This is a genomic window from Rhodococcus sp. NPDC060176 (genome assembly GCF_042728675.1).
Classification (GTDB): domain Bacteria; phylum Actinomycetota; class Actinomycetes; order Mycobacteriales; family Mycobacteriaceae; genus Rhodococcus_F.
In genome coordinates this window covers 346,028-458,090 of sequence record NZ_JBHWYS010000002.1, presented here as the reverse complement: position 1 = coordinate 458,090, position 112,063 = coordinate 346,028, and the positions used below count along the sequence as shown (strand labels likewise).

108 protein-coding genes and 6 tRNA genes (2 of these 114 cut by a window edge) are annotated in these 112,063 nt (G+C 62.9%); 67 read left to right on the top strand and 47 right to left on the bottom strand.

Annotated features, from left to right (window positions below; translation table 11 throughout):
* Positions 1-860 carry the 5' portion of an iron-siderophore ABC transporter substrate-binding protein gene (locus ACFWEM_RS10465; RefSeq protein ID WP_378533338.1) on the bottom strand. It extends 157 nt beyond the left edge of the window, so the window shows 860 of its 1,017 coding nt (coding positions 1-860); it begins with the start codon at positions 858-860; the stop codon falls past the left edge of the window.
* A gap of 124 nt (positions 861-984) precedes the next feature.
* On the opposite strand from ACFWEM_RS10465, the gene ACFWEM_RS10460 reads away from it, so the two are divergent.
* Complete coding sequence (locus ACFWEM_RS10460) at positions 985-1,536, top strand: TetR/AcrR family transcriptional regulator (RefSeq protein WP_378533336.1); 552 nt, start codon at positions 985-987, stop codon at positions 1,534-1,536.
* 99 nt (positions 1,537-1,635) lie between these two features.
* Positions 1,636-3,207 (top strand): GMC oxidoreductase, encoded by a 1,572-nt coding sequence (locus tag ACFWEM_RS10455; protein ID WP_378533334.1) that lies wholly within the window; start codon positions 1,636-1,638, stop codon positions 3,205-3,207.
* A 66-nt stretch (positions 3,208-3,273) separates the two neighbouring features.
* Here the strand turns inward: ACFWEM_RS10455 and ACFWEM_RS10450 are convergent, their stop codons facing one another.
* The 5 genes from ACFWEM_RS10450 to ACFWEM_RS10430 all read right to left on the bottom strand — a co-directional run bounded on the left by ACFWEM_RS10450 (position 3,274) and on the right by ACFWEM_RS10430 (position 10,120).
* Positions 3,274-5,379, bottom strand: a complete 2,106-nt coding sequence (locus ACFWEM_RS10450; RefSeq protein WP_283304526.1) for a 3-hydroxyacyl-CoA dehydrogenase NAD-binding domain-containing protein — start codon at positions 5,377-5,379, stop codon at positions 3,274-3,276.
* On the bottom strand, positions 5,380-6,600 hold the full coding sequence (locus ACFWEM_RS10445; protein WP_378533332.1) for a thiolase family protein: 1,221 nt from the start codon (positions 6,598-6,600) through the stop codon (positions 5,380-5,382). It abuts the gene before it with no gap.
* A gap of 161 nt (positions 6,601-6,761) precedes the next feature.
* Complete coding sequence (locus ACFWEM_RS10440; protein WP_378533330.1) at positions 6,762-8,051, bottom strand: HRDC domain-containing protein; 1,290 nt, start codon at positions 8,049-8,051, stop codon at positions 6,762-6,764.
* A gap of 11 nt (positions 8,052-8,062) precedes the next feature.
* Positions 8,063-9,469 (bottom strand): wax ester/triacylglycerol synthase family O-acyltransferase, encoded by a 1,407-nt coding sequence (locus ACFWEM_RS10435; RefSeq protein ID WP_378533328.1) that lies wholly within the window; start codon positions 9,467-9,469, stop codon positions 8,063-8,065.
* Positions 9,470-9,529: 60 nt separating this feature from the next.
* Positions 9,530-10,120, bottom strand: a complete 591-nt coding sequence (locus ACFWEM_RS10430; RefSeq protein ID WP_003942604.1) for a DUF3000 domain-containing protein — start codon at positions 10,118-10,120, stop codon at positions 9,530-9,532.
* Positions 10,121-10,288: 168 nt separating this feature from the next.
* On the opposite strand from ACFWEM_RS10430, the gene hemE reads away from it, so the two are divergent.
* The 7 genes from hemE to ACFWEM_RS10395 all read left to right on the top strand — a co-directional run bounded on the left by hemE (position 10,289) and on the right by ACFWEM_RS10395 (position 17,555).
* Positions 10,289-11,386, top strand: coding sequence for a uroporphyrinogen decarboxylase (gene hemE / locus ACFWEM_RS10425; protein WP_378533326.1), 1,098 nt, complete (start codon positions 10,289-10,291; stop codon positions 11,384-11,386).
* Positions 11,383-12,744, top strand: a complete 1,362-nt coding sequence (locus ACFWEM_RS10420; protein ID WP_378533324.1) for a protoporphyrinogen oxidase — start codon at positions 11,383-11,385, stop codon at positions 12,742-12,744. The genes hemE and ACFWEM_RS10420 overlap by 4 nt, the downstream gene beginning before the upstream one ends.
* Positions 12,745-12,748: 4 nt before the next feature.
* Positions 12,749-13,444: a hydrogen peroxide-dependent heme synthase gene (gene hemQ / locus ACFWEM_RS10415; RefSeq protein ID WP_019748269.1), complete on the top strand. Its 696-nt coding sequence runs from the start codon at positions 12,749-12,751 to the stop codon at positions 13,442-13,444.
* 54 nt (positions 13,445-13,498) lie between these two features.
* Entirely contained in the window at positions 13,499-15,775 is a 2,277-nt protein-coding gene (locus ACFWEM_RS10410; RefSeq protein WP_378534525.1) for a molybdopterin guanine dinucleotide-containing S/N-oxide reductase, read from the top strand.
* Positions 15,776-15,857: 82 nt separating this feature from the next.
* Complete coding sequence (locus tag ACFWEM_RS10405; protein WP_378533322.1) at positions 15,858-16,331, top strand: YbaB/EbfC family nucleoid-associated protein; 474 nt, start codon at positions 15,858-15,860, stop codon at positions 16,329-16,331.
* Positions 16,324-16,635, top strand: a complete 312-nt coding sequence (locus tag ACFWEM_RS10400; RefSeq protein ID WP_378533320.1) for a hypothetical protein — start codon at positions 16,324-16,326, stop codon at positions 16,633-16,635. Before ACFWEM_RS10405 ends, ACFWEM_RS10400 begins: the two co-directional genes overlap by 8 nt.
* Entirely contained in the window at positions 16,635-17,555 is a 921-nt protein-coding gene (locus ACFWEM_RS10395) for a hypothetical protein (protein WP_378533318.1), read from the top strand. The genes ACFWEM_RS10400 and ACFWEM_RS10395 overlap by 1 nt, the downstream gene beginning before the upstream one ends.
* A gap of 56 nt (positions 17,556-17,611) precedes the next feature.
* Here the strand turns inward: ACFWEM_RS10395 and msrB are convergent, their stop codons facing one another.
* From msrB to ACFWEM_RS10375, 4 genes are read right to left on the bottom strand one after another with little or no spacing between them, the layout of a single operon-like run.
* The gene (msrB, locus tag ACFWEM_RS10390; RefSeq protein ID WP_378533315.1) at positions 17,612-18,043 is read right to left on the bottom strand and encodes a peptide-methionine (R)-S-oxide reductase MsrB; all 432 of its coding nucleotides are present in this window, start codon (positions 18,041-18,043) and stop codon (positions 17,612-17,614) included.
* 9 nt (positions 18,044-18,052) lie between these two features.
* Complete coding sequence (locus ACFWEM_RS10385; protein WP_378533313.1) at positions 18,053-19,336, bottom strand: glycosyltransferase family 87 protein; 1,284 nt, start codon at positions 19,334-19,336, stop codon at positions 18,053-18,055.
* Positions 19,337-19,396: 60 nt separating this feature from the next.
* The gene (locus ACFWEM_RS10380) at positions 19,397-20,950 is read right to left on the bottom strand and encodes an alpha/beta fold hydrolase (RefSeq protein WP_378533311.1); all 1,554 of its coding nucleotides are present in this window, start codon (positions 20,948-20,950) and stop codon (positions 19,397-19,399) included.
* 19 nt (positions 20,951-20,969) lie between these two features.
* The gene (locus ACFWEM_RS10375) at positions 20,970-21,719 is read right to left on the bottom strand and encodes a pyrimidine reductase family protein (RefSeq protein WP_378533309.1); all 750 of its coding nucleotides are present in this window, start codon (positions 21,717-21,719) and stop codon (positions 20,970-20,972) included.
* Positions 21,720-21,762: 43 nt separating this feature from the next.
* Here ACFWEM_RS10375 and zapE point away from each other — a divergent pair, with 43 nt between their 5' ends.
* Positions 21,763-22,779 (top strand): cell division protein ZapE, encoded by a 1,017-nt coding sequence (zapE, locus tag ACFWEM_RS10370; RefSeq protein ID WP_003942629.1) that lies wholly within the window; start codon positions 21,763-21,765, stop codon positions 22,777-22,779.
* Positions 22,780-22,791: 12 nt separating this feature from the next.
* Here the strand turns inward: zapE and ACFWEM_RS10365 are convergent, their stop codons facing one another.
* The gene (locus tag ACFWEM_RS10365) at positions 22,792-23,325 is read right to left on the bottom strand and encodes a GNAT family N-acetyltransferase (protein ID WP_378533307.1); all 534 of its coding nucleotides are present in this window, start codon (positions 23,323-23,325) and stop codon (positions 22,792-22,794) included.
* 67 nt (positions 23,326-23,392) lie between these two features.
* Positions 23,393-24,589 (bottom strand): MFS transporter, encoded by a 1,197-nt coding sequence (locus ACFWEM_RS10360; RefSeq protein ID WP_378533305.1) that lies wholly within the window; start codon positions 24,587-24,589, stop codon positions 23,393-23,395.
* A 116-nt stretch (positions 24,590-24,705) separates the two neighbouring features.
* Here ACFWEM_RS10360 and ACFWEM_RS10355 point away from each other — a divergent pair, with 116 nt between their 5' ends.
* The gene (locus tag ACFWEM_RS10355; RefSeq protein ID WP_378533303.1) at positions 24,706-26,091 is read left to right on the top strand and encodes a GH1 family beta-glucosidase; all 1,386 of its coding nucleotides are present in this window, start codon (positions 24,706-24,708) and stop codon (positions 26,089-26,091) included.
* Between the two features lie 197 nt (positions 26,092-26,288).
* Positions 26,289-26,768: an alpha-isopropylmalate synthase regulatory domain-containing protein gene (locus tag ACFWEM_RS10350; protein WP_166809520.1), complete on the top strand. Its 480-nt coding sequence runs from the start codon at positions 26,289-26,291 to the stop codon at positions 26,766-26,768.
* A gap of 146 nt (positions 26,769-26,914) precedes the next feature.
* Here ACFWEM_RS10350 and ACFWEM_RS10345 read toward each other — a convergent pair.
* The 5 genes from ACFWEM_RS10345 to ACFWEM_RS10325 form a co-directional block, all read right to left on the bottom strand.
* Positions 26,915-26,989: transfer RNA gene (locus ACFWEM_RS10345), tRNA-Val, on the bottom strand.
* Between the two features lie 16 nt (positions 26,990-27,005).
* Positions 27,006-27,081, bottom strand: a tRNA-Gly gene (locus tag ACFWEM_RS10340).
* A gap of 92 nt (positions 27,082-27,173) precedes the next feature.
* A tRNA-Val gene (locus ACFWEM_RS10335) sits at positions 27,174-27,248 on the bottom strand.
* Position 27,249: 1 nt separating this feature from the next.
* Positions 27,250-27,320, bottom strand: a tRNA-Cys gene (locus ACFWEM_RS10330).
* A gap of 25 nt (positions 27,321-27,345) precedes the next feature.
* Positions 27,346-27,418 (bottom strand) — tRNA-Gly (locus tag ACFWEM_RS10325).
* 293 nt (positions 27,419-27,711) lie between these two features.
* On the opposite strand from ACFWEM_RS10325, the gene ACFWEM_RS10320 reads away from it, so the two are divergent.
* The 10 genes from ACFWEM_RS10320 (at position 27,712) to trpS (ending at position 37,362) form a co-directional block, all read left to right on the top strand.
* Positions 27,712-27,783 (top strand) — tRNA-Val (locus ACFWEM_RS10320).
* 186 nt (positions 27,784-27,969) lie between these two features.
* On the top strand, positions 27,970-28,422 hold the full coding sequence (locus ACFWEM_RS10315) for a TIGR02611 family protein (protein WP_378533301.1): 453 nt from the start codon (positions 27,970-27,972) through the stop codon (positions 28,420-28,422).
* A gap of 132 nt (positions 28,423-28,554) precedes the next feature.
* Positions 28,555-30,612, top strand: coding sequence for a threonine--tRNA ligase (gene thrS / locus ACFWEM_RS10310; RefSeq protein WP_378533299.1), 2,058 nt, complete (start codon positions 28,555-28,557; stop codon positions 30,610-30,612).
* Positions 30,609-31,163 (top strand): HIT domain-containing protein, encoded by a 555-nt coding sequence (locus tag ACFWEM_RS10305; protein WP_264614478.1) that lies wholly within the window; start codon positions 30,609-30,611, stop codon positions 31,161-31,163. The genes thrS and ACFWEM_RS10305 overlap by 4 nt, the downstream gene beginning before the upstream one ends.
* An 81-nt stretch (positions 31,164-31,244) precedes the next feature.
* On the top strand, positions 31,245-31,922 hold the full coding sequence (pgsA, locus tag ACFWEM_RS10300) for a phosphatidylinositol phosphate synthase (RefSeq protein WP_378533297.1): 678 nt from the start codon (positions 31,245-31,247) through the stop codon (positions 31,920-31,922).
* Positions 31,919-32,821 carry a phosphatidylinositol mannoside acyltransferase gene (locus ACFWEM_RS10295; RefSeq protein WP_378533295.1) on the top strand — a complete coding sequence of 301 codons (903 nt, stop codon included), beginning with the start codon at positions 31,919-31,921 and terminating at the stop codon, positions 32,819-32,821. Before pgsA ends, ACFWEM_RS10295 begins: the two co-directional genes overlap by 4 nt.
* On the top strand, positions 32,818-33,945 hold the full coding sequence (locus ACFWEM_RS10290; RefSeq protein ID WP_378533293.1) for a glycosyltransferase family 4 protein: 1,128 nt from the start codon (positions 32,818-32,820) through the stop codon (positions 33,943-33,945). Before ACFWEM_RS10295 ends, ACFWEM_RS10290 begins: the two co-directional genes overlap by 4 nt.
* Positions 33,942-34,964 (top strand): NUDIX domain-containing protein, encoded by a 1,023-nt coding sequence (locus ACFWEM_RS10285; protein WP_378445867.1) that lies wholly within the window; start codon positions 33,942-33,944, stop codon positions 34,962-34,964. Before ACFWEM_RS10290 ends, ACFWEM_RS10285 begins: the two co-directional genes overlap by 4 nt.
* 171 nt (positions 34,965-35,135) lie before the next feature.
* A complete protein-coding gene (pdxS, locus tag ACFWEM_RS10280; RefSeq protein WP_003943338.1) occupies positions 35,136-36,044 on the top strand; it encodes a pyridoxal 5'-phosphate synthase lyase subunit PdxS in 909 nt (302 codons plus the stop codon).
* A 277-nt stretch (positions 36,045-36,321) separates the two neighbouring features.
* The gene (trpS, locus tag ACFWEM_RS10275; protein ID WP_378533291.1) at positions 36,322-37,362 is read left to right on the top strand and encodes a tryptophan--tRNA ligase; all 1,041 of its coding nucleotides are present in this window, start codon (positions 36,322-36,324) and stop codon (positions 37,360-37,362) included.
* Positions 37,363-37,372: 10 nt separating this feature from the next.
* Here the strand turns inward: trpS and ACFWEM_RS10270 are convergent, their stop codons facing one another.
* A complete protein-coding gene (locus tag ACFWEM_RS10270; RefSeq protein WP_378533289.1) occupies positions 37,373-37,846 on the bottom strand; it encodes a RidA family protein in 474 nt (157 codons plus the stop codon).
* Between the two features lie 163 nt (positions 37,847-38,009).
* On the opposite strand from ACFWEM_RS10270, the gene ACFWEM_RS10265 reads away from it, so the two are divergent.
* The 3 genes from ACFWEM_RS10265 to ACFWEM_RS10255 all read left to right on the top strand — a co-directional run bounded on the left by ACFWEM_RS10265 (position 38,010) and on the right by ACFWEM_RS10255 (position 41,024).
* On the top strand, positions 38,010-38,432 hold the full coding sequence (locus ACFWEM_RS10265) for an NUDIX domain-containing protein (RefSeq protein ID WP_378533287.1): 423 nt from the start codon (positions 38,010-38,012) through the stop codon (positions 38,430-38,432).
* Between the two features lie 129 nt (positions 38,433-38,561).
* A complete protein-coding gene (locus ACFWEM_RS10260) occupies positions 38,562-40,073 on the top strand; it encodes a DUF222 domain-containing protein (protein WP_378533285.1) in 1,512 nt (503 codons plus the stop codon).
* A gap of 129 nt (positions 40,074-40,202) precedes the next feature.
* Positions 40,203-41,024, top strand: a complete 822-nt coding sequence (locus ACFWEM_RS10255) for an acyl-CoA thioesterase II (RefSeq protein ID WP_019748291.1) — start codon at positions 40,203-40,205, stop codon at positions 41,022-41,024.
* Positions 41,025-41,056: 32 nt separating this feature from the next.
* Here ACFWEM_RS10255 and ACFWEM_RS10250 read toward each other — a convergent pair whose 3' ends face one another.
* Positions 41,057-41,683, bottom strand: coding sequence for a hypothetical protein (locus tag ACFWEM_RS10250; protein ID WP_378534523.1), 627 nt, complete (start codon positions 41,681-41,683; stop codon positions 41,057-41,059).
* A gap of 92 nt (positions 41,684-41,775) precedes the next feature.
* On the opposite strand from ACFWEM_RS10250, the gene tesB reads away from it, so the two are divergent.
* Both tesB and pdxT read left to right on the top strand, forming a co-directional pair.
* Positions 41,776-42,645: an acyl-CoA thioesterase II gene (gene tesB, locus ACFWEM_RS10245; RefSeq protein ID WP_378533283.1), complete on the top strand. Its 870-nt coding sequence runs from the start codon at positions 41,776-41,778 to the stop codon at positions 42,643-42,645.
* The gene (gene pdxT / locus ACFWEM_RS10240; protein ID WP_378533281.1) at positions 42,645-43,250 is read left to right on the top strand and encodes a pyridoxal 5'-phosphate synthase glutaminase subunit PdxT; all 606 of its coding nucleotides are present in this window, start codon (positions 42,645-42,647) and stop codon (positions 43,248-43,250) included. The genes tesB and pdxT overlap by 1 nt, the downstream gene beginning before the upstream one ends.
* Positions 43,251-43,273: 23 nt before the next feature.
* On the opposite strand, the gene ACFWEM_RS10235 is transcribed toward pdxT, so the two are convergent.
* Positions 43,274-43,951, bottom strand: a complete 678-nt coding sequence (locus tag ACFWEM_RS10235; RefSeq protein WP_378445873.1) for a response regulator — start codon at positions 43,949-43,951, stop codon at positions 43,274-43,276.
* Positions 43,906-45,120, bottom strand: coding sequence for a sensor histidine kinase (locus tag ACFWEM_RS10230; RefSeq protein ID WP_378533279.1), 1,215 nt, complete (start codon positions 45,118-45,120; stop codon positions 43,906-43,908). Before ACFWEM_RS10230 ends, ACFWEM_RS10235 begins: the two co-directional genes overlap by 46 nt.
* Positions 45,121-45,231: 111 nt before the next feature.
* Here ACFWEM_RS10230 and ACFWEM_RS10225 point away from each other — a divergent pair, with 111 nt between their 5' ends.
* Together ACFWEM_RS10225 and ACFWEM_RS10220 are read left to right on the top strand one after the other, a co-directional pair.
* Entirely contained in the window at positions 45,232-45,432 is a 201-nt protein-coding gene (locus tag ACFWEM_RS10225) for a hypothetical protein (protein WP_317552994.1), read from the top strand.
* A 1-nt stretch (position 45,433) separates the two neighbouring features.
* Positions 45,434-46,144 (top strand): GAP family protein, encoded by a 711-nt coding sequence (locus ACFWEM_RS10220; RefSeq protein ID WP_378533277.1) that lies wholly within the window; start codon positions 45,434-45,436, stop codon positions 46,142-46,144.
* Here the strand turns inward: ACFWEM_RS10220 and ACFWEM_RS10215 are convergent.
* Positions 46,132-47,052: a hypothetical protein gene (locus tag ACFWEM_RS10215; RefSeq protein ID WP_378533275.1), complete on the bottom strand. Its 921-nt coding sequence runs from the start codon at positions 47,050-47,052 to the stop codon at positions 46,132-46,134. The genes ACFWEM_RS10220 and ACFWEM_RS10215 overlap by 13 nt on opposite strands.
* A complete protein-coding gene (locus ACFWEM_RS10210; protein WP_003943322.1) occupies positions 47,049-47,405 on the bottom strand; it encodes a GntR family transcriptional regulator in 357 nt (118 codons plus the stop codon). Before ACFWEM_RS10210 ends, ACFWEM_RS10215 begins: the two co-directional genes overlap by 4 nt.
* 145 nt (positions 47,406-47,550) lie before the next feature.
* Between ACFWEM_RS10210 and ACFWEM_RS10205 the strand changes: the two genes are divergently transcribed.
* From ACFWEM_RS10205 to ACFWEM_RS10160, 10 genes are all read left to right on the top strand, one after another.
* Complete coding sequence (locus ACFWEM_RS10205) at positions 47,551-48,303, top strand: YebC/PmpR family DNA-binding transcriptional regulator (protein WP_230817251.1); 753 nt, start codon at positions 47,551-47,553, stop codon at positions 48,301-48,303.
* Positions 48,304-48,428: 125 nt separating this feature from the next.
* A complete protein-coding gene (ruvC, locus tag ACFWEM_RS10200; RefSeq protein WP_243617247.1) occupies positions 48,429-48,998 on the top strand; it encodes a crossover junction endodeoxyribonuclease RuvC in 570 nt (189 codons plus the stop codon).
* Positions 48,995-49,594 carry a Holliday junction branch migration protein RuvA gene (gene ruvA / locus ACFWEM_RS10195; protein ID WP_003943318.1) on the top strand — a complete coding sequence of 200 codons (600 nt, stop codon included), beginning with the start codon at positions 48,995-48,997 and terminating at the stop codon, positions 49,592-49,594. Before ruvC ends, ruvA begins: the two co-directional genes overlap by 4 nt.
* Positions 49,591-50,688: a Holliday junction branch migration DNA helicase RuvB gene (ruvB, locus tag ACFWEM_RS10190; RefSeq protein WP_378445879.1), complete on the top strand. Its 1,098-nt coding sequence runs from the start codon at positions 49,591-49,593 to the stop codon at positions 50,686-50,688. The genes ruvA and ruvB overlap by 4 nt, the downstream gene beginning before the upstream one ends.
* A gap of 138 nt (positions 50,689-50,826) precedes the next feature.
* On the top strand, positions 50,827-51,174 hold the full coding sequence (gene yajC / locus ACFWEM_RS10185) for a preprotein translocase subunit YajC (protein ID WP_230817254.1): 348 nt from the start codon (positions 50,827-50,829) through the stop codon (positions 51,172-51,174).
* A 214-nt stretch (positions 51,175-51,388) separates the two neighbouring features.
* The gene (secD, locus tag ACFWEM_RS10180; RefSeq protein WP_378533272.1) at positions 51,389-53,110 is read left to right on the top strand and encodes a protein translocase subunit SecD; all 1,722 of its coding nucleotides are present in this window, start codon (positions 51,389-51,391) and stop codon (positions 53,108-53,110) included.
* Positions 53,107-54,330 carry a protein translocase subunit SecF gene (secF, locus tag ACFWEM_RS10175; RefSeq protein WP_378533270.1) on the top strand — a complete coding sequence of 408 codons (1,224 nt, stop codon included), beginning with the start codon at positions 53,107-53,109 and terminating at the stop codon, positions 54,328-54,330. Before secD ends, secF begins: the two co-directional genes overlap by 4 nt.
* Before the next feature lie 2 nt (positions 54,331-54,332).
* Positions 54,333-56,063: an ABC transporter substrate-binding protein gene (locus ACFWEM_RS10170; RefSeq protein ID WP_378533268.1), complete on the top strand. Its 1,731-nt coding sequence runs from the start codon at positions 54,333-54,335 to the stop codon at positions 56,061-56,063.
* Entirely contained in the window at positions 56,060-56,638 is a 579-nt protein-coding gene (locus ACFWEM_RS10165) for an adenine phosphoribosyltransferase (protein ID WP_251012150.1), read from the top strand. Before ACFWEM_RS10170 ends, ACFWEM_RS10165 begins: the two co-directional genes overlap by 4 nt.
* Before the next feature lie 98 nt (positions 56,639-56,736).
* The gene (locus tag ACFWEM_RS10160) at positions 56,737-59,148 is read left to right on the top strand and encodes a RelA/SpoT family protein (protein ID WP_378533266.1); all 2,412 of its coding nucleotides are present in this window, start codon (positions 56,737-56,739) and stop codon (positions 59,146-59,148) included.
* 52 nt (positions 59,149-59,200) lie between these two features.
* Here the strand turns inward: ACFWEM_RS10160 and ACFWEM_RS10155 are convergent, their stop codons facing one another.
* Together ACFWEM_RS10155 and ACFWEM_RS10150 are read right to left on the bottom strand one after the other, a co-directional pair.
* Positions 59,201-60,013: a peptidylprolyl isomerase gene (locus tag ACFWEM_RS10155; RefSeq protein ID WP_378533264.1), complete on the bottom strand. Its 813-nt coding sequence runs from the start codon at positions 60,011-60,013 to the stop codon at positions 59,201-59,203.
* Positions 60,013-60,894, bottom strand: coding sequence for a peptidylprolyl isomerase (locus ACFWEM_RS10150; RefSeq protein WP_378533262.1), 882 nt, complete (start codon positions 60,892-60,894; stop codon positions 60,013-60,015). Before ACFWEM_RS10150 ends, ACFWEM_RS10155 begins: the two co-directional genes overlap by 1 nt.
* Before the next feature lie 194 nt (positions 60,895-61,088).
* Here ACFWEM_RS10150 and ACFWEM_RS10145 point away from each other — a divergent pair, with 194 nt between their 5' ends.
* The 4 genes from ACFWEM_RS10145 (at position 61,089) to ACFWEM_RS10130 (ending at position 64,731) form a co-directional block, all read left to right on the top strand.
* Positions 61,089-61,769 (top strand): MBL fold metallo-hydrolase, encoded by a 681-nt coding sequence (locus ACFWEM_RS10145; RefSeq protein WP_378533260.1) that lies wholly within the window; start codon positions 61,089-61,091, stop codon positions 61,767-61,769.
* A 15-nt stretch (positions 61,770-61,784) separates the two neighbouring features.
* Positions 61,785-63,056 carry a histidine--tRNA ligase gene (hisS, locus tag ACFWEM_RS10140; protein WP_378533258.1) on the top strand — a complete coding sequence of 424 codons (1,272 nt, stop codon included), beginning with the start codon at positions 61,785-61,787 and terminating at the stop codon, positions 63,054-63,056.
* Positions 63,046-63,675 carry a hypothetical protein gene (locus tag ACFWEM_RS10135; protein ID WP_378533256.1) on the top strand — a complete coding sequence of 210 codons (630 nt, stop codon included), beginning with the start codon at positions 63,046-63,048 and terminating at the stop codon, positions 63,673-63,675. The genes hisS and ACFWEM_RS10135 overlap by 11 nt, the downstream gene beginning before the upstream one ends.
* Before the next feature lie 66 nt (positions 63,676-63,741).
* On the top strand, positions 63,742-64,731 hold the full coding sequence (locus ACFWEM_RS10130) for a malate dehydrogenase (protein ID WP_378533254.1): 990 nt from the start codon (positions 63,742-63,744) through the stop codon (positions 64,729-64,731).
* A 12-nt stretch (positions 64,732-64,743) separates the two neighbouring features.
* On the opposite strand, the gene ACFWEM_RS10125 is transcribed toward ACFWEM_RS10130, so the two are convergent.
* Positions 64,744-66,120, bottom strand: a complete 1,377-nt coding sequence (locus tag ACFWEM_RS10125; protein WP_378533252.1) for a hypothetical protein — start codon at positions 66,118-66,120, stop codon at positions 64,744-64,746.
* Complete coding sequence (locus ACFWEM_RS10120) at positions 66,117-66,446, bottom strand: type VII secretion target (protein WP_378533250.1); 330 nt, start codon at positions 66,444-66,446, stop codon at positions 66,117-66,119. Before ACFWEM_RS10120 ends, ACFWEM_RS10125 begins: the two co-directional genes overlap by 4 nt.
* A 173-nt stretch (positions 66,447-66,619) precedes the next feature.
* Between ACFWEM_RS10120 and otsB the strand changes: the two genes are divergently transcribed.
* Positions 66,620-67,408, top strand: a complete 789-nt coding sequence (gene otsB, locus ACFWEM_RS10115; RefSeq protein ID WP_378533248.1) for a trehalose-phosphatase — start codon at positions 66,620-66,622, stop codon at positions 67,406-67,408.
* Between the two features lie 215 nt (positions 67,409-67,623).
* Here the strand turns inward: otsB and ACFWEM_RS10110 are convergent, their stop codons facing one another.
* The 4 genes from ACFWEM_RS10110 to ACFWEM_RS10095 all read right to left on the bottom strand — a co-directional run bounded on the left by ACFWEM_RS10110 (position 67,624) and on the right by ACFWEM_RS10095 (position 71,044).
* Positions 67,624-68,415: an ABC transporter permease gene (locus tag ACFWEM_RS10110; protein WP_378445893.1), complete on the bottom strand. Its 792-nt coding sequence runs from the start codon at positions 68,413-68,415 to the stop codon at positions 67,624-67,626.
* Positions 68,415-69,404, bottom strand: a complete 990-nt coding sequence (locus ACFWEM_RS10105; RefSeq protein WP_378533246.1) for an ABC transporter ATP-binding protein — start codon at positions 69,402-69,404, stop codon at positions 68,415-68,417. The genes ACFWEM_RS10110 and ACFWEM_RS10105 overlap by 1 nt, the downstream gene beginning before the upstream one ends.
* Positions 69,405-69,485: 81 nt before the next feature.
* A complete protein-coding gene (locus ACFWEM_RS10100) occupies positions 69,486-70,544 on the bottom strand; it encodes a serine/threonine protein phosphatase (RefSeq protein ID WP_378533244.1) in 1,059 nt (352 codons plus the stop codon).
* The gene (locus ACFWEM_RS10095) at positions 70,541-71,044 is read right to left on the bottom strand and encodes a nuclear transport factor 2 family protein (protein WP_378533242.1); all 504 of its coding nucleotides are present in this window, start codon (positions 71,042-71,044) and stop codon (positions 70,541-70,543) included. The genes ACFWEM_RS10100 and ACFWEM_RS10095 overlap by 4 nt, the downstream gene beginning before the upstream one ends.
* A 158-nt stretch (positions 71,045-71,202) precedes the next feature.
* On the opposite strand from ACFWEM_RS10095, the gene ACFWEM_RS10090 reads away from it, so the two are divergent.
* Genes ACFWEM_RS10090 through ACFWEM_RS10080 form a run of 3 tightly spaced genes read left to right on the top strand, consistent with a single transcriptional unit; the run spans position 71,203 to position 75,284 of the window.
* Positions 71,203-71,823 carry a TetR/AcrR family transcriptional regulator gene (locus ACFWEM_RS10090; RefSeq protein WP_378533240.1) on the top strand — a complete coding sequence of 207 codons (621 nt, stop codon included), beginning with the start codon at positions 71,203-71,205 and terminating at the stop codon, positions 71,821-71,823.
* Positions 71,823-73,586 (top strand): 3-oxosteroid 1-dehydrogenase, encoded by a 1,764-nt coding sequence (gene kstD / locus ACFWEM_RS10085; protein WP_378533238.1) that lies wholly within the window; start codon positions 71,823-71,825, stop codon positions 73,584-73,586. The genes ACFWEM_RS10090 and kstD overlap by 1 nt, the downstream gene beginning before the upstream one ends.
* 15 nt (positions 73,587-73,601) lie before the next feature.
* Complete coding sequence (locus ACFWEM_RS10080; protein ID WP_378533236.1) at positions 73,602-75,284, top strand: ABC-F family ATP-binding cassette domain-containing protein; 1,683 nt, start codon at positions 73,602-73,604, stop codon at positions 75,282-75,284.
* A gap of 17 nt (positions 75,285-75,301) precedes the next feature.
* On the opposite strand, the gene ACFWEM_RS10075 is transcribed toward ACFWEM_RS10080, so the two are convergent.
* Positions 75,302-75,949 carry a hypothetical protein gene (locus tag ACFWEM_RS10075; protein ID WP_378533234.1) on the bottom strand — a complete coding sequence of 216 codons (648 nt, stop codon included), beginning with the start codon at positions 75,947-75,949 and terminating at the stop codon, positions 75,302-75,304.
* 439 nt (positions 75,950-76,388) lie between these two features.
* Here ACFWEM_RS10075 and ACFWEM_RS10070 point away from each other — a divergent pair, with 439 nt between their 5' ends.
* Positions 76,389-76,943 carry a transglycosylase family protein gene (locus ACFWEM_RS10070; protein WP_378533232.1) on the top strand — a complete coding sequence of 185 codons (555 nt, stop codon included), beginning with the start codon at positions 76,389-76,391 and terminating at the stop codon, positions 76,941-76,943.
* A 12-nt stretch (positions 76,944-76,955) separates the two neighbouring features.
* Here ACFWEM_RS10070 and ACFWEM_RS10065 read toward each other — a convergent pair whose 3' ends face one another.
* Positions 76,956-77,684 (bottom strand): TetR/AcrR family transcriptional regulator, encoded by a 729-nt coding sequence (locus tag ACFWEM_RS10065; RefSeq protein WP_378533230.1) that lies wholly within the window; start codon positions 77,682-77,684, stop codon positions 76,956-76,958.
* 197 nt (positions 77,685-77,881) lie between these two features.
* Between ACFWEM_RS10065 and ACFWEM_RS10060 the strand changes: the two genes are divergently transcribed.
* From ACFWEM_RS10060 to ACFWEM_RS10045, 4 genes are read left to right on the top strand one after another with little or no spacing between them, the layout of a single operon-like run.
* Positions 77,882-79,441 carry an amino acid permease gene (locus ACFWEM_RS10060; protein WP_378533228.1) on the top strand — a complete coding sequence of 520 codons (1,560 nt, stop codon included), beginning with the start codon at positions 77,882-77,884 and terminating at the stop codon, positions 79,439-79,441.
* Between the two features lie 2 nt (positions 79,442-79,443).
* Positions 79,444-80,277, top strand: coding sequence for an urea amidolyase associated protein UAAP1 (locus ACFWEM_RS10055; protein WP_378533226.1), 834 nt, complete (start codon positions 79,444-79,446; stop codon positions 80,275-80,277).
* The gene (locus ACFWEM_RS10050; RefSeq protein ID WP_347872683.1) at positions 80,274-80,927 is read left to right on the top strand and encodes an urea amidolyase associated protein UAAP2; all 654 of its coding nucleotides are present in this window, start codon (positions 80,274-80,276) and stop codon (positions 80,925-80,927) included. Before ACFWEM_RS10055 ends, ACFWEM_RS10050 begins: the two co-directional genes overlap by 4 nt.
* Entirely contained in the window at positions 80,924-82,906 is a 1,983-nt protein-coding gene (locus ACFWEM_RS10045; protein ID WP_378533224.1) for a 5-oxoprolinase/urea amidolyase family protein, read from the top strand. Before ACFWEM_RS10050 ends, ACFWEM_RS10045 begins: the two co-directional genes overlap by 4 nt.
* 116 nt (positions 82,907-83,022) lie before the next feature.
* On the opposite strand, the gene ACFWEM_RS10040 is transcribed toward ACFWEM_RS10045, so the two are convergent.
* Genes ACFWEM_RS10040 through ACFWEM_RS10025 form a run of 4 tightly spaced genes read right to left on the bottom strand, consistent with a single transcriptional unit; the run spans position 83,023 to position 86,590 of the window.
* Positions 83,023-83,805 carry a Fic/DOC family protein gene (locus ACFWEM_RS10040; protein WP_378533222.1) on the bottom strand — a complete coding sequence of 261 codons (783 nt, stop codon included), beginning with the start codon at positions 83,803-83,805 and terminating at the stop codon, positions 83,023-83,025.
* Entirely contained in the window at positions 83,802-85,235 is a 1,434-nt protein-coding gene (locus ACFWEM_RS10035; RefSeq protein WP_378533220.1) for a putative nucleotidyltransferase substrate binding domain-containing protein, read from the bottom strand. The genes ACFWEM_RS10040 and ACFWEM_RS10035 overlap by 4 nt, the downstream gene beginning before the upstream one ends.
* Before the next feature lie 50 nt (positions 85,236-85,285).
* Positions 85,286-86,170, bottom strand: coding sequence for a DUF5995 family protein (locus tag ACFWEM_RS10030; RefSeq protein ID WP_378534521.1), 885 nt, complete (start codon positions 86,168-86,170; stop codon positions 85,286-85,288).
* Positions 86,171-86,224: 54 nt separating this feature from the next.
* Positions 86,225-86,590 (bottom strand): RidA family protein, encoded by a 366-nt coding sequence (locus tag ACFWEM_RS10025; RefSeq protein WP_019748335.1) that lies wholly within the window; start codon positions 86,588-86,590, stop codon positions 86,225-86,227.
* 98 nt (positions 86,591-86,688) lie between these two features.
* On the opposite strand from ACFWEM_RS10025, the gene ACFWEM_RS10020 reads away from it, so the two are divergent.
* The 4 genes from ACFWEM_RS10020 (at position 86,689) to ACFWEM_RS10005 (ending at position 92,469) form a co-directional block, all read left to right on the top strand.
* Positions 86,689-87,726 (top strand): Rv2578c family radical SAM protein, encoded by a 1,038-nt coding sequence (locus ACFWEM_RS10020; protein WP_378533218.1) that lies wholly within the window; start codon positions 86,689-86,691, stop codon positions 87,724-87,726.
* Between the two features lie 72 nt (positions 87,727-87,798).
* Positions 87,799-89,223 carry a 3' terminal RNA ribose 2'-O-methyltransferase Hen1 gene (locus tag ACFWEM_RS10015; protein WP_378534519.1) on the top strand — a complete coding sequence of 475 codons (1,425 nt, stop codon included), beginning with the start codon at positions 87,799-87,801 and terminating at the stop codon, positions 89,221-89,223.
* Complete coding sequence (locus ACFWEM_RS10010; protein WP_378533216.1) at positions 89,220-91,763, top strand: polynucleotide kinase-phosphatase; 2,544 nt, start codon at positions 89,220-89,222, stop codon at positions 91,761-91,763. Before ACFWEM_RS10015 ends, ACFWEM_RS10010 begins: the two co-directional genes overlap by 4 nt.
* Positions 91,764-91,800: 37 nt before the next feature.
* The gene (locus tag ACFWEM_RS10005; protein ID WP_378533214.1) at positions 91,801-92,469 is read left to right on the top strand and encodes a class I SAM-dependent methyltransferase; all 669 of its coding nucleotides are present in this window, start codon (positions 91,801-91,803) and stop codon (positions 92,467-92,469) included.
* On the opposite strand, the gene ACFWEM_RS10000 is transcribed toward ACFWEM_RS10005, so the two are convergent.
* Positions 92,430-93,659 carry an MFS transporter gene (locus ACFWEM_RS10000; RefSeq protein ID WP_378533212.1) on the bottom strand — a complete coding sequence of 410 codons (1,230 nt, stop codon included), beginning with the start codon at positions 93,657-93,659 and terminating at the stop codon, positions 92,430-92,432. The genes ACFWEM_RS10005 and ACFWEM_RS10000 overlap by 40 nt on opposite strands.
* A 70-nt stretch (positions 93,660-93,729) precedes the next feature.
* Between ACFWEM_RS10000 and ACFWEM_RS09995 the strand changes: the two genes are divergently transcribed.
* Together ACFWEM_RS09995 and ACFWEM_RS09990 are read left to right on the top strand one after the other, a co-directional pair.
* Positions 93,730-94,785 (top strand): LacI family DNA-binding transcriptional regulator, encoded by a 1,056-nt coding sequence (locus ACFWEM_RS09995; RefSeq protein ID WP_378533210.1) that lies wholly within the window; start codon positions 93,730-93,732, stop codon positions 94,783-94,785.
* A complete protein-coding gene (locus tag ACFWEM_RS09990) occupies positions 94,752-95,237 on the top strand; it encodes a hypothetical protein (protein WP_378533208.1) in 486 nt (161 codons plus the stop codon). Before ACFWEM_RS09995 ends, ACFWEM_RS09990 begins: the two co-directional genes overlap by 34 nt.
* 94 nt (positions 95,238-95,331) lie before the next feature.
* Here ACFWEM_RS09990 and ACFWEM_RS09985 read toward each other — a convergent pair whose 3' ends face one another.
* Positions 95,332-96,150 carry a helix-turn-helix domain-containing protein gene (locus tag ACFWEM_RS09985; protein ID WP_378533206.1) on the bottom strand — a complete coding sequence of 273 codons (819 nt, stop codon included), beginning with the start codon at positions 96,148-96,150 and terminating at the stop codon, positions 95,332-95,334.
* 91 nt (positions 96,151-96,241) lie between these two features.
* On the opposite strand from ACFWEM_RS09985, the gene ACFWEM_RS09980 reads away from it, so the two are divergent.
* The gene (locus tag ACFWEM_RS09980) at positions 96,242-96,613 is read left to right on the top strand and encodes a cupin domain-containing protein (RefSeq protein WP_378533204.1); all 372 of its coding nucleotides are present in this window, start codon (positions 96,242-96,244) and stop codon (positions 96,611-96,613) included.
* On the opposite strand, the gene ACFWEM_RS09975 is transcribed toward ACFWEM_RS09980, so the two are convergent.
* From ACFWEM_RS09975 to ACFWEM_RS09960, 4 genes are all read right to left on the bottom strand, one after another.
* On the bottom strand, positions 96,614-97,342 hold the full coding sequence (locus tag ACFWEM_RS09975) for an HD domain-containing protein (RefSeq protein ID WP_378533202.1): 729 nt from the start codon (positions 97,340-97,342) through the stop codon (positions 96,614-96,616).
* A 210-nt stretch (positions 97,343-97,552) separates the two neighbouring features.
* Positions 97,553-98,149, bottom strand: coding sequence for a CHAP domain-containing protein (locus tag ACFWEM_RS09970; protein ID WP_378533200.1), 597 nt, complete (start codon positions 98,147-98,149; stop codon positions 97,553-97,555).
* Positions 98,150-98,166: 17 nt separating this feature from the next.
* Positions 98,167-99,738: an MDR family MFS transporter gene (locus ACFWEM_RS09965; RefSeq protein ID WP_378533197.1), complete on the bottom strand. Its 1,572-nt coding sequence runs from the start codon at positions 99,736-99,738 to the stop codon at positions 98,167-98,169.
* Positions 99,739-99,770: 32 nt separating this feature from the next.
* Positions 99,771-100,403, bottom strand: a complete 633-nt coding sequence (locus ACFWEM_RS09960) for a TetR/AcrR family transcriptional regulator (protein WP_378533195.1) — start codon at positions 100,401-100,403, stop codon at positions 99,771-99,773.
* Positions 100,404-100,507: 104 nt separating this feature from the next.
* Here ACFWEM_RS09960 and ACFWEM_RS09955 point away from each other — a divergent pair, with 104 nt between their 5' ends.
* The 4 genes from ACFWEM_RS09955 (at position 100,508) to ACFWEM_RS09940 (ending at position 103,896) form a co-directional block, all read left to right on the top strand.
* Positions 100,508-100,861, top strand: a complete 354-nt coding sequence (locus ACFWEM_RS09955) for a zinc ribbon domain-containing protein YjdM (protein ID WP_378533193.1) — start codon at positions 100,508-100,510, stop codon at positions 100,859-100,861.
* Positions 100,862-100,961: 100 nt separating this feature from the next.
* Entirely contained in the window at positions 100,962-101,993 is a 1,032-nt protein-coding gene (locus ACFWEM_RS09950) for an ABC transporter substrate-binding protein (protein WP_378533191.1), read from the top strand.
* 51 nt (positions 101,994-102,044) lie between these two features.
* Positions 102,045-102,464: a DUF1622 domain-containing protein gene (locus ACFWEM_RS09945; protein WP_378533189.1), complete on the top strand. Its 420-nt coding sequence runs from the start codon at positions 102,045-102,047 to the stop codon at positions 102,462-102,464.
* Positions 102,465-102,495: 31 nt separating this feature from the next.
* On the top strand, positions 102,496-103,896 hold the full coding sequence (locus tag ACFWEM_RS09940; RefSeq protein ID WP_378533187.1) for a DUF2252 domain-containing protein: 1,401 nt from the start codon (positions 102,496-102,498) through the stop codon (positions 103,894-103,896).
* A gap of 4 nt (positions 103,897-103,900) precedes the next feature.
* Here the strand turns inward: ACFWEM_RS09940 and ACFWEM_RS09935 are convergent, their stop codons facing one another.
* The 3 genes from ACFWEM_RS09935 to ACFWEM_RS09925 all read right to left on the bottom strand — a co-directional run bounded on the left by ACFWEM_RS09935 (position 103,901) and on the right by ACFWEM_RS09925 (position 106,245).
* Positions 103,901-104,617 (bottom strand): SRPBCC domain-containing protein, encoded by a 717-nt coding sequence (locus tag ACFWEM_RS09935; RefSeq protein ID WP_378533185.1) that lies wholly within the window; start codon positions 104,615-104,617, stop codon positions 103,901-103,903.
* A 2-nt stretch (positions 104,618-104,619) separates the two neighbouring features.
* A complete protein-coding gene (locus ACFWEM_RS09930; protein ID WP_378533183.1) occupies positions 104,620-105,249 on the bottom strand; it encodes an ArsR/SmtB family transcription factor in 630 nt (209 codons plus the stop codon).
* Positions 105,250-105,321: 72 nt separating this feature from the next.
* A complete protein-coding gene (locus tag ACFWEM_RS09925; RefSeq protein WP_378533181.1) occupies positions 105,322-106,245 on the bottom strand; it encodes a neutral zinc metallopeptidase in 924 nt (307 codons plus the stop codon).
* Positions 106,246-106,408: 163 nt separating this feature from the next.
* Between ACFWEM_RS09925 and aspS the strand changes: the two genes are divergently transcribed.
* The 3 genes from aspS to ACFWEM_RS09910 all read left to right on the top strand — a co-directional run bounded on the left by aspS (position 106,409) and on the right by ACFWEM_RS09910 (position 110,601).
* Complete coding sequence (aspS, locus tag ACFWEM_RS09920) at positions 106,409-108,232, top strand: aspartate--tRNA ligase (protein ID WP_378533179.1); 1,824 nt, start codon at positions 106,409-106,411, stop codon at positions 108,230-108,232.
* An 18-nt stretch (positions 108,233-108,250) separates the two neighbouring features.
* Positions 108,251-109,228 (top strand): DUF389 domain-containing protein, encoded by a 978-nt coding sequence (locus tag ACFWEM_RS09915; RefSeq protein WP_378533177.1) that lies wholly within the window; start codon positions 108,251-108,253, stop codon positions 109,226-109,228.
* Positions 109,229-109,419: 191 nt separating this feature from the next.
* Positions 109,420-110,601 (top strand): kinase, encoded by a 1,182-nt coding sequence (locus ACFWEM_RS09910; protein ID WP_378533175.1) that lies wholly within the window; start codon positions 109,420-109,422, stop codon positions 110,599-110,601.
* Between the two features lie 68 nt (positions 110,602-110,669).
* Here ACFWEM_RS09910 and ACFWEM_RS09905 read toward each other — a convergent pair whose 3' ends face one another.
* Positions 110,670-111,050, bottom strand: a complete 381-nt coding sequence (locus tag ACFWEM_RS09905; protein WP_378445930.1) for a nuclear transport factor 2 family protein — start codon at positions 111,048-111,050, stop codon at positions 110,670-110,672.
* A gap of 123 nt (positions 111,051-111,173) precedes the next feature.
* Here ACFWEM_RS09905 and ACFWEM_RS09900 point away from each other — a divergent pair, with 123 nt between their 5' ends.
* On the top strand, positions 111,174-112,063 hold the 5' portion of the coding sequence (locus ACFWEM_RS09900) for a replication-associated recombination protein A (RefSeq protein ID WP_378534517.1). Its footprint extends 520 nt past the window's final position; 890 of the gene's 1,410 nt are visible here — the first part of the coding sequence; its start codon is at positions 111,174-111,176; its stop codon lies beyond the right edge, outside the window.

The window sequence follows — 112,063 nt, the reverse complement described above, 5'->3', positions numbered from 1 at the left end:
ACTGCAGGGATGCCGGACGGATCGCCGGAGCCGTCGGTGAAGCCGACGATCACGTCGGCGTCGATGTCGGCGATGTTCTCGTAGGAGATCGTCTTGAAGAAGGTTCCGCCTGCATTGTCCGCCGCGAGCTTTTCGACGCCGGGCGCATTGACGAATCCGAGTTCCGTCAGCACCTGGACACGCGGATCGGTGGGCAGGTAGACGTTGATGTTGCTCGAATCGGTGTCGAAGTTGACCACTGCCAATGTCTTTCCGGCAAACTCCGGGTGGGCTGCGGCGGTATCGGCGAGAGTTGCGTCGAGGCCGTCGACGAGCTTGTCGGCCTCTTCGCTCTTACCGACGGCCTTGCCGACGATTCGGGTCTGGTCCTGCCAGGTCGTCTGCCACGCTGCGCCGGGGTAAGCAGCCGTCGGTGCGATCTTGCTCAGCTGGTTGTAGACGGACTCCTCGAAGCCCTCGTACGGCGCCAGGATCACATCCGGTGTCAATGACGCAATGGTCTCGACCGGCGGCTCGCCGCTCGCCGGCATGTCGAAGAGTGTGGTCTTGTCCGCGTCGAAGTAATCCTGCGCCCACGGCATGACTCCGTTGTCGTCCGCGCCGTAGGTGTACTTGGGCTGGCCGACCGGAGTGAGATCGAGTGCGTACAGGATGTCTTGTGCGTTCCAGCCGAGGGTGACGAGCCGTTCGGGCTTGGATTCGATCGTCGTCGTGCCGAAGGTGTTCTCGATCCTGACGGGGAATCCGTCCGTACCTTGTGATGCTGTCGAGGTGTCTGAATCAGATGAGCACGAGACAAGTGCGGTGACTGCAATCGCAGCCGCACCGAGGGCGGCGAGGCCCCGAACAGAAGTTTTCATGAAGGGCAGCCTAACCTACTGCTATTTGGCGGCCAAACGAAACCATTCGTGCCGTTTATGCAGGTAGGACTCGGATGTGCACTGCGTTTCGTCGCCCGGAATTTCGGTGCGCGATACTTTCATCGTGCGATCACAGCAGAAGATTCTCGGCGCCGCCCTCGGTCTGATCGAAGGTGGCGGATTCGAGGCTGTGAACATTGCCGCAGTTGCCACCGCGGCCGGTGTCTCGCGCCAGACGGTGTACTCGATCTTCGGCACACGTGAAGAGGTCGTCTCCCAGGCGATGGGCGGTCTCGCTGTCGAGGTTCTCGGGGAGATCACGGCACAGGTGGAGTCGGTCGACACGGCGTGCGACTACGTCGTCGAATTCATCGTTGCCGCGCGCACAGCGGTTCGCGCGCACCCGGTTCTGGCGACGCTGCTGCTTGCCGAGCGGGGAAACCCCGTCTTCGACCTCGAAATGATGAGTCGAGCAATACCTTTCGCTCGTCAGATGCTCGCTCCCATGGTCGAGCGTGGTCTCGCCACGGAGGCGGAGTTGGACGAGACGGTGGAAATCGCCGTGCGCCTGGGGCTTTCGGTTGTTGCTTTCGACAGTGAGTTCGTCCATTCCGACGACTCCCTGCGGGCCTTTCTCGGGCGATGGCTTGGACCCGCGATGCGATCCACCTCGTAGATCGTCGTTGCTGTCAATACCTTGACACTTCATTGCGAGAGTGTCTAGTTTTGGCATGCCCGGAATTCTCTGGCGACATTCTTCGAGGGAGCACCAGTCATGTCCGGAGTCAAACGTAGATCGTTCTTGGCCGGTACGGCCGCCGTGGGAGTTGCGATGATGGCGCCACGCACTGCCAAGGCCGCAACCGGGATTCCGCTGACACGTGAAGAGCACCGCGTCGTGGTAATCGGCTCAGGTTTCGGGGGCGGGGTGACGGCTCTTCGCTTGGCCGAGGCCGGAGTTCCGGTCACCCTGCTGGAGAGAGGGATTCGGTGGCAGACGGGGCCGAATGCCGAAACTTTTCCGCATCCCGCACGTCCGGACAAGCGCATCCTCTGGCATCAGTCCAACCCGACTCTGTTCGGTAGGCCGGCGATCTTCGAGCCCTATGCAGGTTTGCTGGAGACGGTGACCGGTGAGAACATGACAGCGATCTGCGCTGCCGGCGTGGGCGGCGGATCGCTTGTGTACCAAGGGATGACGCTGCAGCCGGAAGCAGCGGTGTTCAACGCGCATTTCCCGGAGGAACTCGACTATCCACGAATGGACCGCGTCCACTACCCGCGGGTGGCACGGATGCTGCAACTGGAAACTGCACCGGAAGAACTGATCTCCAGTCCGAACTACGAGGCGGCACGCGTCTTCGCGCGCAACGCAATGCGTTCCGGTCTTCCGGTGTCGAAAATTCCGATGCCGATCGACTGGAACTACGCGTTGGCCGAACTTCGGGGTGAGATGAAGCCGTCGTACACCAACGGTGACGGCGCACTCGGGGTCAACAACGGTGGCAAGCATTCGGTGGACGTCACCTACATTGCCGCTGCCGAAGCGACCGGATTGGTGAACGTGGAGACCTTGCACCAGGTCACCGACGTCGAACGGGCAGCTGACGGGAGGTGGCGCGTGTACGTGGACCGGACCGATATTGCCGGCACGGTTCTCGAGAACAAGATCTTGACGACGGATGCGCTCGTGATGGCTGCCGGCAGCATGAACACCACCAAACTCCTGGTCCGCGCCGCGGCAACGGGGCGGATCACGGATCTGCCGGACGAGCTCGGCGCGGGGTGGGGGACCAATGCCGACCGGATCTACATCTGGTCGGATCTCGCCGAGAACTTCGGCGCCACCCAGGGCGGGCCTGTTGTCTACGGCAGCCGAAACTGGGAAGACCCGCACAACGCGTTCACCGTCATACAGGCGTCGTTCCCGCCCGTTGCGTTCGACGCTCACAGCACGGTGATGGTCGGATTCGGTGTGAGCCGCGACCGAGGTCGGTTCGTGTACGACTCGGCGCGGGGTGAGGCGGTGCTCCGTTGGCCGAAGGACGGGGATTCGGCGATCCAGCAAGGCCACATCGGACCTGCGGCCCAGCAGATCGCGGCAGGAGGACTGCTCACCGACACCAACGCGTTACTGCCGTCCACCTGGCATCCCCTCGGCGGTGCCTGCATGAACTCGGTGTGCGACCTCGACGGGCGGGTTCTCGGCCAGCGGGGGTTGTACGTGCTCGACGGTGCTCTGTTGCCGGGCAACTCCGCCGCGTGCAATCCATCGATGACCATCGCCGCAGTGGCTGAGCGCGCGCTCGAGAACATCGTGAAAGACGATGTGGGAACACTCTTCTGAGCCGCCGCAAACGTCACGGACGGCGTACCCGAGGGCACGCCGTCCGTGACGGGTCTATCGACATTCTCAGACGCTGGCAACACCGGGCGCGAGGAAGCGCTTGCCGTTGACGGCCTCGGAGGTACCGGTGCGGTCGAGGTACGGCGTGATGCCGCCGTTCCAGAATCCGAATCCGCCGCCGAGCAGCAGGCAGAGGTCGATGTCCTCGGCCGCCGCTACGACGCCCTCGTCGAGCATGATCTGAATTTCCTCGGCGAATGCGCGACGTGTGCGCTCGAGGACCTCTTCCGAAGTGGACGCCTTGTCACCCTGCGGCCACAGTGCGGCGACCTCGGGGTCGACGGCCTGACCGTTCTCGCCCCAGGTCCACACGCCGGGCTTGCGGGCCTCGACGAGTGCTTCGAGTCCGGGTGAGCTCTTGAACCGGTCCGGGTACGACTCCTGCAGGGTCTCGCCGGTGTGCAGTGCCACGGCGGGTCCGACGAGGGCCAGCAGCGTGAACGGCGACATCGGCATACCGAGTTCGGCGATCGCATTGTCTGCGACGTCGAAGGGGGTGCCTTCGTCGACGGCAGACATGACCTCACCCAAGGTGCGGGTGACGAGGCGGTTGAAGACGAATCCGGCCTTGTCGCCGCAGAGGACGGCGGACTTCTTCAGTGACTTCGCGGTGGCGAAAGCCGTTGCGAGAGTTGCGTCGTCGGTCTTTTCGCCCTTGATGATCTCGAGGAGGGGAAGCACGGCCACCGGGTTGAAGAAGTGGAAGCCCACCACACGCTCGGGATGCTCGAGCCCGGACGCCATCTCCGTGATGGAGAGCGAGGAGGTGTTGGTCGCGAGGATGGTTTCGGGAGCGATGAACTGCTCGAGTTCCGCAAAGACCTTCTTCTTGACGTCCATGTTCTCGAAGACGGCTTCGATGACGAAGTCGGTCTTGGCGAACGCGGCCTTGTCGAGCGAGCCGGAAACGAGTGCCTTGAGGCGGTTCGCGGCGTCGGGCGACAGGCGTCCCTTGCCCTGGAGCTTCTCGATCTCGGTGTGGACGTAGCCGACGCCCTTGTCGATGCGCTCCTGGTCGATATCGGTCAGGATGACCGGCACCTTGAGCTGGCGGACGAAGAGCAGCGCGAGCTGGCTGGCCATGAGGCCGGCACCGACGATGCCGACGCCGCTGACCTTACGAGCGAGTGAGCGATCGGGTGCTCCGGCGGGACGTTTGGCGCGCTTGTTCACCAGATCGAAGGCGTACAGACCAGCACGGAGCTCGTCCGTCAGCAGGAGATCGGCAAGAGCCTCGTCCTCGGCCGCGAAGCCCTTGTCGAGCGAAGCGGCATCGGTGATGTCGGTGCTGCGAGCCAGTTCGAGCAGCTCGACGGCCTTGACGGCGCCGGGTGCATTGCCCTTGGTCTTGCCGTCGACGATCGCCTTCGCGCGGGCGATCGCGTCGTCCCAGCCCTGGCCACGATCGATCTCGGGGCGAGCGGGGGTGACGGTGCCGGCGAGGACCTGCGACGCCCAGGCGAGGGACTGCTCGATGAAGTCGGCGGAGTCGAGAACGACGTCGACGACGCCGAGTTCGAGTGCCTTCTTGGGGGAGAGCACCTTGTTCTGGTTCAGCGAGTTCTCGATCACCACGGTGACGGCGTTGGACGGGCCGACCAGGTTGGGGAGCAGTTGCGTTCCGCCCCAACCGGGTACAAGACCGAGGAATGCTTCCGGAAGGCCCAGCGCGCCCGCGTTGGCGGCAACCGTGCGGTAGTGGCTGTGCAGGCCTACTTCGAGGCCGCCGCCCAGGGCGACGCCGTTGATGAAGGCGAACGTGGGAACGGAGGACTCACGGAGGCGTCGGAACACCTTGTGGCCCAAGCGGCCCAGCTCGAGTCCCTGCTCACGCGAGGTGATCGCGGGAACACCCTTGAGGTCCGCGCCGGCGGCGAAGATGAAGGGCTTGCCGGTGACCGCGACGGCTACCGGGTTGGCGGCAAAGGCTTCGTCGAGGGCAGCGTCGAATGCTGCGAGTCCGCCGGGACCGAAGGACGACGGCTTGGTGTGGTCGAAGCCGTTGTCGAGGGTGATCAGTGCAAACGGGCCCTCGATACCGGGAACCGAGATGATCTTGGTGTAGGCGTTCGTGACGACCTCGTCGGCGAATGCTGTTGCAATATCAGACATTTAGTTGACTCCTGCCTGGTAGTCAGCGTGGTTCGGGTTCTCCCAGATGACGGTGCCGCCCATGCCGAGGCCGATGCACATGGTGGTCAAGCCGTAGCGCACGTCGGGGCGTGTCGCGAACTGGCGGGAGAGCTGCGTCATCAGGCGAACGCCCGAGGAAGCGAGGGGGTGGCCACACGCGATGGCGCCGCCCCACTGGTTGACGCGCGGGTCGTCGTCGGCGATTCCGTAGTGCTCGAGGAACGCGAGAACCTGAACGGCGAAGGCTTCGTTGATCTCGAAGAGTCCGATGTCCTCGATCTTCAGGCCGGTACGGGCCAGGAGCTTCTCCGTGGCGGGAACCGGGCCGATGCCCATGACGGCGGGGTCGACGCCCTGGTAAGCAAAGCCGACCATGCGCATGCCGACGGGCAGGCCGAGTTCGGCTGCGGTGTCCTCGCCGGCGAGGAGTGCGGCGGTGGCGCCGTCGTTGAGTCCGGCGGCGTTACCGGCGGTGATGCGTCCGGCCGGGCGGAACGGCGTCTTGAGCTTCGCGAGGTCTTCGACAGTGGTTCCGGGGCGCGGCGGCTCGTCCTCGGTGGCCAGACCCCAGCCCGCGGAACTGCGAGTGGCGACGGGGACCAAGGTGTCGGCGATGAAGCCGACCTTCTTGGCGGCTTCGTACTTGTTCTGGCTGTTCACGGCGTATGCGTCCGTGCGGTCCTTCGTGATGGTCGGGAACCGGTCGTGCAGGTTCTCGGCGGTATTACCCATCACGAGGGCGCTCGGATCGACCAGGCGGTCGGCGAGGAAACGCGGGTTGGGGTCTGCGCCCTCACCCATCGGATGGTGGCCCATGTGCTCGACGCCACCGGCGATCACGACGTCGTACTGGCCGAAGCCGATACCCGACGCGGTGGTGGTGACGGCCGTCATCGCGCCGGCACACATGCGGTCGATGGCGAATCCGGGAACGGTTTCGGGGAGACCGGCGAGGATCGCAGCGGTGCGGCCGATGGTCAGGCCCTGGTCACCGGTCTGCGTCGTGGCTGCGACGGCCACTTCGTCGATCCGCGCGGGATCGAGCTGCGGGTTACGACGAAGCAGCTCACGAATCGCCTTGACGACGAGATCGTCTGCGCGTGTGTCGGCGTACATGCCTTTCGGGCCGGCCTTGCCGAACGGGGTGCGAATGCCGTCGACGAAGACGACGTTGCGTTGGTTGTTTGTGGATGGAGCCACGCGAATTCCTCCTGATGGAGCTGCCCACCGCACCGAAGGGCGGTGAGACGTTGGTTCGGCGATCACGGCCAGGCGTCCGGCCTCGTATCGAGCGTACTACTGCCCATTACTGACCGGTAACTTAACGTGCCGAATTGCTCCAACTTCACACCGGGGTCAGGTCAGGATTTCGGCTCTTCCACTTCGGGCTCGGCCGGGACCACGGAGTTCAGTGCCTCTGCGAGGACGGGAGCCGTCAAAGTGCGTTGCCAGCCACGTGCGCCACCGGAAGTGAGCTTGGTCTCGATTGCGCTCTCGACTTCGGCGATGTCCGAGTCGGGTTCCAATCTCCAGTCCCAGCACAGGCGCCTGACCAGATCGGGTTGGAGCAGGTTTTCCACCGGTACCGAAACCTCTTTGCTCAGGTCCGACAGTGCTGCGCGCGCCGCCGTCAACCGGTCGGCAGCGGCTGGATCCTGTCGAGCCCAGCGACCGGCGGCGGGGGGCCCGACGATCGGCGGAGTCTTCGGCGGAAGCTCACTGTCGGGGAGCCTGCGCGCGGCTTCGAGTGCATCCATCCAAATACGCGAATAACGACGTTGACGTGGTCCGCCGAAGACGGGAAGGGAGCGGAGCGCGTCCAACGACTGAGGATCTTTGAGAGCGGCATCGATGATCGCGGAGTCGGGAAGTACCCGGCTCGGAGACACGTCGCGTTTGCGTGCGAGATCCTCACGGGCCTGCCACAGCGCCCGCACTGCCGCCAACTGACGGGTGGTCTTGAGTGAGGTGATGTGCGACGTACGACGCCAACGGTCAGGCTTGGGTTTAGGCGGGCCGGCCAGCCGGATGTACTCGAACTCTTCCTTCGCCCACTCGAGCTTTCCCTGCGATTCGAGTTCGGCCTCCATCGCGTCGCGCAGCTCGAGAAGCACTTCGACGTCGAGGGCGGCGTAGTTCAACCACGCGTCCGGCAGCGGACGCGTGGACCAGTCGGCAGCGCCGTGACCCTTGCGAAGTTCCACCCGCAGGGTTCGTTCGACTATTGCGGCCAGTCCGACTCGTTCGAAGCCCGCCAGTCGTCCCGCCAATTCGGTGTCGAAGAGTTCCGCCGGTGTCAGGCCCAATTCTGCGAGGCCGGGGAGATCTTGATCCGCAGAGTGAAGCACCCATTGCAACGGGTTGATCGCCTCGGCCAACGGCTGTAGATCCTGCGCCGTCGGAATCGGATCGAGCAGGAACGATCCCGCGCCTTCGCGTCGGAGCTGGATCAGGTACGCCCGTGCCGAATAGCGGAATCCGGATGCCCGCTCGGCGTCCACCGCGAGCGGGCCGTGGCCGGAGGCCAACGCGGCCGCGGCGGCTGCGACGCCGGCGGCAGTGGTGATGACTTCCGGAACTCCGTCACGAGGTACGAGCAGCGGAACTACGTCGGAGGTGGGCTCGGTCGCATCATCGGTGACTTCGGACATGGTCACTGACTCTACGTCGCAGTGGGGACAGTGGTTGTCACCTCAGCCTCGAACAGTTCGTCGAGAGCTGCCCCGAAACCTTGCGCGAGCTCATCCAATTCGGGTGCCAGATCAGAGCAACTGACGATGCCGACGTCGAGTTTTCCGTCGAGCGACATCACCGTCACGTTGAGGCCCGCCCCGTGAAAGATCGGACCGAGGGGGAACATTCCTTTGATTTGCGCGCCCAAAAAGTAGAGCGGGACCGGCGGCCCTGGCACGTTGGAGACCACCAGGTTGGACACGACGGGGTGACGTTCGGCGAGCTTGAGTGACGAGTACACGCGCATAGCGGCGCCGAACACCGCCGGCGATGCGAACTGCGACCAGTCTTGAAGCATGTTCGCCCCGAGTGCTTCGTTGTGGTTCTTCGAGGTAGCGTTGTAATCGCTGATCGCGTGCAGACGTTCGACCGGATCGGCGATCTGGGTGCCGAGTTGCGTGAACATGCCCGAGATCTGGTTCGTGCCCGGACGATCGGATTTGCCGTGGACCGACACCGGCACCATGGCGACGAGGGAATCCTCCGGCAGTTCGTCCCGTTCTTCCAGGTACTTACGCAATGCTCCGGCGCAGAGCGCGAGAACCACGTCGTTGACCTTCACGCCGTGACGGTCTTTGACGGCTTTGACCTTCGCGAGATCGAGTTGGCTGAACGCGACGTTGCGGTGACCGGTGATGGCGCCGTTGAACGAGGTCCGCGGCGCGGTGAACGGCGCAGGCATGGCTTCACCCTTCCGTGCGCGCGTCACCCACTTGGGGAGCATGGCGATTCCGCCGGGAACAAGTCGGGCAATTCGTGCGGGCCGTGCGATCACGGCCATGAGCCCGCCGAGTGCGATGTCAAGCGTTCCCGCGTCGCCTGCACCCTGAGCGTCGGGGTCCACCAGGGCCGGTGAATCCGGTTCGAGGCTGCACAGCTGAGCCAGGATGTTTGCGCCGGTTATGCCGTCGGCGGCGCTGTGATGGATCTTCGACATGACCGCGATCTGTCCGTCGGCGAGTCCCTCGATGACCCACATCTCCCACAGTGGACGCGACCGATCCAATGGCTGGCTGGCGATGTGCCCGGCAAGTTCCGCCAGTTCCGCGTGGGTGCCCGGCGCGGGTACCGCGGTCCGATGGCAATGCCGCTCGATGTCGAAATCGTGATCGTCGACCCACACCGGGTAGTCGAGATTGAGGCGCGAATCCTTGAGTTTGCGCCGGAAGGTCGGCATGGTGGCCATCCGCGAGTCCAACTCGCGAAGCAGCTTCCGGTAGTCGTAACCGCCCGGGATGGTCGTGGGGTCGAGCAGGACAAGTCCACAAACGTGCAATAGCTGGGTCGGTGTTTCCAAGTAGAGGAAGGTCGCGTCGAGTCCGCTGAGACGTTGCATGACTCATTTTAGAACAGGTTCTAGTATTTTTCCGGGGGAATGCTCAAACGAGTAGCAGAGTCAGTCGTTCTGCCGCGACAGCGTGGTTATCCCGGCGGGAGGAAGTCCCGCCGCATAGGCGAGAACTTCACAGAAAGCCTCGACGTGGTGGGCCAGTTCGGACGAAGTTGCAGTCCAGGACGCTCGGAGTTCGAGCTGATGGGCTCGGGGCGGCCCAGCAATGTCGCCGTAGCGCACCGAAGTTGTGGCCGTGACCGTACCGCCCAGGGCGACAAAAGGTTCCGGCCCCGCCTCCAACGCGTCCACCAGCCAACTCCAGGCTACTTCGGGAAGCAGTGGATCCGCGGCGACGGCTTCGTCGAGATCGGCCTGGATATAGGCGACCAACCGCATGGTGCCGTTCCACGCCTCGTCGCCGTCCGGATCGAACAGCAGGATGAGGCGGCCGAAAGCGTCACCTTCGGATTGCTCTGCCACGACGTCGGAGTCCGGATGCAGTACCTCCGCCCCCACGGCGTGGCTGTACGGAGCGAGACGCTGCGGCGGACGGATGGGACCGACCTCTATCTCGGGCCGAACCCGCGCAGCGGTCATCGCCTCCACGGCGGCACGGAACTCGGCCGGGTCGGCTGTCGATCCGGATGTCGTCACAGGTCAGGACGTTAGTCGGGGATGCGGGCGGGTAGGTGGAGGCGCGCCGACCGAGTGTGGCTCGGGTGTGGGGGCGCTCACGAACCGCTCGGGTGTCCGATCCGGAGTGTGGGACATGGCAGCATTGAGTCGATCGAAGACACACGTTGGCGGAGAGCGCGAGGACTGATGAGCGGGTTGGACAACATGAATTCAGGCACCACCGGGTCGGCGGAATACAGCGCTCGGCGAGTTTTGCCCGACGCACCGTTGCTTGCCGCGGCGACCGGACGCACTCCGAGCCGACGGCCGGTGTGGTTCATGCGCCAGGCCGGGCGTTCGCTGCCGGAGTATCGCGAGATCCGCGCGGGGATCGGCATGTTGGAATCATGTTTCGATCCGGCACTGGTCTGTGAGATCACGATGCAGCCGGTGCGCCGTCACGACGTGGACGCGGCAATCCTGTTCTCGGACATCGTTGTTCCGCTCAAAGCCGCGGGAATCGATCTCGACATCGTTGCCGGCGTCGGACCGGTGGTTGCCAATCCGGTTCGCTCCGTCGCCGACGTCGCAGCACTCCCGCGTCTGGTCCCCGAAGAGGTAGGCGCAATCGCGCAGGCAGTTCGGCTTCTCACCGCCGAGTTGGGCTCGACTCCGCTGATCGGTTTTGCCGGAGCGCCGTTCACGTTGGCGTCGTATCTGGTCGAGGGCGGTCCGAGCCGGAACCACGAGAAGACCAAAGCGCTCATGCACTCCGACCCGAAGACCTGGCACGCGTTGCTCGGAAGCTTGGCGGACACCACGATCTGCTTCCTGCAAGCGCAGCTCAAGGCAGGTGTCGACGCAGTCCAGTTGTTCGACTCGTGGGCCGGCGCACTCTCGCTGGCCGACTACCGGGAATTTGTTCTCCCGCATTCCGAGCGCGTATTCGCCGAGGTTGCCGCTGCCGGCGTTCCGCGCATCCACTTCGGAGTCGGAACCGGTGAACTCCTCGGCGCGATGGGGGAGGCCGGCGCCGACGTCGTGGGTGTCGACTGGCGGATCCCGCTCGACGTCGCGGCAGGTCGTGTCGGTCCGGGCAAGGCACTGCAGGGCAATCTCGATCCCGCGGTCCTGTTCGCGGGCCCCGAGGTGATCGATCGCGAAGTACGACGGATCGCCGCCGAAGGGGATCGCGCGATTGAAGCCGGTGCCATCGGCCACATCTTCAACCTCGGCCACGGAGTTCTTCCCGACACCGATCCCACGGCGATCACCGCGGCGGTGGAGCTGGTGCACTCGCTGTGACGACCACTGGGCCGTCGGTCGCGGTGATCGGAGGCGGAATCTCCGGTCTGGTTGCCGCGTACCGGCTTCGGCGCAGTCTGGGTTCCGATGCCGACATCACGGTCGTCGACGACTCACCGCGACTGGGCGGGAAGCTGCGAACAGTTGATCTGGGCGGCGGACCGATCGACATCGGTGCCGAGGCGTTCATCGCCCGTCGGCCCGAGGTTCCCGCGCTTCTCGCCGAGCTGGGATTGACCGATCAGATCGTCTATCCCGCGGGGTTGAGCCCGTTGATCTGGTCTCAGGGATCACTGAATCGGTTGCCCACCGGAACCCTGATGGGAATTCCGGCGTCGGCGGAGTCGGTGCGAGATATTGTCGACGAGCAGACCCTGGCGCGCATAGCGGCCGAGCCGGCCATCCCGTTCGAGTGGACTCGCGGTTCCGATTGCAGTGTTGCCGAACTGGTTTCGCAGCGATTCGGTGATCAGGTGGTCAGTCGATCGGTGGATCCGCTTCTGGGCGGGGTGTACTCGGGGCTGGCGGAGACCATCGGCGTCCGCGCAGCATTGCCGACGCTCGCTGCGGCGCTCGATGCCGGGGCTCAAAGCCTCACGGATGCAGTCGCGGCTGCGTTGCCGACCCCTGCACCCGGACCGGTGTTCGGAGCGCTCAGGGACGGTTACGGCGTCCTGCTCGATGCGCTACGGGAGGCCGCCGACGCGACTTTCGTCCGCGGCGAGGCCTCGGGGTTACGCCGGGACGGGACGGGTTGGCACGTCAATCCGCTCGGCAGCGTCGACGCGGTGATTCTGGCGGTCCCGGCGCCGCGTGCAGCGACGCTGTTGGCCGGAGTTGATCCGAAGATCGCGAGGATCGCTGCGCGGATCGAACTGGCGTCGTCCGCGGTGGTGGCGCTCCGGCTGTCCGGGCAGGTCGATCTTCCGCAGAATTCGGGGATTCTTGTTGCCACCGACGCCGACCTGACCGCCAAGGCGTTCACGTTGTCGAGTCGGAAATGGACGCACCTCGCTGATCGCGGCGAGCATCTCGTTCGGGTGTCGTTCGGCCGATTCGGTGCATCGGAGATCGTCGACCGGCCGGATGGGGAACTGATCGAACTCGCGCGGGCCGATCTCGAGGTCGTGACCGCAATCACCGAGGAGCCGAGAGCAAGCTTCGTCCAGCGGTGGCACGGAGGCCTTCCGCAGTACGCCCCAGGTCACACGGAAATCGTGGCTGAAATCGAGTCCGAGATGACGCAGTTCGACGGTCTCGAAGTGGCTGGGTCGTGGCTGCACGGTGTCGGGGTTCCGGCGTGTGTCGCAGTCGGCACGACGGCGGCTACACGGATATTCGAGCGAGTGGCACGATAGACCCATGGCACGCCTTGATTTCGACAAACTGAACTCTGAAATCCGTTACCTCATGTTCTCCGTGTTCCAGGTGGAACCCGGTGTGCTGGGCGATGATCGGGAAGCTGCGGTCAAGGACGCCCGCTTGTTCTTCGAGGGTCTCGAAGACAAGGGCGTCGTGGTTCGCGGCATCTACGACGTCGCCGGCTTGCGCGCCGACGCGGACTTCATGATCTGGACCCACGCGGCCAGCATCGAGGAGCTGCAGGCCGCGTACGCGGATTTCCGTCGCACCACGGTCCTCGGACAGGCGAGTGCTCCGATCTGGAGCAACTCGGCGGTGCACCGCCCCGCGGAGTTCAACAAGAGCCACGTGCCCTCCTTCATCGCGGGTGAGGATCCGGGCGACTACATCTGCGTCTACCCGTTCGTCCGCTCGTACGAGTGGTACCTGCTCCCCGACGAGGAGCGTCGCAAGATGCTCGCCGATCACGGTATGGCTGCTCGTTCGTACAAGGACGTTCGCGCCAACACGGTCCCGGCCTTCGCGCTGGGGGACTACGAGTGGATTCTTGCGTTCGAAGCGCCGGAGCTCATCCGTATCGTCGATCTGATGCGCGATCTGCGTGCCACCGAAGCTCGCTTGCACGTTCGCGAAGAGGTGCCGTTCTTCACGGGGCCGCGCGTGGACATCGAGAAGCTGGTCCTTTCCCTTCCCTGACCTACTTCGAAGGTAGTTTCTGTGACAACTGCACCGAACCGGCGTCGTCAACACATGTCCCATTGGGGAATGTTCACCGCCGAGTCGGTCGCCGGCGAGGTGACCGCAGTGCATCCGTACGAGGGTGATTCGAACCCTTCGCCGATGCTCGGTAACCTCGCCGGTTCGGTGCGCAGTCGAGCTCGCGTTGCCGGCCCGGCGGTGCGCCGAGGTTGGCTCGAGAACGGACCGGGTCCCAGCGACCAACGTGGAGCGGACGAATTCGTCTCGGTCTCCTGGGACGAGCTGACAGAACTGCTCTCCCGTGAACTGCGCCGCGTGGTCGACACACATGGAAACAACGCGATCTTCGGTGGCTCGTACGGTTGGGCCAGCGCCGGTCGATTCCATCACGCGCAGAGCCAAGTTCACCGATTTCTGAATCAGCTGGGCGGATACACCAAGTCGGTCCACAGCTACTCGCTCGGTGCCACCGGCGTCATCATGCCGCGTGTGGTCGGAACGCACTGGAAGTTGTTCGCGCGCTCCACGTCGTGGGACGTCATCGCGGAGCATTCCGATCTCCTCGTCTCGTTCGGGGGAGTGCCGATCAAGAACACCGGAGTCAATGCCGGTGGTACGAGCGATCATCCGACGCTCGGGGCGCTCAACGCGTTTCGGGCCCGCGGCGGAAAGATCGTCTCGTTCAGTCCGCTGCGTGACGACGTCGATGGCGACTGCGAGTGGATCGCACCCGTTCCGGGCACCGACGTGGCAATCATGCTTGCCCTGGCGTTTGTCCTGGCGTCGGAGAACCTGCACGATCGCGAATTCCTGGGCCGCTTCTGTGTCGGCTACGAACGCTTCGAGGAGTACCTGCTCGGACGGACGGACGGAGTCCCGAAAGATCCCCGCTGGGCCCAGGAGATCTCCGGAGTTTCTGCCGAGTTCATCACCGACCTAGCTCGGAGAATGGCGTCTGGCCGGACGCTGGTGACCGTCACGTGGTCGTTGCAACGCATCAAACACGGTGAGCAGGCGCCGTGGATGGGCGTGACACTCGCAGCGATGCTCGGCCAGTTCGGTCTTCCGGGTGGCGGTTTCGGGCACGGCTACGGTTCGATGAACGAACCCGGTCTAGCCCCGGTCCCGTACCCGTTGCCGACATTTTCCCAAGGTCTGAATCCGGTGTCGGATTTCATACCGGTAGCCGCGATTTCCGATCTGCTGCTCTCGCCCGGGGAGGAGTTCGACTACGACGGCCGACGCCTGACCTATCCCGACATCCGGTTGGTCTACTGGGCCGGTGGCAATCCCTTCCATCACCATCAAGATCTCCCGCGGCTGCGACGCGCGTTTGCACGGCCGGACACGATCGTCGTTCACGATCCGTACTGGACGCCGATGGCTCGCAGCGCCGACATCGTTGTCCCGTCGACCACCTCGCTCGAACGAAATGACCTGAGCTGCACTCGGAACGACCCGCTTCTGGTTGCGATGCAGCAGGTCGTTCCACCTTTCGAGAACTCGCGTGACGATTACGACACGTTTGCCGATCTGGCTTCTGCGCTCGGATTCGGGGAACAGTTCACCGAGGGGCGATCCTCACAGGAGTGGATCGAGCACCTCTACGATCAATGGCGGCCGTTTGTCGATGCAGACGGCGGCAACACACCGACGTTCGAGGATTTCTGGGCAGACGGGCACTACCGGATGCGAACCGAAGACAACCTCGTGCTCTTCGGCGACTTCCGCGAGGATCCCGAGAAGTATCCGCTCTCGACTCCCTGTGGGAAGATCGAGATCTTCTCCGAGACCATCGAGTCCTTCGGCTACGACGACTGCTCCGGGCATCCGCGCTGGTACGAGCCCGACGAATGGTTGGGTGGCCCGCGTGCCTCGCAGTTTCCGCTTCACCTGATCGCCAACCAGCCCAAGTCGCGGCTGCACAGCCAACTCGATCACGGCGCTGCGAGCCAGGCGTCGAAGATTCAGGGACGCGAGCCAATTCGTATGCACCCCGATGCAGCGGCCGCGCGCGGCGTGTCGGCCGGAGACGTGGTGCGCGTGTTCAACGATCGTGGGGCGTGCCTTGCTGGTGTGATCGTCGATTCGGATTTGCGGAGCGATGTCGTCCAGCTGTCCACCGGTGCGTGGTACGACCCGCTCGATCCTGCCGATCCCGACGCCATGTGTGTGCACGGAAATCCCAACGTTCTGACACCGGACATCGGTACGTCCTCGCTCTCGCACGGCTGCACCGGCCAGCACGTTCTGGTGCAGATCGAGAAATTCGACGGGGCCCTGCCGCCGGTCAAGGCGTTCGATCCGCCGGTGCTTCGTTCGCGCTGACGGAACCGATCGGCCACCTCTCGCGTCGAACCTCGTGAGCGCCTGAATCAGGTGTCACGATCTATCGAAGGTGGGGGCCATCGTGAGTGCAGCGGATGTTGGTTCGATGCGGGGGCAAGTCGAAGTTCTTCGGGCCCAGATCGATTCGATGCAGGACGTTCTGTCGGAGCGAACGCGATCGCTGGCGGACTTGCAGGAGAGGATCGCTCGATCCGCGGCGAGCGCGCGTTCGAGTGACGGCTGCGTCGAAATCGTCGTGGACGCTTCGGGGGCAATTGTGGGAGTTACCCTCTCGGGGAGTTCTTACGGCAAGCATTCGCCGGCAGCGTTGGGGAATCTGATTCTGGATACGGCCACCTCTGCGGCAGAAGACATGCGCCGACAGGTTGCCGAGATGACGAAGCCGTTCACGGAGGCGGCCACAATCGACTTGCCGGACCTGGTTCCGGGTGTGCTCGGATTGCGCGAGATTCTCGAGCCTCGTCCGAGCTCCACACCGGTCACCGGCGACGAACACTGGGACCGCACCGTTCTGAGGAGCTCCGGCAATGTCTGAACTAGGTGTGGACGTGGCCGCGATGAAGAGTGCTGCACCAGCCTTCGCGGTGGTCGCTGCCGATCTCGACGAGGCTCGGAGCGCTCTCGACGCAGTGGTCGCCGCCGAAGAGGGTTGCTGGGGAGGCGACGAGTTCGGAACCACTTTCTCGGGCGCATATCTTCCCGGTTCGGCGTCAGCGGTTGGTGGGATGTCGCTGGTCGCGGGCGCGATGCGCGAATTGACCGCCACGCTGATCGAGATTGCCGATCGTTTCGAATCGATCGACTCCTCGCTCGCCGACGACATGGCGGGTGGGCTCTGATGGGACTCGAGATTCCGGGCTGGTTACAGGCGGTTGCGTCGGTCGCGGTAGGCAGCGACTGGCCGCAAGGAGACGAAACGGCACTGTGGCGATTGGGTGATGCCTGGTCAGGTGCGGCCGATCAAATCGAGGCTTCGGCCGCTGCCGGTGGTTACGGATTGCAGGCCGTACTGGCATCGATCGACGGTCAAGCCGGCGACTCGTTGTCTCGGTATTGGTCGGAGGCCGGTGGAGTTGCGGAGGTCTTCGAGCGGTTGTCCTCTGCTGCAGCCGAACTGGGTCAGTCGTGCACCGACACAGGCACGGACATCGAGTACACCAAACTGTCGATCCTCGCGGCGCTGAGCGCACTGGCGCTCGAGATTGCCGCCATGGTGGCGGCCGCTGTCCCGACGTTGGGTGTCAGTACCGCCGGAGTCGTGGCGGCGGAGGTGGCAACAACTCTCACGGTCCGAATGTTGTTGCAGCAATTATTGATACGAGTGATCGAGGCTGCGGCAGTGGAGGCTGCGGCAGGCGTCTTCTCCGGTCTCGCCATTCAACTGGGTCAGATGTCGATGGATCACCGCCAGTCGATCGACGGTGGCAAGGTCGTGACCGAAGGGCGCGACGGTTTCATCAAGGGGCTCGCGAACGCAGGATTGAAGACGACGCCGGATCGTGTCGGGCCGGACCCGAACCCGCTTCCGATCGGTTCGAGGTTGCAGGAGATCGCGCGAGGCGCCTTCGACGACGCGGTCTCGGGAGCGTCCGCTGCGATCGTGACGAAGGAGGTCACGGGCGGCGACGCCTCACTGACGGACATCACTTCCGGCGCGATCGGTGGCGGGATCGGTTCCGTCAAAGACGGTCTTGTCGCTCGCAACGAGGACCTGAATGCGACCGGTCTGAGCCCGACTGCGCTGAACTGGGACTTCTGAGTCGAAGTCTCGAACCGTGGGCTACTCCCGTACCACGGGGGTAGCCCACGGACTGCTTACTCAGCAGGCTTGAGAACCAGCGAGATCGAGTTGATGCAGTACCGCTGATCGGTCGGCGTCGGGTATCCCTCACCCTCGAAGACGTGGCCCAGGTGGCTGTGGCACTTCTTGCAGATCACCTCGACGCGTCGCATCCCGAGGCTCACGTCTTCCTTCAGGATGACGGCGTCGGAGTTTGCGGGATCGAAGAACGACGGCCACCCGCAATGTGATTCGAACTTCTCCGTGCTGCGGAAAAGTTCGGCGCCGCACGCGCGGCAGGAGTACACACCTTCGGTGGTGGTGTCGGTGTATTCGCCCACGCCGGGCCGTTCGGTGCCGGCTTGCCGCAGAACCGCGAACTCCTCCGGCGTCAATTTTTCGCGCCACTCGCTCTCGGTGTACGTGACCTCAGGTGTGCTGTCGATGCCATCGTGTGAAGAACTCATGCCTCCACGCTAATGCTTTGTCGCCGTTTCGGCTTCGCCGGCAGGTGAGACGGCTGCGAGCGGGGGATCGAGGAGGTAGGCGGGATCGATTCCGCGATCCAAGCGACCTTCGCGACGCGCGACCAGATACCGGTAGCCGAGGACACAGAAGATCACGATCAGCAGGAGGCTCCAGCCGAGGGTGCTCTTGGTGTATTCGGCGGCCCGACCGAACGTCGGCCAGCGGTTCGACCACCAACTGTCGAAAGTCATGAAGCCGTAGACGGCGAGCCAGGCCGGCCAGTTCCGCATGACCGAGTTCTTGAGCACCACGGACATCAGGAGCGGGAGCAGCATCATCGAGTAGTACATCTGGCCGAGTGAGGGCAGCAGGAACGATGCGGTCATGATCACACCGGTTGCGGTGGTGAGGAAGAAGAGTTCGTCGTTGCGGTAGTAGCGGTACAGAAGCCACAGAGAGACGGCGACCATGGCGGCCAACACGACGCGCAGCAGCAGGATCAACCATTCGGGCAGACCGAAGTAAGCGCCGTTTCCGACAATCGAACTGTTGAAGTAGTCACGCGATTCGAGAAGGTACGGCACGGTGCGGCGGACGAAGTCCATCGGATCCGACGCCAGTGGCCACGCCACGACGGTGAGAATGAACGGGATGCCCAGGGCGGTGACGAACACCTTCCACTGGCCGCGAACGAGTGGCAGCAGGAGCAGCGGCGCGAGAGTGGGTTTCACTGCGATGGTGAGCCCGATCGCGGCGCCGGCCCACAGATCCTTCTTGCGCATCAGCAGCAGGAGGAAGGCAATTTCGCCGAGCAGCACGAGCCCGTTGATGTTGGTGAACACCAATGTGTTGGTGACCGTCTCCGACATGAAAGCGCCGAGCACGAGAATCGGCGCGGCAATGGAACTGATCGTCAGGTCGAACAGGCGCAACAGCAGGTAGAGGGCCACGAGGATGGCGACGGCATTGACACCGATGAACAGCCACCGCGAACGCTCGGGATCGAGGATGGCCAGGGGCGCCATCAACAACGAACCCGATGGTGGGTACAGGTAATGGGGGTCTACCGAGTTGAAATCTGCGGTGTAGACGTCACGCCCGTTCCAGAACGCCAGCGCGGCGTTGTAGACCGGTCGGAAGTCATCGGTAATGGCGCCGTTGACTGCTGTGACGATGACACGATTGAGCACGGTCATCACGGCGATCGGCCACAAAACGAAGTTGACGACTTGTTGGGTTGTCCGCCCGGTACGCGGCTCGAGCTGTCGAAGGAACACTTCGGCACGGTACACCGGAGCAGGGTGTGATCGGGGGATGCACCCCTTTTCGGTCGTGGTGGACAAGCGCCCGAGTCAGGCCGGACACACGCTTCCGTTGCTGGGCAGGGAGGCGTCGCCGAGGTAGAGGCGCATCGCCTGTTGAGTGCACGTGGATTGCGCCGCGGGATGACCCGCACCCTGCCAGTCCAGGGTTGCGAAGCGCGACCCTGCGTTAGTCACGACGCCGGTGACGGTCGAGAGTCCGGAGTTCCCGACGGCCGGGTCACCCTGACCGCTCAGTACGAGGACGGCGGGCTTCAACTGGTTGGGCAGGGGAGAGTTGGCGGTCGACGGCCAGCTGGCGCATGCGAGCAATCCGAGCGCGGCGTCTCGACCGAATACCGGATAGTTGGTGCCCCACGTGTCCGCCAGTTCGCGGACACGCCCGATCCCCGGCCACTGCACACCGTCGGTGCACCGTCCGATGAACTGGCCGTCGCCGTCCACCTCGTTCTCCGCCCGGGCGGCGCGCTCCCGAATCGGTGAAGCGTTTCCGGTACCGAGCGCGGTCAGAGCGTCGGCGAGTGAGCGGGTTTCTTGCTCACGATTGGTTCCGGCTGTCCACAGGCTTGCCGAAATCGCGTTAGACACTGCTGCGGCGGACAGTGGTTGGAATTCATCGGCCCGAGCGCGTTCCATCAAGTCGGTGACCGCTTTTTTCGGATCCGGTCCGAGCGAGCACCCCAGCGCCACGCATCGCTGAGCGAACGCGGTCAATGCCGCTTCCTCGCCCTGCACGCGGCTCTCGGCTTCGGTGGCAGCGTCAGTGGCCACAGGAGCGGGAGAATCGAGGATCAATCTCGCGAGGTTGTTCGGGTGGGCTGCCGCATAGCTCAGCGCGATGTCCGAGCCGGACCCTGCCGACCACAGAGCGATGGTCTCGACGCCCCACCGTGTGCGCAACGCGTCGATGTCCTCGGCTGCGGAGTCGGCGCCGAACTTCAGTTCTTGGGGGTCGAGGTAGTCCGTGCAGGCAATGGTGGCGTCGTGACCGAGGGCCGCGACCGCATCGGCGGCGTCACCGGTGGTGTCCGAGTCGAATTGGCCCAGATCGTGAAGTCCGCGCCGAATTTCCGGCGTCATGCAGTCGATTGCGGTGGACCTGTCGATTCCGCGGCGATCGAGGGCAACCACGGGATGTTCGGCGAGAACCGTGTTCAAGCCGGATGCGGCGAGCATGGCGAGCGAGTTTCCCGACGAACGATCGGTGCCGGATGTGAACACGATCGGGTATGCGTCGGCAGGCGTCGACGACGTACGAGCGCGGGTCAACCCGGCCGTGAAGTTGCCGTCGATGGCGCCGGTCACGTCGATGGGGGCACTGAATTCGGCGCATTCGAGGATGACTCCGGCGCTCGACGCTGCGAGAGCCTGGTCGGCGAGTGACGTGCCGGTGCAGTCTCGCCACGGAATGTCGTCGGTCGGGACGCCAGGGACAGCCGGCGGCGCATCGGGCGACGGGCCCTCGCTCTGGGCCGGGCTGCCGTCGGTGCGGCCTTCGACCGCGACGGCGGGCCGAAGCGACGGTCCGGCGCCGCACGCACAACACGTCGCGAGGACGACGGCCATCAAAGCAACTCTGCGCATGCCGACCAGAGTGCCAGGTTCATCGACGTGGCTGCTGACGAACCCATCGAGTGAGGATCGTGCCGTCCGAATCGCCGAGGATGTGCGCGGGACGCATGGCTGTGGGCATTGCGTTGGGGGAGAGTGAGATTCGGTCGACTTTGCTACCCACCAGTTGAGGTGACGTGGTGACGCAGAGTTCGTCGACGGCATTGTCCTCGATCAACTGGCCGAAAAGTGACGGTCCGCCCTCGCACAGCACGCGACGGAGCTTGCGAACCGACAAGGCCCTGTCGATGTCGCCGCTGGTGACGTTCGGTGAGTCCGTCACCTCCACCTGCGCTCCGGCAGATCTCAGCGCCGAAATTGCCGCGGAGTCAGCGTCGCGACCGACAACAAGGATCGGTGGAACTTCGGTATCGCGAAGGAGTCGGCTTCCGGGGTCGATCGACGCGTGCGCCGAGACGACCAGGATCGGTGGCACCGGAGCAAGGCCGCCTGCCGTGCGTCGGGCCCGGGCTGCGTCCGAGATCTGCACACCCCCGTAGTTCTCGGCTCGCGCTGTGCCTGCGCCGACCACGACGACGTCACAGAGTTCGCGCAAGATCCCGAATACCGACTTGTCTGCAGGTGTGCCCAGTCCGCCGCTCACCCCGTCGACGGAGACGCACCCGTCGATGCTGGAAACGAAGTTCACACGCATCCAGGGTTGCGAGAGATTCTCCGGATAGGCGTACAGGCTGCGGAGCTCGTCTTCGTGGCCTGGTGTGAAGTAGGTCGCAATATCCATACGGTGCACATGAGAGATCACATCACGTAGATACCCTTGACGGATGCATGAACGTCTTGTCGATCGCAGCCCGGTGGTACCCGCCGATCAACTGGTAGCTCAAATGGTGCCTCCCGCAATGTTCGACGAGGTGAGTTTTGCGTCCTACATTCCTGATCCGAAGGAACCGAGCCAGGCAGCTGCCGTTGCCAAGGCCGAGGAATTCTCCAAGCGCGTCACCAAGATCCGTAGTGGTGGACGCCGTGGATTGTTCGGGAAGAAGACCCAGGCGACCGGCGCCGGCCTGTACCTCGACGGTGGATTCGGTGTCGGTAAGACGCACTTGCTGGCATCGATCTTCCACAGCGTTCCGTCGCCGAAGGCGTTCGGAACCTTCGTCGAGCTGACACACGTCGTCGGTGCTCTCGGCTTCAACAAGGCTGTCGAAGCGCTCGCCGACCACAGCGTGCTCTGCATCGACGAATTCGAGCTCGACGATCCGGGCGACACCATGCTCGTCTCCCGCCTCCTCTCGGAGCTTTCCGCGCGCGGCGTGTCCATCGTCGCGACGTCGAACACGCTTCCCGGCCAGCTCGGTGAGGGTCGCTTCGCCGCTCAGGACTTCCTGCGTGAGATCAAGAAGCTCGGCTCGATCTTCGAGACGATTCGCGTCGACGGCCCCGACTACCGTCACCGTGACCTCCCGCCCGCACCGGAGCCCATCTCGTCGGAGGAATTGGTTTCTCGGGCCGACGCCATCGACGGTGCCACGCTCGACAACTTCGACGAGCTGTGCAAGCACCTCAGCACCCTGCATCCGTCGCGGTACAACAAGCTGGTCGAGGGTGTGAAGGCCGTCTTCATCGACGGCGTCCACCCCGCAACGGATCAGTCGGTTGCACTGCGCATCGTGGTTCTCGCCGACCGCTTGTACGACGCGAGTATCCCGGTCACCGTCTCCGGCGCACGCCTCGACGAGATCTTCACTCCCGAGATGCTCGCCGGCGGGTACAAGAAGAAGTACCTGCGCGCGACCTCGCGTCTGCTCGCACTTTCTCGTTTCGAGGTCGCGGCCGGCTGATCGGCACGCCCGTCAGCTGACGGGGCGCTCCATCACGAAATCGTGGTGGAGTTGTGCGCCCACGAGGAAAGTCTTCGTGCCGACCTGGGTGAAACCGTGCTTGGTGTAGAACTTCTGGGCACGCAGATTCTCCTGATTGACACCAAGCCAGATTCCGGCACTTCCGCTGCGTCGTGCGTGGTCGACGACGGCGTCCATCAAGGATGCTGCCGCGCCGGTCCCGTGGTTACCCGGAAGCACGTACAACTTGCTCAGTTCTGTCGTCGGGCGGAGAGTCACAGCAGCTTTGACGTCCGGGTCGGAGGGCTCGTCGTCGACAAGCATCGCGTAGCCGACGATCGAACCGTCGCGAATGACCTTGAGAACGGTTCGCGTCGGATCGGTGAGGTACTCGGAGAACTTGTCGACGGAGAGAACGTTGTCGATGAAGGCGCTGATGTCGTCGTCCGACGCGTTCGGCGGACACGCCAATGGAAATGTCACCGCTGCCACGTCGGCGATTGCTTCGGAATCCCAGATTCCGGCCCGGTCAACGGTGATCGTCACGTCAGTTTCTACCTCTCGCGCACACAATTCGGTCGATCAAGTACACCACTTTGCACGGGCGCAGTGCTCACGCGGCGTTCTCGGTGACCGGACTCGTGGCTCGTTTCGGCGCGAACGCGGGAGCAAGAACTATCAAGATCGCGCAGAACGCCAGCGGAATCAGGAACCCGATTCGAAGGTCACTGAACGCAGCGACTGCGCCGACGATGCCACCACCGACCACGGTGCCGACGTAGTTGAAGAGGTTGATGCGTGCGATCACCGCGTCGACCTGATCCGGGGGAGCCATCCGGCCGGCGGCGCTGAAGCAGATCGGAGCGATCACCGGTACCCCGAGTCCGACGATGAGGAAACCGGCGATGGCAACGGCGGGAGATTGCGCGAGCACAACGACTGTCATCCCGACTACGCCGATGAGAGAGCCGATCCGCACGACGGTGGTCTCACCGAACTTGCCGACCCAGTAGTCGCCGGTCAGTCGTGCGACCAGTGCCGCGATTTGGTACGCCGCCACGGACAGGGCAGCGGTCCCGGCGTCGGCGAGCAGTTCGTCCTTGACGTAGAGAGTCGACCAGTTTCCGACGCTGAAGTCGACCGCGTAGAACAAAGCCATCGCGACGCCGAGGAGGACAAAGGCGCGGGTAGGGACGGTGAACTTCGCGGTGCTCGTGATGTTTGCATCGGCAACCGGAGACTCGGACCGATCCAGCAGTTGCGGGCCGAAGGCCAGAAGCATCAGTCCGACAACAACTCCCGCGATCACCTGCGTCACGCGGATCGAAATGTCGAGACTTGCGGTTGCCGAGATGAAGAGAGCGCCGACAATCGCTCCGACGCTCCAGGAAGCATGGAACGAGGAGAGGATGAACCGGCCCTTGGCGTGTTGGATCGAGACCGCCTGCATGTTGGCGGCCGCGTCGACCATGCCGAGTCCGATGCCGTAGATCGCCAGGAAGACGAAGAACATCGCCGCGTTGGGCGCAATACCCGTTGCCCCGCCGAAGACTGCGATGACGGCGAGTCCGGTTCGCAGAGTCATCTTGCTCGACGTCCGTACCGCCAGCATCTCGGCGAGCACGCTGCCGAGTCCGGCGATGACGGACACAGTGACAACCGCACCCACCACCAGCGTCTCGCTCAGCTCGAACAAGTCCTTGTACTGCGGAAGCTGCGTCAGAATGGCGGCGAGCAGAAATCCTTGAAGTCCGAAGGCCACCGAAGTGGCGATCCGGGCCCTCGTCAGGGTGCGGGTGTTATCCGTCATCAAGCAGGGCCTTTGTCTCGTTCGTTCGGTTAGGCCGAACGGTACTGGATCTTGATACTGGTCGAGTGTCCAACAAAGCTGCGTGTTTTGCACGGTTCTTTGATTAACTGACCGACATGACTCGGCAGCCGACACCAGAATTTCCGTCTTCCTTCGTCTGGGGAACCGCTACTGCGGCCTATCAAATCGAAGGAGCTGTGGCCGAAGACGGTCGCGGACCGTCGATCTGGGACGAGTTCTGTGACCGTCCCGGTGTAGTCGTCGGGGGCGACACCGGGACGGTCGCTGCCGATCATTATCACCGCTGGGAATCGGACATCGAACTGATGACACAGCTCGGGCTCGACGCCTATCGGCTCTCGCTGTCCTGGTCGCGAATTCTCCCCACCGGCTCGGGGACCGTGAATGCGAAAGGGCTCGACTTCTACGACCGATTGATCGATCGACTGTGTTCGGTCGGAATTACCCCCGCTGTCACGCTCTTTCACTGGGATCTGCCCCTCGCCTTGCAGGAGCAGGGCGGCTGGATGAACCGCGACACCTCGTATCGACTGGGGGAGTATGCGCAGGTCGTCGGTGAGCGACTGTCGGATCGCGTCGGAATGTGGATGCCGCTCAACGAACCGGTAGTGCACACGCTCTACGGCCATGCCCTGGGAGTTCATGCCCCGGGATTGGCCTTGGGGTTCGAGGCATTCCAGGCCGCGCATCACCAGCTGCTCGGGCACGGCCTCGCGGTCGAAGCGCTTCGTTCAACCGGGTGCACGAACATCGGAATCGCCTCCAATCATGCTCCGGTGCGGGCAGCTTCGGATTCCCCGGAAGACGTGATGGCTGCCGACATCTACGACCACGTTGTCAATTGGATGTTCGCCGACCCGGTCTTGGTCGGAAAGTACCCTGCAGACGAATTTGCGCAGCTGCTCAGCGGCCCTGTCGACGAGGACTTGAAAATCATCGGGGCGCCGCTCGACTGGTACGGGATCAATTACTACGAGCCGACGATGATTGCCGCCCCAGTGGAAGGCCAGGGGACCGAGGGCGTGCTCGAGGTCGACCTACCGCCAGGCCTGCCCTTTGCTCCTGTCGCGATAACTGGTTATCCCACAACCGATTTCGGGTGGCCGATCGTTCCGGAAGGACTGGGCGAGATCTTGCGGACGTTCCACGCGCGCTTCGGTGATGCACTGCCGCCGATCTACATCACGGAAAGCGGATGTTCTTTCCACGACTCGCCGGATGCCGCGGGGATCGTCGAGGACGAAGCACGAATCGATTATCACGACGCGCACCTTCGCGCCCTCCGGTCGGCCATCGACGACGGCGTCGACGTCCGCGGTTATTTTGTGTGGTCGCTTCTCGACAACTTCGAATGGGCCGCGGGATACAAGGAGCGATTCGGTCTGGTGCACGTCGATTTCGACACTCAGAAGCGCACACCGAAGACCTCTTTCGAGTGGTATCGGGCGTTGATCGCCGACCACAAGGCGGCTCAGGTCTGACCTGTGCGTAAGCGGTCTGGGTTGCTGTGCGGAAGCGGTCTGGGTTGCTTTATGGGACCAGGCCGCCTAGCCTCTTCTCTCATGAAGCGAATTCTCGTAGTAAGCCGCCGTAGCGGGGTCTGAATCGGACCGACCCCTCGCTGCGGGTCGTCTTGCTACCAGTTGGTCCTCCACTTCATTCCAGGAAGACCACGATCATGACTTACAACTTCGCCTTCGCTTCTGATTCTTCTTCTACGGCTGCTGATCCTTTCGCGGCGCGCCACGGAAAATCTCTGCCTGCCGGCCTGCGTGCCGAATGCTCTGCGATGTCCTGGACCGAGTTCGAGTCCACGTACGCGGCAATGAGCGGCCCGATCCGTCTGGGCGCGTGGTCATCCGAAAAGATTGCACCGGGTCGGTGGACCTTCGAAGCGACGCTCGGTCTGGGGGAGCGCATCCAGAAAGCGTCCGCCACCTCGACCGGCGCGATCTCGGCTATGACCTCGATGCTGCACGACGCGGGAATCTCGCTCGAGATCCTGTCTTTCCACCAGCACCAGATCGGTCACCGCACCGCGACGTTCATCTTCACCGAGTGCGACGGACGTCGGAGCTGGGCGATGGGTATTGCGGAGTCGTCCACGGAGTCCTCGTTGCGCGCGATGACCTCGGCAGCGAACCGCTTCTCTCACTGATCAGCTCCATCACCCTGATCAGCTACATCAACCGCAGTACTGACGCGGATTCCCTTGGGGGCTTGCGTCAGTACTGCCGTTAGTGTGTTCGCTGCTCAATGCAAAAAGCCGGAACCCTTGGGGTTCCGGCTTCTTGCATTCTCAAATGGTGCGCGATACTGGGATTGAACCAGTGACCTCTTCCGTGTCAGGGAAGCGCTCTCCCGCTGAGCTAATCGCGCGGGTTCTGGAGAAAAATGGAGCGGACGACGGGATTCGAACCCGCGACCCCAACCTTGGCAAGGTTGTGCGCTACCAGCTGCGCCACGTCCGCATGAGCAATGAACTCCGTTACCGGAACTCAGTACTTTTCTAACCTATCAGACCTGCAAGCAGACCTTGACCATCAGGCCCGAAGGCCTGACGTGGTGCGCGATACTGGGATTGAACCAGTGACCTCTTCCGTGTCAGGGAAGCGCTCTCCCGCTGAGCTAATCGCGCGAGGTGGAGACGGGAATCGAACCCGTGTGCACGGCTTTGCAGGCCGTTGCCTCACCACTCGGCCACTCCACCGTAAAAGGTTGAGTCACACCTCTCGAGCGGACGACGGGATTCGAACCCGCGACCCCAACCTTGGCAAGGTTGTGCGCTACCAGCTGCGCCACGTCCGCATCGCACCGTGTTGCTTGGGGAGCTGCTCGCTCTCCTCGGTGCGTTGGAAACATTAGCCGACCGTGTCGGATACACACAAATCACCAGCTCAGTGGCGTGTTCGGAGTCGAATCGGCCCGTCGCGCGCGTTGCAACTGTCCGTCTCGGCGATGAATTCGGTCTGAAATCAGCTCGAATTCGTAGATTTCGGGGTCGCCTGGAGCAAAACGAATGCCAACCTGGTGATTCGTATTCATCGCGCAGCCGTGTTAATGTTCCAACTCGTTCGAGCGCATGCGTTCGGATGACTTACGGTCCCGTGGCTCAGTGGGAGAGCGTCCGCTTCACACGCGGAAGGTCGCTGGTTCGATCCCAGCCGGGACCACAGAAAACATTGAAGGCGTTCCCGATCATCGGGGACGCCTTCAGTCGTTCGAGAGCACAGTCGTTCGAGAGCACAGTCGTTCGAGAGCACAGTTATTTCGGCATGCAGACCGTCGTCGCAGGTCGCCGGTCGACGATTTCGGTAGCCTGGTCGAAGAGACATTTCGCGACGGAAAAGGTGACCGACTTGAGTACCGAAAAGGTCGATTCTCCCGTCGACGATTCAGACCTGTCCGTCTTCCAAGACGCAGAGTCCCGCTGGGAGCGGTGGCGCGCTGGAATCGCCGCGCGGCCCACCCTCAATCTTGCGTACCGCATCGGCGTCGGAGTCGTGGGCGTGATCGTGCTCGCCGCGGGTGTCGTAGCTATTCCGTACCCCGGCCCCGGATGGCTCATCGTGTTCGCCGGCCTGGGGATCCTGGCGTCGGAGTTTGCCTGGGCTCATCGACTCCTTCATTTTGCGAAGGCTCGATACGACAGGTTCATGGAATGGTTCGGCAAGCAGTCGCTGTTCGTCAAAGGGTTGGGCGTTCTGTTCACCACAGTGTTCGTCCTGGCGACTTTGTGGGTGCTCGGCAGCTTCGGCCTGATCGGGACATGGGTAGGGCTGGACTACTCGTGGCTCGAGTCGCCACTGTGAGCTGAACGAGGTCGGTTTCCTTCACTCGGTTGTCTCGACATGTCGGTAGGGCCGATAACATGATCGTGCGCGTGCTCGCAGTGGGTACGACGCCTGTCTTAACCTGTCGCAATACCTTAGGAGCACATCGCCGTGACAAGTCCCGCGCCAGAGCACTCAGCCGCCCCACTTCGGGTGCCCGCGGGGACGACCGCCGGGACTGCAGTGCGCGAAGCCGGATACCCCACGAAGGGGCCCGACGTGATCGTCGTCGTGCGGGACGGCGAGGGAACGCTCAAGGATCTGTCGTGGACTCCTGAGGTCGATGTCGACGTCGAGCCGGTCGCGGCATCCACCGAAGACGGTCGCAGCGTCATCCGACACTCCGCGGCCCACGTCCTCGCTCAGGCGGTCCAGAAGGAATTCCCCGATGCGAAGCTGGGCATCGGGCCGCCGATCAAAGACGGCTTCTACTACGACTTCGCGGTGGATCGTCCGTTCACTCCGGAAGATCTGACCAAGCTCGAAAAGCGCATGAAGCAGATCATCAAAGGATCGCAACGCTTCTCGCGTCGAGTGGTCGATTCGATCGAGGACGCCCGGGTCGAGTTGGCCGACGAGCCCTTCAAGCTCGAACTCATCGACGACAAGTCCGGTATCGACGATCCCGAGATCATGGAGGTGGGTGGCAACGAGCTGACCATCTACGACAATCTCGATCCCCGAACCGGTGACAAGATATGGTCCGATCTGTGCCGCGGTCCGCATATTCCGACCACCAAGCACATCCCGGCGTTCAAGCTGACGCGTAGCTCCGCCGCGTACTGGCGCGGAAATCAGGACAACGCCGATCTTCAGCGTGTCTACGGCACCGCGTGGGAATCCACCGAGGCTCAGGACGAGTACCTCGAGTTGCTCGCCGAGGCCGAGCGTCGCGATCACCGCAAGCTCGGTACCGAACTGGACCTCTTCAGCTTCCCCGACGAACTCGGCTCCGGTCTGCCGGTCTTCCATCCCAAGGGCGGCATCATCCGCACCGAGATGGAGAATTACTCCCGCAGCCGCCACATCGAGGCCGGCTACGAGTTCGTCAACACCCCGCACATCACCAAGGGCCATCTGTACGAGGTCTCCGGTCACCTCGACTGGTACCGCGACGGCATGTTCCCGGCGATGCACGTCGACGAGGAACTCAACGAGGACGGCACCGTGCGTAAGCCGGGCCAGGACTACTACCTCAAACCGATGAACTGCCCGATGCACAACCTGATCTTCCGTGCTCGCGGACGTTCTTACCGTGAATTGCCCTTGCGGCTCTTCGAGTTCGGCTCGGTCTACCGCTACGAGAAGTCCGGCGTCATCCACGGTTTGACCCGTGTGCGCGGCATGACTCAGGACGACGCTCACATCTACTGCACCCGTGAGCAGATGCGCGACGAGCTGACCACCACGCTGCAGTTCGTGCTGAACCTGCTCAAAGATTACGGCCTCGACGACTTCTACCTCGAGCTGTCGACCAAGAACCCCGACAAGTTCGTCGGTAGCGACGACGTCTGGGAAGAGGCGACCGCAACGCTCGCCGAGGTCGGCGAAGCTTCCGGCCTGACTCTGGTGCCGGACCCGGGCGGAGCCGCGTTCTACGGTCCCAAGATCTCTGTTCAGGTCAAGGACGCACTCGGCCGCACCTGGCAGATGTCGACCATCCAGCTCGACTTCAACCTGCCCGAGCGGTTCGAGCTTGAGTACACCGGCAACGACGGCGTCAAGACTCGTCCGGTCATGATCCACCGCGCTCTGTTCGGCTCGATCGAACGGTTCTTCGGCGTTCTGACCGAGCACTACGCCGGCGCTTTCCCGGCGTGGCTGGCGCCGGTGCAGGTCGTCGGAATCCCCGTGGCCGAGGCATTCGCCGATCACCTGTTCGACGTCACGAAGAAGCTCAAGGCTGCCGGTGTGCGCGCCGAGGTCGACTTCAGTGACGACCGCATGCAGAAGAAGATCCGCAACCACACCACGCAGAAGGTCCCGTTCATGCTCCTGGCGGGCGAGCGTGACGTGGAAGCCGGCGCAGTCAGTTTCCGCTTCCGCGACGGAACCCAGATCAACGGAATTCCCGTCGACGACGCCGTCCGGATCATCACCGAGTGGATCAGCCGTCGCGAGAACGCCTCGCCGACAGCCGAACTGGTGCAGCCAAGCGTGGCGCAGTGAGCGCCCCCGGTGACGAGGGACCAGGTTCGCTGATCGACCACGGCGTCGGCGACCCTGACCATTTGCAGCGCATTTGGTCGCCGCATCGGATGTCGTACATCACCGAGGCGCCCAACACTCCGGGTACGACGGGTGAGCCGTTCATCGACATCCCGAAGATGTCGGACGAAGAAGGGCTCATCGTCGCCCGCGGTGAGCATGTCTACGCGGTTCTGAACCTGTACCCGTACAACCCCGGGCATCTCATGGTGGTTCCGTATCGCAAGGTCGCGGCTCTCGAAGATCTGACGCCGGAGGAGAGCGCCGAGCTGATGGCGTTCACCCAGCGTGCGCTGCGGGTGATCAAGAGTGTGTCGAATCCTCACGGATTCAACGTCGGCCTGAATCTCGGTGCCGCTGCGGGCGGTTCGCTGTCCGAGCACCTTCACCAACACGTAGTGCCTCGCTGGGGTGGCGACGCCAACTTCATCACCGTGCTCGGTGGGGTGAAGGTGATGCCGCAACTGCTGCGGGAGACCAGGGGACTACTCGCCGGTGCCTGGCAACAATAGATCGATGCGTCCGGCTTCATGGCAGGATGCTGTGCTGCGACGAGTTCCAATCCGGAACTCACGACGGGGAGGTTTCCTGCGGTGTTGAGCTTCTTCGGACGCGAATCGGTGTCCAAGGTGACGGCACCTATGGGGAAGGCGCTGGTCAAGACCGGCCTGACGCCAGACGCGGTGACGGTGATCGGCACGGTGGCGAGTGTCGCCGGGGCGGTGACTCTGTTTCCGTCCGGACACCTGTTCTGGGGAACCATGTTCATTTGGTTCTTCGTCATGTTCGACATGCTCGACGGCGCCATGGCCCGTGCTCGCGGTGGCGGAACGCGTTACGGGGCCGTCCTGGACGCCACCTGTGATCGCGTGGCCGACGGTGCGATTTTTGCCGGCCTTGCGTGGTGGGCGGTCTACCACGAGAACAGCAAGTGGCTTCTCGTGGCGACGCTCATCTGCCTCGTCACCTCGCAGGTCATCTCGTACGCGAAGGCACGCGCCGAGGCGAGCGGGCTGACTGCCGACGGTGGTTGGATCGAGCGTCCGGACCGGCTGATCATCGTGTTGGTCGGCTCGGGCCTTACGGGCATGGGTCTACCGTGGGCAATCCACATCGCGATGTGGGTACTTGCCGCCGGAAGTATCGTCACTGTCTTCCAACGAGTGCTCGCGGTCCGCAATTCACCTGGCGCCCGGGAACTTCTGCCGATCGCCCCGGCGTCATCTACGACCGATGGTGAGTCGAACACCGACGGCGAGGCAGAGCAATGAGTTTTTCCGAGCGTGCAACCGATCTGGGATACGCCGCGGGTTGGCGTCTGGTGCGAAGCCTGCCGGAATCGGTGGCAGTCAAGCTGTTCGACGCCGGAGCGGATTTCGCGGTACGCAAGGGCGGACCCGAACAACTCAGGAAGAACCTCGCGAGAGTTCTGGGCACGACACCGGAGGAAGTCCCGGATCAGCTGATCAAGGATTCGATGCGCTCGTACGCCCGGTACTGGCGTGAGGCGTTCCGTCTACCGTCGATGGACCTGGTCGCCACCGGTAAAGCATTGCATGCGCTGGTCGAGGGCCAGGAACATCTGGAAAAGGCGATGGCGGCAGGTCATGGCGCAGTGCTGGCGCTGCCCCACAGTGGCAACTGGGACATGGCCGGCGTGTGGTGCGTTCAGCAGTGGGGTGGATTGACCTCGGTGGCCGAGCGGCTCAAACCCGAATCCCTGTACGAACGGTTCGTCGAATATCGCGAGAGTCTCGGCTTCGAGATCTTCCCGCTCAGCGGCGGAGAGCATCCTCCGTTCGTCGAACTCTCCAAGCATCTGCGTGAGAACAAGATCGTGTGCCTGTTGGGGGAGCGCGATCTGGCGAAGAAGGGTGTGCCCGTCACGTTCTTCGGAGAACCCACTCGCATGCCCGCAGGCCCGGCGAAGCTCGCGATCGACACCGGAGCGCCGCTTCTACCGGTCCACTGCTGGTTCACTCCCGACGGGTGGGGTTTCAAGATCGACCCGCCGATCGACGTTTCCGGCGGCGTCGGCCCCGCCACGCAGGCACTGGCCGACCGATTCGCGGTCAACATCGCAGCGCACCCCGCTGACTGGCACATGCTTCAGCCGCTGTGGCGCTCGGATCTCTCCGAATCGCGGCTCGCCCGCATGGAGGGTGAATGAAAATCGGCATGATCTGCCCGTACTCCTTCGACGTCCCCGGCGGGGTGCAGGCGCACGTGGTGGATCTGGCCGAGGTACTGATCGAACGCGGCCACAAGGTGAGCGTGCTTGCGCCGTCGTCCGACGACGACGAGTTGCCGGATTTTGTTGTCTCCGCTGGTAAAGCCGTCGCGATTCCCTACAACGGCTCTGTTGCACGGTTGTCCTTCGGCCCGACGGCGAACGCCCGCCTCCGCAAGTTCATCGCGGAAGGTGACTTCGACGTTCTGCACATCCACGAACCCAATGCGCCGAGTCTGTCCATGCTCGCGTTGCGTATCGCGGAAGGCCCGATCGTGGCCACCTTCCACACGTCGACCACGAAGTCGTTGGTGCTGAGCACTTTTCAGGGTGTCCTGGCCCCGTATCTCGAGAAGATCAGTGGCCGGATCGCAGTCTCGGAGTTGGCGCGTCGTTGGCAGGTCGAGTCCCTCGGATCCGACGCGGTCGAAATACCCAACGGCGTCGACGTCGCAGCGTTTGCCGAGGCCGACATGTTGCCCGGCTATCCGCGCGAGGGTGGAACCATTCTGTTCCTCGGGCGCTACGACGAACCGCGTAAGGGGATGGCCGTCCTCCTCGGTGCACTACCGGAGTTGGTCGAGCGTCATCCTGATCTCGAAGTGATCGTGGTCGGGCGCGGCGACGAGGAAAAACTCCGCAAAGAAGCGGGCAAGTACTTCAAGCATCTCCGACTGCTCGGGCAGGTCAGCGACGAGGAGAAAGCGTCGGCGCTTCGTAGTGCGGACGTCTACTGCGCGCCCAACCTCGGCGGCGAGAGCTTCGGGATCGTGCTTGTCGAGGCCATGGCGGCCGGTACCGCCGTCGTCGCGAGTGAGTTGGACGCCTTCCGCCGTGTTCTTCGCGACGGCCAGGCCGGCTTGCTGGTCCCCATCGGGAACTCCGATGCCCTGGCCGAGGCAATCGATTCCGTTCTCGGCGATCCGGACCGACGCCGTGCTCTCGTCAACACCGCGACAAGTGTTGTCGCCGAATACGACTGGCCGGTGGTTGCCGAGCAGATCCTGCGTGTCTACGAGACCGTCACGGTCGGCGGCACCGGTGTTCGTGTGGTGGGGTCATGACCTTTTCCGCTTTGACGATCTTCATTCTCGGACTTGTCGCCGCCGTCGTCCTGGTCGTCGGGCTGTGGGCCTATGGGACGGCGAATCGACTCGATCGGCTGCATGTGCGTTCTGATCAGTCCTGGTTGGCGCTCGATGCGGCGCTGTCCCGCCGTGCAGCGGTGGTCCGCGCGGCGGCCGTGGACATGAGCGCCGACGACGCCCGCAGATTCGTCACCTTGGCGGACGCCGCTGAACGGGCAGACCGGCAAGACCGAGAACTCGCGGAGAACCGGTTGTCCAACGCTCTAGCCGCCTACGGCACGACGTCGCTGCGACCTCAACTGGTGGCCGAGCTGGCCGACGCCGAAGCGCGGGTTCTGATCGCCAGACGGTTCCACAACGACGCGGTGCGAGACACCCTTGCACTCCGTACGCGTCGACTTGTTCGCTGGCTTCACCTCGGCGGAACGGCGCCGCTACCTCAGTATTTCGAGATCTCCGAGCGCACCACCGCGGCCGCGGTGCCCGAGGGCATCACCGTCGATACGTCTCGGACCTCCGCGCGCGTGGTGATGCTGGACGAGGACGATCGGGTGTTGCTGCTTCGCGGGCACGATCCTCAGATCCCGAACACGTACTTCTGGTTCACCGTCGGCGGCGGGCTCGAACGCGGTGAACATCTGCGGGCCGCTGCCGTTCGTGAGATCGAGGAGGAGACCGGATTCGTCGTGGCTCCGGAAAATCTGCGAGGTCCGCTCTGGCGTCGTGTGGCGATTTTCCCGTTCGACGGTGAGCTGATCCGGTCGGAAGAGCTGTTCTTCGCAACGCGCACTCACGGCTTCGAGCCGGTCTTCCAAGGCCATACGGAATTGGAGCAGCGCGCGATTACGGGCCATCGCTGGTGCAGTGCCGACGAGATCCGCCGACTGGCCAAGTCCGGTGAGCCCGTCTACCCGTTGGATCTGGCAAACCTCCTGGTGGAAGCCGCGACGATTGCGGACGGTACCGAGGATCCGGAAGTGCGCTCCATCCGCTGATCCATTCGGCAGATCAGGTGCCGCGGCCATTTAAGGCCAGCAATGGCAAATTGGATACGGAATCGAAGGCCGGTTGGTCCTAGAGTTCTGGCCAGAGGCCTCCGTGCGAATGAACTCGTGTGTTCGCCGTGCCTCGTTTCTTTTGTCACGCCACTACTGCAGGAGTTTGCTGTGAGCACCCCCGACTCTGCCCCCACCACCGCCATCGGCACCGCACGCGTCAAGCGCGGCATGGCTGAAATGCTCAAGGGCGGTGTGATCATGGACGTTGTCACCGCTGAGCAGGCCAAGATCGCCGAAGACGCAGGCGCCGTCGCCGTCATGGCACTCGAGCGGGTCCCCGCGGACATTCGCGCACAGGGCGGCGTCTCGCGCATGAGCGACCCTGACATGATCGACAGCATCATCTCCACCGTCAGCATCCCCGTCATGGCAAAGGCACGCATCGGTCACTTCGTCGAAGCGCAGATCCTGCAGAGCCTGGGCGTCGACTACATCGACGAGTCCGAGGTCCTGACCCCGGCCGACTACGCCAACCACATCGACAAGTGGAAGTTCACCGCTCCCTTCGTCTGTGGCGCCACCAACCTCGGCGAAGCGCTGCGTCGCATCAACGAAGGTGCGGCCATGATCCGCTCGAAGGGTGAAGCCGGCACCGGGGACGTCTCCAACGCCACCACCCACATGCGCACCATCCGTGGCGAGATCCGCCGGTTGACCTCGCTGAGCGAAGACGAACTGTACGTAGCCGCCAAGGAACTGCAGGCGCCGTACGAGCTGGTCGTCGAGGTCGCCAAGGCCGGCAAGCTGCCTGTCACCATGTTCACCGCCGGCGGCATCGCCACCCCGGCAGACGCTGCGATGATGATGCAGCTCGGCGCCGAGGGCGTGTTCGTCGGATCGGGCATCTTCAAGTCCGGCAACCCGAAGCAGCGCGCCGAGGCCATCGTCAAGGCCACCACGTTCTACGACGACCCGGACGTGCTCGCCAAGGTCTCGCGCGGACTCGGCGAGGCAATGGTCGGCATCAACGTCGACGACCTGCCGGTTGGACACCGCCTCGCAGAGCGTGGCTGGTGACGCCAGGTTTGACGGGCTCGGGATAGTTGTGTGAGACGGCGGTGGTTGCAGATGCAGCTACCGCCGTTTTCTTTCCTCGGTTCCCGTTGCGATCTAGTCACGTAACGGGAAGGCGATCTGCAAGCGGGTTGCTATTGTTTCCTGATGACTAGCATTCGACAGGCATGGTGGTGGCTGCTTCCGCAGTCCGTCTAATCATGTTCACGGGCTGTACGTAGCCCGTGAATGCCTTGCTCGGCATATGGATTCGTGCAGCCCCCAAAACAGGAGCTGTATCGTGGATTCTTTCGAGAGCACTCTTCGACGAAGCGCAGAACTCAATGTCGATATCGCTTCCAACCCGGAGCGATACCGCCTCATTTCGGGTGAACGACCAACCGGATCGTTGCATCTCGGACACTACTTCGGCACGATCATCGAGCGTGTCCGTCTGCAAGCACTGGGGATCGAAACATTTGTCATTCTTGCCGACTATCAAGTGATCGCGGATCGCGACGCGATTGGGCGAGTGCGCGAGAATGTCTATAGCGCAGTAATCGATTATCTCGCCGCTGGCCTCGACCCCCATTGCTCGACGATATTCACGCACTCCGCAGTTCCAGAGTTGAATCAATTGATGCTGCCGTTCCTGAGCCTGATCACCGAGGCAGAACTGCATCGAAATCCCACTGTGAAAGCCGAACACGACGCTTCGGGAAGAGCGCTCAGTGGTTTGCTTCTGACGTATCCGGTACATCAAGCCGCGGACGTGTTGTTCTGCAAGGGCAACTTGGTGCCTGTGGGCAAGGACAACCTCCCGCATGTGGAGTTGACGAGAGTTATTGCGCGCCGTTTCAACGATCGTTATGGTCGCGTATTCCCGGAGCCACAAGCCTTGCTGACTTCTGCTCCGGAAGTACCAGGTATCGATGGAAGGAAAATGTCGAAGAGTTACGGCAACGCGATCTCACTGTCGATGACGGCCGACCAGACAGTGAAGATAATCCGGAAGGCGCCGACCGACTCTGAACGGACGATCACTTTCGACCGCGCCAACCGTCCGGGGATATCTGCACTACTGACCACAGCGGCGCTGTGCCTGGGCAGGGACGAAGAGTCCCTTGCAGCTGAAGTTGGGAATGGTGGTGCTCGAGCGCTCAAGGAGCTCACCGCTACCGCGGTCAACGAATATTTCGCCGGCCACCGAATCCGTCGAAACGAGATCGCGGCCGATCCTGGGTTTGTTCACGGTGTCGTGAGAGCTGGTAATACCCGTGCCAGCGAGTTCGCGCGCCGAACCCTCGACGAGGTCCGGCGCGCGATGGGAACTACGTACTGATTGTTGGTCTTCAGACTTCGGAGACCTCGAACACGAATTCCACCTCGACGGCACTGTTCCGGGGGAGTTCTGCGACGCCGATCGCGGAGCGTGCGTGTTGTCCTGCGATACCGAAGATCTCGGCCAACAGGTCGGACGCACCGTTGATCACCTGGGGTTGCTGGGAGAATCCGGATCCGGATGCAACAAATCCAACGACCTTGACGACGCGAACGATGCGGTCGAGCCCGACCAGGGCGTCGACGGCCGCGAGTCCGTTGAGAGTGCACAGCCGCGCCGCCTGAGCGGCGTCTTCGACGGAGACACCTTCACCCAACTTGCCGATGCACGTCGTGGTGCCGTCGACGAGCGGCAATTGCCCCGATGTGTAGACGTATGCCCCCGTGTGAACGGCGGGGAGGTAGGAGCCTGCCGGGGTAGCGACCGGCGGGAGCGTCAGGTCGAGTGCGGCAAGTCGTGCGGTCCAGGTACTGGCGTCGTTCATCGAGTTCCTCAATGGATTCTTTTGTCTGGGAATGATGTTCGAGTCTGTCATCGGGAGTCTCGGCAAGTCCAAGTCGTATTTGCGCCCACCTCATCACTTTTGGTGATATTCGCCGTCGTCGGAATCTAAATGGTGTTCGAATTGGCCACCTAAACTGTGTCGTATGTCGTCAATTCGTAACATCTCACTGGGGATACCGCTCCGTTCCGGTCACGTACTGGTGCTCGACGGCACGGACTCTGTCACGGGTGAGAACTTCCATCGATTGATCGGTGGCGGTATCGAGTTCGGTGAGACTGCCGAGGCAGCGCTGCGACGCGAGTTCGCGGAGGAACTCGGCGTCAGGTTGGGAAGTGTCGAGTTGCTCGAGGTCGTCGAGAACATCTTCGAGTTCGAGGGGCTACTTGGGCATGAGATTGTTCACGTCTTTGCAGTCGACTCAGCTGACATCGATGCGTTTTCGCTCGACGTGCAACTCCGAGTCCTCGACGAAGGTAGTCCAGTCCGTTGGGTATTGACGGGTAGGTCCGGCCGCCCCATCTACCCGGCCGAAGTCTCCCGCATTATCAATGCTCTGGTTCAGTAGGGGAATCGGTTGCCGGAACACGAGCGGCCGCAAGGGTTGCTCCGCAACAATTCTCGGTCAAACGGGATTCTTCGGACTGATTTCTGGAAACTGTAGATATTCGAACATAGTTTCGAATATTGTGGAGGAATGTTCGATGACGGAGTAGGAAGTTCGGGTACCGCAGCGCAGCTGTTCGGTGCTGAATCCGACTGCGCCCTCATCGATCTCATTGCCGAACTGCATGCGCGTGAGTCGATGCTCGTGGAACGGAAACTCGCTGCCGTTGCCGAGTTTTTCGAGCGTCGCAGCGCTGAACACTCCGATGCCGGCGCGTGGTCGTCCACCGCGCACGAACTAGCTGAGGCCGAGCTCGGCGCCGCGTTGACCATGGGCCGTGCCGCGGCGGGAAAGTTGATCGGCCTCGGCTTTTCTCTGAAGACTCGACTCCATCGCACGCGTGCCGCTATGGCACGCGGAGAACTGGATTTGTATCGAGTCGGATTGATCGACGCCGCTACAGCCAATGTCGATGACGATTTGATAGACGAGGTGGAACGCCAACTCCTCGAGAAGATTTCAGCACCACAGATACATGGCGGTACCGGCTTGACCGGCCGCCGATTGACGGCGGCCATCGACCGAATCGTCGCCGTGGTGGATCCGGAGGGGATGCGGGAGCGTCGACGCCGCGCCCTGGCTGACCGATTCGTAGGTGTGAGCGCCGCAGAAGACGGAATGGCGCGGATCTTGGGGAGTATTCCGGCGGAGGACGCACGGGCTTTCGACGGTCGGTTGCGGGAGTTGGCGATGTCGGTGTGTCGACACGATTCCCGTAAATACGAGCAGCGACGAGCCGACGCTTTGGGAGCGTTGGTAGCTGGGTCGACAATTCTGCCGTGCGACTGTGGCCGGGCCGACTGCCCACAAGACCGCAGCGGGATTGTTGTGGTGCGTCGGCCATTAGTGCACGTGGTCATGGTGGAATCCGCGCTCCAGGGCGGTGACTCACCAGGTGCAGACGAACCCGCTCACCTCGACGGTTACGGAGTGATCAGTGCAGAGCATGCGCGTGACATCGCCGCGGGTGCGTTGATTCGGAAGGTGAAGGTACCAGCCGACGCGGCGCTCGAGTCTGCCGGTGAGGGCGAGCCAGTACCTTCGCCTGTAGTTCCTTCGGCGCTGGTTTACCGCCCGGGCGTTGTCCTCGACACGTGGGTGAGGGTGATCTCGGGTAGCTGTCAGTGGTTGCACTGCGATGTCGCGGCATGGAATTCCGATCTCGATCACACCGAACCTTTCGATCATCGCGATCCAGCACGTGGTGGAAAGACCGTGGCCTCGAACTTGAGTGCCTATTGTCGAAATCATCACCGCCTCAAGCATTCCGGTCAGTGGGTGCACACCTCGAATCCGGACCGGAGCGTCACGCTGACCTCGGCGACCGGACATTGTTACCGAACTCGGCCGTCAGGTCTGCTCGCAGGAATGCTCGAGCCTGTACTGCCCGAGGGCGGTCGGCGTCGACGTACGCGTTTGGAGAACAAGGCGGCCCGCGTGCGGGGTGAACGCCGGCGCCAGCGGATACGGATGCACCTGCGGATGAAGAAGAAGGTCCAGAGGAGGACCGTCGATCGAGGAGACGATCTACCGCCGTTCTGAGTAGATGCGCCCCGTCGCTCAGTGTTTTCGGGTGCCCAGTTTTCGGATGCCCACTTTGGTGGCCGGGGCTGCATCAGGCATTGTGTGAAGGTCAGTAGACGTCGGTACACGGGAAGATGTGGAGCATCGATGGCGAGGATCGAAGAAATTCTGGAGTTGGAACGCCTCGAGCGTGACATCTTCCGAGGAATCATCGCGGAGACCACCCTGACCCGTACTTTCGGCGGCCAGGTCGCCGGCCAGGCATTGGTGTCGGCAGTACGAACGGTCGATCCGGCCTACTCAGTTCATTCGTTGCACGGATACTTCCTGCGTCCGGGAAATCCGATGGAACCGACCGTCTTTCTGGTGGATCGTGTTCGCGACGGACGATCGTTCGCGACTCGCCTGGTCACCGGAATCCAAGACGGACAAGCCATTTTCACGATGTCGGCATCCTTCCACGTCCAGGACGAAGGCATCGAGCATCAGGACGAGATGCCGCCCGTCCCTGACCCTGAAACGCTCGCCATCGCCCAGGATTCGGAAGACCCCGAGACCGCATGGTTGGCTCGCGAGTGGTCCGACTGGGACCTGCGAATGGTGCCGAAGGCCGACATCAACAAACGCCCGGGCGCTGCCGCACAGCAGCAAGTGTGGTTCCGTTCCCGCGAGGCGCTCCCGGACGACCCGGTATTTCACGTGTGCACGCTCGCATACATGAGCGACATGACGTTGCTCGGATCTTCCCGCGGCCCCCACATGGATGTCGCGATGCAGAGCGCCTCGCTTGATCACGCCATGTGGTTCCTGCGGCCGTTCCGGGCCGACGAGTGGCTGTTGTACGACCAGACGTCGCCTTCGGCGGGCTTCGGCCGGGCACTGACGCAGGGGCGCATCTTCGACAGCCGAGGAAACATGGTTGCCGCGGTCGTCCAGGAAGGCCTGACCAGGCTCTATCGCCCGAAGTGAGACCAACCGCAGTGAAGTCAACCGCCGTGAAATCAAACGCGGCGAGAGCGCACCGCAGGCCGGGCCGGATGGTCGTACCTGACCTCGAAATCGACCTCCTCGGACACCGCTGAGCGGTGCGCGAGGAGTGCGTCGATTGTCCACAGATCAGCCTGCGGTGTGTGCCTCCCCATGGCAGCTTCGCTCATGTCCAGGCGGACGGTGACGTCGAACTCCAGTCCGCGCCCGAGCAACATCGGACCGGCGATCACGATGACCGCGCGCTCGTGGACAGGGATACGGGTCGAGCGAGCCGAGCGATCAGTGGTTTCGTCCCAGAGTTTCGGCAACAGCGTTCGTTTGGTGCGGGCCGCGGTGATCACTTCACGATCGAGTGCCGGGTAGTCGAACCAGATGGTGCGGTAACTCAGCGCATCCTCGTGGCCGAACTCGTATCGCAGCGACGCCGGCCGCACGTAGTCGTGCAGTGACACAACGGCACTCGGCCTGCTGTGCGACTCGACTGCAACCCCGACCAGATCCGCGAGCCGAGACGGCTGTGCACAATCAGGTCCGTCGATCGCTACTACCGCCACCGACGGAAACGATCCGCTCAGCGTTGCAATCTGCTCGGCCAGGGCGAGGGGACTGGACGGGATGAATGTACTCACGCCCACCATGGTGCCGTGCCCGCTCGCCGAGGCGATATTGTGAACCGTCATCGCGCCCAGTGCGGCGGCCTGTGTATGCGGTCAATGTTTCCGGAGGACTCATGGTTGGTATCGAGGAGATCCTCGCGCTCGAACACCTGGAGAAGGACATCTTCCGTGGTGCGGTCCATCCCACTGCACTTCAACGGACGTTCGGCGGGCAGGTTGCCGGGCAGTCGTTGGTTTCTGCCGTGAGCACCGTTGACGAGAGCTACCACGTGCACTCGTTGCACGGATATTTCCTGCGCCCGGGCAATCCGAAGATTCCGACGGTCTACCTGGTGGACCGCATCCGCGACGGGCGCTCGTTCTGCACCCGCCGGGTGAATGCAGTTCAGGACGGCAAGACGATCTTCACGATGTCGGCCTCGTTCCACGTCGACGACGAAGGTATCGAGCACCAGGATCGGATGCCCTCCGTTCCGGCGCCGGAGGACTTGCCGGATGCGCAGACCGTTCCAAAGTTGGCGGAATCGCAGTTCTACCAGGAATGGAAGAACTGGGACATCCGAATTGTGCCGGCCGAGCAGAGTGCGTCAGCGCCGGATCTGGCCGCCCAGCAGCGTGTATGGATGCGCTACCGCGAGGCTCTGCCGGATCGTCCGCTGCTGCACATCTGCACCCTCGCGTACCTCAGTGACATGACTTTGCTCGGAACTTCCAAAGTCCCGCACCGGGGCGTGAAGACGCAAACGGCTTCGCTCGATCACGCGATGTGGTTCCTACGGCCCTTCCGAGCCGACGAGTGGTTGCTCTACGACCAGACATCACCGTCGGCAGGTTTCGGTCGCGCGCTCACTCAAGGGCGTATCTACGATCGCGATGGCAACATGGTGGCAGCTGTGGTTCAGGAGGGTTTGACGCGGCTGGAACGCGAACCCGACAGCAGTACGAACGAGAACAGCCGTGAGAACAAGACAGGAACTCTGTGATGAATCGTCCGTTGATCGGTGTTCTCGCCCTGCAAGGTGATGTTCGCGAACACCTTGCCGCACTCGATGATTCGGGAGCGGACGCAGTCGGTATCCGGCGACCCGAGGAACTCGACAAGGTCGACGGAATCGTGATCCCGGGTGGCGAATCCACCACCATGAGCCGGCTTCTGCAAGTTTTCGAGCTGCTGGAACCGCTTCGTGATCGACTCCGCGGCGGGCTGCCGGCTTACGGATCTTGTGCTGGCATGATTCTGCTCGCCAGCGAGGTACTCGACACCCGGCCGGACGCCGAACATCTCGGCGCCATCGACATGACGGTGCGCCGCAACGCTTTCGGTCGTCAGGTCGATTCCTTCGAGTCCGACCTGGAGTTCGAGGGAATCATCGGTGACCCTATCCGCGCAGTCTTCATCCGCGCACCGTGGGTCGAGCGGGTCGGTCCGGGTGTGGAGGTGCTCGCGCAGGTTCCCGCCGCGGCGGGGGAGGCCGCGGGTCGCATCGTCGCGGTTCGGCAGGGCTCGGTGATCGCCACTTCGTTCCATCCCGAGGTCACCGGGGACCGTCGAGTCCACGAGATGTTCGTCGATCTCGTGCGCGGCTAGGGCGCTAGTTCACTTCGGCTGAACTACAGCTCGAGTTCGCGCGCAAGGATCGCCGCCTGGACGCGTGAGGTGAGGTGCAGCTTCGACAGAACTCGCGACACATGCGACTTCACCGTCGGGGCACCGACACCGAGTTCACGCGACAGTTCGGCGTTGGACAGACCCATACCCAGTAGAACGAGCACTTCGCGTTCGCGATCGGTGAGCTCGCTCAGTCCGAGCGGCTCGGCGGGCTTGGGAGTGCGCTGAACGAACTCGCCGATCAGTGCGCGTGCGGCTCGGGGAGCGAGCACCGCATCGCCGCCCGCGACATTGCGAATGGCGCTGGTCAGCTCGTCCGCTGTCGCGGTCTTGAGCAGGAAGCCCGACGCACCGGCGCGCAGAGCTGCGAAGACGTATTCGTCGAGGTCGAAGGTAGTCAACACCAGAACGCGGCTGCGGGTCGTAGCGATGATCTGACGGGTCGCTTCGATGCCGTCGGTGCCCGGCATCCGGATGTCCATCAGCACGACGTCGGGTTGATGCGTGCGAGTGACGGTGATCGCCGACGCGCCGTCTCCCGCTTCTGCAACGACATCGATGTCGTCATGCTGCCGCAGGATCATCGACAGGCCGGAGCGGATCGCGGCGTGGTCGTCGACCAGGGCGACGGTGATCACCGATCCGTGCCGTTCGGTGTGTGGACCGGTAGCTGCGCACATACCGTCCATTCTCCGTCGACCGGCAGTGCGTCGAGTGAACCGCCCAGCAGCTCGGCGCGATGACGCATGTTTGCAAGCCCGCGCGTTCGTGCCCGCGGACTGGATATGTCGGGACCGATGGGGTTTCGGATCTCGATCTGTAATGCATTGTGCTGGAGGGAGATCGACATCGAGATCGGCGCGCCCGGCGCATGCTTGAGTGCGTTGGTCAACGCTTCCTGGGTGATTCGATACGCCGTGTGATCGACCACGCTCGGCAGCTCGGCGGCGTCGACGTCGATCGCTACATCCACTGCGCTGCCGGTGGCACGGGCCGCGTTCAGTAGAACGGGCAACTCGGTAAGCCGCGGGGGAGAGGAACGCGGGTCAGGCGTCTCGCAGTCCCCGGCGTGAAGCAGTTCGATCATCGACCGCATCTCGGAAAGCCCCGCGAGGCTGCTCGATCTGATCGCCCCGATCATTTCCCGCAAGCCATCGTCGGGTTCACCCCGTTCAGAGGAGAGAGTTGCGGTGGAGAGTGCAGCTTCGGAGTGGATGGCGATGGCAGAGAGGTGGCTTGCGATCACGTCGTGCAGATCCCGCGCCATGGTTGCGCGTTCGTGAGCGACAGCGGCCTCGCGGTCCAGCGCGGCGAGTGCTTCGTGGACTCTGGAACGCTCGCGTTCTGCCTCGGTCAGTTCGACTTGTCGACGGATGACCAGTGCCCACCACACCGGCGTACCGAAGAACAGAGCAGTCACGACGCCCGCCCCAGCCGCAGCGCGGACGTCCCTGGTGGACAGGTAAACGAGTGCGGTGAGCGCGGCAACCGTCACCGCGGTCAGAGAACACACCCCTCGGCCCAGTCGCGCCGTCCCGTACAGAACTGCGGCGTAGGTGAGATCCGAGAGGACAAGCCACATCGGCAGAGTGGGGCCCAGGGCGGCGTCGACCGCGACGATGACGGCTCCCGCCGCCAAGGCCGTTGCCGGGCGCACCCGCCGAAACGAGTCGATCGCACACAGCAGAGCCAGCATCCCGATCCGAACCCCGATGGGAACGTCGGCGACACCTCCGACATCGGTCCACATTTTGTACAGGCCGACGAGGTAGAGAAGTACCCCGATCGCGAACAGACCGATGGCGATGAGCGGATCGTTCCACTTGCCGACGCTCCGACTTCTGGTCACCACAGACTTATCAGAGCACATCGGGGCGCCTGACTTGTCATACCAAATGATGAGGTCGGCGTTGTTCCGACGGCTGATGTGCGGATCCGAGCGAGACGACACGCTCGAGGTATGAAAATTCGTTTCGAGTTGATGATCGGTATTCTTCTCGTCGTCGGTGGCGCTTGTCTGTGGCTGTTCGCACGCGACGCCGAGTTCTTCTGGTTTCGCGGCGGGCCACTCGGGGTGATTTTGGCGATCATCGGTGCTTTCGACATCGTGAACGCAGTCCGGACGAGGGACACGGTGACACCCGAGCGCCGACACGACTGACGTGGAAATCGTCCTTCTGACGACCCTGGGCGGCCTCGCCTTGCTGGACAGTACGAGCATCGGAATGTTGGTCGTCCCGGTGTGGATGTTGTTGAAACCGGGACGGCCGCAGGTTCGCAGTCTGCTGACCTACCTGGTAGTCATCACGACGTTCTATTTTGTTGTCGGGGTAGCCGTCTGGACGACGGCCCGCGTGGGCATGCCGGTTGTCGCCCCGATTCTCGACACTCCGGTAGCCCGGGGCGCACAGTTGATCCTCGGTATCGCGTTGTTCGCGTTGAGTTTTCGATTCGACTCCGAGAAGCGGCGCACATCCGGTCAGGCTGATCGAACACACGCCTGGCGGGAGCGGGTACTCGATTCGAGTCGTTCGGCGAGAAGCGTCGTACTTCTGGCCATTGCAGCCGGAACCGCCGAATTGGTGACGATGCTGCCCTACTTGGCGGCGATCGCGATGATCACAGCTGCTGGGCTGTCCTCAGTCATGTCGGCGTCGATACTTGCCGGTTACTGCCTGATCATGGCCGCACCGGCAGTCATTCTTCTGTGCGGTCGGGTCGTGGCCGGGAACCGCCTGGACAAGCCGCTGCGCCGGGTGGACTCGCTGATGTCCCGTTACGGCGACAGTGCGATCGGATGGGTGTTCGGCATCGCCGGCTTCTACCTCGCCGGCAATGCCGCTGCCGTGTTGTTCGCCAATCAACCAGCCTGAACCAGCGAATTGATCAGCTTCACACCGTCTTCCGGGTGATCGACGGTTACGGCGAACAGTCGTCCGTTCTCGAGAGTGACCACTATCGCCTCACCTGAGCGGAGAGTGACGGCCGTTCCGCGCGGTGTGATCCGGTAGCCCCATCCACCCCATTCGGCCGGACGTATCGAATCGACCGATGCGGACTTCACCGTCGAGATGGGGATTTTCTTCCATCGAACGCCCCAGGAACTGATGCCGAGACCGTGACGGTCGACGCGCACGGTGACCGAAGCGAAAGCCGTGATCGCGAGAGTCGACACACCCAGGATCACGGCAACCCACCAATCCGAATACGCGGCAGTGGCGATCACGAGAACGACGAGGCCGGCGGTGAGGATCCACGGCCAGATGCTGCGGACCTGCCCGACCCACACTGCACGTTCGGAGGCCGCGAGCGGCGTGTCCAGCGTCGGGGTCGGCAGTGGTGACTCAGGGTCGTCTCGTCGCTGCTCAGGCAGTGTATACGCCAGAACTCCGACCAGTACGGCCGCGATCGGCGCAAGAACCCACCAACCGATACGCGCGTCTTCCGGTGCTCCGGCGTCGATCGTGAGGGCGACGCTCAGAATCCAGATCGTTGCCAACGTCGCACTCGAGATCGAGGTGACGGCCAGAAACAGGGGCGCGTTGGTGCTCGAACGGGCCGCGACAACACACGCGAAAACGACTGCCACCAGTGAAAGCGCCAGCGCGATGGTGAAGAACGTCGTTGTGGTGCTGAACCCGTCCGGGTTCGATCCGGACCAATGGCTCGCGACGGTCTCGGGTAGGCGGTCGCCCCACGCGAAGCGCGCGAGAACCAGGATCAGGGTCGGGATCAGAGTCAGTGAGGCTGCTGTCCAGAGTCGGATCTTGCTGGTCGTCATTGTGTGCTGGTCTCCTTGATGAGGTCGAGCATGTGCGCGGTGTCGAGTCCCAGATTTCGGGCCTGTCGAACGAACTCGCGTGCAGATTCGTTGAGAGCCGTTCTTCCCGAGTCGAATTCGGCGCGAATGACGGCGCCACGTCCGCGTCGGAGGTCGATCAGGCCTTCGTCGCGGAGTGTTGCGTACGCACGAAGGACCGTATGGAGATTGACGTCGATCGACTCGGCGAGAGCGCGAGCGGACGGCAGTCGATCACCCGGGCCGATTTCGCCGCGGATGACCGAGCCACGAACCCCAGCGGCAATCTGTTCCGCGAGTGGAGTTGTGGAGGCGTGATCTATTCGCACCAACATGTTTGCATTCTATGCAAACAATGCTGTGTTTGGTCAATTCGTGTCGGGGGATGCAGCGAGTTGTGACGTGGGACGGGTAACATCGGCAGAGCTGAAAGACGCGCATTCGGCGTGCGCAACGCAGCAGGAAAGGGGCTTGAATCGCATGAGCGGCCACTCAAAATGGGCCACCACCAAGCACAAGAAGGCTGTGATCGACGCACGTCGTGGCAAATCCTTCGCGAAGCTGATCAAGAACATCGAGGTGGCGGCACGAACCGGCGGTGGCGATCCCACGGGCAACCCCACCTTGTTCGACGCCATCCAGAAGGCGAAGAAGACGTCAGTTCCCAATGACAACATCGAGCGTGCGCGCAAGCGCGGCGCCGGTGAAGAAGCGGGCGGCGCAGACTGGCAGACCATCATGTACGAGGGCTACGGACCCAACGGCGTCGCCGTTCTGATCGAGTGCCTCACCGACAACCGCAACCGCGCAGCCGGTGAAGTTCGCACCGCGATGACCCGCAACGGTGGCAACCTCGCTGACCCGGGTTCGGTCTCCTACCTGTTCGCTCGCAAGGGCGTCGTCACGCTGGAGAAGAACGGCCAGTCGGAGGACGACGTCCTGATGGCTGTGCTCGACGCCGGCGCCGAAGAGGTCACCGATCTCGGTGAAACCTTCGAAATCGTCAGTGAGCCACAGGATCTGGTTGCCGTACGTTCGGCACTGCAGGAAGCCGGCATCGACTACGACTCCGCCGAAGCCGATTTCCGCGCTTCCGTCGAGGTTCCGCTGGATGTCGACGGCGCTCGCAAGATCTTCAAGCTCGTCGACGCACTCGAAGACTCGGACGACGTGCAGAACGTCTACACCAACATCGATCTGTCCGACGAGGTTCTCGCGGCCCTCGAAGACTGATTGCCTTTCAACTCAGCCCGGCCCTGACGTCCTCGTCACGGCCGGGTTGCGTGTTGATGCGGGGCAGTAGTCCCGCGCACCGCTAAGCTATCGAACAGCTGTTCGGTATGGAGAGGTGTGACAAAGTGCGCGTGCTCGGAGTGGACCCAGGCTTGACTCGCTGCGGGTTGGGTGTGGTCGACGGGAGCAACGGCAGGAAAGTGCGCCCCATTGCCGTCGACGTGGTGCGGACCCCGGCAGAGATGGATCTCGGATCTCGGCTCCTACGGATTTCCGATGCGGCTGAACTGTGGATCGAGCAGTACAAGCCGGAGGTTGTCGCGATCGAGCGTGTGTTCGCGCAGCACAACGTCAGTACCGCGATGGGGACGGCGCAAGCAGGCGGAGTTGTGGCGCTCGCTGCCGCCAGACGCGGAATCCCGGTGTGTTTCCACACGCCCAGCGAGGTGAAGGCCGCCGTCACCGGTAGCGGTAACGCAGACAAGGCGCAGGTCACCGCGATGGTGACTCGAATCCTGAATCTGAAGACGGCGCCGAAACCGGCCGACGCCGCCGACGCTCTGGCGCTGGCGATCTGTCACTGCTGGCGAGCGCCCATGATCGAGCGAATGGCCCGCGCCGAGGCGATGGCCGCCGAACAAATGCGTAAGTATCAGGCAAAATTGGCCGAGATGAAGAAGGCAGGTTCACGATGATCGCGTCGGTACGCGGCGAGGTACTCGATATTGCGCTCGACCATGCGGTCATCGAAGCGTCGGGTGTCGGCTATCGGGTCAACGCCACCCCCGTGACGCTCGGTGCGCTCCATCGCGGAAGCGAAGCACGCCTGTTCACGACGATGATCGTTCGCGAAGACTCGATGACGCTCTACGGATTTTCCGACACCGAGTCGAAGGACCTGTTCAGCCTCTTGCAGACGGTCTCGGGAGTCGGGCCGCGCCTGGCGATGGCAACTCTCGCAGTTCTCGAACCCGACGCATTACGGCGCGCACTGTCGGAAGGCAACCTGACGGCGTTGACGAGGGTCCCCGGCATCGGCAAACGCGGTGCCGAGCGCATGGTCGTCGAACTGCGCGACAAGGTCGACGCGGTTGCGACGACGGCCGGCGCGGCCTCCGGTGTCGTCGCCGGTAGTTCGATCCGCGATCAGATCGTCGAAGCTCTCGAAGGTTTGGGTTTCCCGATCAAGCAGGCCGAGCAGGCCACGGATTCGGTTCTGGCGGAATCGCCCGAGGCTACTACGTCGGTAGCACTGCGTTCGGCCCTGTCGCTGCTCGGTAAGACTCGATGAACTTCGATCCGATCGACGATTTCGACGACGAATCGCAGGTCTCTGCCGAATTGGTGGCGGGAGACGGCGACGTCGAAGCAAGTTTGCGCCCCAAGAGTCTCGACGACTTCATCGGGCAACCCCGAGTCCGCGAGCAATTGCAGCTCGTGCTCACCGGAGCGAAACTTCGTGGCAGCACGCCTGACCACATCCTGATGTCCGGTCCGCCCGGACTCGGTAAGACGTCGATGGCGATGATCATCGCGGGGGAGTTGGGCTCCTCCCTGCGGCTGACGTCCGGGCCGGCGCTCGAACGCGCCGGTGACTTGGCGGCGATGCTGAGCAATCTCGTCGAGGGCGACGTGTTGTTCATCGACGAGATTCACCGAATCGCTCGTCCGGCCGAGGAGATGTTGTATCTGGCGATGGAGGACTTCCGCGTCGACGTCGTCGTCGGTAAGGGGCCCGGCGCCACGTCGATACCTCTGGAGGTCGCACCATTCACGTTGGTCGGTGCGACGACCCGATCCGGTGCGCTTACCGGTCCGTTGCGCGACCGCTTCGGATTCACCGCTCACATGGACTTCTACGAACCCGAAGAGCTGCAACAGATTCTGATGCGCTCGGCGGGAATTCTGGGAGTCAATCTCGAAGTTGACGCCGGCGCCGAAATCGCGAGACGCTCGCGGGGGACGCCGCGTATCGCGAACCGATTGCTGCGACGGGTTCGTGACTTCGCGGAGGTTCGCGCCGACGGAATCGTCACCATGGACGTCGCTCAGGCCGCCTTGGCTGTCTACGATGTGGACCAGTTGGGCTTGGACCGACTCGACCGATCCGTCCTGAGTGCGCTGGTGCGTTCATTCGGCGGCGGTCCCGTCGGCGTGTCGACGCTGGCCGTGGCCGTGGGCGAGGAACCGTCGACGGTAGAAGAAGTGTGCGAGCCCTTCCTTGTCCGTGCCGGGATGATCGCCCGGACGCCGCGAGGTCGTGTGGCCACCGCCGCTGCCTGGACTCAACTGGGAATGACGCCACCGCCGGATGCGGCCGCGGGCGGGATCGAGGTTCGCGTCAACGAACCGCAGGCCACGTTGTTCGATCCGAACGGAGCGTGAATTTCGACCGGAAAGGCCTCATTGGTCGGCCGATCTGTCAGGAATCCTCAGCAACTAATGGCACACTGGTGTATTGCGTAGGTCCATCCGGGGCCATCGCGGTGTAAAACGTGCAACACAACCGAGGTTGATCAACACATGTCGAGTTTGCTTTTCCCCCTCTTGATCCTCGCACTGCTCGTGCCCATGTTCCTGGGCATGCGCAAGCAGAAGAAGGCCTTGGCCGCGACTTCCGAGATGCAGGACTCGCTGCAGGTCGGCGATCGGGTGCAGACCACAGCCGGGCTCTACGCCACGATCGCTTCTCTAGGCGACGACACCGTTGACCTCGAGATCGCCGACGGTGTCATCACCACCTGGTCGCGTCTGGTCATCCGTGAGCGCGTCGTCGAGACGACCGAGACCGACGAGTACGACGACGACTCGATTTCCGAGATCGAAGAGTCTGCTACCGACACCGAAATCCGGCTCACCAAGGAGTCCTGACTTCGTCGACCTGGCACGTGTTCTAGAGTTGTGAACTCGGACACACGTCCAGATCGGTTTGTCCGTTCTTTCACCAGCAGCTCAGTTCAACCCGTTGATCAATCGTTGCAGTTCGAACGCCGCAGCTCGGGTGGTCGTCGACCATCCGAGCCGTGCAGTTACTGAAGCACTGCACTTACTGAAGCACTGCACCTACTGAGGAGACTTAAAGATCGTGGCACCTTCCACCGGAACGGTGCATCCGGTCCGCTACCTGGCCCTATTCGGGGTCTTGGTGGTGGCACTGTATGCCCTGGTGTTCTTCACTGGAGACAAGTCGGCCACGCCGAAACTCGGCATCGATCTGCAGGGTGGAACGCGCGTCACGTTGACCGCTCGTACCCCGGACGGTAGCGCTCCGAGTCAGGACAGTCTCAAGCAGGCGCAGGAGATCATCGAGACCCGCGTCAACGGTCTCGGCGTTTCCGGCTCCGAGGTCGTCGTCGACGGTGACAACCTCGTCATCACCGTTCCCGGAGACGACAGCGCACAGGCTCGCTCGCTCGGTCAGACCGCCCGCCTCTACATCCGGCCGGTGACCGGTTCGATCGACGTCGCCACCCGTGACGCGAGTCGGACGGCAACACCGGAGACACCAGCGGCCGAAACACCGGCCACCGGTGCTCCGGCTCCCGAAGCACCCACTGACGGGACCCAGACTCCCCAGAACCGTCCGTTCCTGGCTCAGGACCCGACAACTCCGGAGGCAACCCCTGCGCCGGAGACGACGACTCCGGCCCCCACCGGGGACGCGTCGAGCGACGGCACCGACGAAGGCGACGCAGCAGCAGCGGAAATCGCCGCAGCGCGCGCCCTCCGACAGAGCAGCGATCCGACCGTCCAGCAGCAAGCAGTGGCAAACCTCGACTGCTCCGTCGCAGACCCACTTCGTGGAAACGACGACCCGACCCTGCCGTTGGTCGCGTGCTCGCAAGACGGACTGAACATCTATCTCCTCGGTCCCTCGATCATCGACGGCCAGGAAATCGCCGACGCGTCGTCGGTCTTCAACTCGCAGCAGTCGCGCCACGAGATCAGCCTCTCGTTCAAGACAAGCGGCAGCAACACCTGGGCCGAGTTCACCTCAGCCAACATCGGCAAGCAGGCAGCGTTCACGCTCGACTCGAAGGTCGTCAGCGCTCCCACGATTCAAGGCGCAACGCCCGCGGGCAGCGCCACCTCGATCACCGGCAGCTTCACCGCGGACAGCGCGAAGGAATTGGCCAACACGCTGAAGTACGGTTCGCTTCCGCTCTCGTTCGCGGCCTCGGAAGCCGAGACGGTCTCGGCCACGCTCGGCCTGGCCTCGCTTCAGGCGGCACTGATCGCCGGCGCGGTGGGTCTCGTGCTCGTTCTGCTCTACTGCCTCGTCTACTACCGCATGCTCGGCGTCCTGACGGCGTTGTCGCTGATTCTCTCGGGAGTCATGGTTTACGCAATCATGGTTCTGCTCGGTAGATACATCGGCTTCACACTCGACCTGGCCGGTATGGCTGGTCTGATCATCGGTATCGGTATGACCGCCGACTCGTTCGTCGTGTTCTTCGAACGCATCAAGGACGAAATGCGTGAGGGCCGTAGCTTCCGCTCGGCGGTGCCACGCGGTTGGGCGCGAGCGCGTCGGACCATTCTTTCCGGCAACGCGGTGAGCTTCATCGCCGCTGCAGTTCTGTACGTGTTGGCGGTCGGCCAGGTGCGAGGCTTCGCGTTCACCTTGGGCCTGACAACCATCCTCGACGTGATTGTCGTGTTCCTCGTGACGTGGCCGCTGGTCAGCATGGCGTCCCGTTCGGCGTTCTGGTCGAAGCCCAGCGTCAACGGTCTCGGCGCAGTGCAAGAGGTTGCCCGCGAACGTAAGGTTGCCGCCGCTGCGTCGGCTAAGGAGACACGAGCATGAGCGAGTCCAACAACTCCCCGGTGGGATCCAACAACAGTTCCTCGGCGGAGTCTGCAGACGCCGCCGCCCGATCGGAGATCACCGACTCGGGCGTCGATCAGGGCGCGATGCCCAAGCACAGCTGGCTCTCACGGTTGTACACCGGAACGGGTGCGTTCGAGGTCGTCGGCAAGCGTCGCTTCTACTACGGGCTGACCGGCGCTCTGGTCGCCATTGCCCTGCTGAGCATCATCCTGCGCGGGTTCACCTTCGGTATCGACTTCGAAGGCGGATCACGCATTCAGTTCCCGGCCGAGGGCGGAGTCGAGACGTCGGCGGTGGAAACCGTCTACTCCGACACACTCGGGTTCGAACCGGTCAGCGTGCAGACGGTCGGCTCGGGTGCCAGCGCCACCGTGCAGATCCGGTCGGAGACCTTGAATGCGACGCAGATCAACGATCTTCAGTCGGCGCTCTTCGACGAGTTCCAGCCCAAGGACAAGAACGGGAACCCGTCGGCGCAAGCCATCAGTTTCGCGGACGTGAGTGAAACCTGGGGCGGCCAGATCACCAAGAAGGCGCTGATCGCGCTGATTGTTTTCCTGGTGATCGTGAGTATCTACATCGCCATTCGCTTCGAGCGAGACATGGCGGTAGCCGCGATCGTCGCGTTGTTCTTCGACATCATCGTCACCGCCGGCGTCTACTCGCTCGTCGGTTTCGAGGTGACGCCCGCGACGGTGATCGGTTTGCTCACCATTCTCGGCTTCTCGCTGTACGACACGGTGGTCGTGTTCGACAAGGTCGAAGAGAACACCCGCGGTGTTCTGCACCTGACGCGCCGGACGTACGGCGAGCAGGCCAACCTCGCGGTGAATCAGACCTTGATGCGTTCGATCAACACGACCGTCATCAGTGTGCTTCCCGTGATCGCACTGATGGTGGTCGCGGTCTGGATGCTCGGCGTCGGCACACTCAAGGACCTTGCACTCGTTCAGCTCGTCGGCATCATCGTGGGTGCGTACTCCTCGATCTTCTTCGCGACGCCGCTACTGGTGTCGATGAAGGAACGCTGGGGACCCGTCGCCGCGCACACTCGTAAGGTGCTCTCCCGCCGGGCTACGCTGGCCGAGAAGGGTACGCAGGCGGTTGCCGTCGGCGCACCAGTTGCACGTCGTGCGCCGGTTGCTCCGCAGCCGGGTGCGCGGCCGACCGGAAAGCGAAACAAGAAGGGGCACTGAACATGCTCCCCAGAACACGCACACTGGTTCGATCGATGACGTTCGTTGCAGCCACCGCGGTGGCTGCGGGTTCGTTGGCGGCCTGCTCGGAAAGCGCCGAGCAGGTTCCGTCCATCGGATACGCCATCGACAACTCCATCACCACGTACAACGCCAACACGACAGCTGGGTCGGTGTCCGGAGCGATGGCCGCGTTCGGACGGGTGCTTCCCGGTTTCACGTTCACCGGTCCGGCGGGGGCGCCCGTGTCGGACACCGACATCGGAACGGCGTCGGAGTTGCCCGGTGACGTGCTCACCGTCTCGTACAAGCTCAATCCGGCTTCCGTGTACTCCGACGGGATTCCGATGTCCTGTGACGATCTGGTCCTCACGTGGGCGGCGTCAAGTGGCAAGTTCACCGAAGACGTCGACGGTTCCGTGAAGCCCATGTTCGACACGGCAAACAATCTCGGTTACGCGGACATCGACCGGATCGACTGCCAGAGCGGATCGAAGGACGCGACGGTGTTCTTCAAACCCGGGCGATCGTTCACCGATTGGCGGTCGTTGTTCGGTGCGACTGCGTTGATGCCTTCACACGTCGTGACGCAGCGCACGGGTGTGAGCGACGTGGTGAGCGCGGTGAATGCCGGTGACACCGAAGCATTGTCGAAGATCGCGGACTTCTGGAACACCGGGTGGAACCTGACTCCAGGTCAGGTGGACACCTCGGTACTGCCTTCCGCCGGACCGTATCGAATCGACTCGTACAGTGCCGACGACGGTCTGGTGCTGGTCGCGAACGAGCGGTGGTGGGGTAACCAGCCGGCGACCGATCGCATCGTCGTCTGGCCACGTGGGGTGAATCTGAACGAGGATCTCGACAAGAACTCGATCGAGGTCGTCGACGTCGCTTCAGGGTCGGCGGGCGAGCTCGGTACTCCGTCAGGTTTCGACGTCCAGCAGATTCCGTCGCGGTCGATCGAGCAGTTCGTTCTCGCGACGTCTGGTTCTCTGGGCGAGGAAGCCGCGCGTCGAGCGTTCGCGCATTGTGTTCCGCGGACATCGTTGTTCGAGAAATTCGGGCAGACGGAGAATGCGCCGCAGGCGGGTCTGGGCTCCGGCGTGGTCGATTCGCGACTGATGGCGCCGGATTCACTGGTCTACAGCGACGCCGCTGCGGTCGACGGTGATCGGTACGCCAATTCCGACGTCGAGGCTGCGAAGACTTCGTTGTCGGAAGCGGGCCTCGACCAGTTGACCGTCCGAGTCGGCTACCTGGCGCCGGACCCGGTGCGGGCGCAGATCGTCTCCGAAGCAAAAGCAGCGTGCGCTCCGGCGGGAATCACGATCGAGGACGCGAGTAGCGATAGCTTCGATCCTGCGAGTCTGCAGTCCGGGGGAGTCGACGCTGTGCTTTCCGGCATGGCCGGCAAAGTCGGGGCGGGCGGAACAGCGAGCATGATCGACGCGCGCGGAGCGTTGCGATCGGGCAACGGCGCAAACCTCGGCAATTACGGAAACGCCAGGATCGATCAGATCATCGATCAGCTGAACGTGGATGCGAGCACGAGTGCGCAATTGGGACTCTCGGTGGAGGCGGAGAACATCCTCTGGACTCAGGTGCCTACGATTCCACTGTTCAATCAACTACGAACTGTCGCTGTAGCTCCAGGCATGTCGGCAGTCTTGGTCAATCCGACTCGGGCCGCTACCGGCTGGAACATGGACAGATGGGTACTACGCAGATGACCGTCTCGAATGGCGTTGCCTTGCACACGCCAGAAGAATTGATCGCCATCCACCGGGCCGCCGGAGACGCCGTTGTTCGGCTGACCCGCTGGGCAGACAACTTCCCGGGCCCTGGAGTGCGGTTCGCCGATCTGACTCCGGTGTTCGCCGACGCCGAGGGGTTCGGCGCCGTGCTCGACGCCCTAGTCGCCTGTGCCCCGGACGCCGACACGATCGCAGCCGTGGATGCCCGCGGGTTCCTGCTCGGTGCCGGCGCAGCAGCGAAGATGGGCGCTGGGGTGGTGGCCGTGCGTAAAGTCGGCAAACTGCCACCGCCGGTGCTCTCTCGCTCGTACAGCCTCGAGTACGGATCGTCTACTCTCGAGATCCCGGCGAACGGCTTCGATCTCACCGGGCGGAACGTTCTGGTGATCGACGACGTTCTGGCTACCGGAGGGACACTCGAGGCGGCTGTACAGTTGGTTGAGTTGGGTGGAGCGAACGTCGTCGGCGTCGCAGTGGTGCTCGAGATCGAGGAATTGCGCGGTCGAGATCGCTTCTTGAAGTACCCACTGACATCCCTGGTGAAGGTCTGAGTATTAAAGTTGTCTCCTGGGGGTCGAGTTAGACCTCCAGGGCAATTACCCGATGCAGGGCGGTTGCCTCATCGAACTCGGTGGTAGGAGGTGGCGACATGACGTCGAATCTTGATCGATCACAGAACTCGGGTGCAGTGTCGCAGGAGACGGATGCAGTTTCGTCTCCGGAGACGACACCATCGAAGTCCGCGGCGCCCGACGACTCGGGATCTGCGCAAACTACCGGCAATCGGGGTGGGCAGAACCTGGCCGTGCCCGCCTCCGCCTCCCGTAGGGTGCGTGCTCGGCTTGCTCGGCGCATCACCGGTCAGCGCAACGCCACCATCCGCCCGGTGCTCGAGCCGTTGGTCAGCCTCCACCGTGAGCTGTATCCGAAGGCCGACCTCGCGCTGCTCCAGCGTGCGTACGACGTCGCCGAGGACAGACATTCGAGTCAGCGGCGCAAGTCCGGCGATCCGTACATCACGCATCCGTTGGCCGTCGCAAGCATTCTGGCCGAGTTGGGAATGGACACCACCACCCTCGTCGCAGCCCTTCTGCACGATACCGTCGAGGACACCGGTTACTCACTCGAGGAGTTGACCAAGGATTTCGGTGACGAGGTCGCTCACCTCGTCGACGGCGTCACCAAACTCGACAAGGTCGTTCTCGGCACCGCAGCCGAGGGCGAAACCATCCGCAAGATGATCATCGCGATGGCGCGGGACCCGCGCGTGCTCGTGATCAAGGTTGCAGATCGCCTGCACAACATGCGCACGATGCGATTCCTGCCGCCCGAAAAGCAGGCGCGCAAGGCGCGAGAGACTCTCGAAGTCATTGCGCCACTTGCGCATCGGCTCGGAATGGCTACCGTCAAGTGGGAACTCGAGGACCTTTCGTTCGCGATCCTGCACCCGAAGAAGTACGACGAGATCGTTCGACTGGTCGCAGATCGCGCGCCCTCTCGTGACACCTATCTGGCCAAGGTTCGCGCCGAGATCAACTCGACTCTGTCCGCCTCACGGATCAACGCCATCGTCGAGGGCCGGCCCAAGCACTACTGGTCGATCTATCAGAAGATGATCGTCAAGGGCCGCGACTTCGACGACATCCACGATCTTGTCGGCGTCCGCATTCTGTGCGAAGAAGTGCGTGACTGTTACGCCGCGGTCGGCGTTGTCCACTCGCTATGGCAGCCGATGGCCGGTCGCTTCAAGGACTACATCGCACAGCCGCGCTACGGCGTCTACCAGTCGCTGCACACCACCGTCGTGGGACCGGAAGGCAAGCCCCTGGAGGTCCAGATCCGGACCCAGGACATGCACCGGACCGCCGAGTTCGGTATCGCCGCGCACTGGCGGTACAAGGAGACCAAGGGCAAGCACGCGGGCGACATCGCCGAGGTCGACGACATGGCGTGGATGCGTCAGCTACTCGACTGGCAACGAGAAGCGGCCGATCCGGGGGAGTTCCTCGAATCGTTGCGTTACGACCTCGCGGTCAAGGAGATCTTCGTCTTCACGCCGAAGGGTGACGTCATCACGTTGCCTGCCGGATCGACTCCCGTCGATTTTGCATACGCCGTGCACACCGAGGTCGGGCACCGATGCATCGGTGCCAGGGTCAACGGCCGATTGGTCGCGCTGGAACGAACTCTCGAAAACGGCGAAGTGGTGGAGGTCTTCACGTCGAAGGCCGCAACCGCCGGGCCGAGTCGCGATTGGCAGACGTTTGTAGTCTCCCCGCGCGCCAAGGCGAAGATCCGGCAGTGGTTCGCGAAGGAACGGCGCGAGGAGGCGCTCGAGTCCGGTAAAGATCAGATCGCGAAGGAAGTCCGCCGCGTGGGACTTCCGTTGCAGCGGTTGATGAATGCCGAATCGATGAGCACGATCGCGCACGAGCTTCGTTATCCCGATGTCTCCGCGTTGTACACGGCCGTAGGCGAGAGTCAGGTGTCGGCGCACCACGTCGTGCAGCGTTTGGTTGCTCATCTGGGCGGCGTCGGCGCCGTCGAGGAGGAACTGGCCGAGCGTTCGACGCCGTCGACCATGCCGGTGCGCACACGCAGCACGGGCGACTCCGGAATCCTGGTTCCGGGGGCTCCCGGCACGGTGGCAAAACTTGCGAAGTGTTGCACGCCGGTTCCAGGCGATTCGATTCTGGGCTTCGTCACACGCGGCGGAGCAGTCAGCGTGCACCGTACCGACTGCACCAACGCTAACTCGCTCCACGATCAGTCGGAGCGAATCATCGACGTCGAATGGGCACCGTCAGCGACCTCGGTGTTCCTGGTCGCGATCCAGATCGAAGCGCTCGATCGTCATCGGTTGCTCTCCGACGTCACCAAGGCGTTGGCCGACGAGAAGGTGAACATCCTGTCTGCCTCGGTCACCACCTCCGGCGACCGAGTGGCGATCAGCAAGTTCACCTTCGAGATGGGCGACCCGAAGCACTTGGGTCATGTGCTCAACGTGGTTCGCAACGTGGAAGGCGTCTACGACGTCTACCGCGTGACTTCGGCCTCGTAAACTGCTGTGCGCCTTTATTAACCGCGGGCGGTTAATAAAGGCGCACAGGGGGTCAGGCGACTACTGCAGTCTCGATGGTGATCGGGGTGTTGGGTGCACCGCCGCCGGTTGCTCCCATGCCGCCGTCGTCGCCGTCGGCCGCGATCTTCTCGATCGTCGCCAGGCCGGCGTCGTCGATCTTTCCGAAGACCGTGTAGTTGGGCGGCAAGACCGAATCCTCGTAGACGAGGAAGAACTGACTGCCGTTGCTGCCCGGTTTACCCGAGTTGGCCATTGCCAGCGTGCCGCGGGGGTAGACGGCAGGCAAGGAGAGTGCCGGATCGTTAGCCGGGTAGGCAGTGGTCGGGTACTCGTTGTCGAAGCCATAGCCGGGTCCGCCCGTGCCCTTGCCCGAGGGATCGCCGCACTGCAGGATCTGTAGACCGGGTGTGGTGACGAGTCGATGGCACGGGGTGTCGTCGAAGTACTTCTGCTCGGTCAAGCTCACGATGCTGTTGACCGTGCAGGGGGCTTCCGCCCGGTTCAGTTCCATCCCGATCGGGCCGGCCGTAGTCGTGAGCGCGACGTTGACGGTTCCCTCGGTGGACACACCCGTGGAGTTCGGCGGATTGACGGTTTTTGCTGCACCCGCCGCGCTCGGATACGAGCAGTCGACGGTTGCAGCGGCCGGCGCCGGGACAGGCGGGAGTGCCTCGAACTGTGACATGTCGAGTGGTGGCATAGCGGCCGTTGTCGTTTTCGCCTTGGAGGTGCTGGACGGCGAGTCCGAGCTACCGGAATCACCGGAACAACCAGCCAGCAGCAGCGCCGCGGCGCTTGCAGCGGCAATAACTACAGGAAAGCGCATCACAGGATTACGTCGCATCAGTCGAGCCTTACTGTCTTGATGTCGGTGGTCAGATTCGGCTTGCCGTCACCCTCAGGCGTCGATCCGCCGGCCGCGACCTTGTCCAAAGTGGCGAGACCGGTCTCGTCGATCGTGCCGAAAACCGTGTACTGCGGCGGGAGTTGCGAGTCGCCGTAGACGAGGAAGAACTGGCTGCCGTTGCTACCGGGTGCCCCGGTGTTTGCCATTGCAACCGTGCCGCGCGCGTAGGTGACTGCTTGTTGCGCTGCCGGGTCGGTGGTGGCGTACGCCGTGGTGGGGAACTCGTTGTCGAATCCGTAGCCCGGTCCGCCGGTGCCGGTGCCCGACGGGTCACCGCACTGCAGCACCTGGAGCGAGGGGCTCGTCGTCATGCGGTGGCAGGTGGTGTCGTTGAAGTAGTCCTGCTGCGCCAAGCTCACGAAGCTGTTGACCGTGCACGGAGACTTCGTTCCGTCGAGCGTGAGCCCGATGTTCCCCTGTGACGTCTCGACGCTGATGCTCGGTGTCGCGTCCGGGGCGGTGGTGGGGATGCCGTCGGTACGAGGCGGGTTGTTGGCCTTGGACGCAGTAGCACCGTCCGCCGGGTACGAGCAGGAAACCGTGTCGGCAAGTGGCGTCGACAGACCGGCGGGCATCGCACCCGCAGTTTGCGGCGTGAGGCTCGAGTCGTCGGCCGCAGTGTTGGTGGTGTTCGCGTCGTCGTCGCTGCGGTTGCTGAACCAGATGAGGCCGCCGACGACACCGACTACGACAACCACGCCGAGTGCAGTTCCGGCTATCGTCATCTGCTTGCGCTTGCGGGCACGTTCTGCGCGACGTTCGAGCTGACGCTCGAGCTTGCGTTTCGCCGCCTCGCGGCGTTGCTCGTTACTCGGCACTGCTGTAGTCCTCCGTATCGCGGGTGGATCGTGGTCGGCCGGCCGAGCGACACCCTGGGGTCGGCTTCGGCAAGCGGCTCTACTCGTCGTCAGAGTCTCCCATTGCAACCTGAGAACTTACTGGCGGGGCAGCAGCTTAGGCTGTAACCGACACCGTGTTGTTCGTTTCCGCCCTTCGAAGAGGAGTTGCCCCCGTGCTCGTCACTGGTTTTCCGGCCGGGATGTTCCAAACCAACTGCTACATACTCGCCCAGGACGACGCGTGCGAATGCGTAGTCGTCGACCCGGGGCAGGATGCGGCCGAACCGCTCTTCGAATATCTCGACTCGAAGGACATGACGGTCAACGCGGTACTCCTGACACACGGTCATCTCGATCACGTGTGGTCGGCCCGCGAGGTCTGTGCGCGGTATTCCGTACCCGCGTACATCCATCCCGAGGATCGCTACATGCTCAGCGATCCGGCACGGGGGATCGGCCCGACGATGAAGGAATTCATTCAGGGCATGACGTTCGTGGAGCCGGACGAGGTGATCGAACTGGCCGACGGCGACAAGATCACCGAGGCCGGAATGACGTTCGTCGTCGACCACACACCCGGGCACACGCAGGGATCCGTGGTGTTCCGAACCCAGGCGAACACCGAGTCCGGACCCGTGGACTTGGCGTTCACCGGTGACACCCTGTTCCAGGGTTCCATCGGGCGCAGCGACCTGCCCGGCGGAAATCACGAGCAGTTGCTCGCCTCGATCGCCCGCAAGCTACTGGTACTCGGTGACGAGACAGTGGTCCTGCCCGGGCACGGCGGCAACAGTTCGATCGGCGCCGAGCGAAGCTCGAACCCGTTTCTCGTTGGACTCAGCGCACAAGAATAAGGAAAAGTACCTCTCGTGAGTAAAGCCAGCACCTTCTCTGCACCCAAGGGCATTCCGGACTACGTTCCGCCGCAGTCAGCCGAATTCGTCGCCGTTCGTGACGGTTTGACGCGCGCCGCCAGGTTGGCCGGGTACGGCCACATCGAATTGCCGATCTTCGAAGACACCGGCCTGTTCGCGCGCGGCGTCGGCGAGTCCACCGACGTCGTCAGCAAAGAGATGTACACGTTCGCCGACCGCGGCGATCGTTCGGTGACGTTGCGCCCCGAGGGAACCGCAGGCGTCATGCGTGCCGTCATCGAGCACAGCCTCGATCGTGGACAGCTGCCGGTCAAGGTCAGCTACGCGGGCCCGTTCTTCCGCTACGAGCGCCCGCAGGCCGGTCGCTACCGCCAGTTGCAGCAGGTCGGCGTCGAGGCCATCGGGATCGACGACCCCGCACTCGACGCTGAGGTCATCGCGATCGCCGACGCCGGATTCCGGTCGTTGGGGCTCGACGGCTTCCGCCTCGAAATCACCTCTCTCGGCGACGACACCTGCCGACCGCAGTACCGCGAACTGCTGCAGGAGTTTCTCTTTGCACTTCCGCTCGACGAGGACACGCGTCGACGCGCGGAGATCAACCCGCTCCGGGTGCTCGACGACAAGCGCCCGGATGTGCGTGAGATGACTGCGGGCGCACCGCTCATGCTCGATCACCTGTCGGAGAGCTGCAAGGCCCACTTCGACGAGGTGCTCGCGCACTTGGACGCCTTGGGCGTTCCCTATGTCGTCAACCCGCGCATGGTTCGCGGCCTCGATTACTACACCAAGACGACCTTCGAATTCGTGCACGACGGACTGGGCGCGCAGTCCGGAATCGGCGGCGGTGGTCGTTACGACGGTCTGATGGAACAACTGGGCGGACAGCCGCTCTCGGGGATCGGGTTCGGAATCGGCGTCGACCGCACGGTTCTCGCTCTCGAAGCCGAGGGAAAGTCGGTTGCACCACCGGCACGTGTCGATGTCTTCTGTGTGCCGATGGGCGCCGAGGCGAAGGCGGCACTGGTGAAGATCGCACATCAGTTGCGTGCCAACGGAATTCGTGTCGACCTGGCGTACGGAAATCGTGGCGTGAAGGGCTCGATGAAAGCAGCTGATCGTTCGGGTGCCGCAATCGCGTTGGTTCTCGGCGAGCGTGAGCTCGAAGAGGGCGTTGTCGTTGTCAAACAGTTGGCAACAGGTGAGCAGGAGACGGTGGCGCTCGACCAGGTTGTCGACAAGCTCGGGGATCTCGTTGAGCACTGAGGCCGAACCGGTTTCACTCGATCTGGTTCCCGTGGCGTTGATCGCGCCGCGGCTGAAGAAGTTCGCCGTTGTTGTCGTGGTGTTCGGTGTGGTCGTCGGGTTGATCGTCGGTGTGTTCTCGACGGCGACCGTTGGAGTGATCGTCGGTGCCGTCATCGCGGTGCCGACGTCCCTGGCGATCCTGATGACGCTGCGCCGACACATCACGTTGTACGGCAACAGGGTTCGTGCGCAAGCTGGTTTTCGAACCAACGACGTCGACGTGGCCGAGGTACTCACGGCGGCGTTGACGGTGCGATCCGGCCGGATCAGCGAGGTCAGCCTGACACTCGGCGACGGACGGTCCACCGTGCGGATACCGCTCGCGCTGTACACGGCAGGGGGCGGGCGCGAGTTGGAGATCCTTGCACTCCGCAAGCTCGCCGACGCCCTCGCTGCCAGCGAGTTGGTACCGGCTGCCGCGTTGTCCTCGGTGCTGATCGAACAGTTGCGTGCCGAAGCCCGCGGCGCCGGACTAGCCGAGCGTCCGCTGTATCGCGCCGTCGAACTCGTGACGGCGGAGGGACGAGTGCCGAGAACCACACTGACAGACCACGAAGTGGCCGGATTACTCGACTAGCGTGGAAACCGTTCTTACAGCGTTGTAGAACGGACAGTCGTGAAAACGGCAGGTGAGGAGTCGGCAATGAGTATTGCGCCCGTAACCGTCACGGTGACCGGAGCGTCGGGTCAGATCGCATACGGCATGCTTTTCCGCATAGCTGCGGGGGAGATGCTCGGCGCGGACGTCCCGATCAAACTTCGACTGCTCGAGATTCCCGCCGCTGTGTCCGCTGCCGAAGGCGTTGCGATGGAACTCGAGGACGGCGCATTTCCCTTGCTGAGCTCCATCGACATCACCGACGATCCCGACGTCGCCTTCTCCGGCGCGAACATCGGCATGCTGGTCGGTGCGCGTCCGCGGAGCAAGGGGATGGAGCGCGCCGACTTGCTGAGCGCGAACGGCGCGATTTTCACAGCGCACGGGAAGGCGATCAACAACAACGCAGCCTCGGACGTCAAGGTGCTGGTCGTGGGAAACCCGGCCAATACCAACGCACTTATCGCGATGAACAACGCACCGGATGTGCCGGACACTCGGTTCAGTGCACTGACGCGTCTCGACCACAACCGAGCGATCGCGCAGGTGGTGAAGAAGACCGGCGTTCGTGCGTCGTCGGTCCGCAAAGTATCCGTCTGGGGAAACCATTCGGCGACGCAGTACCCGGATCTGTCCCATGCGACCGTCGCGGGTAAGCCCGCGCTCGCGGTGATCGACGATCGCGACTGGGTGGAGAACGATTTCATCCCTACGGTTCAGGTGCGAGGCACAGCCATCATCGCTGCGCGTGGATCGTCCTCTGCGGCAAGCGCAGCCAGTGCGTCGATCGACCACGTCCGCGACTGGGTGATCGGTACGGCCGAGGATGACTGGGTATCGATGGCCGTGTGTTCGGACGGTTCCTACGGAGTGCCCGAAGGATTGATCTCGTCCTTCCCGGTGACCTGTGCCGGTGGTGAATTCGCCATAGTTCAGGACCTCTCGATCGACGAATTCTCACGCGAACGGATCGACCTGTCCGTCAGCGAATTGGAGCAGGAGCGCGCGGCGGTGCGGGAGTTGGGCTTCGTCTGAGGTTTGTCTTGATCAGAGATCTCGGAACAGGTACTGATCGGGATCCTCGGCGCCGAGCACGGGCGGCGACACCATCGGTAAATCGTCGACCATCGAATTTTCGTCGCCGGCATTGACGAGATACCCCGGAGTGGTGCGTGACGACTCGTCGTCTCGCGATCCGCGAGGTCCGCCGCCCATCATTCCGCTGGGCGTCATATTTCCGCCTCCGACCGCCGAAGATATTGCACCCAGGCCGGGCGTTGCTACCGGAACCGGTTGAACTGCAGCAACTCCCGCTGCGCCTCTCATCGTTCCACCGCTCGCGCCGTTCCCGCCCACCCACGCTCCGCCGGAGCTCGCGGTCGCACCGGGTGACGGCGACCCGCCGGCTGCGAGTGACGCCGACGAATTGCCTGCGCCCCAAAGCTTCTCGACGCCGGTCGGAAGTCCGGCGCCTGCCTGCGCTGCCGAGGTCCGAACTGCATCGGCGCCTGGGTGAGTGGAGTACGGTGCTTCGCCGGCGTTGATTGATGCCGGTGACTGTGGGGCGGATGCAGCCGATGCCGACACCGGCTGGGCGATCTGGAGGGCGGCGTCGGCGAACGCCTCCGGAGCGGCAAGGTTGGCGAGCGCCTCACCGATCGGTGGAGTCGGAACGGGGATCGACCCGGCAAGGGCGTTCATGGCAGCGGTGTGCCCGAGCATTTCGCCGCGAGTCGCAGTCACCGCCGCGACCGCTGCCTGCATGTGTTCAGCCGCGGAGGCAATCAACATCGCCTGCCCGGGTGGTGTCCACGCGATCGGTGCAGCAGCCGCAACCGTGGCGGCGAAGGACTGCGCGATCGCCGCGAGATTTGCATTGCCTCGTTGCACCGATTCCGCTGCGGCAGCAGTGGTTTTCGATATCGCAGTTCCGCGTTCGCTCAATTCTGCGCCGCTGTTCTGTGCGGATCGCGACAGTTCGGTCGCGGCGTCACTGCCGGTGCTGTTCCATGTCTGCCCCACCTCGGCGACCGCGCTTTCGGACAGTCCCATGGCTTGGTCGATCAGCGTGGACGCCTGGTTGAAGATGCCGACGGGATCGATGCCGGTAAAAGTGCCTGTGCCGAGACTCTTCCCGAGTTCGATCAGGGGCGCGAACAGATCTTCGATTCCGGGGAGCGCCGGAACCGGTATGCCGGCGAGCATCGAGTCGACCGCGTTGTTCGGCAGTGCCGGGGCCTGTGGACTGCCGAGGAAGCTCGGTATCGACGGCAGGGTCGGAAGTGACGCGAGCAGGTCCGAGAGATCCCCGAGCGCAGACAAGGCCATTGCCGGGTCTGGCGCACCACCTTGAAGGAGGTCGAGGACCGTCGTCGAGTCGTCTTCGGTGTTGACGCGATCGGTGTTGACGCGATCGGTGTTCACGCTGTCACACTCGTCGATCCAGCCGCGCCGGTCAGATCTGACGCGATTGCATGATCTGTCGTGTCGTAGGCCTGTGCGGCTGCACCGGCAGTTGCGGCATTACCGGCGTAGAACGTAGCGAGTGCTGCAACGTCTTTGGTGTGCGCGGCCTGAGCGCGCGCGAATGCTTCGAGAAATTCGATCCCGACGGGGCCAACGGCCGGTGCGACTGCCGCGATGTTGGCGCCAAGATCGACGACGGCGGCCTGCGCGATGTGTCCTGCAGCTTCGGCCGACGTCGAGCCGTACTTACGGATGTCGTCAGTGACGACAGTCAATTCGCTCATCATTACCCCCCAGTTGGTAAGCGTCGTGAGAACTGTATCGGACCACAGTCCGCCCTTGCAGGGAGAGAACGCGAGTTCGCCATCGCATCCAGACAACTTGGACGAAGTGGCGGAGATTACATTCGGATCCGGTGTTGGTATTGCGGGTGCGATCGATTTGGCACACTCGAACCATGCGAACCGCTGCGGACGTCATCCTCCGACTCACGTCCGATCCAGCTCGCTGTGGACTGGTGATGGATTTCGACGGTGTGCTTGCACCCATCGTCGATGATCCGTCGGCGAGTGCACTCCTGCCCGGCGCCGAGGACGTGCTCGCGACTCTGACGAAACACCTCGGTGTAGTCGGCCTGCTTTCGGGGCGGCCGGTGTCGTTTCTGCGAGAACGGCTGAGTCTGGATTCGGTTGTACTCATGGGTTCCTACGGTGTCGAGACCTGGACGGACAACGGAATCGAGGTGCTTCCGGCCGTCGCGGCGTTCAGTGATGCCGTCGCTGAAGCAGAAGCCGACCTGCGCCGCTTGTTCGATTCTCAGGCAGTTCCCGGCATCCATGTCGAGAGCAAAGGCCTTGCGGTGGCCGTGCATTGGCGTCGGGCTGCAGATCGAGCGGCCGCGCAGCGCCTGGTGGAAGCAGCGACAACAGAAATCGCGAGCCGGACCGGGTTGCATCGTGAGCCCGGCAAGCTGGTCGAAGAATTGCGCCCACCGGTCAAGGAGGACAAGGGGACAGGTCTTCTTCGTGCGATCGAGGCCGCGGGAGTCGACGTCGTTGCGTACGCGGGAGACGACCGCGGCGATCTACCAGCATTTGCGGCGGCCATCGCATTCGGGGGAGAAGCGCTGGTGGTCAAGGGCGATGACATTGCACCAGAAGTTGCCGCCGTCGACGGCGTCCAGTTCGACGGCCCGCAGGCATTCCTGGGTTGGATGAAAGATCTTGCCGCGCAACTCGAACGCTGATGCGTGATGTCAGTCGGCCAGGAACTCGACCAGGTCTTCTTTCGAGGTGCCGCGTGCACGGGGCAGAGTGACGCGAACCCGCTCGTGCCCTGTTCCTTGGCGTGATCGACAAGCGCTGTGGGTTCTGTCAACGCGAAACTGGCCGCACCGGAAGGGCTCCGGTGCGGCCAGTTTCGGTCTTGGTCAGTTCGTGACTCGGTCAGTTCGTGACTCGGTCAGGCGTCGCGCTTGTTGACGACGGCGATGCTGATTCCGAATATCACCAGCACAAATGCTGCGAAGTAGAACAGGCTTCCCCAAGGGCCCCAATGGAAATTGGTGCTCGAACCCGAAGAGAGGAAGTGGTCGGCATTGGCGAACGGGAGGAACGGTGTGACGTTTCTGCCGAAGGATCCGAACATGCCGAACAGGCTCTCGATGAGCAGCGGCCACAGCAGCAGTAGTGCAATGGCGCCGGCGGACTGACGAAGGAGTGCTCCGACGGCAATAGCAAGGGCGACGCAGAGGAACGCGAAGATCGGTACGCCGTAAACGGCGCGCCAGGCATCGGCGTTGTCGAGTGCCAGATTGGTGGAACCTTCAGATCCTGCAGCAGCTTTGGTGATGAATACCGCGCCGAGCATGAGAACGAAGGACAGTACCGCGCCGAAAGCCCCGATCAGGCCGGCTTTGGCGATCAGAACCGAAGCCCGACTCGGGATAGCCTGGAAGGTAGTACGGATGATGCCGAAGCGGTACTCGCTGGTGATCGCGAGCGCCGCCATGATCATCAGGACCATGACGCCGAATCCGGATACTCCTAGTCCCGCGTCGTTGAACGTGGGGAGGAATTTCTCGAAATCAGGAGTTCCTGATGCAGCTTCATCGTTGTACGCCTGAATGCTCGAACTCGACGAACGCCCGATCATCCAGGCGACGCCCAACCCTAGGATGATGATTGTGATCGTGCACCACAGCGGCGACTTGGTCGTGGTGATCTTGATACGTTCAGCACTGAGAACAGCCATTACAGTGCACCTCCCATAGCGTGCTGTGTGTTTGCGTGGTGTGCATTTGCTTGGTGTGCACCGGCGCCCGGATCGATACCGGATGCGTGGTACTGGACATCGTCTCCGGTCAACTTCATGAACGCATCCTCGAGCGATCCCTGCACAGACGCCAACTCGTACAACACGATTCCCTGCGAACCAGCCAGACCGCCGATCACATCGGTGGTCGAATCCACCACCACCAACACCGGCTCCGGGCCTGAATGGTCCTCGCGGACAGTCAGTCCCTGAGCAGTCAATGCGGCATGGAGAGCGTCCAATTGTGGGCTGCGCACGCGCACCGTCGACTCCGACGAACGATCCACGAACTCCGCCACAGTCGAATCCGAAATCAACCGACCCCGACCGATCACCACCAACTGCTCCGCCGTCAACGCCATCTCCGACAGGAGGTGACTCGACACCAGCACCGTGCGGCCCTCGGCCGCCAACCGCTGCATGAACTTACGAATCCAGACAATGCCCTCCGGATCGAGACCGTTGACCGGCTCGTCGAACAACAACACCTTCGGATCACCCAACAACGCACCCGCCAAACCCAGACGCTGCGACATACCGAGCGAGAACCCGCCGGCCTTCTTGCCCGCCACCTCGGACAATCCGACCAACCCGAGCACCTCGTCGACGCGGGACTTCGGGATCCCGTTCGAGGCGGCCATCCACTGCAGATGCGCCCGCGCACTGCGATTGGGGTGCACCCACTTCGCATCCAGCAACGCGCCCACCGTCCGCAACGGTGTCTTGAGCTCGCGGTACGGCTTGCCGTCGATCAACGCCGCACCCGACGTCGGCTGATCCAAACCCAGGATCATCCGCATCGTCGTCGACTTGCCCGCACCGTTCGGGCCCAGAAAGCCCGTCACGATGCCCGGCTTGACCGTGAACGACAAGTCGTCCACCGCTTTCGTCGGTCCGTAAACCTTGGTCAATCCCCTCAGTTCAATCATGTGCAGAACTGTGCCCTACCGGCACTGACCAGCGCATCGGTCCGGAGGATGACATGAACCCTGAGATGTGGAGACGGCAGTTCAGGGAAAACCCTGTCCTCGACCGGAAGTCGGAACTGCCGCTATATGAGGGTAGTGCGCGTCGAAGTCGCCGTCGAACAATCGCCAGTAGAAGTCGTTCATCCTCGCAGCGGCGGGCGCGTGCCGTGTCAAGATCGCGGCCACCTCTGGCGCCACATCACCTGGGATATGACCTGTAGCGCACCGGCGTACGTACTGGTTGCGGGCGACTGGTCCGCCGCTTGTCGGCCTCGGTATCCCGCAGACCTCGGTCACCAACCAGTTGACCAGAAGCATGGCGGCGTAGTCGGCGTCGTGAGTGGCGTGGCGCCGGACGAAGTCGTGCTCGGCAGTCGACAGGTCGAAGTGTGGGGATGTGGCCAGTCCGAAGTCGGTGAGATAGATCCGCTCCATGTCGGTGCGCATGTTGCCGAAATGTCCGTCCATGTAGAGCAACTGTCGATCGCGCAAGAACGCCACGATCTCCGAGAACTGTCGCTCGACTTCGGCAGCCTTGCCGGTCGGGTTGTCTTGCAGCCAATCCGATATCGGGTGTGCGATGTACTCGCAGAACAGAACGAGGCTGCATGGTGCAGCGGCGAGCGCCTCGAGGCGTGTCCGCACTGCCGGGCTGCCGCCCTGAGAGGCAAGCACCGCGTCGATGTCCGCGTGTTCGGATGCAACAGGTGAGCGGCCGGGCAGCACCCGCCAGTGGTAAAGCATCGGGAATGACTGTGTTTCGCCGGCCAGAACGGCATCGGTGACGACGACGTTCGCGGCCAACTCTCGCCAAGCGTTGAAGCTTGGGCCTCCAATGCCGTACTGGCAGAACATGGGTAGGTCGAAGAGGTTGGACGTGGAGCCCACGTCGGCGAGTTCGCGTTCGCTCAGTGGAATTCGTTTGGTGAATACCGGAACGCCGTTGAGCCTGTTTTCGCCGACACTGACGAGTCCTGCGGCGCCGCCCACTCCGACACTCGTGACTCGAGCGGTGTCTACCAGTTGGGCCAGTTCGGCATCGTTCTGGGAAGCGAGGAATGCCGATAGTTTTCGGTACCGGTCAGCCCTGACATCTGTCATTCCACGACTGTGCCACAGGTTCGTGCGGCTTCGATTTCGCGAAGCCGCTTGTCGAAGTCTCCGATTCTGGCGGTGTCCTCGTAATAGTCTTCCTGCTCGATGATCTTCCCCCACTTGGTTCGAACGAGAAGCACTGTCCGATTTTGGTAGATGACGGAGCCGTCGGGGCCGAGCGCGCGGTCATTGAAACGCGCGAGCAGAGTCATGCGCCAAAGTGGACCACCGAAATACGCTTCGGTGACTTCGCCTTGAAGCCCGGCGGCGACGAATTCCTGGAGAAACTTCGCGATTTGGTCCCTTCCGGCGTGCACGCCGGCCCACCGATGATCGCCGTCGGCGAATCTCAGTACTGCGTCACGGTGATATGAGCCCAGCAGCGGACGGTAGTTTCCGGAGTTGAGCGCCCGGACGTCGCGCCTGAACTTGAAAAGCAAAGCTTTACGCAGCAGCGATCGCAAGACGATCGCCGTTCCGAGGCCGGCCGCGAACCATCGCTTCATCTTCGAAGCTTGTCGTGGCATCGAACGCCCTGTCAACGATGTGCCGGGGTCTGCTGATATCTGACAGAAAATTGGATATTGACAGTGACTGTCACAATAGGTGAGACTCGCATTATCGAGAATGGCCGGATCTCGGCCGAGGCGGGAGGACGTTGCTGATGTCACTACGGGAGAGACAGCGGTTGCAGGTGCGAGCAGACATTCAACGTGCGGCATTCGAACTGTTCGCACGTGACGGTTTCGAAGACGTGACCACTGACCAGATTGCGTCGGCGGCGGGGGTATCGGCGAGCACGTACTTTCGGCACGTTCGTAACAAGGAGGATCTGCTGTTGGATCCGGTCAGGCAAGGCGGTGCCGGAATCGTGACGCTACTCGAGGAGCGCCCGGCATCCGAGTCGGCTGATCTTGCGATCTCACGGGCAATCCTCGAGCGTTCCAATGCTTTCGAGTCCTCGGAGATCGATCAGTGGCGATCGGCGTTCCGTACCGCGCCGCACCTGATGGATCGAGTCGCGTTGATCGCGCCCGAACATCGTGATCGGCTGGTCGAGTTGGTGGCACAGCGAATGAAACTCGATCCGGAAAACGACAGCCGCCCAGGACTTCTCGTTCATCTGATGTTGGCTGCGGCGGAGTTCGGTTATCGGCAATGGATACGTCACCCCCACAAGCGCGGGGCATCGCTTCCCGTATGCGTCGAGGGGGCGCTCGACGCCGTTCGGGAATCCCGGTGGCACACGCAGGACGAAGATGACACGAAAGGTCGTGATCAGTGATGGACGAGGACACTCAGGGCGCCGTGCCGCCCGTAGTAAATGTGCCCGAAGTGGATGTCGTTGTTGTCGGATCGGGGGCTGCCGGCATGTCCGCAGCCATCACCGCAGCCCGCAACGGACTCTCGACGATCCTCGTGGAGAAGTCCGAATACTGGGGCGGTTCGTCGTCCCGGTCCGGGGGCGGCGTGTGGATTCCGGGAAATTCGATACTTCGCCGCGAGGCGCCGGCAGACGATATCGACTCTGCGCGAACATATCTGAAGAGCATTGTCGGCGAGGACGCGGACACCGATCGCATTGATACCTATATCGATCGAGGCCCCGAAGCCCTCGATTTCCTGATCCGGCATTCCGCTCTGGACCTCGAATGGGTGAAGGGTTACTCCGACTACTTTCCCGAGGCGCCCGGCGGACTTGCAAGCGGGCGATCGTGCGAACCGCGCCCGTTCGACGCCCGAGCACTGGGCGACGATCTCGCGACACTTCATCCGCCGTACATGAAGGTGCCGCTCAACATGGTTGTCCAACAATCTGATTACCGGTGGCTGAGCACGGGGATCCGGCATTGGCGGGGTCCGGTGCGGATGCTTCGGGTAGGAATGAGATCCCTGGCCGCAAGAGCTCGGAAGAAGAAGCTGATCGGGCTCGGGCCGGCGCTCATGGCCGAACTGATGCTCGGAGTTCGGGACGCCGGAGTTCCGGTGAAACTCGGAACGAAACTTGTGGATTTGGTTACCGACAGCGGACGTGTGGTGGGCGTGCGACTCGAGTCCGGGGGAGTACAGACAACGCTGCGCGCCCGATGCGGCGTCATCCTCGCGTGCGGCGGTTTCGACAACAACGACGACATGCGCAGCGAGTATCAGCGTCGACCGAGTAGTGCACAGTGGACTCTCGGAGCGCCGACCAATACCGGGGACGGTATCCGAGCAGCTCTGGGCGTCGGCGCAGCAATTTCGTACATGGACGACGCGTGGTGGGCGCCGTCGATTCCACTGCCCAAGGGCCCGTGGTTCGCCTTGGCGGAACGCTCGTTGCCGCGCAGTCTGATGGTCAACGCCGGCGGGAATCGGTTCATGAACGAGTCGCTTCCCTACGTCGAAGCGGCGCATGCAATGTTCGGCGGGAAACATGGCCGAGGTGAAGGCCCTGCCGAGAACATCCCGGCCTGGCTGATTTTCGATCAGACTTACCGTGACCGTTACCTGTTCGCGGGAGTTCCGGCGCGTGGGTCGATACCTCGGTCGTGGATCGCATCGGACGCGATTGTGCGAGCCGGATCGATTGCCGAACTTGCTGTCGAGATCGGAGTACCAGGCGATGCGTTGTCGGCGACGATCACGCGATTCAACAGTTATGCGCGCGACGGAGTCGATCGTGACTTCGGCCGGGGGACAAGCAAATACGACCACTATTACGGTGACTGCACCAACAAGCCCAATCCCAGCCTCGGAGAACTCACCAAGGGGCCGTTCTACGCCGCGAAGATGGTTCCCGGCGATCTGGGAACCAAGGGCGGTATCAACACGGACGCTCGCGCGCGGGCGCTGCGCGCGGACGGTTCAGTCATCGACGGGCTCTACGCCGCCGGAAACACCAGTTCGCCGGTGATGGGTCATACCTATGCGGGGCCAGGCGCAACTATCGGTCCCGCAATGGTTTTCGGCTATCTGGCGGCGCTCGACGCGGCCGCACGATCCCATGACGGTCGTGAGCACGAGACCGAAGGCAGAAATAATGGTTTGGCAGATCGCCGTGGGTAGGGTTCTCTTGACAGCGTGACCCACCTCAACATCGCCGACGTCGACTACTTCCTCCCTGATGGTCGACAACTGCTCAGCGGCGTCAGCTTCCGGGTCGGCAACGGTGCCAAGACTGCACTGATCGGTCCGAACGGAACCGGCAAGACGACACTGCTTCGGATCATTGCCGGAGACGCAGTCGCTGACGAGGGCGCAGTCACCAGATCCGGAACACTGGGTGTGATGCGGCAATTCGTCGGTCAGGTTCGTGACGAGTCCACCGTGCGTGATCTCCTGTTGTCCGTCTCTCCGGCGCCGATCCGCGACGCGGCACTGGCGCTCGACACCGCGGAGAACGCGATGATCGAGCGAGACGAAGAGTCAACTCAGATGAAATACTCACACGCGCTGGCCGATTGGGCCGACGTCGGCGGGTACGAGACCGAAGACTTCTGGGACAAGGTCACTACCTCGGCTCTTGGAGTTCCCTACGACCGTGCGAAGTGGCGAGCGGCCAACTCGCTCAGTGGCGGCGAGCAGAAGCGGTTGGTTCTCGAAGCGTTGTTTGCCGGGCCCGACGACGCACTTCTTCTGGACGAGCCGGACAACTACCTCGATGTTCCGGGGAAGAGGTGGCTGGAAAAAACGATCTCGGAATCGCCGAAAGTGGTCCTGTTCGTCAGCCACGATCGCGAACTGATCGCCAATGCGGCCACCCACATCGTGACACTCGAACCCGGAATCAGCGGCGCGACATCGTGGACCCACGGCGCTGGGCTGGCCAGCTACCACCAGGCACGCGAGGATCGCAACGCGCGCTTCGAAGAACTGCGCCGGCGCTGGGACGAAGAACACGCGAAACTGCGTGCCCTGGTTCTGCGACTGCGTGAAAAGGCCAAGTTCAACGACGGCATCGCTGCTCGCTATCACGCCTCGCAAACCAGGTTGGCGAAGTTCGAGGAGGCAGGGCCACCCGAAGCGATTCCACTTCAGCAGAAGGTGACGGTTCGGCTGGCTGGCGGGCGAACCGCCAAGCGCGCGTTGGTATGTCAAGATCTCGAGCTGACCGGATTGATGAAGCCTTTCGACACCGAGATCTGGTACGGAGACCGCGTTGCCGTGCTGGGCTCCAACGGGTCCGGGAAGTCGCATTTCCTCCGTCTCTTGGCGGGCGGTGGGACCGACCCTGGGACCGAGCATCTTCCCGCCGAGGCGCTCGACATCGCGCCGGTTGAGCATGGCGGAACCGCGACGCTGGGTGCTCGGGTACGTCCCGGATTGTTTGCACAGACACATTCCAGGCCCGATCTGACCGGAAACACGCTGCTCGAGATCCTGCACATGGGCGACGAACACCGCAACGGAATGGGGCGTGAAGCGGCGAGCCGGGCGCTTGATCGTTATGGATTGTCCCAAGCAGCGGAGCAGAAGTACGACGACCTGTCCGGCGGTCAGCAGGCACGACTGCAGATTCTGCTCCTCGAGCTTTCCGGCGCCACGATGCTGTTGCTCGATGAGCCGACCGACAACCTCGACCTTCATTCGGCGGATGCGCTCGAGCAGGGGATCGCCCAGTTTGCCGGAACCGTCATCTCGGTCACCCACGATCGTTGGTTCGCACGCGGGTTCGACAGGTTCCTGGTCTTCGGATCGGATGGGAACGTGTACGAGAGTGAGTCGCCGGTCTGGGACGAGGCCAGGGTCGAACGAGCGCGCTGAGATCGAGCAGCCGCTCCCTACCTGGGGAGAGGCGGCAATTCGCCGATCACCGTGCGAAGAAGGCTCAGATCGCTGCGGTGCGGTCGGGTCGGGGGACACTGCGAAAGATCGAGCTGCGCCGGGAAGTGCCACACAACGCGCCCTGGATCTACGCGTTCGACCGCCGAGTACCACTCGGTGAGCGGCTCGGCGAGCGCCGCGTGAAGCTCGAAGTGGCGTCGGCGGCGGCTGGGGTCTCCTTCGCGCTGCAGTAGAAGTTGCTCCGATGCGGGTATCGAGATGACGGTCAGATCCGCGAAACCGAGTTTCAGCTGCGCAAAAGCGCTTTCGACCGCCAGGAGTTCGTGCTCGAATCGCTCCCGAGGCGCCGCGCCCACCGCGGCGAGACACCAGCTGTAGTGCAGTTTCAGCGGGTCGCTGTCGCAGAGCGCGGTACCGGTTCTCGATTCGAGATCTTCCGCTTGCGACCATCGCTTCGAATTGACCGTTGTCCAATAACTTGCCTGAACGTCGAGATCCGTGCCGTCCGGCTCGAACCCCGTGGGCTGATACTCGGCGACGAATTCTTCCGCTGCGGATTCGCCTCCGAGTTGGGTTCGGCACCAGGTGGTCTTGCCGGCGGCGCTGGGTCCTTCCACTGCGATGATCACCAGTTCATTCTCCATAATGATTGGGGCGGTTGGTTTTTCCCGTTGCCAGGACTCTCTTAACATCCCCAGGGGCCTCGTTGGTGGTCCGACACGGCCGATTCCGGTGCTGTGGGTCACAAGATTACCGTGACGGTTGCCACATAACGGACGGATAACGATCGGTATGGTTGAAGCTCGAATCAACTAGCTGACCTGTGGCTATTGCCCGATTCTTCGCAGATTCTGGTACGGCAGTGCTGGAAAACTGCCCCGTGACCAATCCGTGACCATCGCCTACGGTCGTTGACAGCCCGAAACTACCGGGCAAACACCGACCCGCAACTGCGTGCTTCTGCCCCGCGGGTCCGGTACTCCCGAAACCTTCGCGGGGCAGGAGTGAAACAGGCGAGTCGATCGACGAGACGTGAAAGCGTCCGGGCCGATCTCGTCCGTGGTGGCGGAGAGGATTTACCCAATGACCAGCATTACCTTCAAGCGCGCCCTCGGCGCAGTTGCAACCGCAGGCGCAGTCGTCGCGATCCCGCTCGCCATGAGCACCGGCACCGCGTCGGCAGCCGGCCACGACTGGTCCGGAGTCGCCAACTGCGAGTCCTCCGGCAACTGGGCCGCCAACACCGGCAACGGCTTCTACGGCGGACTTCAGTTCACACAGAGCACCTGGAACGCATTCGGCGGATCCGGCAACGCTGCCAACGCCAGCCAGTCCGAGCAGATCCGTGTTGCCGAGAACGTTCTCGCAGGCCAGGGCGTCGGCGCATGGCCCGTCTGCGGTCAGTACCTGACCACCGGCACCACCGCGGGCAACTACGAGGCCGCAGCAGCTCCCATCACCGCTGAGGCTTCCGTCGAGTCGGCTCCGGCGGCAAGCACCGGAAGCGGCAACTACGTGGTCAAGGCAGGCGACACCCTGTCGAAGATCGCTGCTGCACACGGCATCTCGCTCGAGAACCTCGCCAGCCAGGTCCCGAACATCAACCTCATCTTCCCGGGACAGTCCCTCTCGGTCTAGTCTCGCGGCCGTTTAGGTCCTCATTGCGTCGAAATTGTCCGGAGCTGATTCAGCCCCGGACAATTTCGGCGTTTCTGCGTTCGAGATGAGTTCCGCCGCCGCCGTATGGAGAGGAGCAAGATCCTGGCGCCACCCCAGAATGTGCAATGCCGACCCGGCGATGACGGCGGCGTCGGGGATCGGCGTTCCTTCGAGCGCGTCGGCTCGCGCGCTGATCACGCTTTCGACCAGGCGAAACGGAAGCTCGGCCAGAGTCGATACCGGGTCGCCAATCGCGGCGAGCACTGCCTGGGCGAGTGTCCGGTATTGCTCGCGAAGCCGATCGCGATCGGCTCGGAAAGACATGAACCGGTCGCTTCTCAGTTCCGGCAAGAGGTAGAGGACGCCGAGGTTCCACCGTCCGGTGATCAGTTGCGCCGCGTCGATGTACGAAAGCGCGTACAGCTTCACCTCGGGTGAGGCGTCGAGCGGCCTGAGATTCTCTGCGAAGTCGAGCGCCGGAGTCACCGTGTCGGCGAGTAGCGCAACCAGGATGTCGTCTTTGGTGGCGAAATGGTTGTACAGAGACGCCTGACGCATCCCGACTGCTTCGGCGATGTGGCGCGTCGACGTCGCCGCGAAGCCTCGGGTGGTGAACAGTTCCGCGGCAGCATCCAAGATCTCCGCGCGGGCGGTCCCACCCGGGCGTCGGCGAGCGGTCAGGCGGGGTCGTCCGGGGCCGGCGTTGGTCACGCCTTCCATAGTGGCAGGCTGAGGCCTTACATGCGGGGTGGACGTCCCTGTGAGCATTTGGTCACGTGCTCGAAACGTACTCAACGAGCCTGTTACAGAATCGGGCGAATCGTATACGCGGGCGTCACCTGCGGCGAGTGGATTTCGCGAAAACTATCAATCGACAGTTATTCGCCTCTGAATCGCTTCGCCGAAGGAGTACGCCGTTGAGTGCAACCACCCCGGCTGCGCAGCCCACAACCGCATCCGCGCTCGCATCTTCACCTCACGACGACGGCGACCTCGCGGAGTTCGGCTACGAGCAGCAGCTGCATCGATCGCTGGGAAAGTTCGCGTCGTTTGCCGCGGGCTTCTCCTTCGTCTCCATTCTGACCACGATCTTCCAATTGTTCGGTCTCGGTTTCGGTTTCGCGGGGCCGGCCTTCTTCTGGACCTGGCCGGTCGTCTTCATCGGACAGTTCATGGTCGCGCTCAACTTCGCGGAACTTGCTGCCAGATATCCGATTTCGGGTGCCATCTACCAGTGGTCGCGGCGAATGGGCGGTGAGATCGTCGGCTGGTTCGCCGGGTGGTTCATGATTCTCGCGCAGATCGTCACCGCATCGGCTGCCGCCATCGCCTTGCAAGTTGTGCTCCCCAATGTGTGGAGTGGGTTCCAGATCATCGGCGAGGACAGCGCGCTCACCTCCTCGAGTGGTGCTGCCAATGCGGTGCTACTCGGTTCGGTACTTCTGGTTCTCACCACCTTCATCAACTGCATCGGCGTCAACTGGATGTCGCGTATCAACAACATCGGTGTGACCTGCGAAATCGTCGGTGTCATCGCTGTGGTCGGGATGTTCTTCACCCACGCTCAGCGCGGACCGGACGTCGTCTTCGACACCGGCAGTGCCGGCGGTCAGCCCGGATACGCCTGGGCGTGGATCATGTCCGGACTGATGGCCGCTTACGTCATGGTCGGCTTCGGTTCGGCAGGGGAACTGGCCGAGGAGACCCGCAATCCTCGACGGGTTGCACCCCGCACGATCCGTCTTGCACTCTCTGCGTCCGCACTCGGTGGCGGCTTGATGATCCTCGGTGCATTGATGGCGGCGCCTTCGCTCACCGACGGTCGCCTGGCCACGGAAGGTTTGCCGTACGTACTGACGTCCATCCTGAGTTCGCCGTGGGGCACCGTTCTGCTGATCGACGTCTCGATCGCAGTGTTCGTATGCACCTTGGCAATTCAGACCGCAGCATCGCGGCTCATGTTCTCCATGGCCCGCGACGGGCGTCTGCCGGCCTCGCCGATCCTGGCAAAGGTGAACCCCCGCACTGGAACACCTATCGCACCGTCCATCCTCATCGGCCTGATCTGCATCGCCGTTCTGGCCGTCAACGTGGGCAACTCGGCAATTTTCGCGACCCTGTCCAGCGTGTGCATCATCTTGATCTACTTGGCCTACCTCATGGTAACTGTGCCGCTGTTGATTCAGCGGCTCAAGGGATGGCCGCGCACCGCTGCCGGCCCCAAGTTCGATGCCGAAGGTGAAAAGCTGTTCTCCCTCGGTATCTGGGGAGTGCCGGTCAATATCGCGGCGGTGGCGTACGGCGCATTGATGGTGATCAACCTGTCCTGGCCGAGGGCCGAGATCTTCAATCCCACCGGCGATTATCCCATCCTGCAGTGGGCTGCCCCTATCACGATTGCGCTGGTCGTCGGCCTTGGAGTCGCCTGCTTCCCGCGCGGCCGCGCCACCCCGAATCCCGTCACGATCGGAGCCTGACCATGACTACCCAGACCACCGCCGGAGCCCGCGAGCATGCCCGGTCCCAAGCCGGAACGATCACCGATTCCATGCCCGTCTTGCCGGCGACGCGTTGGCCGAACCCACCCGAGGACGTCGCCTCGGAGCGTCTGACCTGGGCTGAAACGGTGCCAGGTGGGCGATACACGACGAAGGTTCTCGCCCGTGGAACGCGATTGCGACTTCGCGACGTCGTTGGCAGCGCCTGCGCCAATGTCTTGCTCTACCGCGCCGACGCTCCCTGGGAGCGGCTCAACGTCGCCGATACCGTCAAGGTGCCGTGGCAGGCGTATCTCGGCGTCGGGCACCCATTGCTCTCCGATCAGGGGCGAGTACTCGCGACCGTCGTCGCAGACACCTCGGGTCACCACGACGCGTTCTGTGGAACGACATCGCGCGCCACCAACGAGGCGAAATACGGTCAGGGTTCGTTGCACAGTGGCTCACCCGCCGGACGCGAGCTTTTCACCGTGGCTGCCGCGAAGAACGGACTCGGGCCGCAGGACATAGCGCCTCCGTTGTCGTTCTTCCACGGTGTGCGCGTCGAAGCCGACGGCGCTCTCACCAGCACCGGATCCGCCGGAGCAGGTGCAACGGTTGACCTTCTGATCCACCTGCCCGTCATCGTGATGATCGCCAACACTGCGCACCCACTCGACCCGGCGTCGGAGTTTCCCACCACGTCCCTCGAAGTGCTCGCGTGGAATGCGGCCGACGAACTCGACAGCCTTGTCGATCGCGGGCCGGAATATCAACGCGCAGTGCTCAATACCGAAGACGCCTGGACGGCTTCGAACCTGGAGGAGATCGCATGACCACCACCTTGGATGTCCCCGCCCTCGTTCCCGGAACGGTGATCCTCGACGAGATCGCTGACGCGTTCGGGCCGTGGTCAGCGCTCGTTCGTGCCGGTGACGTCCTGACCATCGTCGATCTGCACGGAAATCAAGCCGTCGACACACTCGTCTACGCCGGTGACGATCACAGCGTTCGGTATTCGGCAGCAGCGACTGTCGCCGCCCAGCGGAATCTGTTCCTGACCACTGGCTCCGTGCTCCGCAGTGACGACGGAACTCCGCTCATGACACTTGTTGCGGACGAGGTCGGAAACCACGACACGGTCGGCGGCGCGTGCTCTCAGGAATCGAACACGTTGCGATACGGCCACCACACCAAGCATCAGCACGCGTGCGTCGAGAACTTCCTCGTAGAGGGCGCCAAATGGGGGCTCGGTAAACGGGACCTGGTGTCCAACATCAACTTCTTCATGAACGTCCCGGTCGACCCCGACGGCACGCTCGGCATCGTCGACGGACTGTCGGCGCCGGGAAAGCGGCTCGCGTTGCGTGCCGAACGCGACGCGCTTGTCCTCGTGTCCAACTGCCCGCAGATCAACAACCCGTGCAACGGCTTCGATCCGACGGCCGTCCGCATGATCGTCACACGGCCGGGAGCGGACGAATGAACGCAAAGCTGACCATCGTGCGTCCCGGAATGCTGACGACGGTTCAGGACTATCCCGGACGGGTCGGATATTGGCAGATCGGAGTCCCACCATCGGGCCCGATGGACGACCTGTCGTTTCGGTTGGGAAACACCGCACTCGGAAATTCTGAAGGCGCTCCGGGAATCGAATGTGCAATGGCTGGACCTGCGATGACCTTTGACGAAGACACCACGGTGTGCGTCACAGGCGCCCCGGTGTCGGTGACCGTCGACGGCGTCGCACACGGTCAGTGGCGACCGGTTTTCGTCCCCGCTGGAGCGGTGCTCGACGTCGGAACGGTCAGGGGTCCGGGACTGCGCATCTACGTACTCGTACAGGGCGGAATCGAGACCGACGACTATCTCGGCAGCGCCTCGACCTTCACCCTGGGCAGGTTCGGTGGACACGAAGGCCGGACCCTGCGTGCAGGAGACGTTCTCAAACTCGGACAGGCGACCGGCGCAGCGGGAGCTGTTCCCGCCGAGCATGTTCCGGCGATACACACGTGCTGGGAACTCGCGGTGACCGAGGGCCCGCACGGGGCGCCGGAGTTCTTCACCCGCTCCGACATCGACACTCTGTACGCGACCGAGTACGAGGTCCACTTCAACTCCGACCGCACCGGAGTCCGGTTGGTCGGGCCGAAACCCGACTGGGCCCGAACCACCGGAGGCGAAGCGGGCCTTCACCCGTCGAACATCCACGACAACGCGTACTCGATCGGCGCACTCGACTTCACCGGCGACACACCCATCCTCCTCGGACCCGACGGACCGAGCCTCGGCGGCTTCGTCTGCCCGATCACGGTCGTTTCCGCCGATCGATGGAAGCTCGGACAGTTGGCTCCCGGCAACAAGATTCGCTTCGTACCGGTTCGTGCCGAACGGGCGGCCTCGCGCCGTGACCTGGGAGTATCGCGTCGAGCCTCCAGTTCGGTTGTGCATTCCACCGGCGGTGACGGCGACGACGGCGTCATCGCCCGCCGCGACGGCGACACCCCGGTGACGTATCGCCGCTCGGGTGACGACAACGTGTTGGTCGAGTACGGCGACATGAATCTCGACCTGGCTCTGCGTGCGCGTGCACACGCGCTGCATCAGCGACTCGAACTCGAGAAACCGGCCGGACTACTCGATCTCACACCGGGAATCCGCAGCCTGCAGGTCCGCGTCGACCCGGATGTCCTGCCCGTCCACACACTGATGGGAATGCTCGCCGAGGCAGAGGACACCTTGCCGGCGGCCAACGAACTTGTTGTGCCCAGTCGCACTGTGCGGATGCCACTTTCGTGGGACGACCCGGCAACGCGCGAAGCGATCCAGCGGTACATGCACGGCGTTCGCGCCGACGCGCCGTGGTGCCCGTGGAACATCGAGTTCATCCGCCGGATGAACGGTCTCGAATCCGTGAACGACGTGTTCGACACGGTCTTCGGCGCCGAGTACATGGTGCTCGGCCTCGGCGACGTCTACCTCGGAGCGCCGGTCGCGACACCGCTCGATCCGCGCCATCGCCTGGTCACGACCAAGTACAACCCTGCCCGCACCTGGACCCCGGAAAACGCCGTCGGGATCGGTGGGGCTTACCTCTGCATCTACGGCATGGAAGGCCCAGGTGGGTACCAGTTCGTCGGACGTACGACGCAGGTGTGGAATCACCGCCACCCCGCGAAGTCGGGTCCGTTCGAGGAGGGCACTCCCTGGCTACTGCGATTCTTCGACCGGATCTCCTGGTATCCCGTCGAGCCGGAAGAGTTGATGGATCTGCGTGCGGACACCGCCGCCGGCCGCGGCGGGGGAGTCGAGATCGAGGACGGAAGTTTCTCCCTGGCCGAGCATCAGGAGTTCCTCGCGTCGAATTCGCGCTCCATCGAGGAGTTCCGCGCGATGCAGTCCGTCGCGTTCGGGGCCGAGCGTCAGCGCTGGTCGGATGCGGGGGAGTTCTCGCTACCCGGTTGATTGCCGACTGATCACCGTTTTCTCCGAGTGAGCACCGCTTCCAGAGTGACGGAGGCGGTGCTCACTCAGTAGTAAAGGTGTTCAGTCCCCACGCGAACTAGCGGCAGGTGATCGCATCAGCGAGACAGCGCGCGATTGAACAGATCGATGAACGGGCGCGGCGACGGCGTTCCGGTGGGCCGGAAAGGCGCAGAATCCCTCGACGCCGATACCCACTCGGTTCTGCTCACCCGCGACAAGTCGAGCTGATACCGGGTGTCGGCGGCGAGTCGATGCAGGAAGAGGGTTCCGGTTCGGCCGTTTCCTTCCCGAAACGGGTGGGCATGATTGAGCGTCGAGTACACCGACGCGAGCGCGAACGACGTAGCGCCGCGATCGAGCGTGGCCCAGTCGACGGCGGCGATGATCTCTTCCACCTCGGACAGGTAGTTCCGGATCGCGGAAACCGGAGCAAAGGTGGCCGCGCCCTTCTTGATGTCGACGGTTCTGATGTGGCCGGCCCACTGGTACAGGTCTTGGAAAACATGCTGGTGAAGGAGGAGAAGTTCGACAGTGTCGCCTGTGTGCGGTACCAGTTCGTCTCCGAGATGTGCCTCGCCCAGACGCAGTGCGGTCGCCGCAAATTCCAGCGACTGCAGTGCCGCGTGATCTCGTACGTCGAAGTTGTTCTTGAGTACCGCTGTACCGCGATAGACGTACGGCGCTGATCGTCGCCAGCGGATCCGCGGGGGAATCGTTGACGAGAGGCCGACGGCCCGCGCCAGCTCCTGCTCGAAATACTCACGCCGAGAAAGCATCCCGATCAGGACGGCTTCGAGTTCCGCGATCTGCTCATCGTTCGGATCCCAGCCTTCGAGTCGCTCCGCGGCCAGAACCTGTTCGAGCGCACTGCGATTCACGGGTCGATGTCGGGTAGCGCCGACGCGGACGCGGCATACTCGAGGCGTCGCTGCACACCTGCGACCTCGCGCACCGCGTTGCTCAGCAAGCTGCGTGAGAGTGGTGTGAGTTCGGAAATCACGACCTCGTCGGTTGGCGGCCTACCCGCGGAGAACTGATCGGTCTGGTGGCGGACGCGAATCTGCTGCAAGACTTCGAAAGACTCGATCAGCACCTGGGCGTCGTCGTCGAGTAGAAAACCGCTCCCCGCTGCAGCCTTGAGTCGTTCGAGTGTCGAACTCGTGCGGGCGCCCACGGAAATCCCCGCCCATCGAGCGATGTTCACGATCGGTTGGACTGCGCTGGCTTTGAGGTCGACGGTTCCGGTCCGACGCGTCATCACGTCCTTGAACGAATGAAGTTTTGCCTTGTCGCCGACCGCTTCGCGAAGTAGTACACGCATCACGGCCGGATGCAGTCGCAGTTGATCCAACGCTGCAGGGCGAGGATCCAGCGCCGGGTCGCCCGCGACGACGCGGGCATCCGCCAGCATCGACAACATGACCAGCGCTTGGTCCTGGTACGGATTGGAGACCCATTTTCGCAGCGCAGTGCGCCATTGTGGCAGCGTTCGCGCAAACCTGGCCTGGGTGGCGACGGCGTTCTTGGTGTCTCGCGGGAACCCGCAGAGATCGAGGATGTCGTGGATGCGCTTCGCGGCGTCGGCACCTTCGTGATGGGATTCGCCGCCCCACACCAGTGCGCTGTCGATATCCGAAGACGGGAGCGCTTCACGCCGCGCGACGCTGCCGAGCGAAAGCCACGCGAAATCCGGTCGTTCGTCGCCGCCGACAACCAACTCTATGGCTCGCCTGACTGTGACGTCGATCAGCACGGCGAGCGTGGCGCCGATGTCGAGCGGTGAGACCCGCGACGCCACCAACTCCGTCACCAGAACCGGTACGGCACGGGCCGTTTCGACGAGGTGCGCGTCGTCCTGCGCCGTGGCGAGTGCTGCTCGCAGTTCGAAACCTTGATTGGTGGCCGAAGTCAGGAGGTCACTGAGTTCGAGCACACCCATCAACGTGCCTGCCTCGGTCACGACCGGGAGGTGGCGCAATCCGTACTCGAGCATGTCGGTCACGGCGTCGGCGCCCAGTCGATCAGGGTCGACAGTCACCGCAGACGGCGTCATCACCGTCGAAACCGGCTGACTACTGTCGACGCCACCGACTACCACGCGAGCCCGCAAGTCACCTTCGGTGAAGATTCCGAAACCGGTTGTGGCCGTAGGGATCACAACAGCACGGCGGCCCGCGTCGGTCATCAACTTCGCGGCCTCACGGATGGTGGCCTGTTCGCTGCAGACAATTGCGGGTCCGCGCAACAGGTCTCGTACCCGGCGCATGGCGGGACTCTGCATGCCTTGCCCCGCCGAGTGCCCCGTCATGGGGTCATTGTCTCAGGTGTGTCCGTTTCAGGTCGGCAGAGGGTGAGAAGTCACAGACCGCCGAGCCGTGCGAGTACGTCGAGAGCCGAATCCGTGGTGCGCCAGAGTGCGTCGATCTCCTGCTCGGCGCCAGGACGGGTCTGCGGATTCTGGAGGGCGAACCCGTTGGCCAGTGTGATGGTGTTGTATCCGCTGTCGGCTGCGCGGAGCAGCAGTTCCGAGGGCTGCGAGTTTCCGGCCAACCGGTTGAGTCCTTCGCCGACGAAGTAGAACCGCCAGAGCGGCCCGAGGTCAGCGTCGTACTCGGCCTTGGTGAGGGTCACGATCGAACCACCCTTGACGGCAATGGAATCGACGATCTTGTAGAAATCGGGAACATCCTCCGCAGTGGTTCCGGATGTAGCGACGGCATGAGCGAGGTCGACGGTGAGATGCGCGTTGTATCCGGCCATGGCGACCCGCGCGGGACTGGCGTCGCACTGACGCGTCAGAGTGAAATAGTTGCTCCACGCCGGATCGATGGGGGTACCCGTGAATTCCGCGTGGACGTTCACCAGGTACCTGCGTAGCAATTCATAGCTGACCGAATGGGCCCAGTCGTCATTGTCGAAAGCTGCGGGATCTCGCTGCAGGGGCATTACCGCCTCGTGCTCGACAGCGTCGAGGCCGATGGAGAACAGGCCTCGCCAATCGTGGTGTGAGACGAGGATCGACGTGATCTGCCGATGACGTTCGACAGCCGTCTCGAGGCGAGGTAGCCCGCTGCCGTTCAGCGTCGTGACGTCGCTGAGTTCGGCAATCCGATCCACCTCGGCATTGCTCAGCGGGCTGCCGCAAGCCGTCGAAAAACTCTCGCCCGGTTCTGCAAGTGCAGAGCCGGGCGAGAGGAAAGTGACAGTGATGCCGAGCGCGAGCGTCAACGGATACAGCCGCATCGGTTTCATCGGCTCAGACTAGGCGCCCACTGTCACAAACGTCCGGATTGACGATCAGCTGAGGACCGCGTCGGCCTCGATCTCGATGAGAAGAGCGGGGTCGATCAGCGAGCTGACCTCGAGGATGGTCGTGGCGGGACGAATCTCGCCGAACACTTCACCGTGGGCGAGAGCGGCCTGCTCCCACTGCGTCATGTCGCGAAGGTACATGCGAGTGCGGATGACGTCGTCGAGCGAAGCGCCGGCCTCGGCAAGTGCTGCCTTGATCGTTTCGAGCGCCGCGCGTGTCTGATCGGTGAGGGTCTCACCAGGAGCGGTGGTGCCAGAGACTGCAATCTGGTTGCCGATGCGCACGGCGCGGGAGTAACCGATCTTGGGTTCCCATTCGGAACCGGACGAAATATTGATTCTGTTCGACATGCACCGAATTCTGCCAACAACTTCCCGGCCGTGGTGAGGCACGGTCGGGTATTTGCTCCATCTTGACATACCTTAGAACAAGTGTTCGACTTGGGGCCATGAGGTGGTCGGGTCAGGCATTGGATGCAGATGACGGAGCGCTACCCGGACTCGAACGGGCCGGGTTGGTTCGCTCCGTGCAGACTCCGGAGTTCGAGGGAATCACGTTTCACGAGGTGCTCTGCAAGAGCGCACTCAACAAGATGCCCGAAGAGTCGACGTTGCCATTCAGCTTCACCGTCAACGCTTTTCGTGGTTGCTCACACGCATGCCGATATTGTTTCGCGAGACCGAGCCACGAGTATCTCGACCTCGACGCCGGCGCGGATTTCGATTCCCAGGTGGTCGTGAAGACGAACATCGCCGCGGTGCTCCGCAAGGAGTTGGCGCGAAAGTCCTGGAAACGGGAGGCGGTGGCACTGGGCACCAACACCGATCCCTATCAGCGAGCCGAGGGGCGATACCGCTTGATGCCCGGCATCATTCGCGCGCTGACCGAATCGGGAACTCCCTTCTCGATCCTGACGAAGGGAACTCTGCTTCGGCGGGATCTGCCACTGCTGAAGATGGCGTCGGAGCAGGTCGACGTCGGAATCGGAGTGTCGTTGGCGATCAACGACGCCGTACTTCAGAAGCAGATCGAACCTGGCACACCGTCGCCGCGGGCGCGCCTCGAGATGATCCGCGCCATCACCGACGCGGGATTCGCGTGCAATGTGATGGTGGCGCCGGTCATTCCGTTCCTCACCGATTCCACCAGTCACCTCGACGGTCTGTTCGAAGCACTGTCAGAGGCGGGTGCGACAAGTGTGACGGTCTTCCCGATGCACCTGCGCGGCAGTACTCGGGGCTGGTTCATGAACTGGCTTGCTCAGGAACACCCGGCACTCGTCCGCCGCTACCGTGAGCTGTACGGGCGGGGCGCGTATGTCACTCCCGAATACAAGCGTTGGCTCGCAAGCCGCGTCGAGCCACTGGTCGAGCGTCATGGGTTGGGTGGTCGATCGGAGCATCGAGACGTCAATGCATCTGGCAAGCAATCGCGCGAAGCGCCGCGTGAACTGGTAGGTGCGGGAGCAGCTCTTACCTTGTTCTGATTGCTGCGCGGTTCTGACTGCTGCGCGGTTCTGACTGCTGCGGGGCGCGTAAATCGGAGGCGCTCCGGACGTCTGCCGGGCTACATTCGCCTGGTGCTACTGACACTGACGACCACCCCGACCTCGCAGTCTCCTGATGCGACTGCGTTGAGCTACCTGCTGCACAAACATCCCGACCGAGTGCAAGCTTTCGACTTGGCGATCGGCACCGCCACGGTTCTGTACCCGGAAGCCTCGGCCGAAAAGACAACTGTGGCAGTGATTGTGGACGTCGACCCCATCGAACTTGTGCAGAGCAGGTATCGACGCGGCAAGAGTGGCGACAACTTTTCGCTGGGGGAGTACGTCAACGACCGACCGTACGCGGCGTCGTCGATCCTCTCGGTTGCTTTGTCGAAGCTGTTCCGTACCGCGTTGACAGGAACGTGCAAGTCGCACCCGGAACTCGTCGAGGCAGAACTCGCGTTGACGGTCTCGATTCCGGTGGTTCCGTGCGGCGGCGATGCCGAATTGCCGCGTCGTCTGTTCGGGCCGCTGGGGTGGGACGTGACAGCCACTCCGGTGCAACTTGATCCGCACCTGCCGAATTGGGGAGACTCCGACTTCGTGTCGCTGACACTGACCGGGGAACACGCCGTGCAGAGCGCCCTTCGGCACCTCTATGTGCTGTTGCCGGTACTCGACGACGTGAAGCACTACTGGGTGGGATCGGACGAGGCGGACAAGTTGATCCGCGTCGCCGGGGAGTGGTTGGCTTCGCATCCGGATTCCGCGCTGATCATGTCCCGCTACCTGGCGCGTCGACGTGACCTGGTCGAATCGGTAGTCGACCGATTGATTCCCGAACAAGCGGAGGTGCAGATCGAACTGCCGCGCCCGGATCCGCCGCTGGCACGGCTTCGTGTCGAAGCAGTTCTGGCGACGCTACAGCGACTGCATGCTCGAACAATCGTCGACATCGGTTGTGGCGAAGGGAAACTGATCGAGGCGCTGATGCCCCACGCGCAATTCGACAAACTTGTCGGCGTCGATGTGAGCGCGCGTGAACTGACGCGTGCGCAGCGGAGATTGAAGTTCACCGAAATGTCCGACGTCCAACGTGAACGTGTGTCTTTGATGCAGTCGTCCGCGACTTACCGTGACGCACGGTTGAAAGGCTTTGACGCAGCCGTGCTGATGGAGGTGGTCGAGCATGTCGACACGGCGCGCCTGCCGGCTTTGGTCAGATCGGTCTTCGTGGACGCAGCGCCGCAATATGTGCTGCTGACCACCCCGAATGCCGACTACAACGTGCTGTATCCGGCGTTGGCAGAGGGAGAGTTCAGGCATCCGGATCACCGGTTCGAGTTCTCCCGAACCCAATTCGAAGACTGGGCAACCGAAACAGCCCGAGCCCATGGCTATTCCGTGGAGTTCGAATTTGTCGGAACAATCGATCCGGCCCACGGCGGGCCGACGCAATTGGCGATCTTCACGAAGGAGGCACGAACGTCATGACGGTGTACGAAATTCCAGACCTCGCTCTTGTAGTACTCATCGGCGTCAGTGGCTCGGGGAAGTCGACCTTTGCCGCGCGTCACTTCGGTGAGTACGAAACTCTTTCGAGTGACACCTTCAGAGGATGGGTCAGTGACGATCCGAATTCGCAGGAATCGACGTCCGACGCTTTCGAAGTGCTGGAGTTCGTCGCAGCCAAGCGTCTGCGACGCGGACGTCTGACGGTGATCGACGCGACCAACGTCCAGCCCGCCGCGCGCAAGCGACTCGTTTCGTTGGCTCGCGATCACGACGTACTACCGGTTGCAGTTGTGCTCGACGTCCCGGAATCGGTCTGTGCTGCACGCAACGACGCTCGCGCTGATCGGACGTTCGGGCGCGATGTCGTTCGCCGCCAGCACCAGCAGTTGACTCGTTCGCTTCGCGGGTTGGGCAAGGAAGGTTTCCGTTCGGTTCACATCCTCAGAGGTGAGGACGCGGTTTCCGAAGCCGAGTTCTCGCGTCACCCGCTCCGCAGCGATCTGCGTGTCGAGCGTGGCCCGTTCGATGTCATCGGCGACATCCACGGATGTCGCAGTGAACTCGAGACGCTGCTCGCGAAACTCGGCTACACCGTCGACTACGGGGCCGATGGCGGCGCTGTCGATGCCGTGCCGCCGGAAGGGCGCACTGCCGTCTTCCTCGGAGACTACGTCGATCGGGGACCGGATTCGGTCGGTGTGCTGCGTCTGGTCATGGGAATGGTCGCGGCGGGACATGCGATAGCGGTTCCGGGTAACCACGAGAACAAACTCGTCAAAGCGCTGCGGGGCAAGAAGGTCACGGCGAGTCACGGTCTGGCCGATACGCTCGAGCAGCTCGCCACCGAGACGGCGGAGTTCCGCGACAGCGTCGTCGACTTCTGTGACGGGCTGGTGGCGCACCTCGTCCTGGACGACGGCAAACTCGTCGTCGCGCACGCCGGTCTCAAGGAGGACTACCACAACAGGGCATCCGGCCGAGTGCGGAGCTTTGCGCTCTACGGTGAAACAACCGGTGAGACGGACGAATTCGGCTTGCCGGTTCGATACCCGTGGGCGCAGGACTACCGAGGATCTGCGATGGTCCTCTACGGCCACACTCCGGTCCACGAGGTGGAATGGATCAACAACACCGCATGCCTCGACACCGGCTGTGTGTTCGGTGGATCTCTGACCGCACTTCGATACCCGGAGCGCGAGATCGTGTCGGTTCCGGCAGAGCAGGTTTGGTACGAACCGATCGTGCCGCTGGCTCCGCCGACTCGCGATCCAGACGTGCTCGATCTTGCCGACGTCCTCGAAACGACCGGCGTCGACACTGAACTCCGCGGTCGGGTGTCCGTGCGCACCGACAACGCCGCCGGGGCCTTGGAAGTGATGAGCCGCTTCGCGGTCGCGCCGCAATGGCTGCGGTACCTACCGCCGACCATGGCGCCGTGCGCGAGCGCCCAGTCAGACGACTATCTGGAACACCCGTCGACCGCGTTCGACGCATACCGGGCTGCCGGAATCGGAACAGTCATCTGCGAAGAGAAGCACATGGGTTCGCGGGCAGTGGCGCTCGTGTGCCGTGATCGATCGGTTGCTCAGTCCCGATTCGACGCACCGGATGCGCTCACCGGCATGGTGCACACCCGCACCGGCCGCCAGTTCTTCGACGACGAGCTGACTCAGAAGTTGGTCGACGACATCGCCGCCGCAGTCACATCCGCTGGGTTGTGGGAAGAGTTGGGCACCGACTGGCTGCTCCTCGACTGCGAACTGTTGCCATGGAACGTCAAAGCAGAAGGTCTGCTGCGCTCGCAGTACGCGTCGGTCGCGGCGGCGGGGCGAACTGATCTCGCCGCCCGCGAGGCAGTGTTGGCGCAGGCCGGTTCGCGGGGTCTGGACGTGGCGGAAATGTTCGAGCAGACATCGGTTCGAGCCGGGAGTATCGAGCGCTTCGGTGAGGCGTACCGGCGGTACGTGTGGCCGACGAACGGGCTGGACGGAGTCACCATCGCTCCGTTTCAGGTGCTGGCGACCGAGGGCCGGTCGTACGGGGAACGGGATCACGAATGGCACCTCGCAATTGCGGACCGCCTGGCCGAGGCAAAGCCGAATCGATTTACCACCACACGTCGACTGGTGGTCGATCTCGGTTCCGAAGACTCGGTGTCCGAAGCGAAAAAGTGGTGGGAGTCGCTCACCGGTGAGGGCGGTGAGGGGATGGTCGTCAAACCGCTGGCGAATCAGATTCACGGACCTCGCGGGTACAACGCGAAGGTTCAGCCGGGGATCAAGGTTCGCAGTCGTGAGTACCTGCGTTTGATCTACGGCGCCGACTACCTCGAACCGTCGACGCTTGCTCGGCTCCGCAATCGCAACCTCGGGCACAAGCAGTCGATGGCGCTACGCGAGTACGCGCTCGGCATGGAGGCGGTGACTCGGCTGGTCGACCGCGAACCGTTGTGGCGCGCACACCAGGCGGTTTTCGCGGTGTTGGCTCTCGAATCGGAGCCGGTCGACCCGCGATTGTGACGGCTGGCTCGGGAGGCGCGGGTTGATACCGTCGGGTATGGGTGTGATTGCTCGCTTGGACGGTTTCAACCGGTGCCATCCGTGGAGTCACAACGATCACTACGGACGGTGGGTTCTGCGCAATCTGGGCGGAACCAGGTCCGGTCGCGCCCTGGACGTGGGGTGCGGGACGGGCAATCTGATCGACCTCCTGCGTACGCGGTTCGACGTGGTGGTCGGCGTCGAACCCGACCCCACGACCTCGGCCGCCGTGCTCGCCAGGTTTGCGGACGACGAGAACGTGATCATCGAAGCGCTGCGGTTCGACGACTTCGCGTCCGAGGTGAGGTACGACGCGATCACCGTCGTCGCGGCGCTGCACCATCTTCCACTCGAAGAATCGATGAAACGCCTGAGCGGCCTGCTCGAACCGGGCGGTCGGCTCGTCGTAGTCGGGTGTTATCGATCGACGACCATGACCGACGGACTCCTGTCGGTGTTGGCGGCAGTCTGCAATCCCGTCGTCGGCGTGCTCGGGCATCGACAGGTTGCGGTGGAGCCGCTGAAGTCGATGACCGCTCCTACTGCGGAAGCTGGTGAGTCGATGGCTGACGTCCGGCGCGCAGCCGCCCTGCATCTGCCAGGTAGCCGGATCAAGAGGCGACTGTTCTGGCGCTACACCCTGATCTACGACGCGAGGCCGGCTGCCGCGTCGGTGGGGGAGTGAGTGGACCGCTGCGGTTCGCGGGGAAATGCGCGTCGGCCGAACCCGACTATCACCAATGAACCGATCATCAAAGCGACCCCGATTCCCGCCAGATGCGAGATCCCACCACCGTCGACGACAGCGGCGCCGAGCAATGCGCCGGTCGCAATCGCGATCTGGAACACGACCACGTAAACGGCGGAGGCACGGTCGGTCCCGATCGGGACGGCGCGCAGAACCGAGGACTGTAGACAGATTGGAACGGTGGTGAACGCCGCGCCCCACAAGATCGTGGCGACAACTGCGAACGCTCCCATCGACGGCGCCAAGAGCCAGAAGATGGCCAGCGCGCCTGCCACCGTCGCGATCGAGATGAGCGTGAAGAGGCGCGGTCGGCGGTCGTAGTACTTGCCGGCGACCCACACCCCGACTGCGCCGGCGGCGCCGTACACCAGAAGCATCGCGGTACGGATCCCACCGGACGAGCCAAGGCTCTGCTCCACCAGAAGCGTGAAGAACGTGTACGACGCGAACTGCCCCAGCGCAGCAAACAACGTCGCCGCAGAAATGACGGCGAGTGCCCGTCTCATCTCAGGTGTCGGCTTCGGCTTGTCTCGCTGGCTCCGGTGGAGTTGATCGACCGGCATTTCGGGCAACGCACGATGCAGTGAGAAAGCGATGATCACTGCCACCACACCGATTGCCGCCGACGCGGTCCGCCAACCCCAGGACTGGCCGATCGCAGAAGACAGGGGACCTCCGAGAACAAAAGCGAGAGACGTGCCGGCGTACACCATCGCGATGGCCTTGCCCTGCTGTCCGCGCGGAACCAGAGTCGCTGCTACCGGCGCAACCACTGCCCAGAACACGCCGTGCGTGGCAGCGCAGAGCAACCGCCCGATCACCAGCATCGGATAGTTGACGGCCAACGCAGCGACCAGTTGCGACACCGCGAGGGTGGCCACGGTCAAAACGACAACGCGTCGGCGCGGCCAGGATTTGACTGCAGAGATCAACGGAAGCGTCAGGGCCGCGACACCGTATGCGTAGAAGGTCAGCAGAAGACCGACACGCCCTTCGGTGACGTCGAGGTCGGACGATATTTCGCTGAGGAGTCCGATGGGGAGCATTTCAGCCGTCACGTAGGCGAAGGCTGCCCCGGCCAGTGTCATCAGCCGTAGCGTGGTCGCCTTCGGCAGTCGAGCGGTCATGGTGTGTAACGGTACATGTATCGATACACACCTGCGCAATGGATATTCTGCACTCGCTATGCTGATGCGCATGGCCACACGTGCACAGCGTTCGAGTCGACCGACGATGGCCGACGTCGCCAAGGCCGCAGGCGTGTCGGTGATGTCGGTGTCGTACTCTTTCGCGCAACCCGAGCGCGTGTCGGAATCAACGCGGGCCAAGGTGTTCGCGGCGGCGCAAGAGCTCGAGTACTCGGGCCCCAACCGAGCGGCGCAGTCGTTGCGGAGCGGCAAGTTCAACAACATCGCGGTCGTCTTCAGCGAGAAGCTGACGTACGCCTTCGAAGACGCAGTAGCCCGGCGATTCCTGTCGGGCGTCGCCGACGCCTGCCTGGACGCGAATGCCGGATTGATGATGCTGCCGAACTCGGGGAGACCCGGAGACGTCGACAGAGTTCGCGACGCAGCGGTAGACGGTTTTGTCGTCTGGACGACAGTCTTCGACGACCCGATCCTCGACGCGATTGTCGGCACCGGAAAACCTGCGTGCATTCAAGGCGGGCCGGCGCACGAGGGTGTGGATCTCGTCGGGATGGACGATGTTGCCGGCGCGACCGCTATTGCGGCGGTCGGGTTGTCGGGGGCGCAGCGGCCCGCGGTGATCAGCCTCCCGTGGGATCGCGAGCGTCGTTCCGAGATCCGGATGGATGTGGATCCGGGTGAGGCCTTCTTCCCGGTTTCCCGCCATCGGCTGAAGGGCTATGAACGCGCAGTCCGGGACGCCGGACTCGACTGGTCGTCGGTACGAGTTGGGGTTGTCACCGTCAATGAGCGGAGCGAGGGAGCGCGAATGGCTCGCTTGCTGCTCGATGTTCCGGCGAGCCGTAGGCCCGATGTAGTGCTGGCGATGAGTGACGAACTGGCTCTGGGGGTGCTGGACGCGATCCGTGAACTCGGACTTGCGTTGCCCGACGAGGTCGCGGTCGTCGGGTGGGACGACACCGCAGCGGCGTCGGACGCCGGGCTGACTACGGTTCGCCAGTCATTGTTCGATCAAGGACGTAACGCAGCTCGCGTGGTTCTCGGGCTCGACGATGCGGTGGAGCCGGTCGAGTGGTCGGTGCGTCGGAGAACCTCGACGCGATGATTACCCCGGTCATCGTCGACGGTCTGCGTTTTCGGTGGTTTGTCCCTCCAGAATTGGGGGAGACCGTCCGTTGGGGGCTCTCGTGGAATGCCGACAACCCGCGCCGGTGGGCGGTCGCCGAAGTCGCGGGTGCAATGCACCTACTTGCCGGAACTCCTCGTGACGACCCAAACGCGCGTCAGGCCTGGATAGATTTCGGCGCAGATGCCGCCACGACCGGAGTAGTTCGGCGCCTACGGCTCATGTCGATCGAGTCCGACATGCTTCCCGACCCGAAGATTCCGCACGGCGCAGATTGGGGTTGGGCTACGACGCAGTTCGTGCGGGGCTCCGAGCGCTTCTACGAGTTGGCCCGTGCACCTGGTGCGTTGCGCTCGTATCAGCTGACCGATCGTGACTGGGGGCCGCGGCGCGAGGAGTTCTTGCTGGTCGACCTCGAGACGGCTGCTTGATCGCTGGACCTGACACCGTTTTCATTCAGTGCACACAGGCTCCAGCTGACTGGAAACAGTGTCTGCTCGATGAAACCGGTGCCAAGTGCTGCGGCTAGCGCTCTCTGCCGGCCACGTTCAGTGCGTACCTGCCGGGTGGCGCCCCGACATGCTTGACGAAGTGTCGTGACAAGTGGGCTTGATCGTGGAACCCGACGTCGACGGCTACATCCGCTAATTCGCGTCCCGCCAGGATTGCGCGTCGTGCCAGATCGATCCGGCGTCCCGTGACGTACTTGTGAGGCGGAAGGCCATAGTGCGTCGCGAAGTTCTTGATGAGGTAGGTGGGGTTCCGCTGCAGAATGCTCGACGCTTCTCGCATCGTGATTCCCGTTGTGAGTCGCGCATCGAGTAGCTCCCGAAGTTGATCGGCAACGCGTTCGTCGACGGTGGGAGTGTGAAGGGATCGAACTGTGGCCGGTGTGAGGATCTCGTTCAGTCTTTCAGCGAGGAACCCCAGGCGACTTTCGGCTTCGAGTGATTCGCCGTGTGGGCCGAGTGCAGAGTGCAGTTGATCAATGCGGTGGCGCAGCAGAGGGTCTCGAATCTCGGGGCTGTCCACCGCCGGGCCTATGAGGACCTCACCGAGAACTGACGTGTCGAGGTAAAGGATTCGTTGACGAAATCCGGCCTCGGTGACCGGAACTCCGTCGTGTGCGATGCCTGGCGGCAACAGAGTCACGATCTCCGGGGCCGCTCCGTGTGCTCGGTGGTCTAGGTCGTACGCAATCGTTCCGCGGTCGACGAGCATCAGCGACCACTGATCGTGCGTGTGTTTCGGATAGGCGTGGCCGACAAAATCGGCATGAAAGACCTCGGTGATTCCCTCGAGGCCCGGTGCCCACGCGGTGATCTGTGCGCCGTGTGGATCCATGTCAGAAACGTACAAGACGCATCGGCCTCGGGTGACGAAGAGTGGTGCGGGTTCGTCGTCGCAACGATGGCGAGCCAGAGGGAGGAACACCATGGACAGTTCGGCAACAGCGATATCGCTCCACGAGAAGTTCGGTCAGTTCACCGAGCACTGGTCACCCAAGAAGATTGCGTCACTCAATGACTACGAGATCAAGATCGTCAAGATCAAAGGAGAATTCGTCTGGCACACCCACGCCGACACCGACGAAATGTTCCTGGTGACAAAGGGGCAGATCCGAATCCAACTGCGCGACGGAGATGTTTCGCTGGGGCCCGGTGAATTGTTCGTTGTACCTCGCGGAGTCGAACATTGTCCCATCGCCGAAGAGGAAGCGGAGGTGATGTTGATCGAACCCGTGGGCGTGGTGAATACCGGGAACGTCGGAGGGGCGCGAACCGCAGTGCTCGAGGACTTTTCGTAGTTACCGGCTCTTCCAATCCAGGGGATTGGTACGCAACGGCAAGGCCATTCCCGATCTCCAGAGCGTCGCCGCGCGAGAGTGAGGACGGAGCTCGACCTCGCGCCGCATCGACTGCGCGAACTCGTCGGTGAACCCTGTTCGCGGGTACTCCGCGATTGTTGCATCAACAGTTGCTCGCGGAATTTCGGGCGCACGCCGACCGGCAACGTCGAAATGCGCTGCGGCATGCGGTAGGTAGGCGTCAGCGCCCGCGCCGCGGTCGACGGTCAGATCCATGTGCAGACGGATCGCTTCACCGATTCGCTGTGTCGACCTCTTCGAGGCGCCCACTCGGGTCGCGAGTTCTTCCGCGTCTGCGGCGCTGATGTGGGTGAAACACCCGTGCTCGGTCGTTCCCTTCGCGCCCAAGCCGACATCGTGAAGCGCACACGCGGTGAAGAGATCTTCTGGGTCGTACTCGATCGCATCGATCTGCGCGAAGACGTCCGCCCAGATCCAGCATCGCAAACTGTGGTTCAAGACCGCGGGGGAGAGTGCGCCTTTGGCGTGATCGAGCGCTTCGCTGCACAGCTTGGTGTCGGGGAGTGCGCGTTTGCGCAGCTCGAGTGTCCGAGTGGGGTAGCGGCCGAGCCGGAGTCGGAGCATCGACGGAGTACTCATGGCCTGCGCAGCAGCCGCGCGGGCCATGAGTTGCAACTGCTCGAGGGTGGTCAGCTCACCGGGGCGCATCGAATTCCTGTCTGAGGTAGGGGACAGCTGGATACGAATCTAGTTGCCAGATCCGGTCCTTCGCGTAGGTCGAATATCTGTCGCCGACGGAAACAAAAGATTACCCGAATATTGTGAATCTGTTTGCTCCATCCAACAGTCAAACCAATTCGGAAATCTCGCCGCCCATATCGATAAAGTTTCATCACGCCAAGACGGCAGGGGGTTGGCTCAGAGGACGCCGAACCCGACGATTCCCGGAACTTCCGAGGGCACTATGCGATGAAGCATGACTTTGTTGTTCTCGTTTCCGCCGACGGTTGTCAGTGTGCCGGCGTCGTTGATCAGAACGACGTTGACGTGTTGCCCGAAGGGGCTCGAGTCGCCGTACAGGATCGTGTCGCCGACCTTCGGTTGGTAGCCCTGTCCGTAAGGGACAAACGCGTCGACCGACTCGTAGTACTCCTGCAGCGTGTACACCCCGGGGATGCGCCACGAGCCGGAGTTGGGGTTCGAAAAGGGCGTCCCGATCTGGTTCATCGACCAGCTCACGAAATCGGCACACCACGATTCTTCGACACCCTCGGCGTATTTGGTGCCAGGACTGCCCGATGCCCATTCCTGTTCGAGGACGGTCAGCAGCGCACTCTGCTGAGCGGTCAGCGTGCTGTGGTCCACCGTGGGAAACGAGTCGAGGTTCTCGCCGGCGAGGGCGTCGTCGCCGCGGGCGAACCACCAAAGCACGCCGGCAACAACGACAACCACTACAACGCCGAATACGCCCAGAACAGCGAGAGTGCGTCTGGGCGTATTCGGTGCGTGCGACATCACGCCACGATAGTCAATTACTCGAGCGGGGGTGCCGATCGATCGATCGTCGTCGCGAGCGGCTTCTCCTTGACGAAGAGCAATAAGACGACCGCTGCGATGACCAAGGGGACGAGGTACAGGAAGATCGGCGCAAGCGCATCGTTGTATGCGCCGACGATGATCTCGCGAACCTGGCTCGGCAACTTCCAGAGAATTCCCGGTGTCAACGAGTTCTCATCCCCACCGACTGCGCCTCCGTTTGCCGGAAGCCTCTCGGACAGCAGATTGGTCAGGCGCGAGGCGAACAGGCTGCCCACGATCGCGCTGCCCAACGAAGCACCGATCTGACGGAAGAAGTTGTTCGACGCAGTGGCAGTTCCCACTTCAGCGGCGGGAAAGGTGTTCTGCACGATCAGGATCAGGATCTGCATGACCAGGCCGAGCCCGATGCCCATGAGTGCGATGTAGCAACCGAAGACCAGCAGCGAAGTCGAGGGCGTCAGACGTGACAGCAGGACCAGAGCAACTGCGACGATCGACGTTCCGACGATGGGGAAGATCTTGTAGCGGCCGGTCTTGCTGACCAGCTGGCCGGAACCGATGGAGGCGACGAGCAGGCCTGCCATCATGGGAATCATCATCAATCCTGCTTCGGTGGCGTTCTTGCCGGTCACCATCTGGATGTAGGTCGGCAGATAGGCGAGCGCACCGAACATGGCGATTCCGATGATCAGGCCGGCGACTGTGGTCAACACGAAGTTGCGCTGAGCGAACAGATGCATCGGAATTACCGGTTCGTCGGCACGCTTCTCGACGAAGACAAAGGCCACTGCCGTCACGACGCAGCCGATGATCAACCCGATGATGACGGCCGATCCCCAGGCGTAGGTGTTTCCGCCCCAAGTCGTGAACAGGATCAGACACGTCGCTGACGTCGCGACGAGAACCATGCCCAGATAATCGATGCGAGGCTTGCCGAGGTTCGGCTTCCGCAGGTGCAGAAATGCCATCGCGCTCGCGATGGCGAGTAGGCCGAGGGGGATATTGATCCAGAAGGCCCAACGCCAGCCAATCCCTTCGGTGAACCAGCCGCCGAGTAGGGGACCGGCAACCGAAGCCAGCGCGAACACTCCGCCCATCGCGCCCATGTATCGGCCGCGTTGCCGGGCCGGAACGACGTCGGCGATGATCGCCTGGGACAGCAGGATCAAACCGCCGCCGCCGAGGCCTTGTACTGCGCGACCAGCGATAAGTGTGGTCATGTCGTGGGACAGACCGCCGATCACCGAACCGACGATGAAGATGCTGATGGCGCCGATGAAGAGGCCCTTGCGGCCGATCAGGTCACCGAGTTTTCCGTACACCGGCATCATGACGGTCGAGGCGAGGATGTACGCCGTCGTCACCCAGACCATGTGGTTGACGCCGTTCAATTCGCCGACGATGGTGGGCAACGCAGTGCTGAAGATCATCTGATCGAGCGATGCCAGCAGCATGGTGATCATCAACCCGACAAAAACGAGGATGATCGACCGTTTGTCTGGCGCGGCGTCGGTGTCGGTGTGCGCGCCGTCGGGGTCGACGGTCGCAGCTTCTCGAGTGGACATGAAGTTCCTTAGTTCAGTGACGGCTGGCGAAATCAGTTCGCGGATCGGAGAATTCGAGCCATCAGGAGTAGTGCAGGATCCAGCAGTTCGGTTCTGGGGCCGGCACGTTCGCTGCCCTGCCATTTCCGGAAGACGTAGCGCATCGCTGCGCCCGCTGTGATTACCGTCGCGGTGGCTTCGTCTGCGGCGGCGGTGTCTGCCGGAAGTTGTCGATAGTCGGGGCGCCCGCGCAACTCGCGCGTCAAGAGTCGGGTGAGTGTGTCTTCCAGGTCGTGGAACGTGGCCAGGTGCTGTTGCAAGAGCGTGGGATGCCGTTCGAACAATTCGCGTCTGTGCGCGAGCAGGTCGGGCCGTTCGTCGACGATCTGCATGGCCTCTTCGAAGACCGCGAGCGCGCCTCGGAGTGGATCGTCGGGGTGCTCGTTGATCAGCGTGATCATGGTCGTCTCGCTCGGCACGACGAGCATGAGCCCACCGATTGCGGCGTCCTTGGTCGGAAAATAATTGAAGAACGTGCGCGTCGACAGGTTGCAGGCTTCGCAGATCTTCTCGACGGTCACTTCGTCGTAGCCCAGTCCGAGGACGAGTTCGACCGCCGTGTGCTCGATCAACTGCCTCGTGGCAATTCGCTTTCGTTCACGCAATCCGAGTGTTTCGGTTCCCATTTCATCCATAATTGCACAGAGTGCAAAGTTTCATCGAGTGCAATATTTGTCTCAAGAACGGTTCATGAAGTGCAAAAATGGGAATCGCGCGCCGGCTGGATAGGATGACCCGCGTGGAAGACACCCTGCCCCCATGCCCCGAATGCGCCGGCGAATACACCTACGAAATGGGTGCGCTGATGGTGTGCCCGTCCTGCGCACACGAGTGGGCACCGGCCGATGGTGCAGGTGAGGCTCCGGGAGTGGTGAAGGACTCTGTAGGAAACGTCCTTGCGGACGGCGACACCGTGACCGTCGTCAAGACACTCAAGGTGAAGGGCAGCCCCACCGGTATCAAGTCGGGTACCAAAGTGCGCAACATCCGCCTCGTTCAGGGCGTCGGCGACCACGACATCGACTGCAAAGTCGACGGCATCGGACCGATGCAATTGAAGTCGAGCGTCGTCAAGAAGGTGTGACCGGATAGCAATAGATGTCGGCTCGAAATCCTGTTCAGTTTCGACTGTTCGATCGCCACAATCGAGGAGATTCTCGACTGCCGAACGAATGGACCGAACTGTGTCGAACTCGATTTGCCTGCACCCCGCACTCGAAGACCCCGTACTTGATACAGACGTGCAGTGGAACCGCATCGTCGATGCGCTGACGCGCCGGGGTTTCCTCGGCGCCGGCCTCGGCGCGGCGGCCGCGACGCTTCTGGCAGCGTGCAGCAGTGACGAAAACGGCTCGGAGTCTTCAGGTCTCGTCACCGTGCAGGACGAGACGGGCAGCGTCGAGATTCCGTCGGATCCCCAGCGGATGGTCATCGCCCATGTCAGCGCCATGGCGACGGTGCTCGACCTCGGTGTGCCGCCGGAGAAGATCGTCGGCGGCTTCTTCGGTCTCGAAGGTGTGGGCAGCGACGCGGTGTTGCGCACGATGCCGGAGGCCGCGAACATCCCGAACCTCGGCACGGCCGGAAGCTGGAACAAGGAAGCCATCATCGGTGCGTCGCCCGATCTGATCGTCATGCTCCTGACCGCCGGAAATGCTTATGCAGCAAAGTCCTACGACGAACTCTCGGCCACCGGTGTTCCGGTGTTCGCCGGCTTCAACGGGTTCCTCACGTGGGACGAGATGAAGAAGTTGGTCACCTCGATGGGCGTCGCGGTCCGACGCGAAGACGCTGCCGCGGAATTGAACGCGCGAACGGAAGACCGACTCCTGGCAATCAAGGATCGACTCTCGGCACTCGGCTCGCTGCCGTCGGTAACCCTCCTGCGCACAGGCGAGAACGGTGTTGTCTACAACCAGGTCGACGCTCTTCTCGACGCCCTCGGATTCCCCGGTGATCGAGCCACGTCGGAGGAGTTCACGCGCACACTTTCCGCGGAGCAACTCGATCAGGTCACCAGCGACGTGATCATCGTCGGTGCTTTCCAGGACCAGCGGGACGTCCGCGCCCAGTTGGCGATGAACCCGCTGTGGGAGCGGCTTCCCGCTGTCCGCTCCGGGAACGTCCACTACGTCGACGACAGCCTGTGGGGCTCGGGCTATTCTCCTCGCGCGACACAGCTGCGGCTCGACGACATCGAGCGGATCTTCAGCTGACACCGTCGTGTCCTCTCGACTTATCGGTGAGTTACCTCGAGAATCATGACCATGGACAAAATCAGGTTCTTCGAGCTTGTCACCGAATGGTTCGAAGTACTTGGTGTCGTCGCCATGGTTCTCGGGTTCGTCTTCGCATTTGTGATCGCGGGACGCGCGTGGTTTCGAACGCGCGACGGTAGTTCAGCGTTTCGGACTCTGCGCGAATCCATGGGCGCGGTCATCCTTCTCGGGCTCGAGATCCTTGTTGCAGCCGATCTGGTCAAGACTGTGACGTCTTCGCCGTCGCTGACCGATGCCGCAGTTCTGGGCATGATCGTGCTGATTCGAACGGTGCTCAGCCTGTCGATTCAGATCGAGATCGACGGGGTACTTCCGTGGCGCAAGGCGTTGGTGTCCAGTCCGGAACTCCTGGTACGCGCGGCGCGCGGATCAGGAGGCCGAGCGATGCCCGACGCGTCGAGTTCGTAGCGATAGCCGTTGCGAGTGAAAGGTCGGGCAGATGACAGCAGTGCGCACCGAACATCTCTCTGTAGACGAGCGGCGGGCCCGCGGCCGCCAGGCGCGTAGAGACACCCCGCTGGCGGCACTCGCGGATCTCGCAGACAGCGACCGCGACCCGATTTCGCTACTGGAAGTGCAGGCGAAATCCCGAGTCCAGGACCTGGTACCCATTCGCTACGGGCGGATGTCGGCGTCGCGATTCTCGTTTTTTCGGGGTGCCGCGCTGGTGATGGCCGACGATTTGTCACGCAGCCCGGATTCGGGGCTTGGCAGCCAACTCTGCGGTGACGCACATCTGAGCAATTTCGGGATCTACGCAACGCCCGAGCGGAAGTTGGCGTTCGACATCAACGACTTCGACGAAACCTACCCGGGCCCGTTCGAGTGGGACGTCAAGCGACTGGCCGCAAGTTTGGTGATCGCCGCGAAGGACAACGGATTTTCGGGCAAGGAGCGAAAGAAGATCGTTCGCGGATGCGCGGCCGAGTATCGGGAAACCATGATCACTCAGGCAGGGTTGGGAAATCTTGCAGTCTGGTACTCACACATCGCACCCGAGGATGGGCTTGAGGCTCTCCAAATCGACCTGAAGAAGCGCATGCTCGCTCGCACACAAGCGACGCTGGACAAGGCTCGCCGCCGCGACAGTGTGCAGGCAGCAGGCAAGTTCACCGAAATCGTCGACGGTCGGCGACAATTCATCAGCGATCCGCCCTTGATCGTGCCCGCAAACGAGTTGTTCGCCGGGACCGATCTCACGCAGATCGAGGACCTGTTGCGCCAACGCGTCCAGTCGTATCGCGACACACTGCAATGGGATCGGCGCGTTCTCCTCGACGCTTTCGAGATGACGCACATCGCCAGGAAAGTCGTGGGCGTCGGAAGCGTCGGAACACGCGCATGGATGATCCTCATGAAGGGCGTCGACGACGACGATCCGTTGATTCTGCAGGTCAAGGAGGCGCAGCCCTCGGTGCTGTCCGGCTACGTCGACGGCCCGACCTTCAAGAACGAAGGGGAACGCGTCGTCAACGGGCAACGCTTGATGCAAGCGACGAGCGACATTTTTCTCGGCTGGGAACGAGGGCCGGGGCTCGACGAGGGCGAGCACGATTTCTACATTCGCCAACTGCGCGACGGTAAAGGGTCGGCAGTCATCGAGGAGATGGTGCCGGAGGGTTTGGAACTCTACGGGCGCCTGTGCGCCAGGGTCCTCGCCTACGCGCATGCTCGCTCGTCCGACCGGATAGCGATCGCCGAATATCTCGGTGACGGAACTGAATTCGATTTCGCGATCGGGGAGTTCGCGGCTGCCTACGCCAAACGCAACGCTCGCGATCACGCCGCTCTGCTGACCGCGATCGACAACGGTCGTGTGTCAGCAGAGCGGGGAGTGTGACGACTCAGGCGAACACGCCGGTGAGCCAGGCCTGCCACGCTGCCGTCGCTGCGTCACCATCCGCATCCGCGGCGAAGAGGTGATGGGCCGCGTCGACGTTGCCGCCGAAAGCGTTTCGGCCGTAGAACCGAAGCAAGGCGTTCTCGGTGCGCAAGCCGATGAACCAGTCGTTGACGTAATCGACGATTGCTTCGATGGTCCCGATTCCGGGCGCATTCACCGTCACCGTGTCGCCGACGGCGGTGTCTCGGGTGATTCCAAGTGCGCCGCGAAGTGTATTCATGGCCTCCGGCGCGCTGGAGGCCTCCGGACCCTCGGCCGAGACGTACGTGGTGGAACTACCGGCAAAGTACTGCACGTACTGGCCGAGACTGTGAAGGTAGAAGTCGGTGTGCTTGCTCGCTCCGTCGTACTGGTTGTCCCAGTCCTCGGCAAACACTCCAGCGTGGACGTAGCGGACAACGGCGGTGCTCTCGTCGCGTGCTTCGACAACGTATTCGAGGTTGTTGAACCAGCCGTCGGGGCCTTGCATGTGGATGGCAAGTTCGCTGGGCGGCTCCCAGGCCGCGATGATCGGGCTGTCCGGGCGGCTGCCGTCGGCGGGGATCTCGAGAGGGGAGGGGAACATCCAGCCGGCCGTTTCGGCCGAGATGGCGGCCCAGATCTGCTCGGGAGTTCCGGGTACGACCACCTCGCGGCGGATTTCGAATTTCTCGGACATTGTTACTTCTCCGTTTCGGGCGCGTCGATTGCCTGGGGTGTGTTGACAGGGGGTGTGGTGAGGCTGGGATGCAGGGCGACAACGAGGCGGTGTTTGCGTCCGCCCTCGGAATTGCCGCCGTGATACTTGGCGACGAGTGAGTTGATCGATTCGCCGAGTTCACCGGCGAATGCGGCGCGGTCGGATGCAGTCGCAAAGGTGATGTCGCTGTCGATGGCAAAGGACGCCAACGGTTTTCCGGCCGCAGTCGCCCCTGCGATCAGCTCGCCGACTTCTCGGACGATCCGTGCCGCAAGAGTGACGAGCCAGCGCGCCGAGAGCTGATCCGGGAACCGGCTCGGGTCCGGGGCAAGCGCAGACATGGCGGCGGGGGAGATGACGTACGACGCGGCGCTGGCCTGCATGATGCGCTCGGTCATGTTGCCCCGCTTGCGTTCCTCGACGAGTTCGACAAGTCCATGCTCTTCGAGAGTGCGTAAGTGGTAGTTCACCTTCTGGCGTGTCAGTCCCACCCGAGGCGCCAGCGAGGATGCCGATCCCGGCACCGCCAATTCGGCCAGAATCCGTTGCCGTATCGGGTCGAGCGATGCCTCCGCGGCAGCGGGGCGATCGATGACTGCTACTTCCAACATGAGAAAACCATCCCACCGACAATAAATTCTGTCAAGACAGAAAAAATTGTCGGCAGGATGGTTTCGGGTTCTCTACCGCTTCAGGTCGGGCGGGTTGTTCAGATCCCTCGCCGAGTAGGTGTCACACGAGGAGACCTGGCCTGTTTGATATCCAGTTGCGAACCACGCCTGACGTTGCGCGGACGATCCGTGTGTCCAGCCTTCGGGGTTGACCCGACCGGTCGTGGACTTCTGGATACGGTCGTCACCCACCGACGAAGCCGCCGACAATGCGTCGCGAATGTCGTTCTTCGACAGGGGCTTCAGGAAAGGTTGGCCGGTTGCCTCGTCGGGAATCGTGTCCGCGAAATGCGCCCAGACGCCGGCGTAGCAATCTGCCTGGAGTTCCGTGCGGACCGCGCCGGACTCCTCACCCTGCGGGTCGGCTTGCGCACGGCCGATGTCGCCGAGCTGATTCTGGATGTGATGACCGAACTCGTGCGCGACCACGTACTCCTGCGCGAGCGGCCCTGCGCTGGAACCGAAACGGTCGACGAGCAGTTGGAAGAAACTCGTGTCGAAGTACGCCGTCTGGTCGGCCGGGCAGTAGAACGGACCGACATCACTCGACGCCTGTCCGCACCCGGTGTTGACCGAACCGCTGAACAAGATGACCTCGGGTCGGACGTACGCGGTACCGGTCTGCTTGACCAATTGCTGTTCCCAGACATCGTCGAGGCTTCCGACGGTCAGGGTTACTCGGCAGTTCACGTCTGCGTTTGCCTGAGCGCCGGTGCACTCGTCGACCGAGGACAGTCCTGTCGATGAATTCGACGTCTCGGTAGACGTGCCCAGAAGCGAGCCGGGATCGCCACCGAACAGCAGTGCCAGGATCAGGACGATGATGCCACCCGCGCCACCGCCGATCGCGATTTTGCCGCCCCGGCCACCGCCGCCCCCGCCGCCTTGAACCTGAACGCGTCCCGCTTCACCGCGAGCCCCCTCGTTGAAGGTCATCTATGTCCGCTTTCTGCTGTCGTGAACCAGTGCTTGCCGTCACTTCTGGAGATAGCTTCGCATGCGATGCGGGTCCGCGTTTCCGCTCTGCGCAGTTCGCTCCGTAGGATCGCAGGCAAAGTAGTCGGTCGTCGGTTATTGGAAGTAGTTCGAAAGGAATCCCGTGCTGCGCACACATCTCGCCGGTTCATTGCGACCCGAGCAGGCAGAGCAGACCGTAACGCTCACCGGTTGGGTAGCCAGGCGTCGTGATCACGGCGGAGTGATCTTCATCGATCTCCGTGACGCATCCGGAGTTGCGCAGGTAGTTTTCCGGGCAGGTGACGTGGCCGAGCAGGCGCACCGTCTGCGCGCGGAATACTGCGTCCGCGTGACCGGAACGGTCGAGGTTCGCCCCGAGGGCAACCAGAACTTCGAGATCCCCACGGGAGCAATCGAGGTCAACGCCACAGAACTCGAGGTTCTCAACGAAAGCGCACCGCTGCCGTTCCAGCTCGACGATCAGGTCGGCGAAGAAGCACGCCTGAAGTATCGATACCTCGATTTGCGTCGTGAGGGCCCCGGTTCCGCAATTCGCTTGCGCTCCAAGGTAAGTGCTGCAGCGCGCGGCGTTCTTTCGCACCACGAGTTCGTCGAGGTCGAAACTCCGACGCTCACGCGTTCGACGCCAGAAGGCGCCCGTGACTTCCTCGTGCCGTCACGCCTTCAGCCCGGTAGCTTCTACGCACTGCCGCAGAGCCCGCAGCTGTTCAAGCAGCTCCTCATGGTCGGCGGCATCGAGCGGTACTACCAGATCGCGCGTTGCTACCGCGACGAGGATTTCCGCGCCGATCGTCAGCCGGAGTTCACCCAGCTCGACATCGAGATGGCATTCGTCAACCAGGACGACATCATCCTGCTCGCCGAGGAAATCCTCACGGCGTTGTGGAAGCTGGTCGGCCACGAGATCAAGACGCCCATCGACCGCATGACCTACAACGAGGCAATGCGTCGTTACGGCAGCGACAAGCCCGACCTCCGTTTCGGTATCGAACTGGTCGAGTGCGCCGAGTTCTTCAAGGACACGACGTTCCGCGTGTTCCAGGCCGAGTACGTCGGCGCCGTCGTGATGCCCGGTGGTGCAAGCCAGCCACGCAAGCAGCTCGATGCTTGGCAGGAATGGGCCAAGCAGCGCGGCTCCAAGGGTCTGGCGTATGTGTTGGTCGGCGAAGACGGCACCCTCGGCGGCCCCGTCGCCAAGAACCTGACCGACGCCGAACGTGAGGGCCTTGCGGCTCATGTCGGAGCTCAGCCTGGTGACTGCATCTTCTTCGGAGCCGGTGCGACGAAGTCGACGCGCGCGCTCCTCGGCGCAGCCCGTGGTGAGATTGCACGTAAGAAGGACCTCATCGATCCCGACGCGTGGGCTTTCGTGTGGATCGTCGACGCTCCGATGTTCGAGCCGACTGCCGACGCCACTGCTTCCGGTGACGTTGCGCTGGGCCACTCCGCCTGGACGGCCGTGCACCACGCGTTCACCTCGCCGAAGCCGGAGTTCTTCGACACCTTCGACACCGATCCGGATTCCGCTCTCGCCTACGCATACGACATCGTCTGCAACGGCAACGAGATCGGCGGCGGCAGTATTCGTATCCACCGCAAGGACATTCAGGAACGAGTGTTCAAGGTGATGGGTATCTCCGAGGAAGAGGCGCAGGAGCAGTTCGGCTTCCTCCTCGACGCCTTCGCCTTCGGCGCGCCTCCGCACGGCGGAATTGCATTCGGCTGGGACCGCATCACCGCGCTCCTCGCCGGCATGGATTCCATCCGTGAGGTCATCGCGTTCCCGAAGTCCGGCGGCGGCGTCGACCCGCTGACGGATGCGCCGGCACCGATCTCGGCTCAGCAGCGCAAGGAATCGGGTATCGACGCGAAGCCCGAGAAGAAGTCCGAGGAAAAGAAGTCAGAGGACAAGAAGTCCGAAGGCGACACCGGCGAAGCCAAGTAGAGCCGACACCGGATCGCCATGCTGCATTTGCGGGTGATCTGCCCGACCGAGCGCACCGAGCAAGTTCTCGGTGCGCTCGCGTCGCAGCGGGGAGCGACACACATCGTCGTATTACGTGATGTCGCAGTTCATCCTGCCGGCGACATGGTGGAGGCCGACGTCGCCCGTGAAGCGGCCAACGACGTCGTCGATGCCCTGAACGAACTCGGCGTCGCCGAGGACGGCGGAATGACGCTCGTACCGGTCGAGACGGTGTTGTCGGCGGCGGCGCGCAAAGCCGAGCGTGACGTGCCGGGTGATCCAGCGGATTCCGTCGTGTGGGAGGAATTGCTGTCCCGCACTCGGGAAGAATCAACTCTCAACGGATTGTTCGTCGCGTTCCTGACGATCGCGTGCCTTCTTGCCGCAATCGGCGTTGTCACCGACTCACAGATCACGATCGTGGGCGCAATGGTCGTCGGCCCCGAGTTCGGGCCGCTGGCGGCCCTTGCGGTGGCACTGGTGCGGCGCGACCGACGGTTGCGCCGACGCTCGATTCTTGCGCTCGCCGTCGGATTCCCCATCGCGATGGGCGTGACTCTTGCTGCCACGTTCGTGGTGAAGTTCTTCGGATGGATGGACGTCGTCAGTCTCGAATCACTCCACGAGGTCGATTTCGTCTACAAGGTCGGGCCAATTTCCTTTGTCGTCGCCCTCCTCGCCGGCGCGGCCGGAATGCTGGCGCTCGTCTCCTCGAAGTCCGCCGCCTTGGTCGGGGTGTTCATCTCGGTCACCACAGTTCCCGCCGCTGGTTTCGCCGTGGTTGCGGCAGCGAACGGGGAGTGGCGGATCGCCGGATTGTCGTCTCTGCAACTGGCGGTCAACCTGCTCGGGATAGTCATCGCCTGTGTACTCGTTCTCTGGGTCAGAACGCGGGCCGACGAGGAATTCGAAGCAGCGTTGAAGGGCATTTCTCGATTCGTCGACGAGGACGACGACGCGGACAAATCGGCGTGAGGTTGTATTTGCGGAGTTCTGCTCACGAGTAGAAAAATTCTCGTGAGAACTGTGTGCCGATGTGGCGATTAGGGACTTTTGTCATCACCGCACGTGGGAGCCTATTTCTGTCGTTGTGAGCCCTTGGATTTACGAGCCTGCGCGGATGAGCTGGGCATGATCGGAGTCACTAACGGGTAAGTTGGTCGGTGATGACCGCATTACTGGCAGACCCCGTTTCCGAAGTCGTCGCAGCTGCTGAGCAGTTGCTGACACGCCGCACAGGGGCACCCGTAACCCTGGTGGATCCAGTTGATCTCGGGGGGAGTGGCCGCACCGTCGTGCTGCGCGTCCGTGTCGCCGAGAATCCGTTCTCGTTGCCTCGCACACTGGTGATCAAGCAGGTCCGCGACAACTTCCAGGGAGCTACCAAGACGGCGATTGCTCTCCCAGCTGCGTCTGAGGGTGACTTCGACGTCGAAACTGCCTTCCTCCGTGAAGCGGTGTCGTATCAGTTCGCCAACGCGCTTGCCAAGGATGCTCGCCCCGGCGCCGAACTGTTGGCGTCCGACCTCGACGCTCGTCTTTTGATCCTGAGTGATCTCGGCGACGCCACCGCCATCAGCGTCCGTCTCGAAGACTCCGACCCGGACACTGTCACGCACACGTTGATGGCCATGGCGCAGGCCATGGGCCGCATGCACGCCGCGACGGTAGGCCGTGAAGACGACTTCACCGCGCTGCTGCGTCGCGCCGAGGTCGCCCATTGCTCCGACGAAGTAGCGGATCAGGTGGGACGCGCCGTGGCCGGTGTTCCCGCGATGTTGGTGGAAAGTCTCGGCATCGATGTGAGCTCGGACATTCTCGAGCAGGTTCAGCACGCGCAGACACTGTTCAGTGGCGGTCGATTCCGTGCATTCAGTCCGTCGGACCTGTGCCCGGACAACATCATCGTCAACGACGACGGCGTGCAGTTCCTGGACTACGAGTGGGGCGGCTACCGCGACGCCCTCCTCGACATCACCTACGCGTTGGTGTCGTTCCCCGGTTGTCTGTGCAACATCGACCTGACCGAAGAGCGGGCGTCTGCGATGGTGGATGCCTGGCGGGCCGAGGTCGTCGGGATGTGGCCCGCCCTGGCCGACGAGGCCGAGTTGGGACGCAGGATCGTCGAAGCCCAGCTCATCTGGGTCTGGCTCAGCACCTACCTGTACCTGCCCGAAGACCATTCACGTATCGCTGCGGTCCGAGAGCACTATCTCTCGATCCCACGCGCCGACGCACTGGTGGGACGCTGGGCCAGGCTCGCACGTTCGGCGCAGCTCGCCGGCAACGACGCCGTCGAGTCACACGCCCGCGAGGTCGTGGCGGCGTTGCGCACCGAGTTCAGTTGAGTCTCTGACCACATGCAGAAGGGCGCCCGTGCACGCAGCACGAGCGCCCTTTCTTTGTCGAGGTCCGCTCAGTTGTCGGAGACCAGATCGCTCTCGGACAGGTCCGTCGCTGCGAGCGCCGTCGCCAGATCAGGATGCCGGAACGTCGACGTGACCTGATCCGCCACGACTCGGAACGCCGAGGCCACAGTTGCGGACTTGTCCGGTTCGGCCGCCCACGTTGCAGTCTGTTCGACGACGACCACGCCGTGGTGGACGTACATCTTTCCGGGGACGAGTGTGATGCCGGCGTTGGTGGCCCACTCGCGCAGGGCAGCGAGTCCCTGGCTCGCGCCCTTGGGGCCGCCGACCTCGATGTCGTCACTCGACAACTGCAGCAGTGTGTCGATGTCTTGGGAGTTGAGTGCATCGTGCCACGCGAGGACGGTGGCGATCTCGGAGGTGCTCATGGCGACAACGCTATCCAATGCTGATTCCCAGCGGGGTGAGGGCTGGCGGAACAGCGGATTGTGTCAGGCGTCGGTGGTCTCTAGTAGCGTCGATTCGTGAGCGATTGGCAAGCGGAAGACAGTGTGGTGGTGAAAGACAGCGTGGTGGCGGAAGACGGCCTCTTCGAGGCAACGCCGGAAGAGTCCGAGATCGACGAACCAGATGTCGTGTCGGTAGCGGAGCGCGCTTTGTCCTCGGTGCCGCCCGGTGCTCCTCTGGCTGTCCGCATGCGCCCGCTCACTCTTGGTGAGGTTGTCGGGCAACAGCACTTACTCGGGCCCGGCGCGCCACTGCGCAGAATGGTCGAGGGATCCGGCGCCGCATCGGTACTTCTGTACGGACCTCCCGGCACCGGCAAGACCACGCTTGCATCGTTGATCTCGGGTGCAACCGGCCGCCGGTTCGAGGCCTTGTCTGCTCTGTCCGCGGGTGTCAAGGAAGTCCGCGGTGTCATCGAACTCGCGCGCCGTCGCCTGCTGAACGGCGAACAGACCGTTTTGTTCATCGACGAGGTTCATCGTTTCTCCAAAACCCAGCAGGACGCCTTGCTCGCCGCAGTCGAGAACCGGATCGTTCTCTTGGTCGGCGCGACCACCGAGAACCCGTCGTTCTCCGTCGTCTCCGCGCTGTTGTCGCGCTCGTTGGTCCTGCAACTGCAATCGCTCACCGCTGCCGATGTCCAGGAACTGCTCGAGCGTGCGGTCGCGGACGAGCGAGGGTTCGGGGGAGCGATCACGATCGACGACGACGCGATGGAACACCTCGTCCGTCTGGCTTCCGGCGATGCACGCCGAGCCCTGACGGCACTCGAGGCCGCTGCCGGGGCCGCACTGGACACTGCAGGTGACGCGCCGGGTCCGGTGGTGCTCGACCTCGCGACCGTCGAGGCCAGCGTCGACAAGGCTGCGGTTCGGTACGACCGTGCCGGAGATCAGCACTACGACGTCATCAGCGCATTTATCAAGAGCATTCG

Excerpts from the sequence above, each read along its gene's own strand:
- ACFWEM_RS10455 (WP_378533334.1), top strand. The coding sequence starts at position 1,636 with ATGTCCGGAGTCAAACGTAGATCGTTCTTGGCCGGTACGGCCGCCGTG.
- ACFWEM_RS10450 (WP_283304526.1), bottom strand. The coding sequence starts at position 5,379 with ATGTCTGATATTGCAACAGCATTCGCCGACGAGGTCGTCACGAACGCC.
- ACFWEM_RS10440 (WP_378533330.1), bottom strand. The coding sequence starts at position 8,051 with ATGTCCGAAGTCACCGATGATGCGACCGAGCCCACCTCCGACGTAGTT.
- ACFWEM_RS10435 (WP_378533328.1), bottom strand. The coding sequence starts at position 9,469 with ATGCAACGTCTCAGCGGACTCGACGCGACCTTCCTCTACTTGGAAACA.
- hemE (WP_378533326.1), top strand. The coding sequence starts at position 10,289 with ATGAGCGGGTTGGACAACATGAATTCAGGCACCACCGGGTCGGCGGAA.
- hemQ (WP_019748269.1), top strand. The coding sequence starts at position 12,749 with ATGGCACGCCTTGATTTCGACAAACTGAACTCTGAAATCCGTTACCTC.
- ACFWEM_RS10410 (WP_378534525.1), top strand. The coding sequence starts at position 13,499 with ATGTCCCATTGGGGAATGTTCACCGCCGAGTCGGTCGCCGGCGAGGTG.
- ACFWEM_RS10400 (WP_378533320.1), top strand. The coding sequence starts at position 16,324 with ATGTCTGAACTAGGTGTGGACGTGGCCGCGATGAAGAGTGCTGCACCA.
- ACFWEM_RS10395 (WP_378533318.1), top strand. The coding sequence starts at position 16,635 with ATGGGACTCGAGATTCCGGGCTGGTTACAGGCGGTTGCGTCGGTCGCG.
- msrB (WP_378533315.1), bottom strand. The coding sequence starts at position 18,043 with ATGAGTTCTTCACACGATGGCATCGACAGCACACCTGAGGTCACGTAC.
- ACFWEM_RS10380 (WP_378533311.1), bottom strand. The coding sequence starts at position 20,950 with ATGCGCAGAGTTGCTTTGATGGCCGTCGTCCTCGCGACGTGTTGTGCG.
- ACFWEM_RS10375 (WP_378533309.1), bottom strand. The coding sequence starts at position 21,719 with ATGGATATTGCGACCTACTTCACACCAGGCCACGAAGACGAGCTCCGC.
- zapE (WP_003942629.1), top strand. The coding sequence starts at position 21,763 with ATGCATGAACGTCTTGTCGATCGCAGCCCGGTGGTACCCGCCGATCAA.
- ACFWEM_RS10360 (WP_378533305.1), bottom strand. The coding sequence starts at position 24,589 with ATGACGGATAACACCCGCACCCTGACGAGGGCCCGGATCGCCACTTCG.
- ACFWEM_RS10355 (WP_378533303.1), top strand. The coding sequence starts at position 24,706 with ATGACTCGGCAGCCGACACCAGAATTTCCGTCTTCCTTCGTCTGGGGA.
- ACFWEM_RS10350 (WP_166809520.1), top strand. The coding sequence starts at position 26,289 with ATGACTTACAACTTCGCCTTCGCTTCTGATTCTTCTTCTACGGCTGCT.
- ACFWEM_RS10295 (WP_378533295.1), top strand. The coding sequence starts at position 31,919 with ATGAGTTTTTCCGAGCGTGCAACCGATCTGGGATACGCCGCGGGTTGG.
- ACFWEM_RS10290 (WP_378533293.1), top strand. The coding sequence starts at position 32,818 with ATGAAAATCGGCATGATCTGCCCGTACTCCTTCGACGTCCCCGGCGGG.
- ACFWEM_RS10285 (WP_378445867.1), top strand. The coding sequence starts at position 33,942 with ATGACCTTTTCCGCTTTGACGATCTTCATTCTCGGACTTGTCGCCGCC.
- ACFWEM_RS10270 (WP_378533289.1), bottom strand. The coding sequence starts at position 37,846 with ATGAACGACGCCAGTACCTGGACCGCACGACTTGCCGCACTCGACCTG.
- ACFWEM_RS10265 (WP_378533287.1), top strand. The coding sequence starts at position 38,010 with ATGTCGTCAATTCGTAACATCTCACTGGGGATACCGCTCCGTTCCGGT.
- ACFWEM_RS10260 (WP_378533285.1), top strand. The coding sequence starts at position 38,562 with ATGTTCGATGACGGAGTAGGAAGTTCGGGTACCGCAGCGCAGCTGTTC.
- ACFWEM_RS10255 (WP_019748291.1), top strand. The coding sequence starts at position 40,203 with ATGGCGAGGATCGAAGAAATTCTGGAGTTGGAACGCCTCGAGCGTGAC.
- ACFWEM_RS10250 (WP_378534523.1), bottom strand. The coding sequence starts at position 41,683 with ATGGTGGGCGTGAGTACATTCATCCCGTCCAGTCCCCTCGCCCTGGCC.
- tesB (WP_378533283.1), top strand. The coding sequence starts at position 41,776 with ATGGTTGGTATCGAGGAGATCCTCGCGCTCGAACACCTGGAGAAGGAC.
- pdxT (WP_378533281.1), top strand. The coding sequence starts at position 42,645 with ATGAATCGTCCGTTGATCGGTGTTCTCGCCCTGCAAGGTGATGTTCGC.
- ACFWEM_RS10235 (WP_378445873.1), bottom strand. The coding sequence starts at position 43,951 with ATGTGCGCAGCTACCGGTCCACACACCGAACGGCACGGATCGGTGATC.
- ACFWEM_RS10225 (WP_317552994.1), top strand. The coding sequence starts at position 45,232 with ATGAAAATTCGTTTCGAGTTGATGATCGGTATTCTTCTCGTCGTCGGT.
- ACFWEM_RS10215 (WP_378533275.1), bottom strand. The coding sequence starts at position 47,052 with ATGACGACCAGCAAGATCCGACTCTGGACAGCAGCCTCACTGACTCTG.
- ACFWEM_RS10210 (WP_003943322.1), bottom strand. The coding sequence starts at position 47,405 with ATGTTGGTGCGAATAGATCACGCCTCCACAACTCCACTCGCGGAACAG.
- ACFWEM_RS10205 (WP_230817251.1), top strand. The coding sequence starts at position 47,551 with ATGAGCGGCCACTCAAAATGGGCCACCACCAAGCACAAGAAGGCTGTG.
- ruvA (WP_003943318.1), top strand. The coding sequence starts at position 48,995 with ATGATCGCGTCGGTACGCGGCGAGGTACTCGATATTGCGCTCGACCAT.
- ruvB (WP_378445879.1), top strand. The coding sequence starts at position 49,591 with ATGAACTTCGATCCGATCGACGATTTCGACGACGAATCGCAGGTCTCT.
- yajC (WP_230817254.1), top strand. The coding sequence starts at position 50,827 with ATGTCGAGTTTGCTTTTCCCCCTCTTGATCCTCGCACTGCTCGTGCCC.
- secF (WP_378533270.1), top strand. The coding sequence starts at position 53,107 with ATGAGCGAGTCCAACAACTCCCCGGTGGGATCCAACAACAGTTCCTCG.
- ACFWEM_RS10170 (WP_378533268.1), top strand. The coding sequence starts at position 54,333 with ATGCTCCCCAGAACACGCACACTGGTTCGATCGATGACGTTCGTTGCA.
- ACFWEM_RS10165 (WP_251012150.1), top strand. The coding sequence starts at position 56,060 with ATGACCGTCTCGAATGGCGTTGCCTTGCACACGCCAGAAGAATTGATC.
- ACFWEM_RS10160 (WP_378533266.1), top strand. The coding sequence starts at position 56,737 with ATGACGTCGAATCTTGATCGATCACAGAACTCGGGTGCAGTGTCGCAG.
- ACFWEM_RS10155 (WP_378533264.1), bottom strand. The coding sequence starts at position 60,013 with ATGCGACGTAATCCTGTGATGCGCTTTCCTGTAGTTATTGCCGCTGCA.
- ACFWEM_RS10130 (WP_378533254.1), top strand. The coding sequence starts at position 63,742 with ATGAGTATTGCGCCCGTAACCGTCACGGTGACCGGAGCGTCGGGTCAG.
- ACFWEM_RS10120 (WP_378533250.1), bottom strand. The coding sequence starts at position 66,446 with ATGAGCGAATTGACTGTCGTCACTGACGACATCCGTAAGTACGGCTCG.
- otsB (WP_378533248.1), top strand. The coding sequence starts at position 66,620 with ATGCGAACCGCTGCGGACGTCATCCTCCGACTCACGTCCGATCCAGCT.
- ACFWEM_RS10110 (WP_378445893.1), bottom strand. The coding sequence starts at position 68,415 with ATGGCTGTTCTCAGTGCTGAACGTATCAAGATCACCACGACCAAGTCG.
- ACFWEM_RS10105 (WP_378533246.1), bottom strand. The coding sequence starts at position 69,404 with ATGATTGAACTGAGGGGATTGACCAAGGTTTACGGACCGACGAAAGCG.
- ACFWEM_RS10100 (WP_378533244.1), bottom strand. The coding sequence starts at position 70,544 with ATGACAGATGTCAGGGCTGACCGGTACCGAAAACTATCGGCATTCCTC.
- ACFWEM_RS10095 (WP_378533242.1), bottom strand. The coding sequence starts at position 71,044 with ATGAAGCGATGGTTCGCGGCCGGCCTCGGAACGGCGATCGTCTTGCGA.
- ACFWEM_RS10090 (WP_378533240.1), top strand. The coding sequence starts at position 71,203 with ATGTCACTACGGGAGAGACAGCGGTTGCAGGTGCGAGCAGACATTCAA.
- kstD (WP_378533238.1), top strand. The coding sequence starts at position 71,823 with ATGGACGAGGACACTCAGGGCGCCGTGCCGCCCGTAGTAAATGTGCCC.
- ACFWEM_RS10075 (WP_378533234.1), bottom strand. The coding sequence starts at position 75,949 with ATGGAGAATGAACTGGTGATCATCGCAGTGGAAGGACCCAGCGCCGCC.
- ACFWEM_RS10070 (WP_378533232.1), top strand. The coding sequence starts at position 76,389 with ATGACCAGCATTACCTTCAAGCGCGCCCTCGGCGCAGTTGCAACCGCA.
- ACFWEM_RS10065 (WP_378533230.1), bottom strand. The coding sequence starts at position 77,684 with ATGGAAGGCGTGACCAACGCCGGCCCCGGACGACCCCGCCTGACCGCT.
- ACFWEM_RS10055 (WP_378533226.1), top strand. The coding sequence starts at position 79,444 with ATGACTACCCAGACCACCGCCGGAGCCCGCGAGCATGCCCGGTCCCAA.
- ACFWEM_RS10050 (WP_347872683.1), top strand. The coding sequence starts at position 80,274 with ATGACCACCACCTTGGATGTCCCCGCCCTCGTTCCCGGAACGGTGATC.
- ACFWEM_RS10045 (WP_378533224.1), top strand. The coding sequence starts at position 80,924 with ATGAACGCAAAGCTGACCATCGTGCGTCCCGGAATGCTGACGACGGTT.
- ACFWEM_RS10035 (WP_378533220.1), bottom strand. The coding sequence starts at position 85,235 with ATGACGGGGCACTCGGCGGGGCAAGGCATGCAGAGTCCCGCCATGCGC.
- ACFWEM_RS10030 (WP_378534521.1), bottom strand. The coding sequence starts at position 86,170 with ATGCGGCTGTATCCGTTGACGCTCGCGCTCGGCATCACTGTCACTTTC.
- ACFWEM_RS10025 (WP_019748335.1), bottom strand. The coding sequence starts at position 86,590 with ATGTCGAACAGAATCAATATTTCGTCCGGTTCCGAATGGGAACCCAAG.
- ACFWEM_RS10020 (WP_378533218.1), top strand. The coding sequence starts at position 86,689 with ATGAGGTGGTCGGGTCAGGCATTGGATGCAGATGACGGAGCGCTACCC.
- ACFWEM_RS10010 (WP_378533216.1), top strand. The coding sequence starts at position 89,220 with ATGACGGTGTACGAAATTCCAGACCTCGCTCTTGTAGTACTCATCGGC.
- ACFWEM_RS10005 (WP_378533214.1), top strand. The coding sequence starts at position 91,801 with ATGGGTGTGATTGCTCGCTTGGACGGTTTCAACCGGTGCCATCCGTGG.
- ACFWEM_RS10000 (WP_378533212.1), bottom strand. The coding sequence starts at position 93,659 with ATGACCGCTCGACTGCCGAAGGCGACCACGCTACGGCTGATGACACTG.
- ACFWEM_RS09995 (WP_378533210.1), top strand. The coding sequence starts at position 93,730 with ATGGCCACACGTGCACAGCGTTCGAGTCGACCGACGATGGCCGACGTC.
- ACFWEM_RS09985 (WP_378533206.1), bottom strand. The coding sequence starts at position 96,150 with ATGGATCCACACGGCGCACAGATCACCGCGTGGGCACCGGGCCTCGAG.
- ACFWEM_RS09980 (WP_378533204.1), top strand. The coding sequence starts at position 96,242 with ATGGACAGTTCGGCAACAGCGATATCGCTCCACGAGAAGTTCGGTCAG.
- ACFWEM_RS09975 (WP_378533202.1), bottom strand. The coding sequence starts at position 97,342 with ATGCGCCCCGGTGAGCTGACCACCCTCGAGCAGTTGCAACTCATGGCC.
- ACFWEM_RS09970 (WP_378533200.1), bottom strand. The coding sequence starts at position 98,149 with ATGTCGCACGCACCGAATACGCCCAGACGCACTCTCGCTGTTCTGGGC.
- ACFWEM_RS09965 (WP_378533197.1), bottom strand. The coding sequence starts at position 99,738 with ATGTCCACTCGAGAAGCTGCGACCGTCGACCCCGACGGCGCGCACACC.
- ACFWEM_RS09960 (WP_378533195.1), bottom strand. The coding sequence starts at position 100,403 with ATGGGAACCGAAACACTCGGATTGCGTGAACGAAAGCGAATTGCCACG.
- ACFWEM_RS09955 (WP_378533193.1), top strand. The coding sequence starts at position 100,508 with ATGACCCGCGTGGAAGACACCCTGCCCCCATGCCCCGAATGCGCCGGC.
- ACFWEM_RS09945 (WP_378533189.1), top strand. The coding sequence starts at position 102,045 with ATGGACAAAATCAGGTTCTTCGAGCTTGTCACCGAATGGTTCGAAGTA.
- ACFWEM_RS09940 (WP_378533187.1), top strand. The coding sequence starts at position 102,496 with ATGACAGCAGTGCGCACCGAACATCTCTCTGTAGACGAGCGGCGGGCC.
- ACFWEM_RS09935 (WP_378533185.1), bottom strand. The coding sequence starts at position 104,617 with ATGTCCGAGAAATTCGAAATCCGCCGCGAGGTGGTCGTACCCGGAACT.
- ACFWEM_RS09930 (WP_378533183.1), bottom strand. The coding sequence starts at position 105,249 with ATGTTGGAAGTAGCAGTCATCGATCGCCCCGCTGCCGCGGAGGCATCG.
- ACFWEM_RS09925 (WP_378533181.1), bottom strand. The coding sequence starts at position 106,245 with ATGACCTTCAACGAGGGGGCTCGCGGTGAAGCGGGACGCGTTCAGGTT.
- ACFWEM_RS09915 (WP_378533177.1), top strand. The coding sequence starts at position 108,251 with ATGCTGCATTTGCGGGTGATCTGCCCGACCGAGCGCACCGAGCAAGTT.
- ACFWEM_RS09910 (WP_378533175.1), top strand. The coding sequence starts at position 109,420 with ATGACCGCATTACTGGCAGACCCCGTTTCCGAAGTCGTCGCAGCTGCT.
- ACFWEM_RS09905 (WP_378445930.1), bottom strand. The coding sequence starts at position 111,050 with ATGAGCACCTCCGAGATCGCCACCGTCCTCGCGTGGCACGATGCACTC.